Source organism: Lysinibacillus sp. FSL M8-0337, assembly GCF_038593855.1.
Taxonomy (GTDB): domain Bacteria; phylum Bacillota; class Bacilli; order Bacillales_A; family Planococcaceae; genus Lysinibacillus; species Lysinibacillus sphaericus_D.
In genome coordinates, this window is the sequence record NZ_CP151996.1 from 1,326,439 (window position 1) to 1,441,781 (window position 115,343).

Here is a 115,343-nt window from a genome sequence, read left to right on the forward strand (position 1 = left end):
ATAGACTCTATCAAAAAATACTGATAGATGACCCTAGCTTTAAACAACCGAACATGAATACCTGGGCTGATAGTATTCGCTTAATGATGGAACAGGATGCTAGAACAGTTGAACAAATTGAATACCTTATCGACTGGTCACAAGATAATTCATTTTGGAAATCAAATATTCTCTCAACCAAAAAGTTACGTGAGAAAGCAACAACGCTTATACGCCAAATAAAGGCTGATAAGGCTAAAGAAGTGAAAGCCAAGCAATCAGTACCTAACTATCGTCAAAATCGTAAAGAACTTGTGCCTGAATGGTTTGAAAAACGCAATGAGGATAATAGTGAAAGCCAATCTACTGATCAAACAATTGACTTTGAAGCAGAGCGCCAAAAGGTATTAGAAATGCTAGGAAAGGGGTCTAACGATGCGAAATGAATTAGTTTTTATTCTTCACTTGACTGGATATTCAGAACAATATCTTGAAAAATTGTCTGACGAAGAACTGAATCATATGTACGATGCTCAAATGGACAAAGGCATGAATGAAAGAGTGGTGTAGTCAATGACCAATCATTTCTATGGAGGCAAAGTTGTTTAAGTCGTTACGCAACATGATTTGCAAAAGAAAGTTGCAGATAGCGAAAAACGTGACTGGCGGAAAGTAGGAAAATTCACACGGCATCACTACAGTGGTCATTGATGCTGTGTGATGGAGAGAAAATCGAAGGAGGGGTATTAGTGAATGCAGATATTCAGTTTTTGAAGGACTTACAAACTCAAATGAAATGGGAAGATGAACATGATTATGACAGCCAAGCATCACCCCGATTCTGGGTGCTAATGGATTATCGAGAAGTACCAGCAAATGAAGATTATGACGATGGCTTCGATTCATATTTCCATAACGATGGTGAGCATACAGAATTTCGTAATTTTGATGAGTTGAAAGACTTTATCGAAGAATATTACGAGGATGAAGTAGATGATTATCTGCAGTCATTGCTTAATGATGAATCAAAGCATTTTGATACTTTATGGGCTCATATTGAGAACCACCTGAATGATTGCGGTTTCTTCAGTAAAGTTTTCTGCAAGCGAGAAGAATTCATTGTCCAGGACACTATGTTTCTTACGAAAGAAGAAGCCAAACGTCATCTTGAATTAAATCATTACCACTATACGAAAGAAGCTCACACATACGCTATGACAGCTTGGCGAGCACCGAAAGTAGCACGATTACTCAATATTCTGATGTCGTTCAATTGGGATTCGGTGCAAGTGAAGGAGGGTGAGTCAGTTGGGTGATATTCAAGGATGTGTATCAGTTGAAGTAAAAACTATTAAAAGTTTAATGGTTAAATTAGAGCCAAAATATACAAACGGCCATGATTTTTGTGAATTGATAGTAGATGAATCAAGAAATGGATTTACAGCTCGTTTGTGTAATGAAACGTATTCATTCAGTTGGGGTGCACCAGGTAATGATTTTATTCAGTTCTTAATTGATACATTTAGCAAACATAACGATTATTTATTTGGAAAGCTAGAGGATTTCTCCAAACGTGATTTTGTGGATACCGAGAAAACAGCAAAAGCGATGAAGGTCATGGCATTACAAGCTCGTCGGTATAACCAAATCGACGAAGAGCAAGCACGTGAAATTTGGGAAGAAATTGAATATTTCAGAGGAAATGATGATATTACACAAAACCATCTCTATAGCGAATGGTCACATTTGTTTGAGTGTGCAATTAAAGAAGATATTTTCTCAAATGAACCTCGGTTGGAAGAGTTTATTTCATATAACGAGGATTGGCGCTGTAGGGTGTTTTGTGAAAAAGTGGCTCCTATTCTAGCAGAAGTATTGAAGGTTGAGTATGGAAGGGGGGAAAGCAAATGAGCAAAAGAATTGAACTATTAAAGCAACAAAAAACTTTACACAATCAGTACTGTGTTACTTGTCCAAATCGTAATGATCGTAATGCGAAAAGCTGTAAAAAATGCTACATCTTCTTGCAGTTTAACGAAATAGGTAAAAGTCTATTAAACCTAAATAAGCGTCAAAATGTACAAGCGCCTTGTAAAAAAAATAAGAATGATATTTTAAAAGAATCTATGACAACACACGGCATGGTTTTAACAATAGATCGGTATTTAGATTTACAAGAAATGGGCTTAAAAAATTATCAAATAGCAGAATATTACGACATCACGATACAGGAACTCAATGAATGGAAGGTAGGGCAGGGGCTAACTGGAAAACGAGGACCAGAATCTAAAAAGGATTTAGCATGCAGCAGTTAAGTATCTTTGATTACCCTGTTAAACCAAAACATCATTTTCAAATTCATGACAGAGTGAAGCTTTTGCTAGTAGACGAATCAATTCATTGGGAAATCCATAATTATCGAAAATATTATTTTGGTCATCTGATTGGAAAAATAGGGACGGTGTTAGAGATAAAGAAAAATAGTGTAGTGGTTCAATTTTTAGAGGAAATTATTTTATGTGATGAATGTGAGTTAGTGTGGATAGTGTAGAGCTACGGGTGCAACCATAGCTCTACAATTAAGCCTCTCGCTTAATAGAACTAAAGTAATTATAGCAGGGAGGCATACACATGGGCAACATGAAGCAGTTAGAGGATTTAGGGGACGGCGTGTATATCGTACAACATGGGACAGTTGTAGAGGTGCTAGAGCCAAAGGAGTACGGACAAGATTCAATTCAGTGGCAACATGGCAAAGTATTTGAGGTAAGTGAGAGTAAGCGTAGACGCGTTGGAAATATAAAACGATAGAAAGATATAGCACAGGAAAGGATGAGAAATTGATGGATTCTAGAGAGCCTTTAAGTTATCTAAAGGATTTATTGGATGATATAACTCATGCAGTTGGACGTGAAGATGAACAAACAGCAGTACACAATCACTCTGACATTATCAATTTAAAAAATGTGATTGATAAATACAAAGCGTTAGAAATAGAAGTAGAACATTTACGAACGATTGCTATGTGTTGCGAATGTAACGAATAAAGGTGTAAGTGAGGAAACATAGAGGTGGTGTCAATTCATGTGTGAAAAAGTTTGTTGGACTTGCGGCTATTTTGCTTTTGGTTGCTTTGTAACAGGTGAATACAACAATACAGTTAAGATTTTCAATGAATATTTAAGTGATATGGAAGTGTTAGGATATACAAATTCTTATCAAGTATCTAATGCTATGGATAGAGGTATTCCACAAACAAGAGAACGGGTATTTTGTATAAGCATATTAGGGAATAACGTTTTCGATTTTAGCAAAGTTAAAAAGAGACCATTGAGACCTATGAGTGACTTTAAGCAGCCTGACGATGAAATTGAGAACATTGAAAAGTATGTTGTTAATATTCCATCGATGTTAAGTAGATTAGAAGATTTAGCTACTCCAGAGAAATTGAGCGTAACAAATCAAAATTTCGTTATATAAAAACAATCACTGATGTTTGTAACACTATTACGGAACGTCCAGATCGTTGCCCTAGTGCTGGTGTATTTAAGATGGCTGATGGTCGTTATAGATATCCAACAGAACGAGAGTGGTGGAGATTAATGGGATTCGATGATACTGATTTCGACTTGATGCTTAAAGAGTTTCCGCAAAAAGATAAATGTCGTAGCGCTACGCTATATGCATTGGCTGGTAACAGCATTGTTGTACAAGAGTTAGAGGCGATATTTGAGGTCATTATTAATGAGTATTACGGAACAAATCTAATAGCAGATGCAACAGGGCAGTTACAGATGATTTGCTAATTACATTAGATAAATATTGTTCAGTAACAATTTATCTCTAAATTCGCCATATTTCCTTTATGTGCTAAAAAATATATTTATTCTTTTATATCTACTGTATAGTAGAAAAGTATGTATCTGTTGGAGATACATAGAAAGAAAGGCGTAATATTACATAAAGGAGGGCATTTAATCTTGAAAAAAATTATTAACATTTGCATCATTCTGTTATTACTTGGTTTACCGTGGGGAAATATCCCTGCCGATGCAAATGGAACAAACGAAAGCGATTTTGTTGTGACACCTATTGGTACGGGTGTCATGATAACTGGCTATATAGGAAAAGAGAAGGATTTGGTCATCCCCGAAACACTTAATGGTCTACTAGTTACGGCAATAGGTTTTGAAGCATTTTCTAATAAACAACTAACAAGTGTGACGATTCCAAGTAGTGTAATGAGTATACGAGAATCTGCATTTCGGGAAAATCAGCTAACAAATGTGACGATTCCAAGTGGTGTCACGAGTATAGGGAAATCTGCATTTCTGGAAAATCAGCTAACAAGTGTGACGATTCCAAGTAGTGTCGCGAGTATAGGGAGTCATGCATTTTATCGAAATCAGCTAACAAGTGTGACGATTCCAAGTAGTGTCACGAGTATAGAGCGACATGCATTTTCTCATAATCAGCTAACAAGTGTGACGATTCCAAGTAGTGTCACGAGTATAGATGATTTTGCATTTTATACTAATCAGCTAACAAGTGTGACGATCCCAAATAGTGTCACGAGTATAGGGCATTCTGCATTTGGTACTAATGATCTAACAAGTGTGACGATTCCGAGTAGTGTCACAAGCATGGAGGCTTTTGCATTTCATTATAATCAGCTAAACCAGGTAGAATTTGAAGGACAAACAAAGGTAAATTCGCTTTCATTTGCTAATCAAGTCAGGAATGGTAAGGGTCATTTGGGATGGTATGAAGATTCATTATATAGCATCTCTTGGACAGGAAATGTGCTAGGACCAATGATCATTTATGCGAAATGGGAAGCAGTACAGTATGAACTCACGTTTGATACCAATGGAGGGAGTATAGTCCCATCACAGATGGTTGACGAGGACGCAAAGGCGACACCTCCCTCTGCCCCAACAAAAACAGGTTATACATTCGGAGGTTGGTATAAAGAGGCTACCCTAACGAATCAGTGGGACTTTACCACAGATGTAGTGACGAAGGATACGACATTGTATGCGAAGTGGAACGTGGCGCAAGTGGTGCAAAATGAACTGGCGTTTAACACGGATGGAGGGACTGCTGTCCCATCACAACGTATTGTTCACAATACAAAAGGGATTGAACCGCCTGCCCCAACAAAAACAGGTTATACATTCGGAGGTTGGTATAAAGAGGCTACCCTAACGAATCAGTGGGACTTTACCACAGATGTAGTGACGAAGGATACGACATTGTATGCGAAGTGGAACGTGGCGCAAGTGGTGCAAAATGAACTGGCGTTTAACACGGATGGAGGGACTGCTGTCCCATCACAACGTATTGTTCACAATACAAAAGGGATTGAACCGCCTGCCCCAACAAAAACAGGTTATACATTCGGAGGTTGGTATAAAGAGGCTACCCTAACGAATCAGTGGGACTTTACCACAGATGTAGTGACGAAGGATACGACATTGTACGCGAAGTGGAACGTGGCGCAAGTGGTGCAAAATGAACTGGCGTTTAACACGGATGGAGGGACTGCTGTCCCATCACAACTTATTGTTCACAATACAAAAGGGATTGAACCGCCTGCCCCAACAAAAGCAGGTTATACATTCGGAGGCTGGTATAAAGAGGCTACCCTAACAAATCAGTGGGATTTTGCTAAAGAGGTAATAATGGGACATACAACGCTATATGCGAAATGGGTAAAAAATAGTTCCTCTGAAAATAATGGAGGAAGCTATGTACCAACGTCACCATCAAATTTAAATGTGTTTTTTGAAACCAATGATGGGGACAGTTTAGATAGTCTGTCTGTAGCGTATGACAAAAAGATAACAGAGTTACCTATTCCTACAAAGAAAGGTTTTACATTTGGCGGTTGGTATAAAGAGGCTGCTTTGATTAATCAGTGGGATTTGACAACGGATAGTGTGACAAAAAATACGAAATTGTATGCGAAATGGATTGCAAACAAAACCCCAGAATGGAAACCAGATCCAGCACCAGAAGAACCGAAACCAGAACGACCAATGGTGACCTTTAATGATATTTCTGATCATTGGGCAAAAGAAATGATAGAGGAAGTAGCTGGTCGAGGAATTATTAAAGGATATCCAGATGGTTCATTTCGCCCGAATGAATTCATCCAACGCCAGCATGTGGCGCTGTTATTCCATCGTGCTTTTGAGTTCAAACCAAAACGAAAGGTCACTACTTTTTCAGATGTAGGACCAAATCATCCATACTATGAAGCCGTTATGTCATTACAACAAGCAGGAATTATTGATGGTTCAGATGGGAAATTCCATCCAACTGCTCTACTAACTCGTGCACAGATGGCAAAAATTGTGGTGCTTACCCTTGAGATAGAACCAGGCGGAATGAGTACATTCCAAGATGTGTCTACCACACATTGGAGTTATGCTTATATCGCTGCATTAGCAGAACGTGAGATTGTGCTTGGTGATAACGGCAAATTTAAGCCGGATCAACCCGTGACACGAGCACAATTTGTCGCAATAATGTACAGAGCATTGAATCTGAAATAGAACAACTTTAGCATAACGAAGAAAATAAAAAACTCATATTTTGATTAATCTTATATCAAAATATGAGTTTTCCTTTATTTAATTAATGAACAATATGAAGAAATTAACTTGCTTAAAAGAACGTTTGTTCTTATAATTAGGATAAACTAAGGTTCTTTTAGGAGGGCTAATATTGAGAGAATTACTTGATGAAATTGATAAATTTATACGGTTTATTGCATATGATAAGGATGCTTACTTCGATGGAGAATTGATTACTGATGAATTAAGAGAATATCTAGTCGAGACATTTGAAATGACTAAAAAAAGCTTGTATTTAATATTGCACAAAAAACGTTACGAAACAAAGAAATATTGCATCAATCAAAATGATATGTTTTATAAAATTAATCAAATTCTATACTATTTAGATACTTATAATAATCTTTATTTAGATGAAGATTACTTGAATGATAAAGCCCGTAAAAGTTTGAAAAGTAATTTAGAAAAAATATTACAAGCTGTAAAAGTTGATAAAACTTTAACCATAGATAGAGGTATTTTAGCAACAATACAATAAAGGCCTTTACGGAAAATACCGGAGGCACTAACAGACAGGTAATAACCTGTTTTGTTGGTGCCTCTTTTTATTTTGATTAAGGGGTGTGGGAAATGAGAACGTTACAAACAGAGTTAACGCAAAAGGGGTTAAGTAAAGAAGAAAATAAGCAAACGTCAAAGAGACGTCAGCCTAAAACGCAAATGAGCCAAAGAGAAGTTGAAGAGTTAATGGGTATTAGACGCAACACCTATAAACGTGTAAAAGGTTCATTTAGACAGAAAGGATGATAGCTGGTGAATTTTGTTCAACCTATCCGCAATCCAGAATATATCCGCGCAATTAAGAAGTATTTATTTGATTGGAATTATCGTAATTACATGTTGTTTGTTCTTGGCATTAACAGTGGACTTCGTATATCAGATATTCTGCAACTTAAAGTATCTGACACTAAGCGTGATTATTTCAATGTAATAGAGAAGAAAACTAAAAAAGCTAGACGTATTGAAATGACACCGCAATTAAAACGTGAGTTAAGGCAATATGTAGAAGGAAAAGAAGAATATGAATATTTGTTCAAAAGTCGTGAAGGGGTTAACAAATCCATTAGTCGAAGCTCTGCTTACAAGATATTAAATAAGGCAGCGTTGGCAGTTGGACTTGAAGAGAATATTGGTACACATACATTACGTAAAACGTTTGGATACCATTTTTATAAACAGACAAAGGACGTAGCTTTATTACAAGAAATATTGAATCATTCATCACCAAAAATAACATTACGTTATATCGGTATTAATCAAGATCAAATGGATAAAGCAATGAAGGACTTTAGAATATAACTTTTGTATTCAGTTCTCTTTAAAAAGATAGTGGTGAACTGATTTTAAGGATAAGGCGCAAAGCATTGTAAATACTGGACTAAATATAAATTGTTGAGTTCAACAGAATACACATTGAAGTGAACTGAGAGGAGCAAAAAGAGATATGGAAATCATGAAAAATTATGCGGATTTATTACGCATCATAGATATAGTAAAAGCTGAGATTGAAATGTTAGAAGTGGATAAAGAATATTGGTTGGGGAAGAATGAACAACTACCATTTGCATCAATTGGGGCAGATAAATTTGGCCTTGATGTTGCATCTCAAAGAACAGATCGTTTGAATGGTCGTATTGCATCATTAGAAACTAAATTGGAGCATTATCAAGCCATTGAAAAAGAGATTCGTGAAAATGTTGAGAAGCTAGAGGGCTTAGAATATAAAATAGCTAAACTACGTTTTATTGATGGCATGACCTATCAAGAAATTGCTGATGAGCTTGGATATACACATGACCACATTCGACGGGTTGCGAGTAAAAGTAAAAAGAAAGAAGTAGTATTAAATTATTAAAGATATTTTTTCAACAGTTTTGATTAGCTTGTGTCAACAATGCCATATAGTGCATTTATAAGGTTAGAGTGTAATTAAACTTCTATAATAAAAAACTCTTCATCTGTACTTATATAAACAGATGGAGAGTTTTCTCTTCATACAAAAAGAAAAGGTGAATACACTATGGGTTATTAATCTTTTAACCAAAGGGGAATTATACCTGTATAACTTTCATTACCTGCTACATCAATTAAGCTAATTTGTGCTGAACAACCCGAATTAAGTTGAGATTTAAGTTCAAGATATTGCTCTTGATTTGCAATATGAAAGCCAAAATTAACTCTTATTGCATCGTTTTGAGAAATCTTTATAAAGTTATTACTACGGATATCTTGCCATTCTTTTGTGGTTCCAGGAATATAATAAGAATTAAGTTTGTGCTTGGCAATTTCTATATCCCCAGAAAATAATCTAATACTACCTCCAATAACTAGATTTATTCTTGAACCTGTATTTAGAACATTTATTAAACAGCTCCAAGAAAAATTGCCTCTTGAGATTAAAGGATTTATGATAAGTTGGCTATCACCATTAAATGGTTCAATTCGGTAAGGGGGAATTACAATCCTTTCACGTTCAGTATACATTAAATCAAGATCATATTTATCTGCTGCTTGTGTTCTAGTACCTTTCCTCATAGGAATGAACATTTCTCTATTTTTATATAATCGAAGCATGTGAGGCTTGTTATAGGTACGGGGAATATGAACAACAATTATATTTTTATAATTCACCTGAATTTCAATAAATTCAACCGTAAAAGGTTCAAGTACCTTACGGCTAATTATATTAGCTAAAGATGCAGCATCTAATGGCAGTGTAGTATGGTGCAAATCACCAGTCTTACCGTCAATACCTACTATAATGTTCCCAACATCATATTGTGAATTTGCCATAACAGTTAAGTCTTTTGCGAATTCATTTCTACCCTCGTCATTTGACAAATCCCAGAATTCGCGTTTTAACTCTATTACTGGGTTCTCGTATTGAGCACCGGATTTAATTTGTTCACTAATATTTTTGATTTTCCTAGCATTAATACCTCTTTCGGAATCAAACAAATTTCAACACCTCTTTAAATATTTACTAATAATTATACCACTTTAGAAATATATAATTTACAAAAAAATACTTGGGTATTGAAAAACACATCCAATAATTTCTAAAGAGATAAACTTGAAAAGCCACAAACAAGCCACATTATTCATTGACAGGGTGATATATATTCATAGATGAAGCAAAAGGCAATTACAACTGAATAAAGCGAATGCGAGCCTTCACTTGAGCGGAGTGAGGGCTTTTTATGATTCCTAGCAATTAGCACAATGAGGTGATGCCATTGAAAGTAAGAAAAATAAATCCAAAACAACAGGAATTTGCTGATTATTTTATTGAACTTGGTAACGCAGAAGAAGCTGCATTACGTGCTGGTTACAGTAAAACGTATGCCAGAGGTCAATCTTATAAATTGTTGGCAAATGTCGGCATAAAAACATATATAGAAAATCGCATGGAAGAATTAAAATCAGAACGTGTTGCTGATCAACAAGAAATACTCGAATCGCTTACTAAAGTTCTTCGTGGTGAAGAAAAGGGTGTAGCACTTGTTGGTGTCGGTATGGGTGAACAAGAAGTACTGGATATTAAACCAACACTAGCCGAAAAAATTAAAGCTGCTGAACTACTAGGGAGACGCTACGGTATGTGGACAGATAAGGTGAAGCATGAAGGTGCTGTACCAATTGTGATTGAGGATGATGTGAGTGAGTAAGGTAAAACGTGTTTCTATTCAAAAGACAATTGGTAAGGGCTATGCAGATTACTGGAACTTTAAAGGTCGTTACCGAGTTTGCAAAGGGTCGCGTGCTTCTAAAAAGTCCAAAACAACTGCTATCTACTACATTTCACAAATAATGAAGCATCCTGCAGCTAATCTCCTTGTTATTCGTAAAACATATCGTACATTAAAAGATTCGTGCTTTGCTGAATTACAGTGGGCAATTACGCAATTAGGTGTTGAACTGTATTGGCAAGTGAAAGAATCACCTTTAGAGCTAACATATATGCCTACTGGACAGAAGATTTATTTCCGTGGTCTTGATGATCCATTGAAAGTAACATCTATAACTGTTAAAACAGGTGTCTTATGCTGGATGTGGGTAGAGGAAGCATACGAATTACTAAATGAAGATGATTTTAATATGTTGGATGAATCAATTCGTGGTTCAGCACCAGGCACCCTATTTAAACAAATTACATTAACGCTCAATCCATGGAATGAACGCCATTGGATAAAGAAGCGTTTTTTTGATGCCGAAAATGATGATGATATTTTAGCGAAGTCTACAAATTACTTATGTAACGAGTTCTTAGATGAAGCAGATAGGAGAGTGTTTGAACGAATGAAACGTGATAATCCGCGTCGTTATCAAGTAGCAGGTTTAGGCAACTGGGGTATTGTTGACGGCCTTGTGTTTGAGAATTGGGAAGAGCGCTCCTTTGATAAGGATAAGATTATTAAGGAACGTCCAAGAATTAAAGCAATGTTTGGTCTAGACTTTGGTTACACCAATGACCCTACTGCTTTCTTTGCTGGTTTAGTAGATGAAGGAGCTAAAGAGATTTATGTCTTTGATGAAATATATCAGACAGGTATGAGTAACAGCATGATTTTTGATGAAGTAAAGCGCAAAGGCTACATTAAGGAACGAATACGTGCAGATAGTGCGGAGCCTAAGTCTATTGACGATTTGTACAACTTAGGAATGTATAACATTAAAAAGGCACGTAAAGGCCCTGATAGCATAAATAACGGTATTCAAACGATTCAAGACTACAAGCTTATCATTCATCCATCCTGTGTTAATTTCTTAACTGAAATCACTAATTACACATGGAATCAAGACAAGTTTGGCAAGAAGCTCAATAAGCCAGTAGATGATTTTAACCACTTAATGGATGCAATGCGTTATGCCTTAGAAGATTTAAAAGGCGATTTATTTAGCTTTGAATAGGATGTGAGTAGATGTTTGAATTTCTAGGGGAAGTAACGGAGCGTATGCGGTTTAAGAAGATAATTGAGGCTGGTGCTAAGACAGCTATATCAAATAAAAAGGTGCTAGAGAAGGAAATAAAGAAATGGCTTGAATCACCACCTCGTAAAATGATGCTGTTAGGGGAATCTTATTATATTGGTGAACATGAGATATTGAAGCGTAAGCGTGAAGTTATCGGAGTGGATGGACAACTAATGGAGGTTGAAAATCTACCGAATAATAGGATTGTCGATAATCAATATGCAAAGCTTGTAGATCAAAAGGTAAATTACTTGTTAGCAAAGCCTTTAACGTTTGAAACAAAGGATAAGAACTACTTAGAGCAACTACAATTGATATTTAATGCGAAGTTCCATAGAACCTTTCGTAATTTAGGAGAGGATTCTTTAAATGGAGGCATAGCGTGGTTGTACGTTTATTACGATGAACAAGGTAATTTGGCGTTTAAGCGTTTCCCACCTTATGAAATACTACCATTTTGGAAGGATGCAGATCATACGGAGTTAGAATTTGCTATTCGCTTTTATCCTGTTTCGGCATATGAAGGTGATAAGGAAGTCATTATCCATAAAGTTGAGAAATACACAACAGATGGCATTGAGCATTACGTTTGGCTTAATAATAGCCTAATACCTGATGTTGAACAGGAGAAAACCACGTATATAAGTACAACTGATGAAACTGGAAAATCATTAGGTTTCAATTGGGAACGCATTCCTTTAATAGCGTTTAAGTACAACAATAAGGAACTACCACTTATTAAACGTGTGAAATCACTACAAGATGGCATTAATATTATGCTTTCGGACTTTGAAAACAACATGCAGGAAGATGCTCATAATACACTTCTTGTATTAGAAAATTATGATGGGCAAAATTTAGGTGAATTCAGACGTAATCTAGCTCAATTTGGCGCAGTAAAGGTTCGTAGTGATGAAGGTTCCAGAGGGGACGTACGAACACTAACTATTACAGTGAACGCTGACAACTATAAATCCATTTTATCTTTATTTAAAAAGGCAATGATTGAAAATGGTCGTGGATATGATGCCAAGGACGAGCGAATGAGTAATAACCCAAATCAGATGAATATTCAAAGCATGTACAGCGATATTGATTTAGATGCAAATGGTACTGAAACAGAGTATCAAGCAAGCTTTGAGGATTTACTTTGGTTTGTGAATGTTCATCTAGCTAATAACCAAAAAGGTGACTTTGAAGGGGAGCCAGTCAACGTTATTTTTAATAAAGACATATTAATTAATGAAAGTGAATCCATAAAGAATGCTGTTGATTCTATGCCAATCTTATCGATGGAAAGTATCATTGCACAACACCCTTGGACAAAGAACGCGCAACTCGAATTAGATCGTAAAGAAAAAGAACGCCAAAGGGAACAGCAGGAATATGATGATTACCGAAATAACTTTCCGAACAAATTAGTAGGTGGTAATACAAATGGCCAAGAGTAGAACCTATTGGCAGAAACGCTTTGAGATGCTAGCAAATGCGGAAATGAGTAAGGGTGAGACTTATTACAAAGATTTAGAGCAAATATACCGTGACACGCTAAAGGCAATTGAAAAGGACATTACCTATTGGTATTTACGCTTTGCAGATAATAATGAGATTACCTTTGCGGAAGCCAAGAAGTGGATTAAAGGCGCTGATTTAGAAGAGTTCAAGTGGGATGTTCATGAGTACATTCGACGTGGTGAGGAATACGGCATTAATGCAGCATGGGCAAAAGAGCTTGAGAATGCATCTGCACGTGTTCATATTTCAAGGTTAGAATCTATTAAGTTACAAACACAACAGCACGTAGAAGCACTGTATGGAACACAAATTGAAGGTGTTGAACGTCTTGCAAAGGAAGTATACCAGTCAGCGTATTACCACACAGCTTATGAAGTACAGGCTGGTTATGGAGTCGGTTATAGTTTACATTCTATTGACGCAAATCAATTAAAGATGATGGTTTCTAAGCCGTGGACTACAGATGGAGCAACCTTTAGTACACGTATATGGCGGGCTAAGGATGAGTTAGTTAGTGTGCTGCATAGAGAACTAACACAAGCTACAATACGTGGTGAGTCACTAAATAATGTTATAACAAAAATAGCCAAACAGTTTGATGTTTGTACGAATAAGGCAGGTCGTCTTGTAATGACGGAATCTGCTTTTTTTGCGTCTGCTGGTCAACAACAGGCTTATAAAGATTTAGATGTAGAGCGCTATGAAATAGTATCTGCATTAGACAATCGTACAAGTGCTATATGTAGAGAACTAGACGGGAAAGTACTACCGATGAGTGATTATGCACCAGGTATTACAGCACCACCATTTCATGCTTGGTGTCGAACAGTTACCGTACCTTATTTTGATGACAACTATGGTGAACGTGCTGCAAGTAAAGGGAATAGTAGTGATCCAGATGATGTGTATTACATTCCTTCAAATATGACTTATAACGAGTGGTTCCGTTTATACGGTGTTAAGCAAACGTGAATTTAGAAGATAGAAAGGGAGGGATAAGATATGAAGTATCGTAAAAAGCCTGTGATTGTTGAAGCTATTCAGTGGAAAGGTGACAATTGGAACGAAATTGATGAATGGGGATGTGCTTGTGCACAAACTCAAGATGATGAAATTTGGATACCTACATCGGAAGGTATTATTAAAGCAAGCGTGGGAGACTACGTCATAAAAGGTGTACAAGGTGAATTTTATTCATGTAAACAAAGTGTTTTCGTTGCGAACTACGAAGAAGCTGACAAGCCAAGTCTATTAGTAAAAATGGAACCATCAGAGATAGATGAAGTTATTGAAAAGATTTCAAGAAAACTTGAAGAGACATTAAAAGAAGTCACTCAATGAGTGGCTTTTTATTTTTTGAAAAAAGAAATGATAGTAACTACTACCGTCTTTTTCGAGCTTGTAGACGTAAAAGAACAAGTTTCTTAACCTATCGTGCCGTTGCACGTAAAACACGAATTAGGAGGCTATAACAATGACAAAAGAACAACTGATGGCTTTAGGATTAAGTGAGGAACAAGCGACAAAGATTATCGACGGTTTTGGCACAATGATTCCTAAAAGTCGTTTTGATGAGGTTAACGATGCTAAAAAGCAACTTGAAAAGGACGTAGCAGATCGTGATGAACAACTTGAAGGATTAAAGAAGTCAGCTAGTGCAACTGATGACCTTAAAGCCCAAATTGAAAAACTACAAGGTGAAAATACAACTGCTAAGGAGCATTATGAGGCAGAAGTGAAACAATTAAAGTTAGATGGGGCTGTAGAACGTGCATTGCTTGGTGCTAAGGCCAAAAATATTAAAGCCGTTAAAGCATTATTAAATTTAGAGGATGCGGAGTTAGATGGTGATGATGTTAAGGGGCTAACTGATCAGATTAAAGCATTACAAGAAGGAGAGGATTCGAAATTCCTTTTCGAAAGCACTATAGAAACAAATAGACAGCAACAATGGAGAGGCTTTAAGCCAGCCGAAAAAGGTGAAATGGGAGGGAATGAAACTGCACCAACTTCATTATCGGATGCAGTGCAATCTCACTTCTCTAAAAACTAATAAATAAAAAAAGGTGGTTTTTTAAATGGCAGTAACATTAGCACAAGCTAAATTAAACGTACAAGATGATTTACAGGTAGGTGTTATTGATGAATTCGCAAAATCAAATTTCCTGTTCAATGCTCTTACATTCGATGATGTTGTTTCTCCTACTGGTGGCGGTGCAACACTCACATATGGTTATACACGATTGAAAACACAACCAACGGCTGCGTTCCGTGCAGTAAACAGTGAGTACACTTCAAGTGAAGTAGAGAAAGAGCGTATTACCACAGATTTAGCTGTATTCGGTGGTGCTTTCAAAATTGACCGTATTATCGCTAATATGGGTGGCATTGTGGATGAAGTGACGTTACAAATGCAACAAAAGATTAAAGCAGCATCCGCACTATTTAATGACACTGTTATCAAGGGTGATACAGGTGTTGAAGCAAATGGTTTCGATGGATTAGAAAAAGCATTGACGGGCTCATCCACTGAATATGAACCTTCTGCAATTATTGACCTATCAACTTCTGATTTAGTGACGACGAACTATGCGAAATTCTTAGATGAGCTGGATGAGTTCTTAATGGGCTTAGATGGTAAGCCTAATTTCATTGGTGGTAATTTAAAACTGATTGCTAAGATTCGTGCAGCGGCTCGACGTGCTGGGATGTATCAAATGTCTCAAAATGAATTTGGACAAAATGTAGAGACTTATAACGGCATTCCATTAGTGGACTTCGGTGCAAAGCCAGGCTCCAATCAGAGTGTTGTAGATATTGAGGTAGATGGTACAACATCGTTATATGTAGCTCGTTTAGGATTAGATGGTTTCCATGCTATCTCAATGGCAGGACAATCACCAGTCAATACATGGCTCCCAGACTATAAAACTGCAGGTGCAGTGAAAACAGGTGAAGTAGAAATGGTTGCAGGTGTGGCTTTAAAGGCTACAAAAGCAGCAGGTGTAATGCGAAAAATTAAAGTGCAATAAGAGGAGGGGTTTCATGGCAAAGGTTTACGCTCCAAACAAAGCGTACAACGGTATTACTGCAACTGTGCGTTGGGAGATAACGCTTGAGAAAGAGGTGGAATACTGATGGCCGAACCATTTAATTTAGATACGACCTTTGAAGAACTGATGGCTCGAAAACTAGCAGGCATCGATGATTCTCTTGATAAGCGTGAAGTCACGTCGTTAGTGTATAACGCAACCGCAGCTAATAGTGTTGAAACCGTTCAAATGCTATTCACTTTGAAGAATTTTATCGACATGGTATTTGCTGATACTTCACCGCGTGAGTATTTAATTCGACGTGCTGCAGAACGTGGTTTAAAGCCTCTTGAAGCTACTTATGCAAAACGAAAAGGTGTATTTAATATCGACGTTCCAATCGGTAGTCGTTTTAGTTTGGACGATTTGAATTATGAAGTTATTGAACGGATTACACAGGGGCAATTCATATTGAGATGTGAAACTGCTGGTAATGTCGGTAATTTGTTTTCAGGTCAACTTATACCGATTAACTATATTAACAATTTAGAAACGGCTATATTAACCGATGTTTTGATACCTGGAGACGATGAAGAAGAAACAGAAGCATTTCGTACGCGCTATTTCAATAGCTTTGAATCCACCGCATTTGGAGGCAATCGAGCTGACTATAAAGAAAAGGTAGGTCAATTACCTGGTGTTGGTGGTGTACGTGTTTATCGTGCATGGAATGGTGGAGGGACAGTTAAGTTAGTCATTATTAACTCTCAATACGAAAAACCAACACAAACACTAATTGATGAAGTACAAAAGGCTGTTGACCCTTTGGAAAATCAGGGTGAGGGCGTAGGGACGGCTCCGATAGATCACATAGTAACCGTGTTTGGCGTAAGCGAAACGCTCATTCATATTACACTGAATATCACGTATCAAGCAGGTTGGACTTGGACAGATATTGAGAGTCAAGTACAGAAGGTGATTGATGATTATTTCAAAGAGTTAGCAGAAGAATGGGCCAAGGCAAACAGTTATGAAGAAGATAACGCTGGTGTAGTAGTTCGTGTCTCGCAAATTGAATACCGATTGCTAGGTGTAACAGGTGTGCTTGATATTGCAAATACGCAATTAAATGGCAGTCAATCCAATATCGCACTAGATGTTGAGTCTATTCCGAAACGAGGTGTTGTAAGTGGTTAGAGAGGTAGACATCATCAGCTATTTACCGTCTGTTCTACATGAAACTAAAGAAATCGTTGCCATGGCAAATGCTGAAAAGCCTGTATTAGAAGCGTTATGGCAAGAAATCGAAAACACATTAAACAATCAATTTGTCGTAACAGCAGATGAGAAGGGTGCTAGTCGATATGAGAAAATGCTTAAACTAAGCGTTCCTGCAACTGATTCCATCGAGACACGTCGATTCCGTATTTTAGCTCGTTATCAAGAGCAAGCACCTTACACAAATCGGGTATTGAAACAATTGCTTGATAGCCTATTAGGCGAGGGAAAATATGAATTGAAACTGGATGTAGCAGCTAAGACGCTAAGTGTAAAAATCGAATTGACAGTGAAAGGCATGTTTGATGCAGTGGTCATCATGCTAGAACGTATTACACCTCAAAACATGATTTTATCCGTCGAATTACGATACAACCAACATTCCTTACTAAAAAAATACACTCATGCTCAATTAAAAGCATTTACACATAAACAAATCAGAGAGGAAGTGATGCAATAATGTCAACAAACACACCTAATTACAACTTAGAAAAACCGAATGAAGAGGAATTTTATGACGTTAATGTACAGAATGGCAACATGGATAAAATCGATAGCGCATTAAAGACACTGGCTGTAGAAGTTGCAAGTGGTGTGTCACAAGAAGATTTAACTGCAATTGATACTAAACTTGATGGCATTAATCAAGGTGTTGATGAAATTAACGGCAAGTCAGACCAAATCAAACAAGGCGTAGACAACATAAGTGCACAAATTGCAAACGCAAATACAAAACTAGACAAATTAGGTAATACAGTTGGGACTGCAATTTTCGATACTAATGGAAGCTACAGTTGGACGTGCCCAGATGGTGTCAGAAAAGTGTGGTTAACCATTTTCGGTGGCGGAGGCGGAGGCGGGGGTGGAGGTGCAAATACCGCGTCCGTTGGCGGAGGTGGAGGTGCTTATATTTATCGCTTGGCAACAAACGTAGTGCCTGGTAACGGATATCCTATAGTAGTAGGTAATGGCGGAAGTGGCGCGCCATCTATGGGTGCTTCTCAGTCAGTAAATGCTGGCGCAGGCGGCACGTCATCTGCAATGGGATTTAGTTGTTTAGGAGGTTGGGGGGCGCAATATATAGCTGGATCACAAAACCATCTTCCTGGTAGAGGTGGTGCATCTACTAGTTGGTATTCTGTAAGGGGCGCGGACGGCGGAGGTGGTATCGCGAACCAATCTGGCGGAAATGGCGGCAAAGGATTAGTAATCATTGAATGGTAGGAGGCAAACAAATGCAACGTTATGCACAATTTGTAGACAATAAAGCTTATTGGATTTTTGAAGAAGTGGAAATACCACCTTATCCTGATGATTTACTCTTTATTGATATTACGGATCAACATGAAGTACAAGAAGGTTGGGATTACAATCGAGAAACAGGTGAGTTTACGGCTCCTGTCATTCCAGAGCCAACACCAATCGAACCACAGCCAACAGTTGAAGAAATGCAGGCTCAAACATTATTAAACACGGAATACCTGGTATCACGTAGTGAGCTAGGATTGGGAGGAAACTAAAATGACAGTATTTGAAATATGTATGTTTTTAATTGAGCGTAAACGTTATGAGCAGGCTGCTATGCAGAATAAAGTGAATGTTTTTTATGCTAATAACCAATTGAAAGATGATGAATACACACAGCTATTAACAGAAATTGACTCACAGCAAACGCAAACATAGGCTTAGCAAAATTATTATTGTCAAAATTAGAAGGAAATACTTTCCTTTTGTCGAATTGAAGTAGTTAAAGGAGAGGGATTTATATGGATTATTTATTAACGACATTGCGACACTTAAAAATAGTAAATTACAAAGAGAATATACAATTTCCGTCTGAAACTGATAAAGGTTTCATTACGATATTAAATAATAGTGATGAAGATTTAGAGGAAATAGTAAATAGCTTTGGTTATAGAGAGAATTTTGGTTTTATGCACTTAATGCAGGTTAAAGAAAATTTCGGATGTGTAGTAAAGTATATGGATTGTCCTTCTGACTCAACAATAAGAACTCAAGAAATGCATTATCATCATTTGAAAAGTAAATATTTCACAAAATCTCTTTGGTTCATTAAAGATAACTCAGTAATGCCGTATTTTACAACATTATCTAGCGATGCGGGGATTCCTCCTCAAATTCTTAGAACAGGTGATTATTACAGTTGTTCTGATGGAGAAATTAAAGATGTTTCCTTTACTTATAATGAAATCAAAGAGGCTGAATATTGGGCTCAAGTACTTGTAACTCACGCTATTAAGCTAAGTGGAAAGAGAGAAATAAAAGCAGATAAGATTGAAAATATTAGTTTATTTCCTTACAGCGAAACTACTAGTATAAGTAGAGCGTTTTTATATTTAGATATTGCTAGAAGAGAATCGTTTTTACCTGCGAAAATTGCCAGCTATATTACGATATTAGAAATATTATGTGCTGTGAATGGTGAAAACACTTATAAAGTTTCTGAAAGAGTAGCTGCTCTATTAGGTGGAAATTCTGAGGAGAAAATGAACCTCTTTGGTAGTGTAAAAAAGGCATATGATTTTAGATCAAAGTTTGTTCATGGATCACATATCAATTATAACGACATTTCAAAGGTAAGTGAGATAAGTACTGGTTTGGATGAAATAGTAAGAAAAGTTTTAAAAAAAATAATAAACGATTATTTAAATCTAAATTATTCGAATAAAAGGAAAGAAGGTTTTTCAAGTTTCGAAGAAGTTGATAAAGAATTTGTGAAAATGATATTGTCCAATTAAATCAAATAATTAAGCACTCTCAGATTGAGGGTGCTTTTATTATGCGCTATGAGAGCAATCGAGACGGGCAACAGTACACGTTACAGAATCTCGATGCTTCTCATAGCTTTTATATTAACTGAATAGGGCAAAGGATTGGTGATGGAATGGATGTAGCTGCAGTAAATGAAATTGCTACAAGCCAAGCAGTATGGGCGATAGCTTGTTTAATTATTGCGTTTGGAGCATTTCGCTATTTAATGAGCAAAAATGATAATCTAATGAACCGAGCAGAAGAACGCGAAAATAAATTAATGGAACACTTAGAACGGTCAAATGAATCACAAGAAAGGACAGCAATCGCACTCGAAGGAATGAACCGATCGCTGAATGTGCTGGAAGGTCGTGTGGATCGTATTGAAAAACACTCTCTTAAAAATAAAGATATTGAAAAGGGTGATGAATGATGGATTTAACAAACATTTTTATGATTGCAATGGTGATGATGGTTATCGTTTTAGCGGTATCTGAAGTACTGAAAAAGACATTTAAAATTAATACACAATACATGCCAATCACATCGATAGTGATTGGTATTTTTGTTGGCTTAGTTTGTTGGCCGTTATCAGAGTATCCAGCGTATATGATGTTGATGGCAGGATTTATTGCAGGGCTTACAGCTTCTGGTACGTTTGATTTATTAAAGGCAGCTAAAAAAGAGGGTGAGCAATAATGGTAACTATTCGTAAAAAGCTAGTAACTGATGCACAGGCAGCTAAAGTCACAAACGGTAAAGGCAATGTGAAAAGATATATTGTAATTCATGAGACGGACAATACACGTTCAGGAGCAGACGCTGATGCTCACGCTCGCTTACAAGCAAACGGAAATAGTCGAGCAGCAAGCTGGCATTGGTCAATAGATGATAAAGAAGCTGTGCAATCATTTGAACATACTTGGAAATGTTGGGCTGCAGGGACTGCAACAGGGAATAATCAAGGGATACATTTTGAAATTTGCGTCAATAGTGACGGGGACTACACAAAAGCCATCCGAAATGCGGCTGAACTTGTTGCAAAAATTATGAAAGATGAAGGTATCCCTATAACAAATGTGGTTCAGCACAATTATTTTAGCGGTAAAAATTGTCCTAGAAATGTACGTGAAGGAAGAATTAGTTGGAGTCAGTTTCTTGAAATGGTCACTTCGTGCGGAGTAGGGACACAACAATCAAAACTTGTTACAGACACTAATAAATACCGTGTTATGACAGGCACATATAGTACTTTACAGGCTGCTGAAAATGTATTAGATGTGTTAAAACATCGATTCGGTTGGGTTGCTTATATTGAACAAGATGGTAAGATATGGCGTGTAAAAACAGGAACATTTACAGGTGCTGTAGCTGCTCAAGATGGGACGAATAAAATAAAGACAGCTAAGCTTGCTAAAGTTGTGAACGTTGTGGTTGCATAATAGCAAAGCCCAGACTCAATTATTTTGGACCTGGGCATTTTTATTTTTCTCTATCTCTAATTGAATGGTACTACAGCAATAAACTCGTCAACATTCATACACATAAAGGATATCCATGATTGTCGGGCTGCACTTTTAATTAACTTTCTAACTAAAAACACATTTTAATTTCAGCTTAAATTTCCTTTGAAATAGTATATACTTGTATACAAATAAACTAAAAAATATTTAAGGTTCAGGAGGAACTACATTGAAAGGTAAATTTCAAGGCTTAACTCCATACAATGAGAATGATCTATCATGTATTTGGAAAGAGGCAATTTTTATAGTAGATACCAATGTACTGTTAAATTTTTATCGTTATTCTACTAAACGTAGTTATTCAACAATATATGATATATTAAAAAGTTTTAATGAACAAAACCGATTGTATGTTCCATACCAAGTTGCATTAGAATACTTTTTCAATTGTGATAATGTAATTGATTTACAAAAACAAGGTATTCATAATTTTTCATCGCAAATTAAAGAAAAAATAAATAACTTAACTTCAGAAATACAAGATATTTCAGATACATTTAAAAAAACCCATCCATATCTAATACTTAATAATTTTAATCCTATAATGGATGACATAGTTTCTATTCAAAATAAACTTGAGGAAATTAAAAATTACGAACTTAGGTCATTAAAGTCTACAGACGAAATTCAATTAAATTTATTAAATTTATTGAAAGAATCTACTGGCGAACCATATCCGAAGGAAAAGTTAGAAGAAATTGAAAAAACAGCAGAAGAAAGATATAAGAAAAAAATACCGCCAGGCTGGGAAGATGCACAGGGCAGTACTAAAAAAGAGAGTATTCGTACATTCGGAGAATACCAGTATAATCAGAAATATGGAGACTATATATTATGGTGTCATATTATTGACAGAGTAAGAAACTCAACGGAAAAAAAACCAATAATATTTATTACTGAAGATAGCAAATCAGACTGGTGGGTAAAAAAGAGAGATAAGATTATACGTCCTCAACCTCATCTGCTAAAAGAATTCTACGATCTTACAAATGAAGAAATACTAATTTATAGGATTGATACATTCATTCAAGATGCTATCATCTATAATAGAGTAAAGGTAGATCAAGAAACTTTTGAAGAGTTATCGAAAGAATTGAATAACATCCGTAAAGAAGCTATATTAAATGTTTTAAATGATAAACCAGCAGATTCTGGTTCTATATTTGAATATGAAAATTGGGACTTTATAAAAGAATCAACTCAATATTTAAACCCTGAACAAATAGAAGAATTAGAAAAAGTGAAGGCTAAAAACAAAATAATTAAAGATGGTAAAATTTTGAATACCATGGAGTATATATCCCCTGTTGTTCTTATTTCAGAAATGGCTCAAGGTAATGTGAAAAAAACAATTATGGATAACATTGATACTATATACTCATTTGATGTGAATTTAGCTAATAAGTTTACACAAAACCTTTTATTAATCCCTAATAAGGCAGGGTCTGGGCTATCAGATTACTTAAAACTTTTAAAAGAAACTGAAGGATACATAGAGTTAATTAAAAGTTCAATGAACGATGTTTGAGGTATTCCGGAAGTAGCAAAACAAATTGTAATAAAAGTAGATCGTGACATGAAATGGCTTGAATAAAGATTACGTTGAAATATTCAATATTTAGAATGAGCAGAGTCAGGTAATTAAAAATTTTATCGTATAAAGGATTAATTTTGGTCAGATACCTATTTTATAATACATCCTGTTGTTAAGTGAGAGATGGTTAATGAGATTTTTAGTGATGTAACCATAACTATAGCTAGGGAAGATGAAGTATTGACATACTCACAACAGGCATTAAAATCGCAAGTAGAAAAATTAATTTAAAATCATCAAAATAAATATCCAGGAACTCATTTAATCGGTGAGTATCTGTTTATTTATTCATTTATACTTCAATCGTTCTATTAGAACCTAATTAAATACTTCCCTCTTTCAGAATTTAAGTGAAAATATTTATTCAATTATTATGCATAGTACTAATAAAAAATTTGCCCACAAAGGGCTTTTATTTTTGCCCACAAAATGTCCACAAGAACTAATAAAACTATCTGTTATTAAGCGGTATAAAGTTGAAGAAATGCTGTTAAATCAATGTTTGTGGTGTGTAGAAATTCTTCAAATTTAATAGGGACAGAAACCGCACACGCGTCCACGACTGGGAACGCGATGAATATTTGACGATGTACTAACAAAGAAGTGTTGGGGCTGTAAGGCTCCGACACTTATTTGTTTTTTTCATAAATGCGTACATAATAAAAAAATTTTTACTGGCAATGCTGAAATCATATTATGATATTAGCAGTTGCATTGTACTAGTAAAATAAGGGAATATAGGAGGGATAAAAATTGAAGATTAAAAGAATGGATCATATAGGGATAATTGTCAATGACCTCTCTGCTGCTAAATCGTTTTTTCTCGATTTTGGACTTGAGGTGAAAGGGGAATGGGAAATGGCAGGGGAGTTGATGGGATATGCAGCTGGGCTTTCTGACGCAAAAGTAGCGTGTGTGGGATTGGGCATGCCGGACGGTCAGACTTGGATAGAACTAATAAAATTTTATTCGCCGTTAGCTGAAGGGGATTTTCAGCAACCCTGTGCTAATACTCTGGGAATCCGACATATCGCATTTGCTGTTGAAAATATTGAAGCGATTGTTGCCAAACTAAAAAAGAACGGTAAGGAAATCTTTAGTGAGATACAGCAATACGAAGAACGCTATAAGCTTTGCTACGTGCGAGGTCCAGAGGGCATTATTTTGGAGTTAGCTGAAGAAATCAAAAAGTAATGGTGGCTATATGACGCTACACGAAAGGAGGAATACTTGATGACGAATGCTGTAGTTACTAAAGCTAAGTGTATTTTAGAAGGAATTGAGGTAGATTTGGATATAACTAAAAATTGGAGCAATGATCATTTTGATAATTATTACCTGTATTTTTCGCATCCAGATATTGAAGTACAAAAGTATTCACTGTTAGTTTTTGCTGCAGGACTAGGCAATTGGTATTTAGGTTCTGCCCATATCTTTAGACCAATAAAAGAACTAAAAAAAGATCCAGACTTCAATAAAGATAAGGTGTATCATTTTGAGAAATACATTAAATCGTTTCTTGACAATAGAGTAGCTATTAAACGAGAGTTCCCACTTTTATACAATTGTTTGGTATGGTATTTACTTAGGTTAGATAATGAAAAGCGTTTTGAATATATTTTTAGAACAGTTGATAAGCAATTATTTATAACACTTAGAGAAGTGTTATTAGAATCAGGTGTTAATCCAAATGAGTTTCGAAATAACTATAATGACGTTTTAAGAGAAGTAGGAATAACACCCTTTTTTAGATGAAGTATAATGCTTAGATTAAGAGATACAGTAAAATAGAAATTTGAAAAAATTTTTTTAGATAAGCTTCGAAAAATTCAAAGGTACGAACAGACAGGGTCATAACCTGCTTTGTGCGTGTCTTTTTTTAATTCTACTGATAGGTTGGGTCATTACTGTAAAGAATAGCCACGGGAATTTTTTTGGAAAAAGTTGCACAAATTTAAATTTTGTATATAATGTGTATATAGTATATATACATTATGATGAATTTGGAATGCTAAGTGAATTATAGAGAGGAGATTAGATGATAGGAACTGATAAAGTATATAACAATCAACTTGGAAAACGATGGGTGCTTACCATTGGTGTATTTTTGATTGTTCAATTGATTTTTATCGCTATTGATGGCACTTTACTGGAGCCAAAAATCAACGATAGTGGCAACTTATTTGCCAGAATTGCAAGATGGATACTCGATTTGACGCTCTTTACTAAATGGATTGCTCCTTATTCTTTTCCATTTTTTAATTTGGTCACAACAGTTCATGTAATTGCCATTCTCATTCAAGCAGTACATGACATTATACAAAGAGGTTTTCAACATAGGAAGAAGAGGGATTAGCATGCAAATAATTATTTCCAATAGTTCAAAGGAGCCGATTTATGAACAAATTACAAATCAAATGAAATCGTCTATTTTAGCTGGGGAGCTACAGGAGGGTGCAGCCATACCTTCGATGCGCAAACTCGCACAGGATTTACAAATTAGTGTGATCACGACTAAACGTGCTTATGAGGAATTAGAGAAAGCAGGCTTTATCTATTCTATTGTTGGAAAGGGTTCTTTTGTCGCAGAGCAAAATCTTGAAGTAATTAGAGAGAAAAAACAGAAAGTCATTGAGGAGCAGTTGAGTGCCGTTATAACGAATAGTAAGGAAATTGGCCTGTCACTCGATGAATTGCATCAATTATTGGATATTTTATCTGAGGAGTGAGATGAGTGGAAAATGTAATTGAGTTAAAAAACGTAACTAAGCATTTTAAAGGTTTTTCAGTGAAAAATATTGATTTACAAGTAAAGCAAGGGTTTGTAACAGGATTTATAGGGGCAAATGGGGCTGGGAAATCGACAACGATAAAGATGATGATGAATTTATTAAAGGCAGATGCAGGGGAAGTGAAGGTTTTTGGGTTAGACTACAAGACCCATGAGAAGGCAATCAAGGAACGCATTGGGTTTGTATATGATGGCAATATATTTTTTGAAGGGCTCAACTTAAAAGATATCAAGCGTATTGTTGCACCGGCTTATAAAAATTGGGATGATACATTATTTTATCACTATGTGGAACAATTCGAACTACCGATGAATAAAGCAGTGAAAACTTTCTCAAAAGGAATGCAAATGAAGGCTTCGTTGGCGATAGCCTTATCACATCATGCCGAGCTAATACTCATGGATGAGCCAACAGCAGGTTTAGATCCAATTTTTAGACGGGAACTGTTGAATCTCTTACAAGAGTTAATGATTGATGGGAATCGTACTATTTTCTTTTCCACGCATATTACCACAGACTTAAATCGAATTGCAGATTATATAGCTTTTATACAAAAAGGACAATTAGTGTTTAATAAGTCCATTCATGATGTTACAGAAAACTATGCTATTGTAAAAGGAAGAGTGGATCTGCTGGATCGAGATACAGAACAAGCCTTTGTACACATTCATCGTGCAACTACAGGTTTTGAAGCATTAACGGATAATATTAGCGCAGTGAAAAATATTTTCGGGGAGTCCGTTATCATTGACCCAGCATCATTGGAAGATATTATGTATTACATGAAAGGGAGAGAAAGCTATGTTTAATTTAATCTGGCGCGATGTAATCATGCAAAAAAAGCTACTCTTAACGTTTATTCCTTTTATAGCATTCTTTATTTTTATGGATTCGCATCCTGCTCTTATCTTTTTAGTAGCTAGTATTTTTATTCCTTTTAATGCTTATGCTTACGATGAAAAAGCAGAAACAAATATACTATTAAATTCTTTACCATACACACGTAAAGAAATTATTGCTTCACGCTATCTTGGAGCACTAGTTTATATGATTTTATCCATTGCCGTGACAAGCTTAGCATTAATGGTCTTTAATAAAACGTTTTCACTAACGGATATCGCAATTTCTGTAGGGTTATTTATATTATTTGTTTCCCTTACTTTGCCAATGTTTTATATATTTAAACCAGGTTATATCACAATGGTTATTATGATTAGTTTCATCCTTTTAGCAGGTATAGGACCGTCTATTGTTATCTTTTTAGCTGAACATTTAACAGCCATAACGGATTTTATTATCCACTTATCCATTACAACAATTTATATAGCTGCAACAGTGGTGATTTTGCTAGTATTTTTACTTTCGTGGGGTATTACTACAGCAATTTACCAACGAAAAGCATTTTAATCGATGTCCTGCTTCGTTCACCGATTTCAGCACGGCAAATTATACAACATAAAGGGGAATTAGCTTTGTACTATTATGTAATTGATGCTTTTACAGAGATAAAGTTTGGCGGAAATCCGGCAGGCGTAGTGATTTATGAACATTTAAACGAAGAATTTATGCAAAAGTTTGCTGCGGAGGTTCGCTTTTCAGAAACAGCCTTTATTAAAAAAATAGACAATAATCATTTTGATATAAAATTTTTCACACCAACTTCCCAAGTAGCACTGTGTGGCCATGCTACAATAGCCTCCTTTAAAGCGCTATTGGACTGTCAAGCGATTGAAGATAACCATACTTACTATATGAAAACACTGGCGGGCACACTGGCTGTTGAAGTGAATCAATCATTTTTTATGATGGAGCAAGCTGAACCAAGACTCGGAAAAATCTTTGATGATTATGATAAGCTGTCTACTCTTTTTAATATGGATAAAGAGCAAATTGGCGATAACCATTTTAAACTAGTGCCTCAAGCTGTAAGCACTGGGCTTTGGGATATTATGCTTCCAATCAAAACAAAAGATGCATTATACGCGTTAAACCCTGATTTTAATGCCCTTACGCAATATGCCAAACGCCATAACATAGGAGGCGTTCATGCATTTACACTGGACACAGATAGTGGAATAGCAGAGAGTAGAAACTTTTGCCCGCTCTATGGGATTGATGAAGAAGCAGCAACAGGGACTTCCAATGGTGCATTAACGTATTATCTTCTTCATAATCGCGTGCTAACGAAATTTAATGAAGAATTCACGTTTTTGCAAGGCTATAGCATGGGCAGACCTTCTACCATTATCACTAAATTAATACATAATAATGATCCAAGAGTGATGGTGGGAGGAAATGCCATAATCTTGACAAAAGGCGAATTATACTAGACAACACTACTAAAAAACTCCTTGGGCAGGACAAATTCTTCACTTTATTAAAAGGGGAAATCTCGGTAGAAGTTTGCAAATTAGCATGGATTTTCAATAAGTCCCTGTCGTAGCAAAAAAGTGTTAGAATTGCCGGCAGTTATCCTAACACTTTTTCATCATTTTTAAATTGCGTTACATTTGTGGGGCATCCATACCAAAGTTTGCCCATTCCTCTTTTGAAGGGCCATAAATGCCTGGAACGTTTAAACCAGCCTGTCGCATAAGAACGCTCATTTGCCCGCGATGGTGACTTTGATGTTGCATTAAAAACAATAATAGTGATCCATTCGGTATTTCTTGGCCTAGAAATTGTATATATTCCGTCATTGTCTTGTCTTTCCATTGCGTTGTTAATGCATGGATAAATGCACTACTAGCTTGGTGATAACAGTCTGCTATATAATGAGCCGAGGTAGGGACGGGATAATCGACTGTTGGAGCTTCAAACGTTAAGTTTGTATTGGATGTAATAATATGAATAGCAGTTACAGTATGCCAAGCAATGCGTCCTAAAGTCCAATTATCTGATGTGATGGTTTGTGTAAGGGATTGGTCCGTCAGCGTGTTGAGGTATTTTTGTGTGGCACTCGCTTCAAATGCCCAAGATTGTATAAAATGGTCTACAGTTTGGAACATTAAAACCCTCCTAAAATATAGTTTTATTTCTATACATATCAATTTTATCCTCGATTGCATGAAATAACATTATGTTTTTATAAATAATTAAAAACCAGCTCGATTGATGATTTGAGCTGGTTTTTTGGTTACTGTTCTTGCATTATAGGAGAAGTTATTCTTTTGATGTGTCTTCTGTTTTATTGTGATCTTGCATATGTTCTTTGTGTGTAGATGGTGCTTCCGTATCATTGGGCTCTGTTTTATCTTTTGATGTACCACATCCAAATAATAGTCCTGTTGCTAGAATTGCTGTAAATGTACCGATAAATAATTTTTTCATTCATTCACCTCATAATGTTTATACTTTTATTCTTGCCCTATTTTTTTACTTCATACATCGTTGCTTTGCAAAAAGATTACCGAGATTCTATTGTGTATATTGATGGTTTGTCAGGAGAAATATTATTCAAAGTTTTAGAAACAGAAAATGGCTAAAAAAGCTATATTTTAAAGTGCGTTTTACAAAAAGAGGCATTTGACAACTAACAGTTTATAGCTATTTGAAATCCTTCTATGCTAAGAACATGACAAGCAAACTGTTAGAGCTAGTAATAATGTGAGAGATTAATTGATAATGAATATCCATAATTGTATAATTTAACGAAAATAAGAGGAGAAGTCGTTATTACTATACTGGGGGAATCAATATGCCTTGTAAAAGCTGCTTAGTTTTAGAGTTACAGTTTGACATACAGTTAAAGGGACAACAAAATCTATCACTGATGGAAAAGGTAGTCAATTATTTTAAAAGAAGAGGCTTGTTGATTTCGGTAAAGGATGATTTTTTTATTATTCAAGAGTCAGGCGTCAGGGAGTTGCTTGATTTTTGCCATGATTATATGGATTTAGCGCAAGTTTATTTTCGTTTTGACAATAGAACGTGGCAACCTATTACAGAAATCGAGCCGATTTTAGAGATGAAGTGGATTGATGAAGTAATCAGGAAGAAATCTGTTATTAGCTTCTCTCAACCGATTATCGATGCAAATGAAGAAATTTATGCTTATGAAATATTATCTAGGTTTCCAAGAGAGGATGGTTCTCTAATCTATCCTAATGAAATTTTTACTGCTGCGAGAAGTCGTGGACGGTTATATGCTCTAGATCGCATATGTAGAATGGCGGCAGTGCGCTATTCAGCAGTATTAAAGAAAAAGACATTTATAAACTTTATTCCCACGTCTATTTATTCCCCAGAGTTTTGTTTACAAACAACAGTACAATTAGCAAATCAATTAGGCATTGATCCGAATCAGTTTGTTTTTGAAGTAGTCGAATCAGACAAAGTCGATGACATTGAGCATTTAAAATCAATTCTCAATTACTATAAACAAAAGGGCTTTCAATATGCCTTGGATGATGTTGGGGAAGGGTACAACACGCTGGAAATGCTTGCAGACTTAAAGCCTCAATATATGAAATTGGACATCAAATATGTTCAAGGTGTTAGCGGAAATAGTGAAAAGCAAGCAGTAGCCAAGCAGTTTTTAGCGAAGGCCTTTGAAGTGAATGCGATTCCGTTAGCAGAAGGTATTGAGAGCAGAGCGGATTTTGAATGGTTAAAGGAAAATGGCTATCAGCTTTTTCAAGGTTACCTCTTTGGAAAACCGAGCATACATCCTCAACGGAAACTGTAAAAACATAAACAACAATATCTTGAATGAAGCTTATCTTGTACAAGCTTTTGTTCAAGGTATTTTTTTTGCATTTTTTAGCTTCTTTATTATTTGCAAATTTTTGTACAGCAGTTGTATACTTGTTGTAGAATTCTTGTATAATATAAAACTGGATTACTTATACAAGAACGTGACCATTTAAAACAACTTTGCAAATACTAGCTAACTTAAGGATATAGGGAGGTTTTATGATGAAAAAGAACAAAGAAATCATTATTGTCGGAGCTGGCCCGGGTGGGTTAGCATCAGCGATGTTGCTAACTGCAAAGGGTTTCAATGTAAAAGTATTTGAGAAAAAGAATTATATTGGTGGGAGAACGAGCGAAATACAGCTAGGCGAATACAAGTTTGATATGGGCCCTACATTTTTAAATATGCTATATATTGTAGAAGAGATTTTTGAACTTACTGGAAGAAATATTCATGATTACATAGAGCTAATTGACTTGAATCCTATGTATGAGCTGATTTTTAGTGATAAAAAAATTAAAATGACACGTGACAGAAACGAAATGATTCGCCAAATAAATGAGCTTTTCCCGGGAAATGAAGGAAGCTATGAGCGATATATGAAGGAAACAAATCGCAAATTAGAAAAATTAGCCCCTGTTTTACAAACGAGTATGAATCGCTTTACAGATTTACTTCAACCAAAGGTTTTAAAAGCATTAGGAGAGCTAGAAGTCGGTAAATCTTTAATTGATACATTATCGCGCTATTATAAACAAGAAGAATTACAGCTTGCGTTTACTTTCCAAGCGAAGTATCTTGGTATGTCTCCTTGGGAAAGTCCAGGTGCCTTTTCGATCCTCTCTTATATTGAGCATGCCTATGGCGTGTATCATGTTAAAGGTGGCTTGAACAAGTTAACACAAGCGATGGCTAAAGTTGTACGTGAAAATAATGGAGAAATTTTTACAGGCATTGGTGTATCAAAATTATGGTTAGAAGGACGTAAAGTAAGAGGTGTTATTTTAGAAAATGGTGAAAAAGTTGCGGCTGATGATGTCATTATTAACGGAGACTTTGCTCATGCCATGACGAATCTAGTAGAACCAGGTGTACTAAAAAAATATTCGAAGGAAAAGTTAGACAAGAAAAAATACTCTTGTTCAACATTTATGTTATATCTAGGTGTCAATAAAACATTTGATTTGCCACACCATACAATTTGGTTTGCTGAGGACTATCGTCAAAATGTGGAAGATATTACAAATGCCAAAATATTATCAGACGACCCTTCCATTTATATCCAAAATGCTGTGGTGACTGATCCAACAGTTGCACCACAAGGGAAATCAACGCTATATATTCTTGCACCTGTACCGAATAACTTTAGTAATATCGAATGGGAGAAATGTGAAAAAGACTATCGTGATATGTTAATAGGAATGCTTGAACAGAAACTTGGGATTGATAATCTTGCACAATATATTGAAGAAGAAAAAATGATTTCGCCAAGAGGTTGGGAAGAGGAAATTGATGTATATAAAGGGGCGACCTTTAATCTAGGACATCAGTTAACACAAATGCTAACATTCCGTCCTCATAATAAATTTGAAGAGTTGGATCATTGCTGGCTAGTAGGAGGAGGTACGCATCCAGGAAGTGGATTACCTATTATTTTAGAGTCGGCACGTATTACGGCAAATGGTATTTTAAGAAAAGAGAAGATGACGGAATTCGCTATAAAGCCATTACCAAAAGTAGAACTCTTTGACCCTAAAATGCCAAAAGGACATGGTAACGGAATCGATGCGGTACAAATTTAATGATAAATCTAGTAATCTAGCGTTTTCCTTTCATCGCACCGGAGTAATGTCTAAGGATTAAGTTCATAAGGTTAGTATGAATCTTTTTAAAAATACAAAAAGGTGGGGTAGCACAACTTTATGAGATGGCAACATCATATTTTTTATTTTTTTCTTATTTGGTATAGCTTCGGTGTGATTTTAGTAGGGTTTAATCTATTGCCAACATGGCTTGAATGGGCAAACAGTGTCTTTATTATCACAGCGGGTGTGCTTGGGGTTATTTATTTTTTTAGGGGATTTGGCGCAATTTATGGTGTGAGTATTAGTACACTCATTTTTATCACAACGTTTATTGTCGAATATTTAGGATCTACCCATTCCATTCTTTTTGGCTCTTATCATTATACGCAATATTTCGAACCTAATCTTTTTGGCGTGCCTATTGCAATCGGTTTCGCTTGGATTATGGTGATTGCCACTTCCCATGCGATAGTGCATATTGTTCGTCTACCAAATAGGTGGATTCGCTCTATTATTGCGAGTCTATTAGCGGTGGTGTTTGATTTAGTACTTGATCCTGTTTCCTTTAAAGTCAAAGAATATTGGGTATGGGAACAGGGCGGGTATTATTATGACATTCCATTTACCAATTTTCTTGGCTGGTTTTTAACTGCTTTGGTTTTACATATCGTCATAGGGCTCTTTGGCAACTTGCTAAACGTAGATAAGCAGTGGCAACAACGAATGGTCCTTTTATATAGCTTAATGATTTGTATGTTTGCATTTATCGCCCTGTTAAACAAACTCTATTTAGCAGCAATCATTCCAGTAATCGTTTTAGCTATCCTACTTGTAACTATGAAGCGAGATGAACATTATGTTTGAAGCAAAAAAAAGTAAAGTGGCTGCTTGGATGTTTCACCTCGTGCAACAAAGGTTATTAACTCGCTATTTTCATAAAATTTGGCTTGCTATAGAGGAGCCCTTGCCAAAAAATGCCCTTTTTATTGCGAATCATAGTAGCTGGTGGGATGGACTTATATTTTTTCAACTGGAAAAGCGACAGAAAGTACCGCCAATTTATATGATGACGCATGAAGATGGCATAAAACAAGTACCGATTTTTAAATGGATCGGTGCTTTTTCTGTCAATCCACATAGTGCAAAACATGTGATGCAATCGCTCCGTTATGCACAAATGTTATTAAATGAAGAAAAAAGTGTTGCCTTGTTTCCACAAGGGGCAGAGGTTCATTTAGAAGCACGCCCATTACAATTTCAAAAAGGGGCCGCTTTTTTAGCGGGAAAATCTCCTCGAATACCTGTTATTCCAGTCACGATATACTATACTTTTCGCCATATGATGAAGGGGGAAGTATGGATTTCTATCGGAGGTCCCATCGAGATAGAAGGAAAAAACAATGAAAATCTTACACAGCATTTTGAGGAAATCATGACAGCCCAATTGAATTCGTTGAAGCAAGATGTAGTTACAAATCACTACGAAAAATATATCAATATATTATGAGGTGTGAATTTGATTATTTTAATGAGCATCTTACTAGGTTTTTGCATATGGACGATTATAAATCTTACTTTCTTACCTAACTTAAAAAGTGACTTCACCTTGCATGAATATCCCTTGATTTCAGTCTTAGTGCCGATGAGAAATGAAGCAAGAAATGTGCAAAAATGTATTGCCATGCTGAAAAATATTCGCTATGAAAATATAGAAATAATAATTTATGAAGATCAATCGACTGATAGCACATATTCATTATTACTTCAAGAAATTGGGGATGATACTAGATTTCAAGTTATTCGTGGCGAACCATTAAAGGAAGGCTGGATTGGAAAAGTACACGCCTGTTATCAGCTCCGTCAACATGCACATGGTCGTTTCTTAGCTTTTATCGATGCAGATGTGACACTTCATCAACATACGCTTACTTATGCAATAGCAAGAGCTAAACAATACAATGCGTCACTAGTTACAGGGTTTCCAAAATTCTATTATACAAATTGGCTTGATAAAATGCTTATTCCAATGATGCATTTTATTGTCTATTTCCATTTACCAATTGCTCTTGCAAACTATACCAAAATTCAGGCTACCACAGCTGCAAATGGAGCATTTATGTTTTTTGAAACGGCAAGTTATGACCATGTAGGCGGACATGCGGCAGTAAAAAGCTCTTTAGTAGAAGATATACATATTGCACAAAGGCTGAAACGGCATGGCTATCGTGTATTACTGACCAATGTTACGGATTGTGTGCATTGTCATATGTATGAAACGAGTAAAGAGACGTGGGAAGGTTTTTCTAAAAATATTTTTGTAGGAATTGGTCGATCGATCCCAATGGCAATGGGCTTAACATTATTTTATTCGCTATTGTATATCGTGCCATTGATCTTTGGTGTGTATGGTGTGACGACATGGCAACCACTTTTCATACTTCCTTTTATTATCACAGTTATACACAAAATGATTTGTGATATAGCAAGTAAAACACCAATCGTTTATAGTTTGGGTATTTCGGGGTCTGTTGTGGCGTTGTTATGTATTTTATGGCGTTCAGTTGTGTTATCGAAAACAGGGGGAGCTTATACTTGGAAAGGCAGGTCTTATAAATGAAGGTTAGTATTATTGGTGGTGGGTTAGGCGGGCTTGCCTGTGCCATTTCACTTGCACATAAAGGATATGATGTGCATTTATTTGAGAAAAATAGTACGTTGGGCGGTAAAATGCGACCAATTACGTTAGGTGACTACTATTTTGATTTTGGACCGAATACGATAACGATGCCCTATGTCTTTAATCAAGTAATTGAACAAACAGGTGTTGATGCAGCCCCTTATTTTCGCTTTGTGGAGGTACAACCACATATGAAAAATGTAGGAGTAAATGGCGAAACATTTTATTTGTCAAATAATCGAGCGTTTATGATTCGTCAGTTACAGCATTTAGATCCACATGGGGCAAAAAATTATCCAGCCTTTATTACAGAAATATCTCGACTATACTTTTTAGCAAGACAGCATTTTTTAAATAAAGCTTTTCTATCAAAAAAGGATTTTATATCTCCGAAACTAGCCAACGCGCTTATAGCAGTTCGACCCTTTGAAACATTGGAAAAGTTTTTGCAACGTTATTTTACGAATCCTTTTGTTTTGCAATGTTTTATGCGCTATGCAACGTATATTGGGTCGTCTCCGTATAAGACACCTGCCACATTTGCGATGATTGCTTATTTAGAACTTGTGGAAGGCGTTTATTATGTACCGGGTGGGACAGCTTCAATTGCCAAAGGTTTTGAAAGGCGTGCACGCGAGCTTGGGGTGAAAATTTATACGAACAGTGAAGTAACAAATATTGATATAGACAATGGTGTAGCAAAAAGTATTGAACTCAAACAGGGTGAGAAAATTTTTAGTGACTTATTGGTAGTCAATGCAGATATTTTACAGGCAATGCCAACGTTAATGGACAGTAGCTTACACGCAAAGAAGAAGCAGATTACTCCATCGTCCTCGGTTTTCGTTATTCTAGCAGGCTTAAATAAAAAGATAGCATCTTTGAAACATCATAATGTCTTTTTCTCACCAAACTATTTTAACGAGTTTGAGCAACTATTTGAGCAAAAGGTTTATGTAGACGAGCCGACAATTTACATTTGCAATTCATCTAAAACAGATGTGACTCGTTCTCCTAAAGGCGATAATTTGCTTATTTTAGTGAATGCACCCGCTGGGCAAACACCACCTGACCAATATGATGAAAAAATAATGAAACAACTTGAGCGATATAGCATTTATATAAAAGACGCCATTGTACAAAAGCAAATTATTACGCCACAAACGATTGCACAAGATTTCAATAGCTATCAAGGTGCTTTATATGGGTATGCATCCAATAGTTTTCGCAGTGCTTTTTTTCGTCATCCCAATAAGAGTTCGATTGCATCAAACTTATACTTTGTAGGTGGCAGTACGCATCCAGGAGGGGGATCACCTCTTGTGACATTAGGTGGTATGCATGTAGCCGATGCAATTGTCAATCAACATTAGCGACAGTGATTGAAAGGACATTCGCAGTTTTTATAGAATTGTTATAAGTGGGGTAGTAGAGAAGGGAGAGATCATATGGGGCAAGTTAAAATATATGGTATGAAAGATAGCTTAAATCCTATTAAGGCAACATTATCGACGATTATTCATGCATGTATGATGGAGGCACTTGCATTGCCTTCAGATAAGAAATTTCATCGTATTTTTCCGATGGATAAAGAAGATTTTTTCTTTCCAAGTGATAGAAGTGATGCCTATACCATTATTGAAATAAGCATGTTTGAAGGTCGAACAGTGGAAACGAAAAAGCAATTATTTACATTGCTATTTGACAAGATTCATAGTGAACTGCGTATAGCGCCTCAAGATATCGAAATTACGATTTTTGAAACGCCAAAGCATAATTGGGGAATAAGGGGACTGCCTGGAGATGAGTTAACATTAACTTATAACGTAAATATATGAGTTTTTGTATAGGTAGATTGAAATGACAGACCCTTGTAACAAACGGTTATCGAAATTTACTTAGGCAAGTACTAAACAAAAAGGGTTGAACAACGTGATAAGAAAAGGCTACTTCATAGACAAAGAAAACAATCAGATGTTTCACGATGAAGTATGCGTATCAAGTGAAATTTACGCTAATAATGTTACGTTACGGGAACTTGAACAAATGATTTTTAGTGGCGAATTAGAAGAAATTTTTATCTGTCACTATCAAACGGAACGAATAAGTAAGTTAGAGCGTTTAGTAATGCATGATGTTAAGTCTGAATGGCGTACAAAGTATAAAAATAATATTAGCCTAGATGATGAAGCTTGCTTAAATGATTTTCCTAATGCTATTGCTTTTTTGTAGAGCTTTGGAAAAGCGCTAAAGGTACTACTATTTTAGTGTTATTTCAATGTCATTAAAAATCAACCATTAGTAAAAATATTTTAGTAGCGGAGGAGAAAAGCTTCTTCCTAAGTGGATAACAGCAAAAAAAGTGTTAGATTGATTGTGGTCAATCTAACACTTTTGCATTTTCTAGCTATTTTTTATTTGTTTATTTCTATAATTTAATTGTCCAACCGAATGAATCTTCAAGCGTGCCATTTTGGATGCCTGTTAATGTATCGTAAAGCATTTGTGAAATTTCACCAATTTCACCGTTGTTAATTAGAATTTTTTCGTCGCGCCATTTCAACTCTCCGACAGGTGAAATAACCGCTGCCGTGCCCGTACCAAATGCTTCTTCCAAAGTGCCGTTATGATAGGCTTCAACCACTTCATCAATTGAAATACGACGTTCTTCGACTGGGATGTTTTTTGCTTTTAATACGTGCAGCATCGAGTCACGCGTAATACCTGGTAAGATGCTTCCGTTTAATGCTGGCGTAATTACAGTACCATTTATTTTGAAGAAAATATTCATGCTTCCTACTTCTTCAATGTAACGGTGTTCCTTGCCGTCAAGCCATAATGTTTGAGAGTAGCCTTCCTTATGCGCAATTTCTTGTCCTTTCAGGGCACTTGCATAGTTACCAGCGGTTTTTGCTTCGCCAGTTCCCCCCACGACAGCCCGTACAAAGTGCTGTTCCACCATGATTTTGACTGGATTAATGCCTTCTTTGTAGTAAGAACCCGATGGCGACATAATGATAATAAATTGATAACTATTCGAAGGGTGTACGCCCAAGTGAGGCTCAGTTGCAATAATAAATGGACGGATATAAAGAGATGTTCCTGGTGCAGTTGGAACCCATTCGCGATCCAATGTTACTAATTGCTTTAACGCCTCTAATGCAAGTTCTTCATCAATTGCTGGAATGACGATACGCTCATTTGAATGATTTAAGCGGTTGAAATTACGGTCTGGGCGGAATAATAGAACTCCGTTATCTACTGTTGCATAAGCTTTTAAGCCTTCAAATACAGCTTGTCCATAATGGAAGACCATTGCTGATGGATCGATAGAAAGCGGCTGATACGGGATAATGCGTGGATCATGCCATCCCATTCCTTCTGTATAATCGACTATAAACATGTGATCTGTAAAAAATTGTCCGAACCCTAATTGGTCTACTGCAGGTTTTTCTTTTGGGTTTGTTGTTAATTCTTTTTTAATTTCTAACATCGTCATATCCTCCGCGTCTTATGTCATTAGGTGATTTATCTATAATACTTAATAATACTGTTTATTTTAAATTAATGAAATACTAAGAATCTACTAATAATTAATAAAATTGCTGAAATATTTATTTAATTCAACAAATTCCAACATTACATAGATAAAGAAATGTTTTTTCAGGTGAGCAACACGTACTTTAGTTGTGACGTCCGATAGGCATGATTAGAATCTTCAGCTTTCACATGCTAACTATGTATGTAATTAGCACGTCGAAACGATTATGATTGAAGTAAAGGTTTGGAAATTAAAGTGGGGGGTACCTGTCCAAAGATAGCATAAAAAGACAGGATGATATTAATTGAATACGATAATCTTGAAGTAAGGAGTGAGGGCATTTGAGTTGGATTGAGTCGATTCAAAAGGCAATAAATTATATAGAAGAGCATTTACATGAAAGCATTACGATGGAACAAATAGCACAAGAAGTAAATGCCTCTGTTTTTCATTTTCAACGGACATTTTCTATTTTAACAGATATGTCTATCGCAGATTATATTAGACGAAGAAGATTAACGTTGGCTGCCCAAGAGTTAATCAATACGGATAGTAAAGTAATCGACATCGCCTACAAATATGGCTACGACTCTCCTGAAGCATTTACCAAAGCGTTTCGTAAGCAGCATAATGTAACGCCAAGTGAAGTACGTAAACAGCAAGGACCATTACAATCATACAATCGCCTGATTATCCAGGTGACTTTGAAGGGAGCAGAACCAATGAAATATAACATTGTAGAGAAAGAAAAGTTTCAAGTTGTGGGTGTCAAAAGAACGTATAATTGCCAAACAGGTGAGAATTTACAAGGCATACCTCAATTTTGGAATGAACTAAATGGGCAAGGTATGGACGAGCAATTATTTACTTTAAACAACGGGCAAATCAAAGGGGTACTGGGTGTGTGTGTACCAGATGAAAACTATAAGGATAATCATTTAATAGACTATTGGATTGCAACGGATCACGTAGGGGAAGTACCTGAAAATATGTTAGCAATGGAAGTACCAGCATCGAAATGGGTTGTCTTTGAAGTGCGAGGCCCGATGCCAGATGCAATGCAAAATGCTTGGAAGAAAATTTTCTCGGAATGGTTCCCATCCAATCCATATGAACCTGCTGGAACAGCTGAATTAGAGGTTTATACGGATGAAGACCCTACAAGTGAAAATTTATATTCGGAAATTTGGATACCGATTAAGTAGTAAAGCGGTGTCAGGCACGCAAACAATTCTCAAACAATTTGTATTTTAATACTAATGTTAATGGTGAAGTTAAAAACGGTACTATATCGAAACGACCTTCGAGTCTATTCAAGATTTTCGTTACTTGTTGAACAGTGAGCGGGTCAAAGATATACGAGCTTTTTAAACATTCCACTGGACAAGCTTAAGCAATTGGAGCCTGCACGTAAGGCACCAATACAAAGCCGTGAATACTTCGCCTTAAGTGATGAGGAGAAAGTTAGACCTCAAAGGCTTCGCTTCCGCTTTAGTGCAAAATATGAAGCTCACAGAAGCTCATACACGTCATACTGCGAAGTTTGCTCTCGTTACACCCTCGGTTACTCGAAAGACTACGCTACGGAGCTTGTATTACGTATTTTGGATAATACCGAGGATCACAATATTGCATTGAATTGGAGCAAATGGAAGGAAGAAACGGAGCGAGTTATTGGCATTACCCAAGTGAGTTCATAAACATGATGTAACGATTCTACTCGCTCCAGGAGATACGAAAGCAAGTGAGTAAGCATGAATATTACAGCTATTGGAGAGTAGGCTAAAGCTCTCCTTTGGCTCGTTTTCCGCTTAACTTATAACCACTTAATAATCAGTTATATCAGTACAGATAAACAGAAAAAATATAAAGTATGATGTAAAGGCTCTATCAGTTATAGCAAATAATTATGATATTAAGTACTCAATCAAAATATTCTAACAATAGTAGTACAATCCAAGGCCATGGTTTGTGCTACTATTTTTTTATAGTAGAAGTGAAGGAAAGCCGACCAGCCTCTGGGATCATTCAAGAATCCCCATTATAAACCGGCTAACTTCACATCCTTATTAGAAGCAGTTTAGTATGTTGGGTCTAAGAGATCGTGTATAAGAAAATGGAGTCGATAAGGTCAGGTGGAGACTTCTATGATTGGCTTTGAAGGAGAAAATTTGTATGAAACATGTCATCGCACTTGGTATTAGTAGGTAGTAAAGGGAAAAGTACAATTGCCATTTATGCCGACTATAAACATTGTGAATTTAAGGTGAGTTATATCATACGCTTGTTGATTTTGAGAAGCTACACAAACGCATCGAAGAGATAACTATACTTGACGGACAAACGCTAGAAATTGTGTTTGAAGCCACAGGTGTTTATTCAAAATGTGTAGATAAATTTCTACGCGATTACAATCATACATACTGCCGTTTGAATCCGCTTGAACCGCACTTACAAATGGCTTCAATGCGTAGAAACAAAACCGATGTGTGTGATGCTCATGAATCAGCGAAAACACATTTTAAAATGAATCCTAGAACGACATATGTACAAGAATTATGAACAAATGCGTGCGATTACACGCTATTACGATGAAATTTGATTCACTGATTTATGTAATCATACGCGAAAAGAGGCCTCTGATTGGGTTTCATCCGACACGAGGAAATCACAATCAACCTTGAAACGTAAGTCTGTACGAAGGCGTGTTATCAAATCTTTGATAAATGGAATATGTTCAGTGATCCGAATGATTAATGAATAAATCATTGCTGGATAATTAAGCCTTTGTGGAGCACCTAAATGGAATTTTTTCATGACAACATTAAGAATTGTATGTTGTTATTGTTTTCAGAAGAAGAAAAAATGTCATTAGATGTTGATCAAAATCTTATTTTTTCGATTTGTGAAATATATTAGATGGTTAGAATTTATTATCAAGTTGCTACGGATATATTAAAAAAAGATTTAGAATGGCGTGATGTGATTGATATTGAAAAGATTAAGAGATCGTTATGGATAATTTAGTATTTTATATGTTTAAATAAACATCGTTTATTAGAGTTATAAATATAGAATTATTGATATTTTTTTAGTTGAAAATGTCTAAAAACTCGTCTAAAATAAGAGTTATAAAAAACGTATTGGTTTAGACTTATAGGTGGTGTATGTTTTTAGATGAGTAGAGTTATTGGTTATGGTCGTGTAAGTACTCATGAGCAAAATTTGGATATGCAATATCAGGCTATTGAGCAGTATGCTCTAGAAAAAGGTATGTCTTTAGTTTTTTTTTCTGAGAAGATTTCATCTAGAAAAGATAAACGTATCGAACTTCAAAATGCATTAAAGGCTGCAGTTGAAGATGATATTTTTGTAGTTTATAAATTGTATCGTTTAGCAAGATCCACTAAAGAATTATATGAGTTAACTGAATTGTTTCAGAAAAAAGGTATTCATTTTGTAAGTTTAAGTGATTCTTTTGATACAACAACTCCTACAGGAAAGGCTATGTTTGGTATGCTGGCTGTTTTTGCTGAATTTGAACGTGATATTATACAACAACGTACTAAGGCAGGTTTAGAAGCAGCTAGAAAGCGTGGCCGAATTGGTGGTAGACCTAAGATAGAGGAAGTTACGAAAAGAAGAGTTGTTGCATTATTTGAATCTGGTGAAAGTGCAATAGATATTGCAAAAGCATATGGTATTAGTCGAGCTACAGTTTATAATATAATAAATGATGAAAATAGAGCATAAGTTCTTATTCAGGTATAATAAAAGCACAGAACATATTTTGTTCTGTGCCGATTTTTATTCATTCCAAAATGTAGCTGGTAAAGGAATTTGAAGTTTTTTGTTTATTTTTTTTCCACCAAATTGAGTGAAATAGGTAAAGAAATCTTGGCCATTAACTAAATAAAAGTGTTTTATGATAATTTGATTATTTATTACATCGCCAAAGAATATAGCATATCGTACATCACACATATGAATCGGTTGATGATTTAGTTGTGGAATGTCTAAAGGTTCTTCATCACTAGGCAGGAATAAACCTAAATCAATAGTTTGAGAAGTTTGTAATTTTACTTCAAGTAATTGGTGTTTCACATCAGGGAAATCGCCATTATCTTTAAAGTAGCTATAACCTAAAGCTTCACAAATTAATTTATGAAGATGTCCTCCTCGATTGCGTTCTTGTGTTGCACCGATGTAAGGAATAGTTTTACCAACGATATTTTTTAATTTATCGAATATTAATTCGATTGGCATTAGTTCGTCTTCTTTAGGGTCAGACGTTGGTGATGTGAATTTATCAAAGATATTGTATTCTTGAGTAATATTATTGATGAATTCAGTGTCATTTGATAGAAGTACAGCTGGCTCTTTATGAGCATGCGAATAACGTGCTTGATATTTTTGAGTGAGTTTACCAGTTGTATCTAATTTAGCTAAAACGTCTCCAGTAACGACTTTAATTTTAGTAATTATGTCATCTTCTGAAATACGGATTAAAACGTAGCGTCGAGATGGAGAAATTTCTTCATTCCATATCTGTAAGTTGTTTGATTTTTGGGTATATACGTCAAATTTTTGACATAAAAATCGTGGTTGTGTTTTTTTAAAGGATTTAGGAACAGGATAACCTAAAGCCTCACAAACTTGAGATTTCACAATTTTAGAACGTGTGCGTAGTGCAAACCCATCTAGATTGTAGCCAGCTAATTGGTCTGTTAAAAGATATTCCATTTCATTAGCTGGGTACCAGAAATCTGGGTCACCTACTTCACTTTCGTGATAAATTGTTAATTCATGATTCATGATGTTTTCCTTAATCTGTTGTGCTAGTTGTTTCGGGTTCATAATGTTTTGCCTCCTCAAATTTAAATAGTTTAATTACAGGTATTCCTAATGCATCGGCGATTCTTTTTATATTACTTAGCGTAATATTTCTTTCACCTCTTTCTAATCCGCCGATATAAGTGCGATCTACGTTTGCTAAAAAGCCTAAACGTTCTTGTGTGATGTTTTTCTTGTTTCGTAAGAATTTAATTCTTTTCCCAAAAGCTTTTCGGAATTCAAGGTCATTTTCTTCATCTGTTAAGTGGTTATTGCTGTTTTTCATATACTTATTATCTAATTTTTTCATAAAACAATCGACCTATTATAAGTAGCATTTCCATGTTTATAAGTAGCAATTTCATTTTTGCAAGTATTATTAATAAAAAGGTGGTTTTTTTATGGTTAGTTTGTCAGAAGCAAAAGAAACGGGTTCACATTATACCTCAAATGATTTGTCGCACTTTATGGCTGACAGATTGAAACAAGCATTTTTAAAATATAATTTTAATGAAATAGAAAATTTAACGTTAATTGATCCATCTTGTGGTGATGGAGAATTATTAAAAGCAGCAGCTACGTTATTTGAAGATAATAGCGTTAAATTACTTGGAGTCGATACAGATGCTAATGCTATTCAAAGTGCTAGCAATTATTTTGGTGAAGATTCAAGTGTTTCAGTATTTCAAAGTGATTATTTAGAGCTTTTTGACAATTATAAAACAGATTTATTCAGCTTGAACGGAGATAAATCTAACGATTTAATTAGCGAAGGTACATTAAATTTAGTAGATTTGATATTAGCCAATCCGCCCTATGTACGTACCCAAGTAATGGGAGCTGATAGAGCTCAAAAATTAGGAGAAATGTTTGGACTTAAAGGTCGAGTAGATTTATATCAAGCTTTTTTAGTTGCAATGACACAACATTTAAAAGCGAATGGTTTAATTTGTGTTATTACTTCTAATCGGTATTTAACTACGGCTGGAGGCAAAGATATTCGGGCTTATTTAGATAAAAATTATGAAATTTTAGAAGTTATTGATTTAGGCGATACTAAATTATTTAATGCAGCCGTTTTACCAGCAATTTTTATCGGTCGTAAGAAAGCTGAAAATGAAAATATAAAAAATGAAAACGTTAAATGCTATAGAATTTATGAAGATACTTCAGATGGAGAAGTAGATGAAGTATGCACTTCGATATATGAAATTTTATATAAAAATGAATCAGGAATTTATGCAGTTGGTAATAAAAAATATTCAGTGATGTCTGGATATTTAAAGGTTCCTGAGGATTCTAAAGAATTATGGGTTATGGCTTCAAAAGAGGATAAAGAGTGGGTTAATCAGATTAAAAATAATAGTTTTTGTAAGTTTTCGGATATGTTTAAAGTCCGTGTAGGTATTAAAACAACAGCTGATAATGTTTTTATTCATAATAATAATGAATGGGAAGCTCTAGCTGAAAATATAAAGCCAGAAGCAGAATTATTAAATCCATTGATTTCATCTGATAATATTCAAAAGTGGAAATCTGATGGTCAATTAGTAGAACAGAAAAAAATCTTATATACACATCAATTTGTTGAAGGTAAAAGAAAGGCTATTGATTTAGATGATTATGTAAATGCTAAAGCGTATTTATTACATCATCATGAGCAATTAGCTGGTAGAACATATTTAGCTAAATCAAAAACTAGACATTGGTATGAAATTTGGGTTCCTCAAGAACCAATGGCTTTTAAAGATTTAAAAATTGTTTTTCCTGATATAAGTCTTGAACCGAAATTTTCTATTGATACTAACGAATATTTAGTTGATGGAAATTGTTATTGGATTACATTGAAGGAACAAGATGCAGATAGAGATTTATTATATTTAGCAGCAGCTATAGCAAATTCACAGTTAATGAATCGCTTCCATGGGATTGAATTTCAAAATGTACTTTATTCAGGACGTAAGAGATATTTGACTCAATATGTAGATAATTATGTTTTACCAGACCCTAGTTCTATTTATTCTAGAAAGATTGTAGAAGTAACAAAAAATATTGTTACTCAGAATTTAGAAATAGAAGAAATAAAACAGTTAGAGTTAGAAATAGAGGAACAAGTAAGATTAGCATTCAGTGTTTAGGAATAATATGTAGAAGGTGGGACATAACTAGCTTCTATTAGTGAGAAATCCGAATTTGAATTCATTCAAATTCGGATTTCTCTGTTTTTTATGTTGTCTCCCTATAGTTTTTTGCTAATGGCTGTGAATTCAAGAGAATTCACAGCCATTAATGCGAGACCCATCTCGTTAGCAACCTTCGATTTTCCTCGTACAGAAAATCGAGTGAAACGCAAACTAGCCTTCAAGAATTCAAAAACGGGTTCCACGTTAATTTTGCGTTGACGATAAATGGTTCTTGTTTTTTCTTCTGAAAGCTTTGCTCTCACATAGTTTTTTGTTGTTCCCGCTTCTCATTCACTATTAACTTACGATTCGTTCCTTCTTTTGCTTTTGTACAGAATGAACGGAGGTGGCAACAGGAACAGTCTTGACAAACGCACGCGTGTACTCATACTTATCCGTTTTTGTGGTACGATATTTAAATTCAAGCTGTTGTTGGTTTGGGTAAGTGTAACGATAATTTTCTTCATCAGAAGCACAGTTCGATGTATTGAATTCGTTTTGCTTATACGGTTTCCTATGTTCTTTTACATACATGTTGTATGTGATTAAGGCTTCTCGCTTACGGTTCACAAGGATATTATCATAATTTTGTTCACTTCCATATCCAGCATCTGCTACGATATGTTTTGGTAACTTCAAATAATGTTGTTCGATTTCATCCTAAAAAAGGGATTAATTATATCAGTTGGATTCGAAAAAATGCTGTAGGCAAGGGTATACTGACCTTCTGTTTCCACTTGTATGTTATAACCTGCCTTCAACTGACTATTTTTCATATAGTCATCTTTAATACACATAAATGTCGTATCTGGTTCTGTTTTTGAGTAACTTTTTCGTCCGTCCAAGAGTTCGAAATCCCTTTGATATTTTAGTTTACGTTCCAAATAGTCGATCAATTAGTATGCGTTTTTCGTTGATAAATAAAATCGACGTTGCGTGTCGAATATGTTGGAGGCGAATGGTCATATGAACTCCTTCAAGTGATTTATATTTTTACATACTCTATCATATTATGAAGTTTGTTTACTAATTATGTAGAAGGTGGAGAACAGTTAAGGTTTTTGTAAGCTAATTAAAAAACTGCTGTAAGGTTGCGTAGTTATACTTGCGAAGGAGCAAAAAATACAGTATTGATGAAAGGAGTTATGGAGAATGAATCCAACCGTTACACAAAAGGAAAGGATTGTTTCCTTAGATATTATTCGTGGTTTAGCGTTATTTGGCATATTGTTTATAAATGTGGGGGCTTATCAGTTGGTAGTTGAAGGACAACCATTGCCTGTTTATAGCAAATTCAATAGCATGCTAGATACGGTAATTGATATATTTATCGAGAAGAAATTTTATTCGATTTTTTCTTTACTCTTCGGTATAGGTTATTATATTTTTACATCACGTGCTGAAGCTCGGGGGGATAAGCCGAGATGGCGCTTTGCAAGAAGATTACTAGCATTATTTCTTATAGGGATTGTCCATTTAATTTTTTTCTGGGGCTCCATCTTATCTGCTTATGCAATAATTGGTCTTTTTTTGTTGCCATTTTATCATGCAAAAGTTTCTACAATTAGCAAATGGCTATTTAGCTTGATTGCGGTTTATATTGTGAGCATATTAGGCCAAATGTTTATGCCAAATATAAGTATTTTATCAACAGTTTTTGATTTATTAGGCAATGATATGATGACGATTTTTATTATGTTTTTAACTGGTTTTCTCGTTGCAAAAGCTAATTGGATAGGCAACGTAAGACAACATACTAAGCAAATTCAATGGGTGATTTATGTAACATGTCCATTGTTTGTAGGCTTATCTAGTTGGATTGGGTTTGCCTCTCAAAATCAAGATGGTCATCTTCAGTTACTACTTGGCTTAGGTGTAATCCCGACGACCTATTTTTATGTTGCTTGCTTATTGCTTATTTTAGAACATGAGCCAATTGTAAAAATATTAAAGCCTATTGGGCGTGTCGGACAAATGGCTTTTACAAACTACTTAGTGCAGAGCTTTATAGGGCTAGCTATTATAAAGTTAATGGGATTTGAAGTCATGTCGACTTCCCGTATAGTCATAATTGCCATTATGATTTTTGTTATTCAAATCATCTTTAGCGTTTTATGGTTTAAATTCTTTAAAATGGGTCCGTTAGAAAAAGTGTGGAGATGGATGACTTATGGAAGAAAAGTATCGGTAAAATCATAAATAGCGAAAAATTAACGTCAGGGCATTATTGCACTGGCGTTTTTTGAAATAACAATCATATACTGTTACTATTGAAAGTATAAATTTGTAAAATCAATGAAACTAAATGACAAGTCATCCGTAAAAAAGATATCAAGAATAAGGGGAGTATAAATATGGCGAAACAATTAAAAAAATATATGGCAGTGACTACAGCATCGTTTATGGTGATGCAACTAGCAGCATGCGGTAATGCTGAAACGGAGGTAGTGAAGGAGTCTGACCCCGTTAATACGACGGATACGGTTGAAAATAATTCCCAAACGACGAACGAAGATGAATTACTCGATGTACATAACAGTGAAATGGCGGATGCTTGTGATGAGTGGCAAGAAAGTGATGATGGTTCATATGAATGTTTAGATGAAAATTCTCCGTATTACGCACAGCATTTCTTTAATGGGTTAATGTATGCTACTGCGGGTGCAATGATTGGCAGTGCCATTTACAAAAGTCGCAATTTAAAAAATGGCACGGAGCGTGACAATCACAGTGGCGGCGCGGCAGGATCGACAACTACGAATAAGTCGAATGCTACAAACTCGAAAAATGGCATCACAACGGGAGGTTCCTCTTCGACGTCATCTGGCACCTCAACAAGTGGTTCAAGCTCAAATGTAAATAGTTCTACATCAAATAATACGAATTCGAATGCTTCAACATCTAGTGGTTCAAATACAAATTCGACTAACACGAATTCTTATTCGAGCGGTCAGCGTTCATATTCCAATGGTTCTAGTTCCTCTTCAAGTGGTAGTTCGTATAATAGCTCTTCATCAAACGCTGGGAAATCAGGTTTCGGCTCTGGAGGGGCTTCTAGAGGAGGCTCGTCATCGTCCTAACCGACTGGAAAAGGAGGACGCACGATGGAACACGCTACATATAGTAAGCAACGGCTAAAATTCTATTCGCAATTTCCTAATTTCTTTTTTGATTTTGAAGATCTTGAATATGCTTTGTACGATGTGATGGAACTGCAAAAAGAGAAGATAGACGAGATTTATTACGCCACGAAGATGCTTTGGCAAATCTTTTTAAAAGTTGGAAAACAATTTAAGCATTTAACAGATGAACAGCTTTTTGCCCTTGGCATTCGGTCGGAAATGATGCCTTATATCGAATTGGATTATTTACAGCAACAGTCTATCCTTGCTCGTTTTGATTTTATTTGTACGGAGGAAGGCGATATAAAATGTCTAGAACTGAATGGAGAAACCCCATTTCTTGTCCAAGAAACGTTTGAAATGAATGAACAGCTCTGCCAGCATTTCCAACTAGAAAATCCCAATGATGTATCAGCATTACAAAAAACGCTTTCTGGTGCACTTTTTGCCGCAATGCATTATTTACATGATGTTAAAAAACCTAAAATAGTTATAACAGGAAAAACGGCAGAGGACGATTTTGAGGAGTATTGCCAGGTGAATTTTTTAAAAACTTGTATCCCATTTGATGTTGAATATGTACCTATCCAAAAGCTAATTATTTTTGCTAAAGATACGCCTAGCGTAATGAGAGGGCTTTATACACCTTCGATGGAAAAAATCGATATTTTATATCGCCCCGCACATCCAGTGGAGTTTTTAATTGACGATATAGCATCTGATGGTGAAAGAATCGGTCTGCAATTATTAGAACTTGTAAAAGATCGTAAGCTTGCCATTATTAATGCGCCAGCGGCCTATGTTCTTCAGTCCAAAATTTTATTATGGCTGATTTGGGAACGAAAAAATGATCCGCTATTATTTAATGCGGAGGAGCGGTCTGCAATTAATAAGTACATGTTACCAACCTATTTGTCCGCAGAGCCCTTTGTAGCAGAAGGAATGCCCTTTGTGAAAAAACCTGTCTATTCTCGTGAAGGCAATACAGTCGAAATTTATGCAGGAGACGGCTCGAAAACAAATGCATCTGCCTATACACATTATGATGATAATTTGTTTATTTACCAGCAGTACGTTGAAATGCCTTCCATCAATATTCAACAGACGGATGGCTTCCGTTCTAAGAAATGGCTCATCGGCTCTTTTATCGCGGATAATCGCGCATGTGGTTTGTCTTGTCGCGTGGGCAATCAAATTACCGAATGGGATTCCCACTGGTTAGCTATAGGCTATAGATAAAGTAAAATCCACTTTGCTTTCCGTAAATGTAGGAGGCTAAGTGGATTTTTACCTTACATGTTAGTTTATTAATCGTTCCAGCCTTTACAGACATCAATCCATTGTTGATAAGGTGTATACGCTTCTAGCTCTTGAATGCTAAGTTCAATAGCAGAATTGCTACTACCACAGGCAGGAAATACTGTTGCGAAGCGTTTAAGTGATTCATCTAAGTAAACGGCAACCCCATCATTTATACCGAATGGGCAAACCCCACCAATATCATGTCCAATACGCTCATTTACTTCTTCCTTGGCAAGCATTTTAGCTTTCGTGCCAAAAATCGCTTTATATTTAGCATTGTCAATTTTGGCATCACCCGCTGCTACAATTAAAATCGCCCCATCATTTACAAGAAATGATAGTGTTTTAGCGATACGCTCTGGTTCACAGCCAAGTGCTTTTGCAGCCATTTCAACGGTTGCTGAACTTTCACTTAGTTCCTGTATTTTATGTTGTAAATGCCACTGTGCGAAATGCTCGCGTACTTTTTCAATTGCCATTTAAAACCCTCCTTGCTGTGTTCTTTATCTATCTTAACATAATTTTCAGAATTTAAAGTTAAAGCGTTGGGTGTACAAGAAGGTTTTGTTGTGGAATATTTTGTAACTTTCTTCATGTTGGCAACGTCCAATTAAGCAAACGTTTGAGTGAGGAAGTGGAGTACTTGAGTTATAGAAGAATTATTTCTTTTGTGGTTATTGTAAGTATGCTAGTTATAGCCATTTTTCCATGCAAAGCAAACGCAACAAGTTGGGCATATCCTTTCGTTGTTTGGGACAATTATATTTATGTGATAAGCGATGAAAATGTAAAAAATATTGATAAAGAAATTGGAGAAGTCACGAAGTATTCCGATATGGAACAATATGAAGGGAACTTTTCAAATGTATATCCAATAGGGACGAAATATTATTCAATTGTTGGTATTAATACGGATGATACAATTGCCGTCCAAGTTGGAGACAATCAGTATATCAAAGCCTTCCGAGAAGGACCCTATACTTACAAAAAAAGCTATATACACTATATCTTTAAAGGTTTAGGGATACTAGCGTTTTTATTTGTCGTATTCTTTATCTTTTCTCAAACTCGCAAGAAACTTTAGCAATCCATGTGTTGGATAAGGAGGAATACCTAATGAAGTATATTAAAGGCTTATATGGAGCACTTGTACTAATGATGGTCGTTATGTTAATAAGCACAACTATATTGCAAGATCAATATTCGGGGATAGCTATGTTCATTTGTCTAGGATTATTTTTAATTGGCACAGCCTTTTTTATAAATGCCAAACATTTAAAGAATGAAGATTTATGAAAGATTACAATTATACAGATTTGCTGCATGATCTAACGATGGGTAGAGAAATTCATTTCATTTATAAAAAAGAAAATTACTATATAGGTCGTGGATCTGGTCAGTTTATGTTTTGGAAATTCTATGATTCAACAAGTGAAATAATTGGCGAAGACGCTGGAGATTTACTTCGAAAGATTAAACTGGATGGTCAATTAATCAAGGAAGTGTGGGATTCCATTGAAATTGATGTTTACTAATGTTCGAGCTGACTAGGAATGAAAATTTGATATAAAAGGTTTTTAGTGAAAAAAAGGTATAATTAAAAAGTGTGAAGAACAGCAATTGTTAAAGGGGGCGTTCAGTATGGAAAATACGAGATTGAATGTGAATGGTTACAAGGGGATAACGCCTTACTAACAAAGTTATTTAGCGTTTCCCCGAAAAACGAAAGGGGAAAATTAAGATGGAACAAAATGTCCAAATTGTCGAATTAAATGCAGAAAACTGGTATGACTGTTGTGAACTAGAAGTATCACCAGAGCAAAAAAAATTCATGGAATCCAATGCGATCTCAATCGCCCAATCAAAGTTTGAGCCTACTTTAAAGCCATACGCTATTTATTATAATGAAAAAGTGGTTGGCTTTTTAATGTACAATTCGGTTCAAGAAGAACTTGATGGTTATTGGATATATCGAATAATGATCGATAAGACCTTCCAAGGCAAGGGTATTGGAAAAGCTGCAACTACGTTAATGCTGTCAGAGATGGCTAAATTACCGAATGCAAAGAAAATAATTGTAGGTTATCATCCAGAAAATTTAGAAGCCCATCATTTGTATACAAGTTTAGGATTTATGGATGAAGGGGATAGATTTGGTAAGGAAATGGCAGTAATAAAAATAGTAGAATGACGGGTTTGATAGAGTAGTTGAATAAGGAATAGGGCCATTCTTTGGTCCTTTTCTTTTATGGAGGTAGGATTTATGGACGGTGATTATAAAGGTTGTATCGATATTCGACTGAGCGGTGGAGATATACAATTCGACGTTTCCGATGATACGCAGCTATTTCGTTTTCAATCAGGTATAGGTTTTGTAGCAATTCCGCATTTTTTCATAACGCTATCGGCACTTTATAAAGGTGAAATCAGCGAGGCACAGCTAGATTGTCACGGGAATGCTGATTACTATTTATTTTCAAGTGATGGTCAAAACCTTTTTATTGAACATGTAGGCCATTATCCACAACGTATAGATACATATCAATTTAAGCTAAAGGCTTATATGGAAGCTATTTCTTGCGCATTTGTAAGCTATCTACAGCAACTTGAAAAGGAAGGGATATTACCTTTAAAAGAACAAGAATTTGGTCATCCATTAGGTGATGATGTATTACAAGCTTTTGATAGTTTTTCTGCAATTTTAAGTAGCTGAGTTCGTGATAATTTGCGACTATTTATTGGATGGTATACTTTATGTGAAAGAACGTCAAAGTATATTTTAGCGAGGGATTCAATTATTATGATGAAAATTGTACCACCTAAGCCTTTTTTCTATAAAGGTGGAGAGCAAGCGGTTTTATTATTACATTCTTATACAAGCAATACGATTGATATGAAAAAATTAGGAAAGTATTTGCAACAACACAATTATACTTGTTATGCACCTTTGTACAAAGGACATGGTTTACCAGCAGAAGAATTGCTGACATTTGGACCGACTGATTGGTGGGAGGATGTACGACAAGCTTACCAGTTGTTGAAGAATGAAGGGTATGAAAAAATAGCGGTAATCGGCCTTTCTCTTGGTGGAGTGTTTGCCTTAAAAGTTGCTCAAGAATTAGAGGTAAATGGTGTTGTGACAATGTCCGTACCAAGACATAGGGAAGCTTTATTTCTTCAAAAGCGCGCCTTTTATTATGCAAAGGAATACAAACGACTCGAAGGAAAAAACGAGGACCAAATAAATATGGAAATGGCCCTTCTACAAAATTTGCCTAACCATGCATTGGTGGAATTCCAACAGTTAATTGATGTAACAATGGATAAATTGGCATTTATTACAACACCTATTCAAATAATGTATGGTGTATTGGATGATCCATTGTATAAAGAAAGTGCCGAAGTTATTTTTCACAACGTTGTGTCGCAACATAAAATAATAAAAGGGTATCCAAACTCTAAACATTTGATGACATTGGGATTAGATAGGCATAACATAAACCAGGATATACTTACTTTTTTACATGATTTAACGTGGTAGTTTCCATCAAGTTATTTCCATCAAAACAGTGGGAAATCAATACTTCCCACTGTGTCTTCCTTCATTTAGTGTTTTATAAATTTCAGTGATTTCGTTTTTATTTCACTAACAAAAGTTGAGGCTAATAGTAACATACCCCCAAGTATTTGAAGCATTGTCATGTGCTCTTGTAGAATAAAAGCAGAAATCAAGATGGCTACAAAAGGATCAACATAGCTGAGCATGGCAATACTTTGCCCCTTTAATTTTTCCATACCCGAGAAGAATAGCCAAAATCCAATACCTGTATTAAAAATCCCTAACATTAAAATAAAAGGAATGGATGAACCAGATACTTTTACGATATCAAAACCGGACGTTAACAAAACGTAAGGTAAGAGAAGTACAGCGGTAGTTCCAAGCTGAATAATCGTCAGTTCCAGTTTTTCTATATCTTGAATGAATTTATTTAATAACAATAATATAGCGTAAAAAGCGGCGGCAATTAATCCATAAAAAAGTCCAAGAAGATCATCAGTTTTTGATGCACTTAGACCTTCACCGACAATACACACTAAACCGGTAATCGCAACCAGAACGCAAACAATTTTTTTACAAGACAATGGTTCTTTCAGTACGTATGGAGAAAGAAGCATGACAAACACGGGTGCAAAATAATAGCCAAGAGTTGCATTGGCGATTGTCGTATAGTCGTAGGATTGGTAAAGGAAAATCCAATTTCCCCCCAGGGCAATACTAGAAAATATTAAAATGACAGCATTCGCTTTTACCAACTGCCATGCTATTTTTTTCTTCATAATTAATAAGACGATTGTTAAAAACAAGCATCCAATAAAACTGCTTAGTAAAGCTCTTTCGCTCGAAGATAGGTCAATATTTCGAACCACTAAACCGATTGTAGCGAAAATGACCATGGATAAAATAAACTGAATGTTTGATTTCATTGTATACTCCTTCGAATCTGCGAAACAGCTTATATCTCGCAGATTCTTAATCTGTTTTGTATATAAGCTTATTCGGAGTATACGGTGGTGGCGGTGATGTTGAAAGTGGCTTCCAAAGGCAAATATTTAGAGCGGCTAATGACATAAAAGTTCCTCCCGTTTCATAAAAAATATATTTTACTTATTATACCATTAGGAATCTTCGAAAAGTGAAGTGGATTTTTAGTACAAGTAACAAAGTTGAGAAAATACGATACTTTTGAAGCGCTGTATAATGATATTCCTTACTAAGGTGTGTGTGGTTAATGATGGATAAATTTTGAAATTTGTTATATGTAGAAACGTATTGATGTTAAATACAAAAGTTAATGGGAGGTGGATAAAATGAAACTGCGAATCGCCACTAAGTCACAAGAAATCGCCACAAAAACCGTGAGAATCGCCATTTCATACTACACTAAAAAAGATGTGTACTGTAATGACTTCAGTACACATCTTATACCATTAGACTGTAAACTTTTTGGTGATGTTGTTTAATTGTTCTGATTGGTCAGCTAGCATTTGAGCGCTTGCTAATATTTGTTCCATAAGAGTGGCTATTTCTTCAGTCGAAGCAGTTGTTTCTTCTACACCCGCAGCAGATTCTTCTGACACACTTGCGATAGAAGCAACGGACATGTTTAGTATTTGCCCTTTAGCTACAAAACTTTCAAGTTCATTCGAAATAAATCCAACTTTTGTTGACATGTTTTCAATCAGCTCCGCAATTAAATTAAACGTTTTTGCGGTTTCTTTTATTTGGGATGTTCCGTTTTGGATCGTTTTATAGCCGAATGCTAATGATGATGCAACTTCGGCAGATTCTAGCTGCACATCGTTAACAATACTTGTAATGTCATTAACACTAAATTTTACTTCTTCAGCAAGCTTTCTTACTTCGTCTGCAACTACAGCAAAGCCTTTTCCATGTTCACCTGCTCTTGCAGCTTCGATTGCGGCATTTAGCGCTAATAAATTGGTTTGTTCTGAAATACTCGTAATAACAGAGATGATGTCATTAATTTTGGCCGTTTTTTGATCTAATGCTTTCACCTTAGTAACGGAATCTTCCACTAAATCTTCTATATTATGCATATTACTCTCGGATATTGACATCAGTTTATTGCCACTCATCGTAGCTGTTTTAACTTTTTCAGTAAGGGTTCTTACTTGTATCCCTTCTTCATTTGATAATTTAATTTTTTCTATAAAGTCGGAAAGTGTTTCACCGAGATTGGCACAATTTTGCGCTTGTTCTTGAGAACCTGAAGCTAATGCCTCCATGGTGATTGCAATTTGTAAGCTACCTTCTTTCACTTCATTTGCAGAAGCGGAAAGACCTTTACTTTGCTCTTTTACATTGTCACTTGCGTTAATAATATTCGTAACAACATTTTTCAAATTGGTATTCATTGTATTTGTAGCTTGAATTAATTGGGCTGTTTCATCTTTCGCCTTCGTGACCAAATTGGTAGTTTGTAAGTTTCCGTCCGCAATTTGCAACATACGGTCAACAACCTTTTTAATTGGCGTTGAAATAATTCTCGCAGTTACTATTGCTAAAATAATGGCAACCATAATGATAATAATAGACATCATTAAACTGGCATTTTTAATGCTTGTTCCTGTATCCATTACATCATTTCCTTCTTTAAGAATGATGTTTTCTCTTTTATCAGCGATCTCTTTAAAACCAGACATCAAGTCTCTGCCTAGGGGCTGCACTTTATTGGCCAAAATAGCAAGTGCTTGTTCCTTATTACCATTATCAAACTCAACAAACACTTCTTCTGTAATTGTTTTACGCCATTCTATACTTTTATCAATAAGTTGCTTTGCTTCTTCGGAATTTGTTTCTTGAAGGACTTGATCTTGTAATTCCTTACTTTCCTCCGTATATTCAAGAAATGCTTCTTTATAGGAAGGGTCATTATACAATATGTATCCACGTGCTAACGCAATTCGTTCGGCAATATTAAAGGCTAATTCTTCGTCAGCAAGTAACAATGGTAAATCTTCTTTTATTATAGCTTCAGTATCGTGATTGAACTTCACGACGGACTTAAAGTTATATATGCATAAAGCTGTAATTAATAGGACGATAATTAAAAATACGCCTAATAATTTATGTTTAATGCTTTTCACTAAGGTTTCCTCTTTTCTAGGTAAAAAAATGAATGTAATATGAATGGCGCAATTATGTATTTTATTAGGTAATTTTTGCCACGAAATTAATTTTATAGAATAGTTATTAATTCGTCAATAAGATGATTAAGAAAACAATAACTACCTAAATAAATTTTTTTATTATAACAATAGATATAACGTTAGGCTCTTTGTACTGTAGGAGCATACAATTGTTTGTTTACGTACGTTAAAAATAATCAAGACATTTTTAGTTGAAATGCAATATGGAAATAAAGAAATTCCTTTAACTTAAAACTATTCTACGCAATGTTTTTTGTGTAGGAATATTGCAGTTTATGTTCTCATCTTTAAGGAATTTGCATAATCATCAAATATTCTGGATAATATAAAATGGTAAAAAGTTTCCATCGGTGCAAGTGGTGAACGATTCAACAATGAAATTCACAGAACGGAGGTTCGTATGGATGGTAGATCGTGTTCTTAAACATTTTGGATTGGATGCTGTATCCGTAAGTGAGGTGGAAGATTCCAATAGTTCAATAGTTGTTAAATGTGCATTAGGTAATGGGGAAAATGTTTTTGTGAAGATACCTTTTTCAAAATTAAAATATCAGCGAGAGTTAGAAGCCTATGAACTATTAAATGGAAGGGTAGCTATACCAGACATGCTGGGTTGTTGGGCTGGTGATGAATCCTGCACAGGAGCATTTTTATTATCCGAATTAAAAGGTAAACCGTTAACATCGGAAGCTTCACCAACAGTAGCTTATCAAGTAGGAGTCTTGCATGCATCCATACATTCTGTTCAACCATCTGTTTTGTACAAATTAATCGGCATTGATAATGAGTTTCCTTGTTGGTCTAATTTTGTGGAACGACAGTTTTATAGTTTTGCAGAAGATGTTAAAGATGTGGTAGATGTTTGTTTATACAATCAAGCCATGACTCATTTTGAAAAAATGAAACAACAGCTCCCATCGCCTGATGGACCAAGTTTGATACATATGGATTTTCGTCCAGCGAATATTATTGTGGATGCCAATAAAGTATTAGGCACAATTGATTTTGAATCCGTACGATTTGGTTCCACCGAAACAGATTTTACGAAGTTATATCGAGATTTTTTAAGCCTTGATACTGCTGTCTATCAAGCCTACCAAGAAGGATATAATAGTATTAGACCATTAATCGACTTAGACGTGGTATTGCCTTTTTATCGATTTACAGATGCTTTCAATAGTATCGGATGGTGTAAACGCCGTGGACTTGAGAAAAATGCTGTGTTTTTGGAACGAAATTTAGTTATTTTGGAAAAATTGCTAAAATAATGGGTAGTCACGTAAAATAACGGAACAAATATGTCTTATTTACTTTAGGACTCGAAAAGAAGATAAAATAAAGAGGTATAGCCATATGATTATAGTATCAAAAGACCATTATCAGTTGATAAAAACGAAACTTAATGAAGCACCTACGTTTGTATTTAGCATATTGGATTCTATGATTAAAGGATCAGTTTATGCAGATACTGTTGATTACAGAACATTGCTTATCGCAACGGATTCAGGATTATATTATGTTGCCGGTCAGGTATCAGATGAACGATTCCTTCAGTACATTGTAAAAATTTTTAATGCATCTGTAGATCAAGGAAAACGATTTACATTATTTTCACCTAGTGCAGCGTGGGATTGTGCCATTGAAAAATATTTGAAGCAGCAGGTAGGGAAAATCCAGCGTTATGCTTTTTCATTTGATGTCCAGACGTATAAAAAAAGAACAAGCAGTGATAAAAGTGAATATGACGTAGCTAAAATTGGGCAGGTGGAGATTCAACATTGTTTGGAGTTTGACAGCAACTATTACGATACATATTGGGATTCAACGAATAATTTTATCCAAAATGGAATAGGGTTTTGTGTCAAGGATAATGTGCAAGTTATTAGCGAAAGTGTATCAATTTTTAAATCTGCAAAATTTGCTGAAATAGATATTGTGACAGATTCCAATTATAGAGGAAAAGGATTAGCAAGTATTGTGGCAGAACAATTTATTGATTATTGTCTAGCCGCTCATATTCAACCTCGTTGGGACTGTGATGTTGATAATCGAGCTTCAATTAATTTAGGGACTAAATTGGGCTTTATAAATCCGCAACCATATAGCGTTTACTTTAAAATTAGACAGAATGCTAACGGTCAGTCTTAAAAGTATTTTTCTTCGTCTACATCTGACACATTTATCGTTTTGTAGTCATACACTAACTTTGGGGTGAATGAATTGCCAAGAGTAAAATACCGTGATGCAGACATTGACTTAATGGCGAGGATGATGAGAGCAGAAGCTGAAGGTGAAGGTAAACAAGGGATGTTGTATGTTGGCAATGTAATTGTCAATCGGTTAGTGTCCAATTGTTTAGACTTTAAAGATTTAAGATCAATTGAAGATGTTATTTACCAAGTCCAAGGCGGAAATTATTCATTTGAAGCAGTTCAAAAAGGAAATATGTTCTATCAAAGAGCAAGAGAAACGGAGAAAAGATTAGCTAAACAAAATTTAGATTATTGGCGAGAGCACCCAGGAAAATATGCACTCTGGTACTTTAATCCATACGCGCCGTGCCCACCAACATGGTACGGTCAACCATTTGCTGGACAATTTAAAAATCATTGTTTTTATGAACCAGCACCTGACACATGTGATGGGGTTTATATTGGATAGGCAGTGCAGTTGCTATAATAACGATTAGAGGCTGGGACAAAAGAGAAGAAGTGTTAGATTGATGGCAGTCAATCTAACACTTTTTTGCTACGCCGTTATTGTCCGCTTCGTCGGTGCTTTCCGCTCAGCACAGTAAGCCGCAACCCTCGCTAATACGCAGAATGCCCGCGTCTTACGCTGTGTGCGTCTTACGCTGTGTGCGTTTTGAGCAGGAGTCACCGCCTCCGCTACTAACAACTAGTAAACCCTTCTAATTTTTTAGCTAGTTCTCCATATAGCAAAAATTTATGAACACCTTTCCTCTGTTCTTTAAATTTTTTTAGTTATGTCCCAACCTTTTTTATATGCTTCAATTTTTTATGGTCTATGTTAATGTTGTATTTACCAATATTTTCATAATTAATAGTTGCGTTTTAAAAGGAAATCTTATAAGGTAAATAGTAGTGGTGTAAATTTACACTTTTAAGAATAAGGAGGTAATGACAATGAGGGTTATACAATCGATACTAGTGTTTATAGTTTTGTTATTTTTTACAGGAATAATTGCTTTGACTTTAGTACTAAATGGGGATATCCATTATTTAAATCTCCTCTTTGTGTTATCAATTAGCCTCTTTTTATTTATTACGTGTATGATTTTTGACTGGTTTACGACAAGAAAGCGCAAAACATTGTTCGCGACTATTATTGGAGGGGCTCTACTTATTGCTTCTGTAGCACCGATTCAGTACCATTATAAAATGAGTATGGCTACTGTTGATGCTGAAATCGATGTGTCTGCCTATGAACCTTTTGCAGCGCACAATAAGGTTGTGAAGAATAGTCAGGACGCTTCCTTACACTTGGAAGAGCCACTTCCTCGTATAGATGGAGCAACGGCGATGTATCCATTATATGCGGCCTTTGTAGAGGCGACCTATCCGAACAAAAGCTATCCGTACTATGATAGCGAGGTGAAAGTAAGTCGAACGCCCGAGGCTTATCAAAATTTAATTGCTGGTGATGTAGATGTGATTTTTGCCGCAGCGCCATCAGATTCACAACTAAAAGTCGCGGAAATAAATGGGCTGACATTTGATATGACCCCAATTGGGCGTGAGGCTTTTGTTTTTTTTGTGCATCATAAAAATCGCGTTAAAAATCTTTCGCTTGAACAGCTGAAGCAAATTTATGCTGGTCAAATTACAAATTGGCACGAAGTTGGTGGCGATAATGACTCCATTCGTGCATTCCAACGACCAGCTGATAGTGGAAGTCAGACGACGTTAGAAAAAATTATGGGCGATACACCTATAATGGAAGCACCTGCAGAAAATATAGCAACTGGCATGGGTGGCATAATCCATGAAGTTTCTCAATATCGCAATTATAAAAATGCAATTGGTTATACGTTTAGATATTACTCGACAGAAATGGTTGGGAATAATGAAATACAATTACTATCCATTGATGGTGTTGAGCCGACAAAGGAAAATATTCGCAATGGTACATATCCACTAATATCCGAATTTTATGCAGTAACTGCTGGGACGGATAATCCAAATGTTAAACAGTTTATTGATTGGATTGTGTCGCCTGAAGGACAGGCATTAGTTGAAAAGGTTGGTTATGTGCCAGTTGAAAATGATTAGCTTATTGGCTATAATAATGGTAACAATTCGATATGATAGTTTTCTAGGGTTCCGTAGCGCTAGCTAGTCTGGTCCGAGAGAAAACCACAAAATGTATTTTGTGACACGGAAGGATAAAAGCCTGGGAGATACTGTTGAAAAACAGTGTTTCTGTAGGCTTTTTTTATTTGTCAAAAACGGAGGGATTTAAAATGAACAAACAATGGATTAGTGTCTTTGTAGCGGCTTTTTTTGAAGTTGGCTGGGTTATTGGCTTAAAGCATGCGAATAGTACACTAGAATGGCTAGGAACAGCAATTGCTATTTTTATTAGTTTCTATTTATTAATTAAGGCTGGAGAGCGTTTACCTGTTGGCACGGTTTATGCAGTGTTTGTAGGTTTGGGGACGGCAGGTACGGTATGTGCGGATAGTCTGCTGTTTGGAGAGCCGTGGAAACTAGCAAAAATTTTGTGTATTGTCGTTTTACTCGCAGGTGTTGTAGGCTTGAAGCTTGTGACGGATGAGCCAAAAGAGAAAGAGGTGAAGGGATAATGGCGTGGGTCGCATTAGTCATCGCTGGACTTTGTGAAATGATGGGTGTTTTTATGATTAGTAAGTACAATGAAGTGAAAAGTATAAAAAATCTAGTCTTATTAATTGCCGTATTTACTGTTAGTTTTTTAGGGCTTGCCTATGCCATGGAAACCTTGCCGATGGGAACAGCCTATGCCATTTGGACGGGAATTGGGGCAGCAGGGGGAGCGCTATTAGGCATGTTGTTTTTTAATGAATCGAAAGATTGGCGAAGGATTGTCTGTATTGTGCTCGTTTTAGGCGCTGCGATTTGTTTAAAATTGTTATCTTAAGTAGTAGTGCCAGTCACCCAAACAATTTTCAAACAATTTCATTGTAAAGTAAAAATCCACCTAGACCCCTGCAGGAATATGTCAGCAGAGAGTAAGGTGGGTTTTTTAGCCCTTAAAGGACTATATGCAGCGTTCTTTTTCGTTATTTTTTTATATCTTTCGTCCATTCAGCAACTTTATCTGGGTTATCTTTAATCCATTGTTTTGCTGCATCTTTGGGGTCATCACCATTTAAAATATTTAGCATAACAGACTCTAAATCTTCTGATGTCCAGTGGAAGTTATCTAATACAGTATAAACATCGGGCTGGTCTTCTTTTAAACCTTTGCGAACAAATGTATTAATCGTTTCTTCTCCACCATAAACACCTTTTGGATCTTCTAAATACTTCAGATCATATTTGGCAAATTTCCAGTGAGGTGACCAACCTGTAACGATAATTTCTTCCTTATTTTTAATTGCTTTTGATAGTGCCGTTGTCATCGCACCTGAAGATGAAGTTAAGAAGTTCCAATCAGAAAGATTATCATATTCTTCTAACGCTTTTTCAGTTGCTGCCGTAATTCCAGCACCTGGCTCGATACCTGTAATCGTATGGTCTGCTTCATTTGTTAAATCTTCAATAGAATTAGCATCCATGTAACTTGGTACGACTAAACCAATTTTCGCACCTGCTAAGTTTTCGCCAAGTTCATCTAAGTCACTTTTATATTTTTCATATTGTGATCCATGTGTATGTGGTAACCATGCAGCGACCATGCCATCTGCTTCCCCTTTAGAAACAGCTTCCCACATAATAGCGTTATCAAGTGGGGTTAAAGTAACATCATACCCTAAATCTTCTAAAACTTGACCGACAACGTTTGTCGAAGCGATTTCAGTATCCCATTCTACGTAGGCTAAATTAACATCTTTTGCATCTTCTTTTTTAGTCGAATCACCCTCGTTACAAGCGGCTAGTAAAAAGCTTAGCCCTAAAGCCATCCCTAATTTTGATAATGTTTTGAGTTTCATTCAAATCTTCCTTTCTACTCTACGTTTTTAGCATTTTAGTTGCATAATGCGATTGTAACTTGCTAATAAATGCCTAAATGCTCTATTACAGTTCTTTTTTTCGATTAAAGCTTTGAGTTAAGCGATCGATAATAATCGCGAAAATCACGAGCCCTAAACCAGCAACAAATCCATTACCGACTTGTGTACGTTGCAATGCTGTTAATACTTCACGACCAAGTCCTGGTGCCCCAATCATCGACGCGATAACAACCATTGATAGAGATAACATAACCGTTTGGTTAATACCGGCCATAATGGTTGATTTGGCAAGTGGAATTTCTACTTTAAATAATTTTTGTGCTGCGGTACTGCCGTATGAATCAGCGGCTTCTACTAATTCTTTTGGTACTTGTCTAATTCCTAAATTCGTCATACGTACAGTAGGGGGCAATGCAAAAATAACGGATGCAAATACACCAGGTACAATGCCAATGCCGAAAAAGGCAACTGCGGGGATTAAATATACGAAGCCAGGCATCGTTTGCATAAAGTCAAGAATTGGTTTAATAATATTTTCAGCAACGCTTGACTTGGACATTAAAATACCAAGAGGGATACCGAAGATGATAGAAATGATACTAGAGAATAATACGAGTGTTGTCGTTTCCATCAAGTGATCCCATAAACCTTGATTGTAAATAAATAACAGACCTATTAGTGTAAAGCTTGCAAGCCCCAATTTTTTGCCTACAGCGAAAAATGCTAAAATCACGACAAGTAAAATAAGAATAATAGCGGGAATGCTAATTAATAAATCCGTGACCTGGTTCATGAGTAGTTTTCCGTATTTTTGTATCACATCGAAGAATGCTGAAAAATTACTCGTCAACCAGTCCATGGCTGATTCTACCCATGGGGCAAGTGGTAAGGTTGGAATATTATCTAAAAAATTATTCATGTGTTACGTCCTCCTCAGTGCATGTTGAAAGTGCTTCGATAACCACGCCACGGATAAGCACACCGAGTAAACGTTCGTCTTTCACAACTGCAATAGGAGTAGGGGAGTTATGAATCATGCCTAAAATATCCTGTAAAAGCATATCTGGAGGAACGGTTAACATTTCGGATTGAACAATCGAATGTACTGTTTGTTCCTGTTTTTTAGCGGCCGCTAGTGCATCATCAGCAGTTATAAATCCTTTCAAATGTCTGTTTTTGTCAACAGCAATTAGTAAACTAACAGCTTCTTGACGCATTCTTTTCAGTGCAACTGTAGGTCCATCAAGGTCAACGTTGACATATACTGGTCGAACCATTACGTTTTCAGCTGTTAATACTTTAGAGCGATCAACATCTTCAACAAATGTTTTTACATATTCATTTGCTGGATTCGTTAAAATTTCTTCACCAGTCCCAATTTGAATAATCGAACCGTCCTTCATTATGGCTATACGGTCACCAATGCGTAGTGCCTCATTTAAATCATGAGTAATAAATAAAATTGTTTTTTTCAACGTACGCTGTAAATCTAGTAATTCATCTTGCATTTCTTTCCGAATTAAAGGATCGAGCGCGGAAAATGCTTCATCCATCAATAAAATTTCTGGATCGTTTGCGAGTGCTCGTGCTAAACCAACACGTTGTTGCATCCCGCCTGATAATTGGTTTGGATACTGGTCTTTATAGGCAAGTAAGCCTGCGTTTGCTAAAGCCTGTTCTGCTTTAGCTTTGCGCTCTTCTTTAGAGATACCTCGTATTTCAAGACCATACTCGGTATTTTGTAGAAGTGTACGGTGAGGGAATAAACCGAAGTTTTGAAAAACCATACTCATTTTGCTTCTTCTAGCGGTTCGTAAGCTTTCTTTTCCCATTTTAGAAATATTTTCGCCATCAATATAAATATTGCCACTCGTTGGTTCGATAAGACGATTCAACAGTCGAATAAGCGTTGATTTCCCGCTACCAGACAAACCCATAATAACGAAAATTTCTCCTTCATTGACGGTAAAGCTAGCATCATAAACACCAACCGTTGCACCTGTTTCTTTTAAAATATCTGTCTTGCTTTTTTGTTGTTTGACGAGTTCCAAAGCTTGAGGAATATGCTTACCAAAAACTTTAGAAACATGTTCTACTTTTATTTTTTCCATAGAACCGCTCCTTTCAAAAACTAATCCCACTTACAAATATACAGTGAGATACAACCTCAATTAGTAGAGTGAGAATGTAGTTACTTTAAAAACAAATCCGTGGGCGAATTGTTTTATTTTAAACTATTTGAGGATAATGAAAACCAAAAATGAACAAGTAACAACTTAACATTAACAAAGAGTTGTTACTTTTGTCAAATTGATAAATGAGAAAAAATCCGCATAAACGCTGTTATATCAGCGCTTATGCGGATTTTAATTTGGATATAAAAAGCTCTGCACGCGGCCTAAGCTTTCATCATTACCGATAAAGTAAATAATATCTCCTTCTTCAATTGAAGCGTAAGGTCCCGGTGAAAGTAATAATTCATTGCCACGACGGATACCAACAATCGTGCTAGATGTATTTTGCCAAAAATTTAATTCTTGCAATGTATGATGGATACACGGACTATCAGCAGTCATTTCAATTTGATATGGAATAAAAGGATTAACGGAACGGAAATGTTCAGTGCGACTAATTAGTTGTTTTGTTTTTTCCTGTAAATGCAACAATTCCTGCTGTTGTTTTTGAATACTGATCAACAGCTCATTTTGTAATTCATGAACAGATTGAACATCTTGGAACTGTCGGACAAAGCGCGCTGCCATTTCATACGATTTAATGATGACACCGCTACCTTTGGAAGCTTCGACAATTTCTAAATCTTGCAAAACGGCTATCGCTCTTCTTGCCGTTTCAGCCGATACATTGTATTGGCTAGCCAACGAAGATCTTGCATAAATTTTATCGCCAATTTGATATTTTTTTTCTACAATTTTTGAAGCAAGGTCTACCGCTATTTGCTGGTATTTTGGTTGCTTTACTTGAACATTTTTTTCTAAGTTCATGCTTAAACTTCCTTTCGTCATAACAAACCTACCTTCGCTTATTATAGACTAGCCTGCACAGAAAAAATAGCACCTCCATAAGCTATTAGTATAGGTTCTAAGCATCATTTAACAGCTTTCTATTCAAATATGATATTTTAGTAGAAAAGAGCTGTTGTTTGACAGTTTTAAGTTATTATTATAAACTAAGTTACGTTAAGTAAGTTAAATGAAATGAAGTGTTTAGTTAGTAAATATAACCTAAATGTTTAGCATAGAAAGTTGGCGATAAATATGACAATTACTACTAAAGTAGTGGATATAGTGAAGGACAAAATGACAATTGTAAAGCATTCAGAAACTGAAAATATTTGTCTTGTAGGTCCCGTGAAATTACCTGTTAAGCAAGGTGAATTTTCAGCGACATTCCAATGGTATAACTGGGTAAAAGTTGATAGCAATCTATCAAAAGAAGAAATAATTGACGGGCTAGCAACAGCAAATTTAGCATTTTCTCAGCAATCGTCCGTACTTGTTTATGGGGATTTTACAAATGAGGAAGATGTTTTAATTCGTATGCATAGCATCTGTCATACAGGCGATATCTTTGGAAGTCAACGCTGTGACTGTGGCTACCAATTACATGAATCTATGAAAATGATTGCAGAGCATGGTTGCGGTGCGATTTTCTATTTAGCAGACCATGAAGGGCGTGGCATCGGTTTATTTTCTAAATCGCTTGCTTATTTACTACAAGAAGAAGGTTTAGATACAGTAGAAGCGAATCATGCACTGGGCTTCCAAGATGATACGCGCTCTTATGAAGAGGCGATTACGGTTTTAACGGCTCTTCGTTCAAAGCCTGTAACACTAATTACGAACAATCCGAAAAAGCTAGCTGCTTTACAGATGCACGGTCTAACAGCAGATGGACATATCCCGTTATGGGGTGGGGTAACAGAGACAAACCGCTTTTATTTAGATACAAAAGTTGAAAAATCTGGTCATATCCGTGACATGAAGTAAGTGGAGGGTGTAAAGATGACGACAGATGAAAAATATATGCAATTGGCATTAGATTTGGCGGCGAGTGCAAGAGGGAATACGAACCCAAATCCTCTTGTAGGTGCTGTTATTGTAAAAGATGGTGTTATTGTAGGCACTGGTTTGCATCGTAAAGCAGGGGAGCCTCATGCGGAAGTGCATGCCTTTCGTATGGCGGGAGAGCACGCTAAAGGTGCTACTCTTTATGTTACGCTTGAGCCATGCTCGCATTTTGGTAAAACGCCACCTTGTGCTAATTTAGTCAAAGAATCAGAAGTGAGTCGAGTTGTAGTAGCGATGCAGGACCCGAATCCAGCTGTAGCAGGCAAAGGTATACAATTGCTACGTGATGCAGGCATTGAGGTAGAGGTAGGTGTACTAGAAGAACAATCTCGCCGTTTAAACGAACGTTTTATACACAATATGCTTACTAAACGTCCATTTGTTATTTCAAAATATGCTATGACGTTGGATGGCAAAATTGCAGCGCATACAGGGCATTCCAAATGGGTAACGGGTGCAGAAGCTCGGGAAGATGTGCACCATATTCGTCATGAAGTAGATGCAATATTAGTCGGCGTTGGAACAGTGATTGCAGATAATCCATCTTTAACGACGAGATTAAACAATCGACAGGGTAAGAATCCTATACGAATAATCATGGATAGCTATCTTCGTACACCAGCACATGCAAATGTATTAAATGTAGAAGAAGCGCAAACGATTATTGTCTGCAGTGAGGAAGTCAAACAAGAGCAAATTAGCATTTTTGAGGCAAAAGGTGTTACGGTCCTTCCTGTCCGAAGAGATAGTGAGGGTTTGCATATTAATGATATGTTAGAAAAACTTTATGCACTTGGTATTACAGATATTTTAGTGGAAGGTGGTAGCGCAATTAATGCCTCATTTTTACAAAGTGCTGCCATTGATAAATACGTCATCTATGTAGCACCTAAAGTTTTAGGTGGTCGTCTATCATTAACACCAATCGCTGGTTACAATGCAGCAACGATGGATGAAGCATGGGATGTTGAATTTGATTCATTTAAAAAGTTAGGGCAAGATTTACGCATTATTGCTTATCCGAAAAAAGGTGAAGGAAAGTGAATTATCATGCGGATGTTTGTATTGTCGGAGCTGGACCAGCTGGTGCACTTCTTGCGCATTTGCTAGTTAAAAAGGGTCTATCCGTCATACTATTGGAACAAAACGCAACACTCGGGCAGGCATTTCGTGGTGAGCATTTAAACGAAGAGGGTGAGGCGGTTCTCAAAAAGCATTTTCTTTTTGAAGCGGTTGAAGCACTTGGTTTATTACGAATGGAAAAATTAGAATATTATGCGAAGGGCGAAGTCATTAAAACGATTGTTCCAGATCCAATTATAGGGCATTTAGGTATTCACGTGCCTCAAGCTCATTTGCTTAAGGGAATACTTCAACAAACAGTTCACTTTCAAAACTTTAAGTGTTTCTTGCATACTAAAGTGACAACACTTTTGACGGATACTTCAGGGCGATATATCGGTGTTGTGGCAACAAAGAACGATGAAACAATTGAAATCAAGAGTCAGCTTATTATAGGAGCGGATGGTCGATACTCGACTATTCGAAAACGAGCGCATATTGCTAGCCAAAAACAGAAACATGGTTTTGATTTACTGTGGGCGAAAATTCCAGCACCTCAAGATTGGGAGCCAGCTATTAAAATGGCATTAATTGATGAAAAACAATTGTCGCTATTCTCCCAGACTGGAGGCTTTATTCAAATTGGTTGGAATATTGAACAAGGAAATTTTGCGCAACTTAGAAAGCAGCCATTTACACCGTTTATTCACAAGCTGATTGAGGCCTTTCCACAGCTAGATGATATTGTTACACGCCGTATTCAATCATGGCAGGACTTTGTGTTACTCGATGTATTTAGTAGTCATTGCGACTGTTGGGGTACAGCAGGACTTGTGCTGTTAGGTGATGCTGTTCATACCATGACACCTACTGGCGCATTCGGCTTAAATAGCGCGCTAAAAGATGCAGATTGTCTCGCATCCTTACTAAACAAAGAAGCAATTAGACAATTTAATGTGCGAGATTTTCAACAAATGCGAGCACAGGCTATTGAAGAAGTATTAGCGCAGCAAATTGAAAAAGAACAGACTTTTGCCTTTCACTTCATCGATAGGGCATCTTGAGGGGAAGAAAACATAGATGAAATTCGGTTTTGATATAGATGACACATTGATCAATTTACGGGCACATGCCTTTTCACTTTATAATAAAAAACTAGGTAAAGATATCACACTGGAAGCCTTTCATGCTTTAGAAAGAGTAGAGATTCATGAGCCCTTTGGCTTAACAGATGCAGAAGGCGCCGCAATGTGGAATAGTTCTTTAGAGGAAATATACTTTACGGATTGTCCAATTTTTGACAAGGCTCTTGAAACGCTACAAACATTACATGAACAGGGGCATGAAATTTATTATATTACGTCACGTCCGAAGCAATATTGTCAACAAACGCAACAATGGATGAAGGCTCAAGGTTTTCCTGTGGAACAGGGGCGTTTCTATTGTGGTATGCAAGACGTGGAGAAAGTAAATATTATTAAAAAACTTGCATTAGATGTTTATGTAGATGATAAACCAGCCGTATTAGAAACGCTACAAGACATTCACACAAAAGTGATATTAAAAAACCAATCATACAACCAGTATGTGAATTTACCTCGAATGCATCATTGGCATGAGTTTTTAAGCAAAATTAATGATTAAAAGGATTGGTATAACGGGTTTCGTTGTACCATTCCTTTTTGTTTTAAAACAGTTGTTTTTCAATATTTGCAGCGACATTTAGAATCGTTGCAATTAAATGATTTTCATCGTAATCATTGTAACGGACTTCCGGTATAACGAGTGTGACGGAAGCGATAATTTGATGCGAAGCATTTAATATTGGGGCTGATACAGAACAGGCGCCGCGCACCCGCTCGCTATTACTTATGGCAAAACGTTGCGCGCGAATTTGTTGTAATTCGTTTAATAGCTGTTCTTTGGAACAAATCGTCTTATCTGTAATCGGTTCAAGTGTGATATGTTCTACATAATCTTCAACATTTGGCATAAATGCGAGTAATGTTTTAGAAGATGCACCTGCATAAAGAGGGGAGGTGTCACCTACATACATTTTCGTTGATAGAGGGTAGGTAGAATCATAATTTACTATACAGCGCCTTTCTAAGCCGTCGATAATATTCATCGAGACACTTTCACCCATTTCTTCATTGAGCTTTTTTAAAATAGGCTCTGCCACAATAATTAGACTGGACTCTTGTTTAACTAGGTTCCCTAAATAGAGCAGTGAATGACCTAATTGGTAGCGTTTTGTTCCCTCATCTTTATGAAGAAATCCTTCATACACAAAGGTAGAAACAAAACGTTGTAAACTGGAGATGCTAAAACCTGTTTTTTTACTCAACTCTGTTAAAGAGAGATTAGGTTCTTCTTTTGTAAATGCTTTTAATACTTTAATCGCTTTGTGCAACGATGACATTGTATAGTTTTTTTCGAAAGTTTCTTGATTCATCTTGTCACCACCTACTTACATAAATTTACTTTCGCTTATCGGCTATAACCTTTATCTTCATTAGGGTTGTATGATGATAAAATTATTACTATTATAGCGTAAATTTATTTCGGTAGAGACGATTTTTGGAATTCATTTGTATGTTCTCCAAGTATAGGTGGAGCTAATTTATATTGAATATTTAAATTTGAAAACTGCAACGGGTTTTTGACGAATTTTATTTTGCCATATTTTTTGTGTTCGATTTCTCCAATCATGTCACGTGCCATAACTTGTGGTTGTTCAAGTGCTTCCGCAATGGAATTCACACGACCTCCGGGTATTTTATATTGTTGTAATAACGCAATCCATTCATCACGCGTTTTAGTTATTGTAATGTCCGAAATGAGTTGTACCAGTTCTGCTTCATGTTGCTTTCGCATCGTGTTTGTTATAAAACGTGCGTCGGTTGCCCACTCTTGACGTTCAAGCATTGTGCAAAATTTTTGAAACTGCCCATCAGTACCAACACATATCATTAAAGGACCGTCTGCGCAGTTAAATACTTGATAGGGCGCTACGTTATTATGCCGATTGCCTAAACGTTCAGAAGCAAATCCTGTATTTAAATAGGCACTCGCCACATTTGCTAAGCTACTCATTTGAACATCCAATAATGCTAAATCAATAAACTGCCCGTTATTCGTTACATCTCGCATTCGCAACGCAGATAAAATACTGATGACGACATAATGGGAAGTTAAAATATCTGCAATTGGGACACCGACTCTTGTCGCCTCACCATCCGTTGCACCTGTTACATGCATTAATCCACTCATCGCCTGTATGACCGGATCAAACCCTGGTTCGTAGGCGAGGGGACCTGTTTGACCGAAGCCGGTCACCGCGCAATAAATGAGTTGTGGATTTATTTTTTTCAATTCCTCATAGCTTAGCCCCATCCGCTCCATATCACCAGTTTTAAAGTTTTCTAGAATAATATCTGCATCTTTTACTAGCTCTTTAAATTTTTCTTTGTCCTCAACTGTTTTTAAATCTAATGTTATTGATTTTTTATTGCGATTGGCACATAAATAATAGGTACTTTGCTCATTTAAAAATGGACCCCAGTCACGCATACTATCAGAGCCATCGGGATGCTCTACACGTATGACTTCAGCACCTAAATCAGCTAGCAACATGGAGCCGGCAGGAGCGGCATAGACACGTGATAAATCTAACACCCGAATATTATTAAGAGGTTGCATATGGTTTCCTCCCACAAATGTTATTTGTATACTGGTTTACGTTTTTCTACGACGGCTGTTACACCTTCTTTAAAATCTTCTAGTTCTGTTACAATCGCCATTTGAGAAGAAATGTAATCGAGTGCTGTGCGTAAATCCATTCGTTGGCTTTGATAGACCGCACGTTTAATGAATTGTACGGTTGTTGTTGGGCGACTTGCTAGTTCTTGTGCATACTGTAATGTATATTCTTCGAGTGCCTCATCTTCTACAACAAAGGTAACGATGCCTTTCGCTTTCGCTTCTTCAGCTGTTAAAACACGCGCAGTCCAAAACATGTCCAGAGCCTGATCGATGCCGATAAGCTTTGGTAAATAGTAGGCGCCACCATCACCAGGAACGATTGCTACGTTTATGTAGCTCTCTGAGATTTTTGTTGATTTTGCCGTTATCCGAATATCACACATTAAAGCCATATCAAGACCGGCACCCATTGCAAAACCGTGCACTTGTGCAATCACTGGCTTATCAATTTCTTCAAGCAACAATGGAATACGTTGAATTTTTTTCCATAGCGAATTTTTTCGTGCTAAGCCAGTCGAAGAGATATCATCCTCACTTTTGAAAAAGCCTTCTCCAGCTTGCATCGCTTTAATATCGCCACCTGCGCAGAATGATTTGCCATTCCCTTTCACGATAACAACACGAATATCATCTGAATCGCGTACAGTTTCAAGCGCTGTAATCCATTCTGCAATCATTTCCTCGCTAAACGCATTGTACGCCTCCGGTCGATTTAACGTAATTGTGGCAATATGGTCTTTTACATCAAATAATAAATCTGCCATGTTCATCTCTCCCTTTACAAAATTGGTATTTTGTCTGACTTGTGCTGAAGAATGGCACTGCTTACTTCAGCTAACAAAGTATAGTTTTTAGCTCTGAGCTTTGAGCAGTAGTGAATTGTTAGTGCATGACGTCATATAAGCCCATAAGCTGTCACCGCTATTTTCTAGTAATTGAGTTGCCACCAAATCAGTCCAATAAAAAGAGCTTGCTCCTTCATCACGCCATGACCAAAGCCTACGTGTATACTGTTGTAAGCTATGTTCGTGTGTCGTACCAATTGCAGCATGCACTTGGTGGGAAATGGTCGCTACCGTTTGAATCATTTCTTCAAAACGAATCCGTGCATAGGCAACTTCACTCAGAGGGCTTTGTGCAACGAGGGCAACGGTCACATTATTAAATGCTGCTAAAGCTAACGCTGTTTCACCTGCTAAGTTCACAATATGTTGCTGAACAAGCTGGAAGCGATGTAGGGGACGACCAAATTGCTCACGCTCTTTTGTATATTGCACGGTTAAGTCATTTATTTTTTCAATAGCGCCCGTCATCATTGCTAGTTGAAAGGCTGTTGCAATGGCTGTCAAAGTCTGAATTTGTTCTGAAGTTAAGACAGTAGATTGTTGGCAAACATTGGCGTTTTGGAATGTTACCGTATCACGTGGCTCACCAGCTAAGTTTTTATCCGGTGAAATATCTGCTTGGCTTAAGTCAATTGCTACTAAATGGATACCCTTTGTGCTGTGTGCAAGTGTTACTAATTGCTTTGTATGGCGCGCCCAAGGAATATGTTGTGCTGAGCCCGTTAGTTTGCCGTTTTCAAGTGTAAAGCTCGGCGTTTCAGCTAGCGCATAGGTTGCCAAATCATCCATTACTTGTAGGTTAGTATATGCTAATAAGTAGTTTGCTAATGTTGTTTCTGTAAATGGGATCGGAGCCGCATACTTTCCTGTTAAACGAACAATATTTAATAAATCTTCTAAATCGCCACCCGCACCGCCATTTTCTTCACAAATGGCGACAGCCGTCATCCCGTTTTCCACGAACAAATTCCATATATCGGATGCCCACTTACCTTGCTCGACAATATCAACTAAATCTTTACTAACATTTTCTTTTAGCATTCGTTCTACTACTTCAAGTATCATTTCTTTCATTTCACTCATTGTGCAACAACTCCTTTCGCTACTATGCCATAAAGAACTTCTGAAGTGCCTCCTCGAATTGTAAAACCTGGTGCATGTAAAATAGACTCTGCCATTAAACGGTCGATTTTACGTTGCGCGTCAAGTGTAGGGTAGGTTTGCACTAATAAACGAGTAATTTCTGGTATGCTTTGTTCAAATTTGGTGCCAAGAGCCTTTACAAGAGCAGCTGGAATAGAGACTTCATCGCCGTTTCCAGTTGCTAAAAGCTGGGCTACACCAATTGATAAATTGCGTAAGCTCCAGAGGCGTGCGACAACTTTAGATGCTTGTTTTAACCCTTCAATGTTATTTTGTCGTTTTAATTCTTGAATGAGTTCATCGATTAAAGGGAACGTGCTTAAAATACGCTCTGGGCCGCTGCGTTCAAATGCTAGCTCTGCTAAACCTTGAATCCAACCATTGCCAATTTCACCGACAACCATATTGTCAGGAACAAAGACATTATCAAAGAATACTTCATTGTAATGATGTTCACCTGTTAAAAATTTGATTGGGACTACTGTAATTCCATCCGCTTGTAAATCGACGATTAGTTGGCTTAATCCCGCATGTTTATGTTTGCCATCATATGGGCTCGTTCGAACTAAAGTCACCATGTAGTGACAAAGATGGGCATTACTCGTCCATATTTTTTGACCGTTTACGATCCAGCCGCCTTCTACTTTTTCAGCACGTGTACTGACAGAAGCCAAATCTGAACCACTATTTGGTTCACTTAACCCAATGCCGAAGTAGCATTCACCTTTCACAATTTGCGGTAGGAAAAAAGCACGCTGTTGTTCTGTGCCATAACGCAAAAGTAGTGGTCCTGTTTGTCGATCAGCAAACCAATGTGCTGCAACCGGTGCACCTATAGCTAAAAATTCTTCGGTTAAAATATAACGATCAATAGTACTGCGCTCTTGACCGCCATATTTTTTGGGCCAAGTGATGCCAATCCAGCCTTTTTGCCCTATCAATTTAGAAAATTCAGGGTTATCTCCACTTAACCAAGAATCACATTTCGGCACGAAGGTTCCTTTTGCTAGTTCTTCGTGTAGAAATGCTCGAACTTCTAAACGGAATTGTTCTTGCGCTTCTGTAAATTGCACTGTTGGTAATTGAAACATAAAATAACTCCTCCTTTTTACCGCATTGTGATAACAATTACATTATATGTGTATTTTATGATTCGTTATGTAAATAAGTCAAATGTTTTTTAGAATAATTAGAAAATTCCGTAAGTGAAAACTGGTTACAGCATATATAAATTGGTAGAGAGCTTTTAGCGATATGCCTTACAAATAGTAAAAAGTATTTAATTTACGAAAAAGTGTAAAAAAACAGAAAAAACATGTTACTATGTAGAAAAATTACGTTTTGGGGGTGTGAGAAGATGCAAATGACGATTAAAACTTCTCAAAAGGTCACACAAATATTATCTGCACAGTTAGTCCAGCATTTAGAAATATTGCAATATTCGGCGACTGAGCTAGAGCAATACATTTATGAAAGAGCAACAGAAAATCCACTATTAGTGGTCAACGACGCAAAAGTAAAAACGCAATATGAGGAGATTATGCAATTAGCAAATTGTTCTGTTCATCATTTTTCATCATCCTATGATAGGTCTAGCAGTAACCAATTTAATATGATTGAGATGAAGCTTGCTGAAAAAGAAAATTATGAACAATTCCTTTTAGAGCAAGTGCCGATGCACCAAAATTTATCTTCTATTGATTTACGAATTTTAAAATTTTTAATCCAATCGTTGGATGATCGCTTATTTTTGGATGTAGAGTTAGAGATTGTAGCAGACAAGTTTCAAACTAGTTATTCGCATGTAGAAGCAATATTAGATTTATTACAAACTTTTGAGCCGATTGGCGTAGGCGCACGAAGTTACCAAGAATTTTTACTTATCCAATTGGATAATGATCAGTTTGCGCCGAAAATGGCTTCGACCTTTATTCGTTCAGATTTAGAGTTAGTTGCAACGCAGGCGATTAAACAGTTGAGTAAAAAATATAAGATGCCTTTACAAGATGTCATCGAAACGGTTCACTATATAAAAAAATTGAAACCGATTATGATGGGGGATAAATTAGAATCGATTCCCTATGTAACGCCAGATATCGAAGTGAAAGTAATTGCTGGGGAATGGGTGATTCAGTTAACTCGTCACCACTTACCTATCGTATCGATTGATGAAAGTTATGTTGCGCTGTTAAAAAATGATCCGAATTATCAAACGTACTACCGAGATTCAATGAAAGATGCATTAGCTCTATTGCAAGGAATTGAACAGCGAGATAAGACGCTTTATGAGTTAACTAGATTATTATTGCAACAGCAGGAAAATTTCTTTACGAAGGGGTTAGAAGCGATAAAACCTATGCGTTTAAAAGATCTTGCTGACTTGTTAGCTGTACATGAATCGACCATTAGTCGTGCTATTCGAGGGAAGTATATTCAAACGCCAAAAGGCATTTATGCATTACAATCTTTGTTTACAAAGGGCTTGCTGAATTCTTCTGGAAAAATGGATTCAATTATGTATATTAAAAAGCGCTTACAAAAGTTGATTGAAACCGAGGATAAACGAAATCCTTTAGCAGACCAGCAATTGACAAATATTTTATGTGAAGAAGGAATTCAAATTTCAAGAAGAACTGTTGCAAAGTATCGAGAGGAATTAAATATTTTAAGTTCATATAATCGAGCGTATGGGTAATGTGATGTAAAAAATAAACCGATGATGCAAATGTGCATCAAAATTTTAATTGTGCATTGTGCAAAAGCGATTCGTTACTCGTCATCCTTGATAAGCTGTGCCCACCATAAAAGGATGAAGCGAGATAAGAAGCTAGTAAACTATAACTTAATTTAACAGAATTTTATAAATTTTAAGTTTTTTGTAGTGTTTGGCATAGAACTTGCTCATTAAACAGAAGACATGCATTAGAGAAAGGGGCTAGTAAATGTCTATATCAAAACACTAAGGGGTGGTTTAATGGGAGCTTTGCAAAAATCACTGAAAACACGACATATTACAATGATTTCCATTGGTGGGGTAATTGGAACGGGGCTTTTTGTCGGAACTGGAAAAAACATTTTAAGTACCGGTCCAGCAGCAGTCATATCCTATGCAATTGCGTGTTTGCTCATTGTCTTAATTATGCAAATGGTTGGTGAAATGGCGGCTGGGGAAATCGCATTAGGAGAGAAGTCTGGTCAATCGGGGGAGTTAGGCTCATTTGCATCGTATGCAGGAAAGTATATTGGGCCATGGGCAGGTTTTACAGTTGGCTGGCTGTATTGGGCTAGCTGGGTATTCATTGTTGGACTAGAAGCTGCATTAATCGGGGGTATGCTGCATAACTGGTTTCCATTTATACCGATTTGGGTTGGAAGTGTAGGCATTACATTGTTAATGACCATTATTAATATTTATTCGGTGAAATCATTCGGTGAATTTGAATATTGGCTATCATTTATTAAAGTTACGGCAATCATTATCTTTTTAGTAGTGGGAACAGCAATGATTTTCGGTATATGGCCTAATTATGAGCCTAAAGGATTGGGGATTTTAACAGCATTTGGTGGCTTTGCACCAAATGGGGTTGTTCCAATATTTACGGCAATTGTGTTTGTTATATTTTCTATTTGCGGTGCTGAAGTTGCAGCGATTGCTGCGGCAGAGTCTGAAAATCCAGCAAAAAATATTGTTCGTGCTATTCGCAATGTCGTATTCCGTCTCGGATTATTTTTTGTCGGTTCAGTAGCTATTATGGTAATGATTATCCCGTGGAATGATTCAACGTTTTTAGCAGCACCCTATGCCAATATTTTAACGATGGCTGGACTTCCAATTGCAGCTCAAATTATTCAAATCGTTATATTTATCTCATTAATTTCGGTGCTCAATTCAGCACTTTATACAAGTTCACGCATGTTACTTGAAATGTCACGTCAAGGAGATGCGCCAAAAATCTTCTCACAAATACGAAATCGTCGCGGTGCACCAGTACCAGCTATTATTGGAAGTACCTTAGTTGCGTATATTTGTGCCATGCTCTATTTTATTTCCCCAGAAGTCATTTTTTATTTTTTAGGTAACTGTGTTGGAGGATTAATGATTGCTGTTTATATTTTTATTGCGATTTCGCAAATACGATTTCGACGGTATTATGATCAAGTTTCGGGTGAGCTATTAGCGATTAAAATGTGGTTATTTCCCTACTTATCGTATGTTACAATTGGTGTTTTAACAATTGTCTATTTATGCCAAGTGTTAATTGAATCGTTGCGTACGCAGTTTTACTTAAGTACATTAGTATTGATTGTGTCAATTGTATTATTTGTCATCATGCGAAAACTTTCAACGAAACCAGCAGAGCAATTAGAGGATAAATTAGCTTCAGAGTAGAATATTACTACGAGGCTATGATGAGTGTGAGGGAACTATACGATGAGATTAAATTCGCGACACGCTTACGGGAATGCAAGCCTGGCAAACAAATACGCAAGTAGTTGTTTGCCAGAGACCCCGTGGATAGGGAGCGAATTTTTTTGCATTACTTCTTGCAATAATAAAACGGTTTGGAAAGGAAGCGGTTCAGATGTCAGTAACAGAACTTCATAAGGAAGAGCATTTTTTTATTGTGAAAAATGGTGAAGTGATTGTCAAAAGTGATATCCAACAAGAGCTTCTTGAACAAATAAGTGAGAAATACTGTAAAGGACAAGAAACATTTGAGGTGCAAGAATATTTCGTCCATGTAGTAGAAACATCACAAGGTACGCTGTTTACAGCTAGATCATTGAAGCAGTTTAACGATATCGATTTTATGAACCCCCTGTCACATAAGTTGCTGAACTCAATTTCTGATGGTGTGACGATTTGTGATCGCCACGGCAAGATTTTATTTCAAAATGACATTGATATTGAAATTGTTGGTTTCGATTTACGGGGGAGATATGCAAAAGATGTCATTGCGGAAGGATTAATGAGTGATTCCATTTCGATGAAAGTAATTGAATCGCAAGAAAAGGTAACAATATTGCAAACCTTCATTAACGGCAGATGTTTTTTAGTCACAGGTCAGCCGATTTTTGATGAAGATGGAAAATTGCAATATGTTGTTGCCATCACACGGGATATGACACAACTCAAATTGCTTGAACAAGAAGTACAAAAATTAGAAGATCAAAATGAAAATTTTAAATGCAAACTACAAGCCTTACATAATCAAGAATCGAGAAAAAGTAGTTTAATTGCCGTATCTTCTGCCATGATGCAAGTAGTCAAAAGGGTGATGCGTGTTGCTGAAGTAGATTCTACCGTGCTAATTGGTGGTGAATCGGGAGTCGGTAAAGAGGAGATTACAAAACTTATTCATGCCTATAGCAGACGAAGTCATAAGCAAATCTTAACAATCAATTGTAGTGCAATTCCAGAGACATTACTTGAATCTGAACTTTTTGGCTATGAATCAGGGGCATTTACGGGAGCTAGTAAAGGTGGAAAAGCTGGACTCTTTGAAATTGCATCAGGAGGCACGGTGTTTTTAGATGAAATTGGAGAAATGCCTTTGCAACTCCAAGCTAAATTATTGCGGGTACTACAAGAATCGGAGGTACAGCGTATAGGAAGCGGCAGACCGATTGCAATTGATGTACGAATTATCGCAGCAACCAACCGAAACTTAGCGGATATGGTTAGGCAAGGTAGCTTTCGAGAGGATTTATATTATCGCTTAAACATTATCCCTATTGAAATTCCACCATTAAGACAGCGTCGGCAAGATATTATCCCATTAGTTAATCATTTTTTAGCGTTGATAGGTGATAAATATGGAATTCATCGAACAATAGAGTCATCTGCTATGAAAGTGTTAGAAGCGTATACATGGCCGGGAAATGTCAGGCAATTGAAAAATATGGTGGAACGCCTTTGCTTATTGGCTACCCAACCTGAAATCACAGTAAGTACAGTTCAACAAGAGCTTGATAGCAACCCACTAGTTATTCGAGAAGTCGACAATACAGTACAACAGCCGAATGTACAACAACAGCCTGCAGTTCCACTTTTAGAAGGTACATTAAAAGAGCAAGTGGCAATGTTTGAAAAGCAATTGATTAAGCAAGCATTGTCCGAACATCCGAGTATAAGACAAGCAGCCAAAGCGCTCGGCTGCGATCAATCTACGTTAGTAAGGAAAATACAAAAATTCCAATTGACACGGCATATCTCATATCAAGAATAATGATGCGGTTATGCATCACTACTTGCATATTTGCATAAATAGTGCAAAAAAGCGTGAAGTGCTTGTGATGTTGAGAAAGGGCGTATGTATTTCTAGTAAGATATTTGTTGAACCGAAAAAAATGTCGACAATCTGAAAACAATAAAGTTGTTCGAGGTGGTCAACAGTGAATAATGATAACGAATTCAATAGATTAGAGAGGCATTTTTTAAATAATGTCTCTTTTTTTATGGAGTTGGCATGAAAATTGCTTGTAATAAAGTGTATAAAACTTTTAATGAAAAGAGGCTGGTATTGATGACAATTCAACTAAAAGAAGAGTTGAAAACTTTAGATCAAAAGCATTTTCTACATCCAACGACGTCGATTGAGCAACAGCAAACACAAGGGCCTGCTGCTATTTTTACAGAGGGAAAAGGCATCTATTTAAAAGATTTAGAGGGGAAAAGTTATATTGATGGCATGTCTTCTTTATGGAACGTAAACGTTGGACATGGTCGTGAGGAAATTGCAGAAGTTGCAAAAGAACAAATGGCTACATTAGCATTCAGCTCTTGTTTTGCTTCATTTAGTAACGAACCAGCTATTCGTTTAGCAACAAAAATAGCCTCTTTAACACCGGGAGATTTAAATACAGTATTTTTTACTTCCGGAGGATCAGAATCAAATGATACGGCGATTAAACTAGCTCGCCATTACTGGTTATTAAAGGGTCAGCCAGAGCGTCAAAAAATTATTTCACGTACACAATCCTATCATGGGGTGGCGATGGGTGCGACAAATGCAACGGGTATACAGGCATTTCGTAACTTTACCAACTCTCCTGCACCTGATTTCCATTATGTTTACAATCAATCTGTTCGCGATCTTCGAGAAATGATTGAAGCACTAGGTCCAGAAACAGTAGCAGCGTTTATTTCCGAGCCGATTCAAGGAGCGGGAGGAGTCAATATTCCACCAGAAGATTATTTTAAAGAAGTACGCAATCTTTGCGATGAGTACGGCATTTTATTTATAGCGGATGAAGTAATTACCGGTTTCGGACGTACGGGTAAATGGTTTGGTATGGAGCATTACGGCGTTGTACCAGATATGATGTCATTTGCTAAAGGGGTATCGAGTGGCTACGCACAGCTTGGAGGTGTGGTAATTTCCGAAAAAATTCATGAAACATATTGCCAGCTTTCCAAAGGGACTTTAATGCACGGTTATACGTATAGCGGTCATGCATTGGCTTGCCAAGTAGGCTTAAAAAACATTGACATTCTAGAGCGAGAACTATTAATAGAAAACGCAGCATCTATGGGAGAAGCGATGTTGGCAGGTTTTAAAGCGCTTCAAGAAAAATATAGCTTTATCGGCAGTGTTCGAACAATTGGTTTGCTAGGTGCTATTGAGCTAGTTAAAAATCGTGAAACTGGGGAGCTTTTCGAGACTGCCATTAGCCCGATATTTGTTCAGGAAACAATGAAACGAGGCTTAATTTTACGAACAGTCACGTATGAGCAAGATACAGTTGTTTTTGCACCACCACTTATTTTATCGAAAGCAGAATTAAATGAAATGTTACGTATTCTAGACGAGACTTTTGAATTTGTGCGTAAAACGATTATTGCAAAAGAATAATATGTCTGGTGTTGATGTGAGCTAATAATAAATCAGTTACTTAATCAAGGAGGGGTTTTATGACAACTATCATTAGGGAAATTCGAGAGCAATTTAATCCTGCAAAACCATCGCAATGTATTGGTCAAGTAGAGCTTTTGACAGTGGATGAGACAAAGGAAGTCGTTACAGCGGCAAATGAAGCATTTGAAGATTGGAAAAATACATCGTCAGTAGTGCGTGGGGAACTATTGCGTGTCACTGCAGACTTGCTCGAACAAAATATTGATAAAGTAGCTGAAACAGCTTCCAACGAAATGGGTAAAACCAAAAATGAAATGATTGGGGAGGTGAAACGTGGCGCTTCTATTTTGCGCTATTTTGCACAAGAAGGAATGCGGGCGACAGGTGAAGTATTGCCGTCTGCCAGTGAAGGCAAAATGTTGTACACCATGCGTGTCCCTCTTGGTGTAGTTGCAGCTATTACACCATGGAATTTCCCAGTAGCTATTCCTTTGTGGAAAATTGCGCCCGCATTAGTATACGGCAATACGGTTGTTTGGAAACCTTCTATTGAAAGCGCTTTAACGGGGAAACTTATCGGCGAGCTCTTTGAACAAGCAGGTATACCAAAGAATGTGTTAAACGTCGTACAAGGACGCGGTTCGAAAGTTGGGCAAGTTTTGCTTGAAGCACCAGAAGTGAAAGCAATAACATTTACCGGTTCAAATGGTGTTGGGCAAAGTATTTTAGATAGTGCAGGATCAACTAAGAAAAAAATTCAGCTTGAACTAGGCGGAAAAAACGCTGCCATTATATTAGCTGATGCGGACATTCATCTCGCTGCAAAGTTAACAATGGAAGGAGCAATGAAGCAAACCGGACAACGTTGTACAGCAACTAGTCGAGTTTATATTGAGGAAGCAGTTTATGATGAGGTGTTAGCATGTTTAATTGAACAAGTGAGGGAAATCAAAGTCGGCACGTCAATGGGGCCGGTTTCCTCTAAAGGTCAATATGAGAGTATTTTAGCTGCCATTGAAAAAGCAAAATTAGAAGGTGCCAAACTTGTCTATGGTGGTGGACCGACGCAAGGTAAATCAGAAGGTTATTATATTGACCCGACGATTTTTACAAATGTAACACATGCTATGGGCATTGCGCGTGATGAAATTTTTGGACCAGTTTTAGCTGTGATTAAGGTAAAGGATTACGAAGAAGCAATTCGATTATCCAACGACTCTGAATTTGGATTAAGTGCTTCTATTTATACGAACAACATTCAAAAAGCTTTTGATTTTATTCAGCGTAGTGAAGTAGGGCTTGTTCAAGTGAACGACGAGACAGGTGGTGCTGAACCACAAGCGCCATTTGGCGGCATGAAAAATTCAAGTACTGGCGCACGTGAACAAGGTCAAGCAGCAAAAGAATTTTTTACAACATTTAAAACGGTGACAATTCGCACACAGGGAGTGTAATGGGCTTTAATGCCCATTACATATGGGAGACCGTTTTTTCTTATAGATTAGTAGATTGTTATGCATATTTTCACACTATTAAACGAAAGAAGGTATCTCTATGGCACAAACTCGCTTAGCAATAGATGTTGGTGGAACGTTTACAGATGTGTTTGTTTTTAATGAAGATACAGGAGAAATATTTGTCACAAAAACCTCATCCACACCATCAAACCCTGAACAGGGAATTTTAAATGGCGTTGAGAAGGCAGAGTTGAAAGGACAGGATATTAAAATTTTTTCTCATGGCACGACGGTTGGCACGAATGCATTAATTGAGCGAAAGCTACCGAAAACCGCTCTAATTACGACAAAAGGATTTCGCGATGTAACAGAAATACGTCGCGGCACAAAGGAGGATATTTGGGATACGTACAAAGATACGGCAAAGCCCTATATTCAACGCCGCGATCGTTTTGAAGTCAACGAGCGAATAGATTATGAAGGAACAGTATTGCAAGCTATCGATGAGGAAGAAATTCGGGTACTAGCAAAGAAATTGAAACGTCGCGGGACAGAATCCATTGCTATATGTTTTATCAATTCTTATGTGAATGGAGAAAACGAAGCAAAAGTGAAAAAGATTTTACTTGAGGAACTGCCAGATGTTTATATATGTACTTCAAGTGAAGTACTACCTGAAATATTCGAGCATGAGCGGATGAGTACAACGATTATTAATGCCGTTCTAGGACCAATCATGAGCAATTATATTAGTAAATTAAGCAATGAAATGCAAAAAAGAGGCTATGAGGAGGAAATTTTAGTTTTACATTCTGGCGGAGGTGTCATGACTTCTAGTACAGTGCCTCGCTATGCCGCTAGATTAGCGAGTTCAGGAATTGCTGCTGGAGCCATTGCTAGCAAACATATAGCAAAGTTATGTGGTTTTGAAAATGCGATAGGTTTGGATATGGGAGGAACGAGTACAGATATTTCACTGATGTACAAAGGACAAATTCGAATTACAAAGGATTGGTCTATTGAATATGGTTATCCAATAGGGTTTCCAAGTATTGAAATATTAACGATAGGTGCTGGTGGTGGTAGTTTAGCTTGGCAAGATGAAGGAGGATCATTACGAAATGGTCCGCAAAGTGCTGGTGCTATACCAGGTCCAGCCTGCTATGGTCATGGTGGTACAGAGCCAACAAACTCAGACGCTAATGTCGTTTTAGGACGTCTTGGTGTGACATTGTTAGATGGTATGATGCAATTAGATAAAGGCAAGGCACAGCAGGCTGTCAAAAAAATTGCGCAAGCTTTCAATCAGACAATTGAAGAAGCAGCGAGTGCCATTATTGAAGTTGCCAATGCCAATATGAGTGATGCCGTTCGTTTAATTTCTGTACGTCGGGGCTATGATCCACGTGATTTTGCCCTTGTAGCCTTTGGTGGTGCAGGACCACTTCATGCCGCACATTTAGCAAAAGATTTAAATATCCCGAAAGTCATTATCCCTACGCATCCGGGCGTAGCAGCAGCAATGGGGTGCTTACTTGTAGATGTACGCCACGATATTTCAAAAACGTTTGTAAAAAAAGCAAATGAAGTATCAGTCGAAGAGCTCGATATTCAATATCAAGCACTACGGAAAGAGGCGAAAGCACTATTAGAAGAAGAAGGGATTTCTGAAGAAACATCGACTTTGATGAATTATATGGATCTTCGCTATAAGGGACAATGGCGCTCCTTAGCGGTTGTGGTACCAGATTACGTCACTTCCTTGGAGGAAGTATTAGCAGCATTCCACCAAGAACATGAGCGAGAATTTGCATTTTCAGATAAGGACCAGATTGTTGAGATTTACGGTTTACGTGTGACTGCAATAGGTACAGTGCCAAAACCTAATTTCCCACAATTTGCACCAACTGGCTCCTTACAAGATGCTTATAAAGAGACACGACCTGTTTATTTTGATGGGGCATATGTTGAAACAAACGTTTATTATCGCGATAAAATTCCAGTGTATGCACAATTACAAGGTCCTGCAATTGTGGATCAATTAGATACGACAACGGTCATTCCACCAGGATTTACGGCTGAAGTAGATGCTTATAAAAATATCATTATTACCGTGAACTAATACATGATAAGGGGGAAGTAATCTATGAGTACAACAGGATTGTTCCTAAATAATCAAATTAAAAATCTAGATCCAGTAACATTTGAAGTGTTGAAAAATGGCTTTGTAAATTTAGTCGATCAAATGGCTGAACAAATGCTGCGTACTTGTTATTCTTTTGTTATTTATAATCGGGATTTTAGTTGTGCATTATGTGACGCACAAGGAAACACGGTTATGCAGGGAACACAAGATATTTCGGTACATGTCGGTACTTTACATCTAACAGCAAAAGCGGTTTTAGAGGATTTTGCAAATGACATTCACCCTGGTGACGTATTTTTAGTAAACGATCCATATCGGGGGGGCACGCATTTTAGCGATGTTCGGGTTATACTACCTGTTTTCCATGACGATAAGCTGATTGCCTTGATGCAAACAAACGGTCATTGGGCAGATGTAGGTGGTTCTAATCCAGGTTCTTTTGATATTACAGCAAAGGAACATTATGGAGAAGGATTACGAATACCCCCTGTACGCATTTATAGTAAAGGTCAGTATTTAGCAGATGTTGTGAATATTATCGTGATGAATATGCGTATTCCAGAGGAACGAATTGGCGATTTACGTTCACAAGTAGAAGCGGCTAAAGTTGGCGAAAAACAATTGAATGAGATGATTAACAAATATGGTATCGATACGGTTTTGCTAGCATTTGAAGAGGTACAAAATTATGTAGAACGTTTAACGAGTGCAAAGATTAAAGCCTTACCGAAAGGACAATGGGAAACAGTCGATTACATTGATATGGACCCAGAGCTAGGGGATGGCTTAATACCAGTGCATGTGAAAATGACAATTCGTGAAGATGAAATTTTCTATGATTTAAGTGGGTCACACCCTGCTATAAGTTGCTTTTTAAATGCTGGATTCGGTTCTGCACTTTCTGGTATTTATGCAGGAACTAAAACATTCTTTCCGGAAATTCCGTTAAATTCAGGGTTCTATCGAGTTGTCAAAATACATTTGCCCGAAAATACTGTTGTCAATGCTCCGAGTCCTATTGCGGTATCTGGCTATTGCTCAGGTTCTTTTGAAAAGATAATGAATGCATGTTTTGAGTTATGGTCGAACATTATGCCTGAACGTGCAATTGCTTGTTCATTTAACCTAGAGTATTTGTTAATTGGTGGCTACGATCAACGACAAAATAATAATGGGTATTTTATGTGGTATGACTGGATGGCAGGAGGACATGGTGGGCGTGTGGATCGTGATGGCGCAAATACGACATCACCTGTATTTGGGGTCGGTTTAAGTGTCCAACCGTGTGAAGGGCAAGAACGTTTGTCTCCTGTACTAACAACAAAACATGAGATTATTACAGATTCAGCAGGTCCGGGGAAATATCGCGGCGGCTGTGGTGTTGAAAAAGGTGGGCTATTAACGGATATAAACAATACAGTGATGTCGTACTGTTGTGACCGTTCTCGTTCCATTACGTGGGGCATTATGGGAGGCTTACCGTCCATTGCACAAGGGGCTATTTTAAATCCAAATCAAGCTGGTGAGGAATTTTTGGGTACCATTTTTTCTAATGTCGCATTGAAAAAAGGAGACTCCTTTACACGTCCATCTGCTGGCGGGGGAGGATTAGGTGATCCTCTGAAGCGGGATGTCAACGCAGTGTTAGAGGATGTAATTGATGAATATGTCTCGCTTGAACGTGCGAAACTTGATTATGGTGTTGTTATTCGTGAAATTGATCGCGATATTGACGCATTTGAAATTGATATGGCAGCTACTGTGAAAGAGCGAGCGTATATTCGAAAAAATCGTCAACAATGGCTTGAAACAGACCCCTATGAAGTGGAGCGTCTGTACAATACAGGTGAAATTAATCAAATGGACGTTGTACGTCGCTATGGCGTTATTATGGATTACAAAACAAATCAAATATTACCAATTTCCACGAAACAATATCGTACGTCCATGAAAAAACGTTCGTTAGCCTATTGGATGTAATGTTATACAACAATAAAGCAACCAAGAGAACGAAATATTTCTCTTGGTTGTTGTGATTTAGGCAAAGCGATTAAGCTGAAAAAGTGATAAATCTTGCTTGCTTGTACCATTTAAAATAAGTTCTGTTAATACTTCGCCAACTGAGCTACTAAATTTGAAGCCATGACCAGAAAATCCTGCAGCAATGACAATATTGCGATGATTAGGTAAAAAATCAATGATAAAGTGTTCATCAGGTGTCACAGAATATTTACATGTTTTGCCGAATGCAAGTGCACCATGCTGTGGCATGAAGCGATTGATAAAATGTTGTAAATCAGCAGCATCCTGATTATCGAATGGACGCATTGGCTCATTAGGGTCAATCGGTTCACCACCATCATGGCGACCTAGTTTCAAGCCTGCCCCATGAATGCTGGGAAAACCGTAATAGGCACAATCATCAAATTCGAAACAGTAGGCGGGGAACGTAGTGTCACGATAAAGCTGTTCGTCTGCTTCAAACCAAGCAAATGTTTTGCGTGTGGGTGTAATAGGTAATGAAAGATTCATGGTTTGGAGCAATTCCGATGCCCAAGCACCTGCTGTTACAATGAGTTTTTTTGCCTCATAAAAACCACTATCTGTATGTATCTGTACAATGTCTTCGGTCTTAATAGCGTGGACCTTTTCATTTGTATGTAAAAGGGCACCTTGTGCTAATGCTAACTTTTTATAGGCAGCGATACAAGCTTCTACATGCAATACACCAGCAGTTGGTTCATAGCACACTACTAAATCCTCAGGCAATGCTAATCCAGGCCATTTTTCCATCGCTTCGGCGGCTGTATACTGTTCTAAAGGTAAATCGTATAGCTTCGCGCTTCTTCTAACATTTTGAAGAAAGGTATGATCTGATTGACCAACATTCATCACACCTGTTTGTAAAAATAAAGATTCACTTGTTTCCGCTTCAAGCTCTTTCCAAAGTTGTCCTGCGCGTAGTACGAAAGGGACATAACTAGCTCCTTCACCGTAAGCAAAGCGAATAATTCTTGTTTCGCCATGGTGGCTGCCCTCTTCATGTGGTGGATCAAAAGCATCGAGCATAAGGACGTTTTTTCCTGCCTTCGCTAAATAATAACCAGCCGCCATTCCCATTGAACCAGCGCCCACAATAATGACATCATAAATCATAATCATCCCTACTTTCTTTCTCTAGTATAGCAAAATAAAATGAGAATTTTGCAACAACTTATATAGGGATTATAGGAAAACACGAAAAGGCTGGGCCATTACTAAAAAGAAGGGGGGGTAAAGGGACAACTCTTGCTTAGATCGAATAAACGCATGATGCAATGAGCAAAAAAGTGTTAGATTGATGGCAGTCAATCTAACACTTTCTCTAACCTGTTAGCCAACAGATTATTACTTATTTAAATAAAACGAGCAATGTCTTTTAATGGTAAACGCGATGAACCATAAGCAGGTGCTGCTGCTTTCCCGATAGCAATAAGAACAACAGGGAAAATATGTTCCGGTAAGTCAAAACGCTGAGCAAATTTCTCTTTATCAAATCCGCCCATTGTCACCGTATCATACCCTTTTTCTTTCGCAATCAGCATCAGTTGCATGGAAATAAGACCTGCATCAAATGTAGCAATATTTTTTCTGACTTCAAGTGGTGCAGCTGGGTAAGTACGTAGAGTATTCGTAATCATTAAATCCTTCTGTGCTTCACCCATATGCCCTTCTGCGACATTTTGCGTGTAAATTTGTTCAACTTGCTTATACATTTCGGCATTGCCTAACACTGCAATAATGGCAGAAGATGTTTCAACTTGTTCTTGGTTATTGGCAATAGCACGTAGTTCTGTTTTTACAGCTTCGTCTTGAATGACTAGGAATCTCCATGGTTGCAAGTTACTAGATGACGGAGCGCTAGTGGCTTCTTGAATAATTGCTTCAAGCTCTACTTGTGGAATTTTAAAAGCGGGATCATAGACGCGAACGGATTTACGCTCTTCCATAATTGTATATAGATTGGATTGTGTTTTAGTTGTCGACATAATGTCCTCCTTAAAACTTACTAATGGTAAGTTGATGATAAGAATCTTACCATTAGTAAGTTTATTCGTCAAATAAAAAATATTTTGTGTGCTACAATAGAATAAGGAATTACAGACAGGAGGTTATGAGATGACACAATCAAACTGTTCACATATATGTAGTAGCTATCATCAGGCAATAGAGTTTATAGGGAAACGTTGGATGGGAATGATTATTTATACTTTGTTGCTTGGTCCAAAAAGGTATCATGAAATTCATGCCACAATACCCGGCATTTCTGATCGTTTACTAACAGAACGCTTAAATGAGCTTGTGAATGCAGGACTAATTGAAAAAAAATACATTGATTCATCGATAAAAAAGGTAGAATATGCATTAACGCCAAATGGCTTAGCATTTCAGGAAGTCATAGCGTCTATTCAAAAATGGATTGATTTATGTGAATTTGAGAAAATGACAAAAGAGACAACATAAAAAGCCAAAATACCTCAAGTGCTTGAGGTGTTAAGGCTTTTTTATTTGTAACTATTTGTAATGACTTTTGTTGTTTTGCCAATATCTTTATCTTTCCTATAAAGTTTGTACTTTTTTGCCTTTATATTATAGATTTACTTAAGACAAAAAGACTGTAGATAAACTCCCTTTGAGTGTATCTACAGTCTCCAAACCTTACCTATTTAACATTTGGTAATACTTTATTTAACATAATGGCAACGAGCGCAGCTGTTGCTATTGGAGAGCCGAATAAATATTGAACCGTTGTAGGTAAAGCATATAAAAAATCTTTTGGTAATAGTGTTAACGCTAATGTTAAAATAACTGGAACAGCGATGACGTACATTTCTTTTTCGCCAATATGTTCATTTTTCATTACTTGCAACCCGCTAATGGCGATAATGCCACAGACGATGACAAAAACGCCACCGATCACTGCTGAAGGAATGGCAGAGATTAAGGCAGCCAATTTACCGGAAAACCCGAACAAAATAAACCAAAAACCTGCAACGATAAAGATACGACGGCTTGCAATACCTGTGATGGAAATAACCCCTGCATTTGTTGAATAGCCAGTTACCGGTGTAGAACCTAGTAATGAGGCGATGAAACAGCCAATACCCTCACCAATTACCCCACGATTAATTTGTCTATCTGTCAATGGTTTATCAATTACATTACTTACAGCAAACCATGTACCCGTCGTTTCAGCCATTAAGACAATATAGATAATCACCATTGTTAAAATAGCTGAAAAGTTAAATGTAAAGCCGTAATCTACAAAAGGCAATTGCGGTAAGCTAAACCAATTTGCTTTTCCAACAGCCGATAAATCTAAAATACCCATAATATTTGCAGCGACACAACCAATAAGCAACGCGATAATAACGGAGGCAATACGAAATACTCGACCTTTTTGACGGAATACAGAGCCTAGCATTACGCAGACAATTAATACGGTAGCTGAAATCAGCGCCAAGTATATGTTTTGGCTAATCGTAGCACCAGCGCCTTCAAAAATATTACTACTTAAACCAACGGGCATAAGCGATAAGCCAACGACGAAAATAATTGTACCGCCTACAATTGGGGGAATAAATGTTTTAACAATTTTGTTGAAAATACCTGTATAGCCTAAAATGATGACAAAAATGGCCCCGATTAGGCTTGCACCCAGTACAGCGCTCCAACCAAGTTCGCCACTGCCACTTGCGGCATAGATACCAACTATCGCTCCTAATGGTACATACGAGGGTCCTTGTGCGATTGGAAGCTTCATGCAGAAATGGCTTTGGACAATCGTCGCAATCCCTGCTGCGATAAACGTTGATTGTATTAAAGCGCTTGCTTGTCCTGATTGCATGCCTATTAACATTGCAATTAGGAAAGGAACTACATAGACGTCCATGGCCATTACATGCTGTAAACCTAGAAGAGCGGATTGACCGAATGGTACTTTGTCATCGGGTAAAACGGTTAAATGTGCGGTATTACTGTTTGCTAAATTGTTTTTTTGCGTTTCCACTTAGATGCCCACCTCAAAATGTTAAGTTTATAAATAAAACGACTTAGTGACCTTCACCTGTTGCTACAGAGAAGGGGAGACCACTGTTCGCGTTAGATTATTGTGTTCGTTCGTGCACTTTAATGCCTTGCACCCATACTTCTCGAATATTTTCAGGACGTACAAGATACATGATTTTTTGGAAGATATCGATCAGTTCTTCTTTGTTATCAAAGATTGGTAGTTTAGCAGATGCTACTTTTGTATCGATTACTTGAACATCCCACGTATAGTTTTCTTGTAAGCGACCAATTGGAAGACTTAAACTTTCACCACCGCCAGCTGTTGCTAAATAGAATGCTTCGTTGATAGTAATGCGCGAATTTGGCACGCCACGTTTGTCTGCAGGAAGTGCTGTATTCACACCATCTTCCAACATTCTAGATGACATTACCGCCTGTCTTGCATTATCAAAAAGACTAGGTGAGAAGCCACCTGAAATGTCTGAGCCTAAACCAATATCTACACCTTTTGCATGGAAGCGGGCAATGGGAATAACGCTGTTAGCAAAATAAGCATTTGAAATTGGACAATGGCCGATAGCAGTACCAGTTTCAGCAAATAGTGTGGCATCTTCATCGTTTAAGAAATTACAATGTGCCATAACAGACTTATCACCTAATAGACCAAAATCATGTAAAGCGTAGGCATCATTTTTGTTGAAGCGGTCTTGCACGTAACTATGCTCCCAGTCACTTTCACTACAATGAGATTGAATATGTGTATCATACTTAGCTGCCAATTCACCTAAACCTTTTAAAGCACTATCTGTACAACTTGGAATAAAGCGAGGTGTTACAACAGGATATACGCCTTGCTTGGTAGATTTCGCTAATTCTTTAACAGCTAAAATAAACTCTTCTGTATCCGCTAATGCTGTTGCCGTATTTGCATCTCGATAAAATGCAGGGTTTTGTTCAGGGTCATCCATGACAACTTTCCCAACAAGACCACGTTGTCCTTTTGTAGCACAGATTTCAGCTAATAATAGACTTGCTTCCTTATGAACTGTTGCAAAGTACAACGATGTTGTTGTGCCATTGGCAAGAAGGGTACTTACTAAATCTTCATAGACCTCTTTCGCAAATGCTAAGTCCGAGAACTTCGATTCGATAGGGAAGGTATAGGTGTTGAGCCAGTCATATAGGGGGATATCTAGAGCAGTACCGGCTTGAGCCCATTGTGGTGCATGGACATGCAAATCGACAAAGCCAGGGAAGAAATACTGGCCATCAGTTAATTGGTAGAAATTTCCTTTCCCTTTATATGTTTGTAGTACTGTTTGATAGTCAGGATGTTCTGGCGCAATCGTTTTTTCGATTATTCCGTCTGCGTTAATACAAAACAGGTAGTCTTGTAAAATTTGTACTTCTTTGGAAGACTTACTTGAAAAAGCAGTTCCTTTGAAAATTTGCGTATATTTAAACACAGTTTACACCTCAATGTTCGTATTTTGTTATCAGCAGGGAATATTATAGGATAAAAAAACTGTGAAGTCTACGAAAAAACGAATAAATTGCATTGTGTGATATAAGGGTAGTAAATAGAGTTTTACAGCAATTTAATGACATGGGAATATATAGTTTTAGGAATAAAAAATCAAAATAGGGGTTGGCAACTTAAAAATTTTTAAATAAAATATAATTGAGAATTACTATCAATTAAAAATCTATCACAAAAAGGGAGGTGGCAGTTGGTTTATTTGAATTCAGCAAGGTATAAAAATGGTGATTAGATTATTCTAACTTTCACTGCTAGAATCACTATACTTACTAAACAGAGAAAGGAGCATACTATGAAAAAAATAAGTAGTGTATTCATTTTATTTGTAGTAGTTATAGGATTAGTAATCCCTAATTTTGCTTTGGCAGCAAGCGAGAATGGACAAGATAATCCATTTGAAGCGCCAGAAAAATATGTTTCCTATCTGAAGTCATTTGGTGATACGTATGATGAATTCATTCAGCAATATAGTGAATTATCGAAAGAAAAGCAGGAAGTAATTTTAGATGTTCTACAAAATGGTGGTGATTTTGACGTAGAACTTATTGAAAGCAGTATGCAAAGCAATGAAAAACATAGATATACTAGAGCAACCGTACAAACTAGACCTGTATCATTTGATGCAGATTTTAGATTATTCGGGATAACTTTTGTGAAAATTAGATTAGAAGGTAGATTTGAATATAGTAATCAAAGAGTAACCTCTGTACAGTATAAAAATGCTTACATTGTTCAGAATTTTGTTCCTTTAAGTGGTTTTGAAAGAACTTCGTTAGATGCGTATGTTAGTGATGGTAAATTTTATGCGAGTGCTGCATTTACAGCTTTTGTAGGTGCAAAAATAGGAGATAATGTTATTGGGGTGCGTCCAAGAACTTTTAACATTCAATTAAATTCTGACTATAGAGGGAATGTGAATGGATATGCTTGGTAGGAAAGTAAGCATAATTATGGGAGTATGTTTGGTTGTTTTTTTGATCATTTTATTCATTATTATTAGTTTAAAAGCTAAATAAAATAATCACGACTCAAGTGTAAATGCTTGAGTCTTTTTTGTGTGAAATGCAATCAGTGTTATTGTAGTTTGTGAAATTATTATTTTGAATATTGGTAAAATTTATAAATTTAATTGCTTTATTAATGAGCATTCAGTATCCTTTTATTAACAAAGGGGGAGAGGATGCGATGAATCGTCAACACATTGGTATTTTATTTGGGGGAGTACTATTACTAGTTGTAGCGATGGGGATTAGCCGTTTTGCATTTACGCCAATTTTGCCGTTTATGCGGGAAGATGTTGGCTTTTCATTTGAGGTTGCAGGCTTTTTAGCATCTAGTAATTATATTGGTTATTTTATTGGGGCATTATGGGCGGGATTTATTTACCGACAGCGGAAACATGTTTTACTGTTGAGTGTAGTATTAAATGTCATTTCTGTTGTGCTTATGGGGCTAATTGAGCTTTATAGTGTTTGGCTTGTTCTGCGATTAATTGCAGGGATTACAGGGGGACTTATCTTTGTTTTAACTTCTAGTATCATTATGGATTATTTAGCCAAACAAACGCTCACAAAGTGGTCAGGCTATTTATTTAGTGGTATAGGGCTTGGTATTGCCATTTCAGGTTTATTCGTACCTTTTATTGAAGCACGTTTTGCTTGGCAAGGTACTTGGATTGGCTTAGGTATTTTATCTGCACTATTTTTAGTGATTACGTTTCTATTATGGAGAAATTTACAAGTTCATGATAGCGTGAAAGTAACGAAAACGGCAGATGCAAAAATGTCGCGCGGTTTTATGCCTTGGCTAATTGCGGCATACGGGTTTGAGGGGCTTGGTTATATTATAACAGGCACATTTTTAGTGGATATTATTCACAACATTCCATCGCTCCAAGCATATTCTTCTTATAGTTGGGTCATTGTTGGTGTAGCGGCTATTCCATCTGCTCCAGTTTGGACAGTGCTATTAGAGAAGTTTTCTGCAATAAAAATTTTATTTGTGGCTTACATACTACAAGTGCTAGGGATTTTGTTGCCGGTATTTTCACAAACAGTATGGAGTGTGCTATTGTCTTCATTTTTATTTGGTTTAACATTCGTCGGTATTGTTACGTTAACAACCGCCTATGCTAGACAGCTATTTCCAACACAGAGCGGTCCAGTTGTGTCATTGTTGACAACGTTCTATGCATTTGGACAAATCATCGGACCAATTATAGCTGGACAACTTGTTGTCATTTTTAGTAGCTACAAGGCAGCACTCATTTTTGCAGGCAGCATTGTATTGCTAGGACTGATTGTGATGTTATGCGGTAAATGGATTGTGTTAAAACAACAAGAGAAGATAGCCAATTTAAACATGCAATCCAACCATTAGTTAAGGGTGCCTGACACCCGAAATATTCTGAATTGTTTGAGTGCCTGGTACCTGTCACTTTGAATATTCAGAATCGTTCAAGTGTCAGGCACCTTTTTCGTTTTTTTCTAAATCAAAAAAATGTTATAATTGTGGTAAATCAATTGGAGTGATGCGCATGAGTGTAAAGACTTTTCGTAAAATCCCACTTGAAAAATTTATAGATTTAAAAGTAGATTATGCTTTTAAACAATTATTTGGTACGGATAAGAATAAGGCTATTACTATAGTATTTCTGAATGCTTTATTAAATCGTACAGGGAGAAACGCTATTAAAGAAGTTACTTTTATAAGTCAAGAATTTGGTAGTGAACATGTAGATGATAAGCAATCTCGCTTGGATATTTTAGTGAAAACACAAGATGATTTATTTATTAATGTTGAAATTCAATTAACCAATCAATACGATATGATGAAACGAACACTGTACTATTGGTCAAGAATTTATACTTCGCAACTTCGTAAAGGGATGGGGTATCATAAATTACGACCGACAATTACTATAAATATTTGTAATTTTACGTTATTTGAACACACAAAAAATTATCATTCTATTTTTCAACTTTATGATAATCAAGATAATTTGAAAATGGATGATGTACTTGAAATACATTTTATCGATATTAATCGATTTATACAGCAATGGTATGCAAAACAATTGGATTCTTTTAAAAATGTCCTGGATAGATGGTTAATGCTACTGGGAATGGTTGATGGACGTAAAGCGAAAGTCTATGAAGAAATTTATTTAGAATTGGAGGAGCTTGCGATGAAGGATGAGGAGTTATTCAATGCTATGAATGTTTGGCAAGATTTAAGTCAATCCCCTGAAGATTATTATGCATATCAATCTCGTTTGAAATATATCCTTGATGAGGCGGCGAAGCTAGAAGATACAAAATATATAGCTGAGCAAGAAGGGCTATTGAAAGGAATAGAACAAGGAATAGAACAAGGAATAGAGCAGGGGATAGCACAGGGAATAGAACAAGGTATAGAACAAGGCATTAAACACGGAGAAAAAAAGGTGCAGAAGGACATTGCGTTAAAGTTATTGAAGAGAGAAACCAATATTGAAACAATCGCAGAACTAACAGAGCTAACAATTTCTGAAATTAACCAGTTAAAAGAATTACTTGATTAAATCTTTAGGTGCCGGGCACTCGAAATTTTCACAATTGTATGGGTGCCAGGCACTTCTTACATTTTCCTTTTTCGATTCAACATAAAAAAGTATAACCATATTACCAGTATGCTATAAATAAAAATCCAAATAAATTGCCAATAAAAAACGGCTGGTATTACGTTGATGCTATCATCTGAACTCATCATTTCTAAAGAAAGATGTACAGGGGGTAAGAGCCATATAAGACCCTTTACTAGTAAAATAACGCTTTTTAACGAGGCAATAGCTAAAGAAATAATTAAGATACTAAGTACACCCCACCAAGAATTTTGTCTATTTTTGACTAGTTCCCTTGTGAAAATGGCAGAGAGTGCAATAGCTAGCATAGAAAGACTAAAATGAGCTAGGAAGCCCAATATGATATGCGATAAACTTGGTCTTTCACCAAATGCACCAATTGTTATAGGGTACAACACTGACACACAGCTTAGACAAAAGCCAATTACGATACAAATCAAATAAAGCGTAACAAAATACACATTTTGCCCTTTAGCATGTAGTATAGTAATGACTTTTTGTCCTTCGTCCTCCGCATGAAATATTGTTACTGTAAACCATCCCATAAGTAAAAAGAGAAGAGTCGAAGTAAATGAGTAACTGTCCAATATTGGATTTGGTACAAATGCATAATTGACTACCGTACATAAGATGAAAATGAAAAAAGGCGGAAGGTATTTGTAAGTCCTTATATAATTACTGAATTGATAGTGTAATAAACTCATCATGTATTTAATAAACCTCCTAGAAATGGGTATAAAATTGTTCTTTCTTTGAATTTAGAGGCATGAGCTGTTTAATGGAAGCTTCGTGTTGAAGTAAAGTCAAAAGGGCTTTGTCCGTATCCTTGCTTTTTACAGTTATTGTAAGCTCTTGATTGCCATTATTTAATGTGCGCATTTGTTTGATTTGGATAAAGGAAAGTATTGAATCAAGTGATTTGTGGCTGGGAAACTCAAACACTATTTGATTGTTTTGGTTAGAAGCTTCTGAAAATGATTCCAGTTGTTTCACTTGGCTGCCTTCAATTAATAAAATCCGATCCACCAGGTTTTCCAATAATTTGGTTTCGTGACAGGTTAATATAATACTATATCCTTTCTCTTTTAAAGACAAAAGGATTTTTTCTAATTCATTTTGGGCACGAGAATCAAGTCCAGATAGAGGTTCATCCAAAATTAGAAGATGTGTTTCTTCAAGCATTGCCTGCATAATCATAATCTTTTGCTTCATTCCTTTTGAGAAATGAGTCATTCGTGTCGAACGAGCCTCCTGCATATTGAATATCTCAAGCAATTGATCTATTTTTTGCTGTAAAGGCTTCCGAGGTATACCACTTATTTTACCCATATGAAAAAGATACTCTTCAGGCGTAAAGAGTACATGTTGAGGAGTAATTTCGGGGACGTACCCAATTTTTAAAGATTGTACATGTTTGGTAACTGCGCCACTATCTGAATCGACGATACCGCCAATAATTTTTAGTAGCGTACTTTTACCAGAACCATTCTTCCCTACAAGTGCTAAAATCTCCTCTCCATAGATGGAAAATGAAATGTTATCTAAAATTTTCTTTGTTTTATATTGTTTAGAAATCTTTTGTACTTCCATTAATGTATTCATTCGTACACACCTTTTTTATTAGTGATTTGTGCCAGTCACCCTAAATTTTCAGAATTGTTTGAGTGACAGGCACGTAAAAGAATCAGGTACTGTAATATTTATTTAGTGCTGTTTCCAAGCGTTCTTCTAAATGTTGTGAAATATAGCCAACAACAAACTGCTCTTTTTCCATTTCAATTTGCGAGGATTTAAAAATTTTGGCGAAAAACCCTGATTTATTTTCCAAAGAGTATTGCTGTAGTGCCTCTGTGCGTAGAGTTGAAACGATTTCGTTTTCAATATGACGCTCACGGATTTTTTTGACGATATCTTTGACACTACCTTCTTGTAACTCCACCATTTGCTTTTGAAGATTCTCATTTAAATGCTTCAATTCGGCTGTTTCATTTTGAATTTCCTCTATTTGGCGGCTTGATTCGGAAGAGAGCTCTTGTAGATTTTGCGCTAAAAAATCTTGATTAATGGTAATGTGCAATGTCCCTTGTTTTTCATCTGGTTCCATATGAAATAAACCAGTTTGTATCATTTGCTGAAGGACACTACCTAATACATCGACTTTATGGGCTAAATTATCCGTAAAATCAAGAGTAGTGGCAGTAATTTGATGTTTAATCTGCTGATGACTGTCATCAATACCTAGCAGTAGTTTTAGACCTTTAACACGGTATTCGTCCTTCAAAAGTAGAATCATGCGAAGTCGTAAAATAGCAGGGAGGTCTAAGCGAATATTAGTAGTTTGATGATTAGAGGCGCTATCAAAAATATACTGATCAAAAGGTTTGATATAATAACGCAGCATAGCATCTGTTATTTCAAACCAACCTGCAACTTCTGAAATGCTATAATATTCTTTTTCATGGATATGTGTTAAATAGGCATCACCATAAAGTGTTTCTACTAATGGTGTATGTTGTAGTACGACAAACAATGGATCATGTTGCACAATTCCGAGTACCAACTCTTTTGCATTACTTATTTCTAGCATTGCTTCTACACCTCACTTTATTTTTCTTGAACTAAACTCTCTACTAGGTTTCTATTCTTTTAAGTGCAAATGTATGCCTATTTAAAGTAGGATTATTTGATGTTTTAAGGCTTTCTAGCGAGATAGTAGTTTGTTAAATGGAGAAGTGAGAAAACCTCTTACATTAATGGCGTGCTTCCCAAATCAAGAATGGTGGTAAACCGAGGTTTTAACTAAGCACGAATGCTAGGGCGAATATAGAAGAGTCAATTGCAGTCAGCTATAAAGAAATCTTGTTAATTAAAAACAAATAGCTCTTTACTGGTTACAAGGCCTTTTTCAAAATGGATATTTCAAAAAAGTTGACCTTTTCTTTAATGACCATGAGCTTACAAAATTCACTTTGAAACCTATGTTTATTGAATGCAGTACAAATATGCCTACTTTAATAACAGTGGGTGGATAGAAATCAGATGATTGCTTATTAGCTGTTCAGTGAGCATTTCTTGCATTTCAGTAAATATTATGGTGTCCTTTATTAGAATTTGCATCTCAGTATACTTATACTGACATTGAAATTCTCGAATATACTGCGTTATAATCGGCAAATTATCGTTATTTTTGATTTCTACTTCCACAAAAAAAGGCAAAGTTAATTGAGGTGGTGAAAAACAACCGCGGCGAATCCAAATAGCTTCATTTACATAATAACGAATTGGCAATTGGCGATCACTTGCTATAAATAAGTCCATTAAGTTCTCCTTCAAAATGTCTAAGAATTATAATAATTATAGCTTTTTTAGTTGAAATTGTCTTGAAAGAGCCTTTAGATCAAGCATCGAGTGTGCCAAATGCTAGTCTTTTTTGTAGTGGCATCAAGGGTCTGACCAATTCCACGGAAAACAACAAAAAAGTAAGCAAATGATGCACTTGCTTACTTTTTTGATTAGTGAATATCACGTTTTTTGAAATTGCCACCGCGCACTTCTGAAACATCAGAAATGACGACAAACGCACTGCTATCAATATCTTTAATAATGGATACCAATTTATTTTCTTCCATACGGTTAATGACACAGTTTAATATTTCAGTTGGTTCGTTTGAAAATCCGCCGCGCCCTTGTGTATAAGTAACACCACGTCCTAAACGAGCTTGAATGGCGTCCCCAATTTCCTCAGATTTTGCACTGACAACACGGACGTCTTTGGATTTTTCTAAACCAACTTGAATAATATCAATCACGTTTTTCGCAATATAGTACGTTAAAGCGGAATATAAAGCACTCTCTAATCCGAAAATAAAGCTTGCCCCTAAGAAAATAAAGGCATTAATAAATAATATAATATCTCCGACTGAAAACGGTATTTTACGTGATAGTAGCACGGCTAATACTTCAGAGCCATCTAAAGCACCACCATTACGTAAAACAATTCCTATCCCAATTCCAAGTAACATACCACCAGATAAAACGATTAATAAAGGATCATTTGGTCCTAAAATGGTTTTAACATCATGTAAAAGTACTGTGGAAATCGATAACGCAGCAATCCCAGCACAACTCATTAATGCAAATGTTTTTCCTACTTGTTTGTAGCCGATGTAGATAAACGGAATATTTAATACAAAGAGTAGCACGCCTAATGGAACTTCAAATAAATGGGCACCCATAATACTAAGACCTGTAACGCCACCATCAATTACATTGTTTGGTATTAATACAGCTTCAAGTCCGTATGCAGCGATAATCGCCCCTATAATAATCATGATAAATTTTCGTATATTTTCAAGTGACTTGCTTTTTTTCATAAATCTTCTCCATTTCCTTACAAATTAAATCCTGTTTTGTTACTTACGATTTTGGAATAATATTTACTGCGATTGTTTTTGTTTCCGTTGCATTGCTGGAATCGGACATATTATAGTATTTCGTTAATAAGTCGTTCAAATCATTTTGAAAGTGGTTAAACTGTTCTTTCGTTAAGGATAAGTCAAGTAATGAAAAAGTTGCAGAATCTACGATATGTTCATCTTCTTCACATAAGTTTAAATAATTTTGATACTGGGACAGTAGAGCTAATTGATAGTATGAAATATAGTTGAGTTTTTGCTTTTTCGTGAGTATTGACCAATCCTCCTTACTTATTTTTGCAGCATCTTCATTTAATGCATAAAATTTTTCCGTTACAGAACGTACTTTTCGCTCCTTCACAATTTTAATTATGCTTTCATCCACTAATATTTGAATGTGGCGATATAAGGTAGCTTGCGGTACATCTTTAATAACAGAAATCATCTCTAACGTACTTAAGCCTTCGTCTGTATTATGCATTAGCGCTTGTAAAATTTTCATTCTCACAGGATGCATTAAAACCTCTGCTTTATTACGCATCAACGAGCCTCCTAATTGAAGAAAAAATGATATGTAGACAAGAAAAAACAAATGTTATCAATTTGAGAACATTATCAAAAAATATATTATATTTTTACCCAAATGTACAGTAAAATGCTACCGGAATTTTTAAATCATTATGTATGCTATGGTACATGTCACTCATATTTGATATAACACACTTGCATAAAAAATTAATGCAAAATAGGAGACGCGACAAATCAGAACTCCTTCAATTCAATCAAGGGTATACTATTTCTTTGACAATTATAAAGGAAGTTAAGCTATCGAAATCTTTTTAACTTAGTGGTGTAGTGCTACTAGAACTTTTGTATACTTTTTCCGTCTAATATTAAAATTAACATATTTGAGGAGGGGAGGAGGGATAATAGTTGGTTAGTACGTCTGTATTAAAAAAATTGGTTGTGCCAATGGTGTATGTAGCCGAATGGATTTTGTTCTTTTATGTTTTTCTCTGCATTGGTGCTTTCAATCTGGTGAATTTCACAAATGTTATTGCTGTAGATATGGCTTGGGAGGAACCCACTAACTTAACAGCGTCCTTCGTAAACTCATTGTTGCGAGTGTTGGGTATAGGCTTGATTTGTTTCTTATACATCAAGTTTTTAGCAGGCAATAGAGCTTATAAACGCTTCAAAGAAGTGGTGTGGGGCGTTTTATTCGCTATAAATACAGTAAGTTGTGTGATTTGTGGGAGCATCGTTTATGGATTTAATTTCATTCATGCTGATGGAATGTTACTGTTAATAACTGCTTTTGTTAGTGCACTTTTAACAATTCAAATTATAATGAAACAGGATTTTGAAGTGAGATAAAAAATTTTATTTTAGGTTGGTCATAACAACACTAATCGTTTACAAACTAATGAGCATATGGATACTCACACCATGTATTAGAGTACCATTTAAAGATCAAAGTAGATTCTTATCTAGTGGGAATTTTGCTCATAGTTAGCATCGAATAATACATTGGTAAACTTTTATTATATAAAAATAGTAATAATAACCATAAAAGTATATAGTAATAAAAGATATTGAATTATAGTTAATTTTGAAGTATCTAATTTAATAAACTTTTTTTGATAATTTATGAAACATTTTCTGTAGAAAAAGCGTATAAATATTAGTAACAACAATCTGTTAAATTAAGGAGAAATAAAGTATGAAAAAACCATTTAAAAAAACTTGGATGATTGCTTCAGCATTTACACTAGGGATGGCTGTCCTGACACCACTTCAAGCGGGAGCTACAACATTAGAAACAAAGGATAGTAATATTAATGTTCAAATAGAACAAAAAATATCTGGAACTATTAAAGAAGTCTTCGGTGATGGCATGAACTTGAAAGGAATAGATGGTAAAAATTACTTTATTAGTTTTAGTAAATTTTCTAATGAACAAATTGAAAAAATGAACTTAGTAGTAGGACAAGAAATTTCTATAGAAGGTAAAGTAGTAGATGATTATTCAGACTTTTATACATTTGAAGTGTATAAAAAAGACCTTCCTAAAGAGGTAACTAAGGAAGATTTAGGGAAATTAGAAAAGTTATTTAACGAAATAAAGAAGTTAGAAAAAGAAGCGTCAGATGATGTTGATAAAGAAGTAACCGAAGAAGAGCTTGAAAAGAAATATGAAGAAATCGAAAAAGTTTATGAGGAAATGTATAAAATTACAAAACCTTATATATTAGCTAATTGGCAGCCAGAGACTTTTGAACAATATTTAGAAGGCTTTGGGTTTAGTGAGGGAAATATAGCTATTAAAGACAATGATAAAAAACAGCTTCAAGCGATTTATGAAGAGTGGGTAAAGCTTGAAAAAAGTGGTGATGAAGAAAAAGCTAATGTAAAATATGAAGAGTTGTATACAATCCTTCAACCATATCTTGATGAATTATACCCACCACAAACGTTTGAAGAATACATGGAAGGAATGGAATTAGACATTCCTGCTGAAACGATGGCGAAGTTAAAAATGTTATATGAAGATGCTCAAAAAGCTGAAAATGATGAGAATATGGAGTTGTCTGAAACGGTATGGAATCAATTCCATGATCTTCTTAGTCAATTCATCGAGCCGTTAACATTTGAAGAATACATGTCTGATTATGACTTCGAAGTTAGTAAAGAAGATAAAGAGCAATTAAAAAAGCTGTATGAAGAAGCCTTGAAACTTGATAATGAAAAGGCTGACGAAAAATGGGAAGCGTTTTACAACATTCTAGAACCTTATTTTGCTTTAAATAAAGAAATTCTATTCTTCGCTTCTAAACTAACAATAAACAATCAAGATTATCTTCCACAATCAGAATAATCGTAACCATAAAAAATAATTCAGCCATCTGCTAGTAATCGACAATCGATAATAGCAGATGGCCTTTAAATTTTCTATAAGATTTATAGTAAAAACATTGCCACAATGGTCGTTACAATAAGACCGATCGCTACAGGCAATAAATTGCGCCTTGCAAGCTCAAATGGACTTACATTGCAAATCGCAGCTGCTGGAATGAGCGCCCATGGAATAAGTGTACCGCCACCAATAAAAGACATATTATTTAGCTGTAACAATGGTTATTTCTCTAGCTTGTTTACTGCTCCTATAATCATCCTTTGTATCAACGACTATTTGTTCGAAGATGGTGGTCATTAATTGTTTGCGTTCGGTATCATCGGCATTGATCCATAGGGTATCAATATTGCGAATAATCGCCCGGATTTCCTCATGATGGCGATCGTCCAGCAGCTGTATCTTTTTTAAACTTGCTTGAATTTCTTTTTCTTTGTTACGCAATTTTTCGCTGTCTCGAATTAACTCATCAATACCAATAATATCATGTTCAAACATCGTTTTTTTCTTGTGTAAAAGCTTTTGCACAACAGCTAATTCCTGTTGTAATGCAGTCAATTGTGCCGCTGGAAAGGTAGCATCCCCCTCATTACTTGTAAAATGGCCACCGACCAAGTCATCCCATTGTGCAAAAATTGCTTGCACTAAATTACTTTCTAAAATCATATGACTAGTACAAGCTTTACCAGCTTTCTTACCAGAACATCGATATGTTTTTTTCTTGCCCGCTTTATGACCAGCCATCGAATGCCCACAGCGTGCACATTTTAAAAGTGAAGAAAAATAGTAATTACTCGTTTCACGCTTGCCACCTAATGTTCTACGCTTATCTAACAAATCTTGAAGTGCCCAAAATTCATCGCGATCAATAATACGCTTATGATTACCTTCAAATAACACCCGTTCACGAGGTGGTTTTTTTATATCTTTCGGATTTAAGCTAAACATTAAATAACCTGCGTATGTTGGATTATTGGCAATATCTCGCACACTATCGACATGCCATTGCCCGCCCTTTCGAGTAGGGACGCCTTTACTCGTTAATTGCTTGGCAATCGTGTAAAATCCCAATGTTTTTGCTAATGTAAATATATTCCTAACAATTTGTGCCTCATCTTCATCCATTATTAATGCACCATTTTCTACTTGATAGCCATAGGGAGGGGTGCCACCTTTCCAGTAGCCCAACTTCACTTTCTTTTCCATGCCTAAACGCACCCGTTCAGCGGTATTTTCCCGCTCCCATTGCGCAATCGCCGCTACCAACGTAATAAACAAGCGTCCCATCGCATTAGTCGTGTCGTACACTTCCGTAGCCGATTTAAATTTACATTCATATTGGTCCAATTCAGCCAAAATCGTATGTAAATCAGGCACAGAGCGAGTTAGACGATCCAACTTATAGACAAGTAAAACATCAATGCCCCCTTGTTGAATGCGCTGTAACATTGCTTGAAAATGGGGGCGATTTAAATCTTTAGCAGAATAGCCATCATCGACGTAAGGCGCCTCAACAATTTCCCAACCTTGTGACACACAATAAGCCTCTAACTTTTCAATTTGTGCAGCAATCGAAAACCCATGCTTCGCCTGTTCGTCGGTGCTAACGCGAACGTAGATAACGCATTTCATCGCTATGTCACTCCTACACTTAGCGTTACTATTTCTAAGAACGAATAACTACACAGATACTAAAATGCCTGTAACGAAAGAGCATTTATATAACATAATTTATTACGAGCATCCTTTGTTTAAGACTATACTTTATCTGTTAATGTCACAAATATTCTGAAACGATGTGGGACAATAAGTACCATGATACAGAAACAAGAATGGTTTATCTTAATGGAAGGTTGTCATAATGAAAGTGGGATTTGAGTCAATGTACATAACAGAAGACTGATTGAAGGTTTAAATTAATTAGTTTCTCCAGATATTTTCGAATGTTTGTGCTTCGAGTTGAAGTGCTTGAAGGATTTTAAGGTTTGCTTGCGTTGCTACATGTAATTTAGCTGTTTTCACGTTTAACACAGCAAATACAATGTTTGGTGGATAAGGGTCTTTCGATTGTGCTTCTAACATTAACGTTAGGATTGGTTGAATGTTGCGTTCAGTAATTTTTTCCGTATTCCCTTTAAAAAATAATTTGATTAAGTGGGGTACGCCGTCAATCACTAAACCGAGTTCGGGAGATGAACGGACTACTAAGCCATTAGTTGATGTCCACATGGATTTAGGTGGATCAAACCATTCAATTTTCTTGTTCCGTGTAAATTTTTTAAATGCCTTTATTGCTTCAGTATAGGAATTGATTTTGCGTTCATGGACTTCAGTTAGTAATGAATCTAATTGATTGAGAGATTGATTTTGCTCATAGCACAATTTTATACGTTCTCGTAACTGCTTCCAATGATCTTTTACTGGATGATACTCTCCTTGATTTTTAATGTCATTAATTTTGTTGATCTTTGCCAGCATGGTCTGCCTAACGGTGAAATCGATAAACTGTGTTAAACCAACAGACATTTGCTCTTTTTCTGTTGTTTTAATTTTCAGTCACCTTCCTTTCTACAATCATTTTAACAGAAAGGTTAATGAAGGGGGATATTATTTTAGATTTAGTAAGTGTTCAAACATCATATATTTGTTTTAAAGCAAGTGACAAGCCCATTCGACATATTCTGATAAAAAGGAGTGTGTGGAATGACGGCAGTCAAAATGACAGAAGAAAAGGTACGAAAATTATTGCCGATTATTGAAAGTATTTTGTCACGGGAATACGGAAGAAAGGTAACACTAAAGGATTTAACAGTGGGGGGTATTACAGTTTATAAAAATGATTGCGCGAAATAGAGTAGTCACAAGATTTATGGGATAAGCTAATACCAACTTCGACACGATTTGATTGCCACTTCCCACTCGCTGTAAAAAGGGTTTAAGTTATGAAAGAACGTTTCTTGCCTTTTAGAGGAGTGAAAGGCAATCGGAAATTATGCTAAATATATGTCTTCTTGCTACAATTATTTAAATTATTCTTATCTAAAAAGCACCACTTTTGTTATATTTTTGACATCATCCATTTCTATTGATAAAATATTACGATATTAGTAGATAAAGTAAGTATTATAAAACAGAGTAGGAGGAGCATAATGAAAAAATTATTTATTGTGTTATTAGCAGCGGTGGTATTTGCGATTGTGAATCCAACAAAATCAGAGGCTATTAGGTATGATGGCGCAGAAGTATATAAAGATCAAACGGGGAAAATGACGTTTACCAAAGACATTAAGATTTATAAGAAAAATGAAGACGGTACATTTGATTCGTTAGTGGTGAAACGCAATAATTATTTTAGAACGTATGAAATTGAAAAATATGATGGTAAAACCTTTTATCAAATGGGGCCATATCGAGTACAAGCAACTAATCTAGTAGTTTTTAGAGAAATACCGATGAAAATTCGTGCATCTTTCTATCCAAATGTAACGTATATTAATATTAATCGTAACAGTGGCCAGTATGGGAAACTCTTTACGGAATGGCGTGATACTTCCATCACGGATATGAATGGTGATCAATTGTTGAGATATTGCAGGGACACTGTAAATGGGTTAAAGTGCGAAGAGCATTATCCAGGTTCAGATATGAAGGTAGCTGATACAATATTTAAAAAACCGGTGTCCGTTATGAAGTAACAGAAGACTCCGAAGCGAAAACCTATCCACTAATAGGCTCGAAAACAGAAAAAATGATGCCAAAAGGAAGCATGGTTTATTCAGTAAGTGATTCCATTAATGCTTACCTATGTGTAAAAGAAGACTTGGAAGCAAAAGATGAACAATGTACGTGGCTTCCTATTGGAATTTTAAAACCGATTTATTAACGTGCTGACATAGTGAGAAAATGCATATTTGTATCGTTTTAAAGCCCAGGTACTCGATTGTTGAGCCTGGGCTTTATTGTTAGCTTATTCTTTTTTTTTCGTTTTAATTTGATAAGTAATACCAAACACTATGTTAAAAATTAAACAAAAATTTAACGGATTTAATAAAGCCCAAAGTAAACTTGATTCTAATGCTAAAAGCAATAAAATCCACAAAATCAAGCAGACATAATAGGCCAATATCATGGGCAAACAAAAAACTTTATCTAAATCCAGCATACAATTTCCTCCTATATACTAATCAAAACAAGAGGACGCTGCACCTGACATTGCTCCGCCTGCTGCACCTATAATAGCTCCTCCAGCAGCACCTACCGCATTTCCGATAACAGGAAGAACGGATCCGACACCAGCTCCTACCCCTAAGCCACTTAATGCACCAAGATAATACCCGCCAAGAACACCTAGTGTACATTTCCATTTAGAACGAGCTAATCTAGTTGTATGAACCGGTTGTTCATCGTTATGTAATTCTATAATCAGTCCATTAGCAACTGATTTATAAATTAAATGCACCTCATTACCATGACTATCTATCGCTTGAGTTGGCAGTATTTCTGTATAATCACCTTTTGTAACAATTATATTTCCAACTTCATCATTTTCAATTTTTGCGTCTTCATTTAACAAATCTAAACGCATGGTACTTTCATTTAAAATGGTAATGGCAAAATCGCTATTCTGTTCAGCTGCAGAAACAGTGGATGCAGGTAAGCCAATATTTGCCGTGAAAAAGAATAAGAGAACCAAACAAGTCAGCATAAAAAATAATTTCCTCATTTGTATAACGCCTCCTCCAATATTCTGATTATTCTTATATTTTAAATAAAAAACATAAAACTGAAAATATAATACACAAAATTGTAACAAAAAAATTTGTTTGGATTTCAATGAGAAAACTTTAATCGCGATACATATTTTTAAATAGCATGATACAGATTGTTTAAATAATAAAAGGGTATTGTTCATTAAATTGTGTAATTAATATAAACACAAAAATATTTGAACTATGCAAAGCGATTAATGAACATGGTGTTGCGTTTCTGCTCGTCCTTCAAAATCCAAAAAAAATGAGCATAATCGTAGCAATAATAAGCGCTACATATAGTGAAATGGCGATGAACATAAATAAATTATCGCTGCATAAAATTTTAGTTATACGTAAACAATACGTATAAATTCATTGACTCCTTTCTTTTTAATACGTATAATACACGTATAGCGGAAAGGGGTTAAAAAATGAAAAAGAGAGAGTTAGAGAAACGCTTCTCGGCTAAAGGGTGGGAATTTTTGACCCATGGTGGTAAACATGATATATGGGTGTCACCAACAGGCAAGAAAGAACAAATCCCTAGACATAGAGAAGTTGATGAAGGTTTAGCAAAAGGGCTCATTAGAAAGCACAACCTGTAAAAGGGTTGGCTTTCAAGCCCAATAAAAATAGAAACGAAAGAAGGTAGAAAATGAAAAATGTTGTAGTTTATCCTGTGGTTATTTCACCCCTATCAGCAGACGGTTTTCACTTAGTGACAATTCCTGATATTGACGGGATTACCCAAGGGGAAACTATTGCTGAAGCTATTGAGTATGCAAGGGATTATATAGGTAATGCTATAGCTTTTGCTGATGAACCAATAAATAAACCGAATACGGTTTCTTTTACACCAAAAGAAAATGATATTGTAACACTTGTAGATGTTGATATAGAGGCACATAAGAAAGCTTTAGATTTAACGCCAGTTAAAAAAACGTTAACTATTCCTAGCTATTTAAATGATTTAGGTATGAAACAAGGTATAAACTTTTCCCAAACTTTAACGGATGCTTTAAAAGACAAATTACTATAATAAATATATAAATTAGCATAATAAATTTACGAATAATTTAACTCTCTCTTTTTATTTTCGGCTTGATCATTTCAAGCCGTTTTTTTATTTTTTTCGAATTCTTTTCGTTTTGCTTTAAATTGATACCTTGTATTAGAAGTCCCTTTTTTATATGTCTTCCATTGGTGACAGTGTACCGCCACCAACCCAAATGCCCGTGATTTGTCCGAGTGCGGTTAGGGTTGCTGTACCTCCTCCAATCGCATTGCCGAATAAGCTACCTATTGAACCAGCTAGCGAAATGCCAGAGAATCCAGAGCCGTCTAAACCTGTAATGGCACCTACGACTGCAAGGGTCACGACCGCAATTTCTTTCGTTAATGGTACAACTGCGGCTAAGCCGACACCAAGATCATTGACAATGCCATGAGAAGCGGAAGGGAGGTAGTCACCAATAATTTGGGTAAATCCGGAGTCACCAAGATAGAAGAAAGCTGCAATGGGGATAACGGGTCCAAATACTTTAAATCCAAATTGGAATCCTTGAATTAAATAATTTGTTGATTTCTCAAATCCTTGTTTTTTATGTGCAACAAGACAGAGCACTAACAATATAAAGACAGCCGTTCCACCAATTAGAGCAGTAGCGTCACCGCCTTGCAGTTTTAATACTGACATGGCAATAACATCGAGCAAAAAGGTAAATGGAATAAGTATCGCAAAAAATCGTTTTTGTCCGCGGGTAAGCAAATGTTCATCTTTCAGCTGTTCTATAACATCATTCGATTCAGATGAAGTTGTTAACTGAAGAGTGCCTCGCTTCATATCACGTTTTAATAAGATAAAAGCAGCTATCGTCGTCACAAGGCCCATCGTCATAACAAGCGGAATACTGGCTGAAACGACATCCCCTACTGGAATACCCGCAGCATCTGCAGTCAACTTTGGAGCGCCTTGAATCACAATATCACTAGAAAACGTTTCTTTCTAAGCTTTATAAGTAAGGGGCTTTGTCACTTAGAACATTAATACAAACATCTAGTCTACAATCAACGTCAACTATTAATACATATTAAAAAATTTCATATAAAATTATAACTTTTCTGTAATAAAGCGTATGTGTTCAACTTAGGTTTAAAGAAAGCTATCCTTCTTTAGTAGTAAAAAGATAAGGGGGCACTAAAATACCAAACTTTTATTATATATACAAATTATGTATAATTTGGTATTATAATAGTAATTATAAAAGGTATCATGCCAATTTTGGATAAATATAAATTACATATGGTACTAGTATTTCGTGATAACGGAAGGGTAGGTGATCCAATAATTGTAGGATACTTTTATGAAGTATTATAGCGCATATTTGATTTTGTACTTGGAGTAAAAATTATATCAGAAAGAAGGAATATCAATGAAAATGAGACGCTCTTTAATCTCTTGCCTAACTGTTACCATGCTGTTTAGCGTTGGTTCAGTATCATATGCTTCAAACGATGCTCTATTATCTAATGCAGAAGGAAGCGAGCATGCAAGCAAAGAAGTTACTCTTTCGAACGACACTGACCAAACTTTAGAAAATGGGCTAAATGGTATAGATAGTACTGGTATTGATTTAAGTAATGTTGTTGATAGCACTTTTCAAGAGAAAGATGTAATGGCATTAGACAACGAATTATCAATAGAAGCAACTAATGTTGCTCCTGTTACAAAATCAACAATGAGTCGCCATGCAGCTCCAAATGATTATGTTCTGTCAAAGTCTTTTTTAGAAAACATTAACGCTGTTAAGGGTATAACTACTTTCAGTGGTGGAAACGAGATTAAAAACAACGATACTACAGGCACGAGTCGTGCTGTTGGCAACAATTCTCCTGATAAAGCTATATTCTTAGATGAAACATACTATGACCAACCTTTGAACGACAACATTATCGGGGACGGAGTACCAAATTGGTATTATGTTTATGCACCAACTACTTCTAAGATTAACTTTTACTTATCACAGGCTACAAACCAAGATTCTGATGTATATGTTTATAGTCTAAATCAATCTACAGGTGTACTTTCTTTGGTAGATTATTCGATAAATGATGGGCAATTGTCCGAATCAATCGGTTATATGGCGGAAGCAGGTTATTATTTCTTCCGTATAGAGCCAAATGGCACAACGAATAGTAATAATTATACTTTTTTAACAAATGTGAATAATACTTATGACCAGTATGAGAAAAACGACAGCCCAAATGACAACTTATCACTTTTCACTGGTAAAATGGATGTTAATGCAAATATTGACTTTATGTTTGACTCTGATTGGTACTTATTTAAGCCATCAAGCGCAGGCAAACATTATGTTAGTTTAAATAATGTACCGTCCGACGCTCAATATGCTTTTTACATTTATAACGAAAATTTGGGTAGTATGGGTAGTTTTTTAAGTAGCGGTAACGAATCTAGATGGTTAGAATTAGAATCGAATAAGAGTTACTACATAAGAGTAGAATCCTATGATGGTAAATATACTCCGCAATCACCATACAATGTTACTGTAGTAAAAGCACCTCCCACACCTCCGTCTATTACAGCAGGCACCTATGATGTTTATGTAAACGGACAAGCAATCAATCTTAGTTGGGAATATCAATATGCTTCAAAGCCTTATAACGGATATTACTCAAGAAATGAAAGTACTATGTTAAACAGAAACGGTACTTCAACAATTGGTAATGTATACAAAGGCACATTTAGAGGTTTCAACAAAACCATTCAAAATGCTCTGTTAATAGAAGCGAATTACGTTGGGTTTTACGATTACATGTATAGATTTGGCAATACTACTGCTCCATCAGGCGAGCCTACCAGAAATCAGTGGCATTATTCGGATGGGGTGTATGCCAATATCGGCACTTTTATCTACAATATCGATACGGGTAAAATTGAAGATAATCTAGGTAGTTACCCGTATTCATATCGTGGGGAAGATTGGAACTTCAAAGCAACTGAACAAATAAAAAGTCGTTAAGCTTCTATTTATGACGAATCGTACTTATTAATAGAGGTATGCAACAGCATGTTTTTTTAGTCTTTAGCATTTATTAAAATCCCACATCATTTAAGAAGCTGTAATCTTAATTGGTTTGGGATTTTTAAATTTATATATAAATTCTAATATTTTGAGGAAGCGAGGTTTGATTTTACATATAATAGTGCGTTTCGATTTGTTTTACAAACAGTATCGCCGATTTTGGTAATAGGACAAAGTTTAGATACATAAAATTCATTGTATGAAATTTGATATCTAAAAATTTGGATTTTATTTATCTCTTTTGTATTTAAAAGGAGTGATGAAAATGAAAAACAACAAAGAAACAAGAGTTCCTAAAATAACTATCAATAAATCAAAGAAGCCAAATTATAAAGCAGTAGCACAAGCATTAATTAAATATGCATCAAAAAAATAAGACACGATCTCTTAAAGGGAGGTGTCTTTTTCTATTATTTCAATTGAAAATTTATCATCAGTATTGATTAAAACAACTTTTTCAAAGAGTAGTCTAAATAGTCTGTTTTGTTCTTCCGTTTCAATATTTTCTACTGTTTGTAAAAAATCTAAAGCTTTTTTCTTTAAATCAACACTACTTTTCTCACTCACTGTTTTTAGTTTTTTATTACTATCTACAAGTAAACTTTTTAATTCCTGCAATTCATTTTCTAATTGTGGCATTATATTCACATATTTAGTTTCCTTTAGTATACCTTTAATCAAATACATATCAGTATTTTTGATTTCTTCTTCTTTTTCTTTTATCTTCTTATTAAATAGTTTTATTTCTTGCAAAATAGAAAGCTTTGTATCATTTCTATTATCTATTGAGGTATTTAAAAGTTCTTCTCCAATAATCTCTTTATAATTATTAATTGCTTTATAGAAATGGGGTAATAAAAAATTTAAACTCACAGATTTATGAGGACATTTATACTCAAAGTTCTCTCCATATGAATTTTTACAATTACTAATTTGATAAGATATGACACCTTCTTTATTTACATATGATTTATGGATTGGTAAACGATGGCCACAAATACCACAATACATTAACCTGTCTAAAGGTGTATTTATTTTAGTGTAACGTATGCCTTGTGTATTTCTTGAACGAGAAGCTATTTTCTTTTTAATTTTTTGATATTCTTCTATAGTCATCAAAGGTTCGTGTGTATCACGTATAATAACGTCTTCACCAAACATTTTACTATTATAATGTGATTCTCCTAAATATACTTTATTATCAAAGAGTCGAGTAATTGTAGTAGCAGCTTTGAATTTTTTTCCTTGCTTTGTAGTATATCCTCTTAAATTTAATTCGATTATCACTTCTTTAATTGTATAACCCTCAATAATCTTTTCGACAATCAATCTAAACGCTTTACTTTCAATGGGGTGTGGTATTAAATTATTTCTTTCTTTTATATAACCAAATGGAATCTTATTTACATATGAGCCATTTTTAGCTGTTTGAAGTTTCGTTTGATTCATACGGTGGGCATAGTTATGTAATTCGTGTTCGTTAACTGCACCACGCACAATATTAGCCAAGAATTGAGTTCTATCATTAGGGTTTATAATGCCTTCTCTATCAGAAAAAATCACTATGTCAGTGCCTTTTAAGTCCTCATATACATTTGTCTGTTCATATACAGTTCTATATAGTCGAGATTCTTCTAAAACCACAATCGTATCGTGTACGCCTTGTAAGCAAGCATTTAACATTTTTCTATATTCTATACGGTCTAGTTTAGTCGATTTAGCAACGAAATCATTATAAATTACATAATCATCAATTTTGTTATTTTTACAAAATTCTAATAATCGTTGCATATTTGATTCTAAAGTCTCTTCTTCAGTTTTCCCTTTTTTCTTTTTAGACTTTCTTAAATACAAGGCTTTAGGCTTATTAGATTGAAGTATGTCACATTTTTCAACTGGTCTATACACAAATAAACCTCCCGTTATTCTATAATATGGCGTTATTATTCGAATTTAACCATTTAGAATAATGTGCTTTTTCACTAGATAAAGCAATTCCGTGACCAAATAAGTTCATTGCCATGGCAACGCCCAACGCTGGTAAACCCGCTCGAATGGCTACAGGTAGTAGCACTGCTCCTAATAATGCTACAGCAGGAGAGGGCCAGAAAAACCAAGAAATAATCATCATTAATATACCAATCGTCCAATAGGCGAGTGTCGGTGTTTTAATAATTTTTGTAAATGGTGCAACCATGACCTCATTAATACCAGAAGTTATTAACACACGACTCATCGCAACAATAATGGAGATAATCAAAATGGTCGATAACAGCTCTGTAATCGCATAAATAAAGCTGTTAAAAACCCCGCTAATAGACGAAGTGAGATCACCTGTAGCGACAATCGCAAGTAGGAAAATGCCAAGAATACAAATGAGGGTAGTATCCCGACGTTTCACCATAAAGCCAAT

121 protein-coding genes, 4 pseudogenes and 1 riboswitch (2 of these 126 only partly in view) are annotated in these 115,343 nt (G+C 36.1%); of the genes and pseudogenes, 87 read left to right on the top strand and 38 right to left on the bottom strand.

All coding sequences use genetic code 11. From position 1 onward, the window contains the following. The 15 genes from MKY08_RS06025 to MKY08_RS06095 form a co-directional block, all read left to right on the top strand. On the top strand, positions 1–425 hold the final stretch of the coding sequence (locus MKY08_RS06025) for a hypothetical protein (protein WP_069511179.1). Its footprint begins 544 nt before the window's first position; 425 of the gene's 969 nt are visible here — the last part of the coding sequence; its start codon lies beyond the left edge, outside the window; it ends in the stop codon at positions 423–425. Next, the gene (locus MKY08_RS06030) at positions 415–549 is read left to right on the top strand and encodes a hypothetical protein (protein WP_256093156.1); all 135 of its coding nucleotides are present in this window, start codon (positions 415–417) and stop codon (positions 547–549) included. The genes MKY08_RS06025 and MKY08_RS06030 overlap by 11 nt, the downstream gene beginning before the upstream one ends. Positions 550–689: 140 nt before the next feature. Then, entirely contained in the window at positions 690–1,295 is a 606-nt protein-coding gene (locus MKY08_RS06035) for a hypothetical protein (protein ID WP_069511180.1), read from the top strand. Next, a complete protein-coding gene (locus MKY08_RS06040) occupies positions 1,288–1,890 on the top strand; it encodes a hypothetical protein (RefSeq protein WP_069511182.1) in 603 nt (200 codons plus the stop codon). Before MKY08_RS06035 ends, MKY08_RS06040 begins: the two co-directional genes overlap by 8 nt. After that, positions 1,887–2,294, top strand: coding sequence for a hypothetical protein (locus MKY08_RS06045; RefSeq protein ID WP_069511184.1), 408 nt, complete (start codon positions 1,887–1,889; stop codon positions 2,292–2,294). The genes MKY08_RS06040 and MKY08_RS06045 overlap by 4 nt, the downstream gene beginning before the upstream one ends. Continuing rightward, positions 2,282–2,530: a hypothetical protein gene (locus tag MKY08_RS06050; RefSeq protein ID WP_069511186.1), complete on the top strand. Its 249-nt coding sequence runs from the start codon at positions 2,282–2,284 to the stop codon at positions 2,528–2,530. The genes MKY08_RS06045 and MKY08_RS06050 overlap by 13 nt, the downstream gene beginning before the upstream one ends. Before the next feature lie 80 nt (positions 2,531–2,610). Continuing rightward, positions 2,611–2,790, top strand: a complete 180-nt coding sequence (locus tag MKY08_RS06055; protein WP_069511187.1) for a hypothetical protein — start codon at positions 2,611–2,613, stop codon at positions 2,788–2,790. A 32-nt stretch (positions 2,791–2,822) separates the two neighbouring features. After that, positions 2,823–3,026, top strand: a complete 204-nt coding sequence (locus tag MKY08_RS06060; RefSeq protein ID WP_069511189.1) for a hypothetical protein — start codon at positions 2,823–2,825, stop codon at positions 3,024–3,026. 37 nt (positions 3,027–3,063) lie between these two features. Further along, complete coding sequence (locus tag MKY08_RS06065) at positions 3,064–3,459, top strand: DNA cytosine methyltransferase (RefSeq protein ID WP_069511190.1); 396 nt, start codon at positions 3,064–3,066, stop codon at positions 3,457–3,459. Positions 3,460–3,485: 26 nt separating this feature from the next. Further along, the gene (locus MKY08_RS06070; protein ID WP_342534989.1) at positions 3,486–3,785 is read left to right on the top strand and encodes a DNA cytosine methyltransferase; all 300 of its coding nucleotides are present in this window, start codon (positions 3,486–3,488) and stop codon (positions 3,783–3,785) included. A 174-nt stretch (positions 3,786–3,959) separates the two neighbouring features. After that, on the top strand, positions 3,960–6,539 hold the full coding sequence (locus tag MKY08_RS06075) for an InlB B-repeat-containing protein (RefSeq protein ID WP_342534822.1): 2,580 nt from the start codon (positions 3,960–3,962) through the stop codon (positions 6,537–6,539). 172 nt (positions 6,540–6,711) lie between these two features. After that, entirely contained in the window at positions 6,712–7,098 is a 387-nt protein-coding gene (locus MKY08_RS06080) for a hypothetical protein (RefSeq protein ID WP_069511197.1), read from the top strand. A 92-nt stretch (positions 7,099–7,190) separates the two neighbouring features. After that, positions 7,191–7,367 (top strand): hypothetical protein, encoded by a 177-nt coding sequence (locus MKY08_RS06085; RefSeq protein ID WP_176723175.1) that lies wholly within the window; start codon positions 7,191–7,193, stop codon positions 7,365–7,367. A gap of 6 nt (positions 7,368–7,373) precedes the next feature. Beyond that, on the top strand, positions 7,374–7,919 hold the full coding sequence (locus tag MKY08_RS06090) for a site-specific integrase (RefSeq protein WP_069511199.1): 546 nt from the start codon (positions 7,374–7,376) through the stop codon (positions 7,917–7,919). A gap of 145 nt (positions 7,920–8,064) precedes the next feature. Beyond that, positions 8,065–8,475 (top strand): sigma factor-like helix-turn-helix DNA-binding protein, encoded by a 411-nt coding sequence (locus MKY08_RS06095; protein ID WP_069511201.1) that lies wholly within the window; start codon positions 8,065–8,067, stop codon positions 8,473–8,475. A 173-nt stretch (positions 8,476–8,648) separates the two neighbouring features. Here MKY08_RS06095 and MKY08_RS06100 read toward each other — a convergent pair whose 3' ends face one another. Further along, complete coding sequence (locus tag MKY08_RS06100) at positions 8,649–9,578, bottom strand: ATP-binding protein (RefSeq protein ID WP_069511203.1); 930 nt, start codon at positions 9,576–9,578, stop codon at positions 8,649–8,651. 278 nt (positions 9,579–9,856) lie between these two features. On the opposite strand from MKY08_RS06100, the gene MKY08_RS06105 reads away from it, so the two are divergent. From MKY08_RS06105 to MKY08_RS06220, 24 genes are all read left to right on the top strand, one after another. Then, positions 9,857–10,288, top strand: coding sequence for a terminase small subunit (locus MKY08_RS06105; protein WP_256093157.1), 432 nt, complete (start codon positions 9,857–9,859; stop codon positions 10,286–10,288). Then, the gene (locus MKY08_RS06110) at positions 10,281–11,531 is read left to right on the top strand and encodes a PBSX family phage terminase large subunit (protein ID WP_069511207.1); all 1,251 of its coding nucleotides are present in this window, start codon (positions 10,281–10,283) and stop codon (positions 11,529–11,531) included. The genes MKY08_RS06105 and MKY08_RS06110 overlap by 8 nt, the downstream gene beginning before the upstream one ends. Positions 11,532–11,542: 11 nt before the next feature. Further along, the gene (locus MKY08_RS06115; RefSeq protein WP_218107213.1) at positions 11,543–13,045 is read left to right on the top strand and encodes a phage portal protein; all 1,503 of its coding nucleotides are present in this window, start codon (positions 11,543–11,545) and stop codon (positions 13,043–13,045) included. After that, complete coding sequence (locus MKY08_RS06120) at positions 13,032–14,081, top strand: minor capsid protein (RefSeq protein WP_176723176.1); 1,050 nt, start codon at positions 13,032–13,034, stop codon at positions 14,079–14,081. Before MKY08_RS06115 ends, MKY08_RS06120 begins: the two co-directional genes overlap by 14 nt. Positions 14,082–14,111: 30 nt before the next feature. Further along, positions 14,112–14,450, top strand: coding sequence for a hypothetical protein (locus MKY08_RS06125; RefSeq protein WP_069511209.1), 339 nt, complete (start codon positions 14,112–14,114; stop codon positions 14,448–14,450). A gap of 133 nt (positions 14,451–14,583) precedes the next feature. Next, positions 14,584–15,162 (top strand): phage scaffolding protein, encoded by a 579-nt coding sequence (locus MKY08_RS06130; RefSeq protein WP_069511211.1) that lies wholly within the window; start codon positions 14,584–14,586, stop codon positions 15,160–15,162. Positions 15,163–15,187: 25 nt separating this feature from the next. Continuing rightward, the gene (locus MKY08_RS06135) at positions 15,188–16,141 is read left to right on the top strand and encodes a major capsid protein (protein ID WP_069511213.1); all 954 of its coding nucleotides are present in this window, start codon (positions 15,188–15,190) and stop codon (positions 16,139–16,141) included. 105 nt (positions 16,142–16,246) lie between these two features. Continuing rightward, positions 16,247–17,338 (top strand): baseplate J/gp47 family protein, encoded by a 1,092-nt coding sequence (locus tag MKY08_RS06140; protein ID WP_069511215.1) that lies wholly within the window; start codon positions 16,247–16,249, stop codon positions 17,336–17,338. Further along, a complete protein-coding gene (locus MKY08_RS06145; RefSeq protein ID WP_069511217.1) occupies positions 17,331–17,879 on the top strand; it encodes a putative phage tail protein in 549 nt (182 codons plus the stop codon). Before MKY08_RS06140 ends, MKY08_RS06145 begins: the two co-directional genes overlap by 8 nt. Continuing rightward, positions 17,879–18,643: a glycine-rich domain-containing protein gene (locus MKY08_RS06150; RefSeq protein ID WP_342534823.1), complete on the top strand. Its 765-nt coding sequence runs from the start codon at positions 17,879–17,881 to the stop codon at positions 18,641–18,643. Before MKY08_RS06145 ends, MKY08_RS06150 begins: the two co-directional genes overlap by 1 nt. Before the next feature lie 11 nt (positions 18,644–18,654). Further along, complete coding sequence (locus tag MKY08_RS06155; protein WP_069512111.1) at positions 18,655–18,939, top strand: hypothetical protein; 285 nt, start codon at positions 18,655–18,657, stop codon at positions 18,937–18,939. Between the two features lies 1 nt (position 18,940). Next, positions 18,941–19,102, top strand: coding sequence for a hypothetical protein (locus tag MKY08_RS06160; RefSeq protein WP_176723183.1), 162 nt, complete (start codon positions 18,941–18,943; stop codon positions 19,100–19,102). Positions 19,103–19,185: 83 nt separating this feature from the next. Continuing rightward, complete coding sequence (locus MKY08_RS06165) at positions 19,186–20,178, top strand: HEPN domain-containing protein (RefSeq protein ID WP_069512110.1); 993 nt, start codon at positions 19,186–19,188, stop codon at positions 20,176–20,178. A 146-nt stretch (positions 20,179–20,324) separates the two neighbouring features. Further along, positions 20,325–20,624 (top strand): hypothetical protein, encoded by a 300-nt coding sequence (locus tag MKY08_RS06170; RefSeq protein ID WP_069512108.1) that lies wholly within the window; start codon positions 20,325–20,327, stop codon positions 20,622–20,624. Beyond that, positions 20,624–20,890 (top strand): holin, encoded by a 267-nt coding sequence (locus tag MKY08_RS06175; RefSeq protein ID WP_069512106.1) that lies wholly within the window; start codon positions 20,624–20,626, stop codon positions 20,888–20,890. The genes MKY08_RS06170 and MKY08_RS06175 overlap by 1 nt, the downstream gene beginning before the upstream one ends. Beyond that, positions 20,890–21,633 (top strand): N-acetylmuramoyl-L-alanine amidase, encoded by a 744-nt coding sequence (locus MKY08_RS06180; protein ID WP_069512104.1) that lies wholly within the window; start codon positions 20,890–20,892, stop codon positions 21,631–21,633. Before MKY08_RS06175 ends, MKY08_RS06180 begins: the two co-directional genes overlap by 1 nt. Positions 21,634–21,883: 250 nt before the next feature. Further along, positions 21,884–23,242 carry a PIN-like domain-containing protein gene (locus MKY08_RS06185; protein ID WP_069512102.1) on the top strand — a complete coding sequence of 453 codons (1,359 nt, stop codon included), beginning with the start codon at positions 21,884–21,886 and terminating at the stop codon, positions 23,240–23,242. 819 nt (positions 23,243–24,061) lie between these two features. Beyond that, positions 24,062–24,502 (top strand): VOC family protein, encoded by a 441-nt coding sequence (locus MKY08_RS06190; protein WP_069512100.1) that lies wholly within the window; start codon positions 24,062–24,064, stop codon positions 24,500–24,502. A 39-nt stretch (positions 24,503–24,541) separates the two neighbouring features. Beyond that, a complete protein-coding gene (locus MKY08_RS06195; RefSeq protein WP_069512098.1) occupies positions 24,542–25,063 on the top strand; it encodes a hypothetical protein in 522 nt (173 codons plus the stop codon). A 283-nt stretch (positions 25,064–25,346) separates the two neighbouring features. After that, the gene (locus MKY08_RS06200; RefSeq protein WP_069512096.1) at positions 25,347–25,664 is read left to right on the top strand and encodes a YfzA family protein; all 318 of its coding nucleotides are present in this window, start codon (positions 25,347–25,349) and stop codon (positions 25,662–25,664) included. A gap of 1 nt (position 25,665) precedes the next feature. Then, positions 25,666–26,037: a GntR family transcriptional regulator gene (locus tag MKY08_RS06205; RefSeq protein WP_024361465.1), complete on the top strand. Its 372-nt coding sequence runs from the start codon at positions 25,666–25,668 to the stop codon at positions 26,035–26,037. 5 nt (positions 26,038–26,042) lie between these two features. Continuing rightward, positions 26,043–26,909 carry an ABC transporter ATP-binding protein gene (locus MKY08_RS06210; protein ID WP_069512094.1) on the top strand — a complete coding sequence of 289 codons (867 nt, stop codon included), beginning with the start codon at positions 26,043–26,045 and terminating at the stop codon, positions 26,907–26,909. Continuing rightward, positions 26,902–27,507: an ABC-2 transporter permease gene (locus tag MKY08_RS06215; protein WP_025218928.1), complete on the top strand. Its 606-nt coding sequence runs from the start codon at positions 26,902–26,904 to the stop codon at positions 27,505–27,507. The genes MKY08_RS06210 and MKY08_RS06215 overlap by 8 nt, the downstream gene beginning before the upstream one ends. A 65-nt stretch (positions 27,508–27,572) precedes the next feature. Next, positions 27,573–28,430 carry a PhzF family phenazine biosynthesis protein gene (locus tag MKY08_RS06220; RefSeq protein WP_069512092.1) on the top strand — a complete coding sequence of 286 codons (858 nt, stop codon included), beginning with the start codon at positions 27,573–27,575 and terminating at the stop codon, positions 28,428–28,430. A 174-nt stretch (positions 28,431–28,604) separates the two neighbouring features. Here MKY08_RS06220 and MKY08_RS06225 read toward each other — a convergent pair whose 3' ends face one another. Together MKY08_RS06225 and MKY08_RS06230 are read right to left on the bottom strand one after the other, a co-directional pair. Continuing rightward, positions 28,605–29,108, bottom strand: a complete 504-nt coding sequence (locus MKY08_RS06225) for a DinB family protein (RefSeq protein WP_069512089.1) — start codon at positions 29,106–29,108, stop codon at positions 28,605–28,607. A gap of 154 nt (positions 29,109–29,262) precedes the next feature. Next, the gene (locus MKY08_RS06230) at positions 29,263–29,430 is read right to left on the bottom strand and encodes a hypothetical protein (protein ID WP_176723190.1); all 168 of its coding nucleotides are present in this window, start codon (positions 29,428–29,430) and stop codon (positions 29,263–29,265) included. 367 nt (positions 29,431–29,797) lie between these two features. Here MKY08_RS06230 and MKY08_RS06235 point away from each other — a divergent pair, with 367 nt between their 5' ends. The 8 genes from MKY08_RS06235 (at position 29,798) to MKY08_RS06270 (ending at position 37,510) form a co-directional block, all read left to right on the top strand. After that, positions 29,798–30,787, top strand: a complete 990-nt coding sequence (locus MKY08_RS06235) for an EAL domain-containing protein (protein ID WP_069512087.1) — start codon at positions 29,798–29,800, stop codon at positions 30,785–30,787. Between the two features lie 230 nt (positions 30,788–31,017). Next, a complete protein-coding gene (crtI, locus tag MKY08_RS06240; protein ID WP_069512084.1) occupies positions 31,018–32,598 on the top strand; it encodes a phytoene desaturase family protein in 1,581 nt (526 codons plus the stop codon). A 120-nt stretch (positions 32,599–32,718) separates the two neighbouring features. Then, positions 32,719–33,465, top strand: coding sequence for a carotenoid biosynthesis protein (locus MKY08_RS06245; RefSeq protein WP_069512081.1), 747 nt, complete (start codon positions 32,719–32,721; stop codon positions 33,463–33,465). Further along, positions 33,458–34,108, top strand: a complete 651-nt coding sequence (locus MKY08_RS06250; protein WP_069512154.1) for a lysophospholipid acyltransferase family protein — start codon at positions 33,458–33,460, stop codon at positions 34,106–34,108. Before MKY08_RS06245 ends, MKY08_RS06250 begins: the two co-directional genes overlap by 8 nt. A 21-nt stretch (positions 34,109–34,129) precedes the next feature. Continuing rightward, positions 34,130–35,218, top strand: coding sequence for a glycosyltransferase (locus MKY08_RS06255; protein ID WP_081327958.1), 1,089 nt, complete (start codon positions 34,130–34,132; stop codon positions 35,216–35,218). After that, entirely contained in the window at positions 35,215–36,651 is a 1,437-nt protein-coding gene (gene crtI, locus MKY08_RS06260; protein WP_069512076.1) for a phytoene desaturase family protein, read from the top strand. Before MKY08_RS06255 ends, crtI (MKY08_RS06260) begins: the two co-directional genes overlap by 4 nt. Before the next feature lie 75 nt (positions 36,652–36,726). Then, positions 36,727–37,116: a tautomerase family protein gene (locus tag MKY08_RS06265; RefSeq protein WP_069512074.1), complete on the top strand. Its 390-nt coding sequence runs from the start codon at positions 36,727–36,729 to the stop codon at positions 37,114–37,116. Between the two features lie 136 nt (positions 37,117–37,252). Continuing rightward, positions 37,253–37,510, top strand: coding sequence for a hypothetical protein (locus MKY08_RS06270; RefSeq protein WP_342534824.1), 258 nt, complete (start codon positions 37,253–37,255; stop codon positions 37,508–37,510). Positions 37,511–37,706: 196 nt separating this feature from the next. Here the strand turns inward: MKY08_RS06270 and MKY08_RS06275 are convergent, their stop codons facing one another. Further along, entirely contained in the window at positions 37,707–38,777 is a 1,071-nt protein-coding gene (locus MKY08_RS06275) for a branched-chain amino acid aminotransferase (RefSeq protein ID WP_069512073.1), read from the bottom strand. 383 nt (positions 38,778–39,160) lie between these two features. On the opposite strand from MKY08_RS06275, the gene MKY08_RS06280 reads away from it, so the two are divergent. Continuing rightward, positions 39,161–40,024 (top strand): AraC family transcriptional regulator, encoded by an 864-nt coding sequence (locus tag MKY08_RS06280; protein WP_069512070.1) that lies wholly within the window; start codon positions 39,161–39,163, stop codon positions 40,022–40,024. A 1,409-nt stretch (positions 40,025–41,433) separates the two neighbouring features. On the opposite strand, the pseudogene MKY08_RS06285 reads toward MKY08_RS06280, so the two are convergent. Beyond that, positions 41,434–41,651 (bottom strand): annotated as a pseudogene (locus MKY08_RS06285) (IS5/IS1182 family transposase); the annotation flags it as partial. A 345-nt stretch (positions 41,652–41,996) separates the two neighbouring features. Between MKY08_RS06285 and MKY08_RS06290 the strand changes: the two are divergent. Further along, positions 41,997–42,572 (top strand): recombinase family protein, encoded by a 576-nt coding sequence (locus tag MKY08_RS06290; RefSeq protein ID WP_069512065.1) that lies wholly within the window; start codon positions 41,997–41,999, stop codon positions 42,570–42,572. Between the two features lie 54 nt (positions 42,573–42,626). On the opposite strand, the gene MKY08_RS06295 is transcribed toward MKY08_RS06290, so the two are convergent. Together MKY08_RS06295 and MKY08_RS06300 are read right to left on the bottom strand one after the other, a co-directional pair. After that, a complete protein-coding gene (locus tag MKY08_RS06295) occupies positions 42,627–43,676 on the bottom strand; it encodes a restriction endonuclease (protein ID WP_141705584.1) in 1,050 nt (349 codons plus the stop codon). Continuing rightward, positions 43,645–43,962 carry a helix-turn-helix transcriptional regulator gene (locus MKY08_RS06300; RefSeq protein ID WP_256093172.1) on the bottom strand — a complete coding sequence of 106 codons (318 nt, stop codon included), beginning with the start codon at positions 43,960–43,962 and terminating at the stop codon, positions 43,645–43,647. The genes MKY08_RS06295 and MKY08_RS06300 overlap by 32 nt, the downstream gene beginning before the upstream one ends. A 91-nt stretch (positions 43,963–44,053) precedes the next feature. On the opposite strand from MKY08_RS06300, the gene MKY08_RS06305 reads away from it, so the two are divergent. Beyond that, positions 44,054–45,790 carry an N-6 DNA methylase gene (locus tag MKY08_RS06305; RefSeq protein ID WP_069512061.1) on the top strand — a complete coding sequence of 579 codons (1,737 nt, stop codon included), beginning with the start codon at positions 44,054–44,056 and terminating at the stop codon, positions 45,788–45,790. A 101-nt stretch (positions 45,791–45,891) separates the two neighbouring features. Here MKY08_RS06305 and MKY08_RS06310 read toward each other — a convergent pair. Then, positions 45,892–46,725 (bottom strand): annotated as a pseudogene (locus tag MKY08_RS06310) (transposase); the annotation flags it as partial. A gap of 262 nt (positions 46,726–46,987) precedes the next feature. On the opposite strand from MKY08_RS06310, the gene MKY08_RS06315 reads away from it, so the two are divergent. The 3 genes from MKY08_RS06315 to MKY08_RS06325 all read left to right on the top strand — a co-directional run bounded on the left by MKY08_RS06315 (position 46,988) and on the right by MKY08_RS06325 (position 50,196). Further along, complete coding sequence (locus MKY08_RS06315) at positions 46,988–48,034, top strand: DUF418 domain-containing protein (RefSeq protein ID WP_069512055.1); 1,047 nt, start codon at positions 46,988–46,990, stop codon at positions 48,032–48,034. Positions 48,035–48,189: 155 nt separating this feature from the next. Then, the gene (locus MKY08_RS06320; protein WP_069512053.1) at positions 48,190–48,915 is read left to right on the top strand and encodes a hypothetical protein; all 726 of its coding nucleotides are present in this window, start codon (positions 48,190–48,192) and stop codon (positions 48,913–48,915) included. 24 nt (positions 48,916–48,939) lie between these two features. After that, the gene (locus MKY08_RS06325; protein ID WP_069512051.1) at positions 48,940–50,196 is read left to right on the top strand and encodes a glutathionylspermidine synthase family protein; all 1,257 of its coding nucleotides are present in this window, start codon (positions 48,940–48,942) and stop codon (positions 50,194–50,196) included. Positions 50,197–50,264: 68 nt separating this feature from the next. Here the strand turns inward: MKY08_RS06325 and MKY08_RS06330 are convergent, their stop codons facing one another. Further along, positions 50,265–50,738, bottom strand: a complete 474-nt coding sequence (locus MKY08_RS06330; protein WP_069512049.1) for a YbaK/EbsC family protein — start codon at positions 50,736–50,738, stop codon at positions 50,265–50,267. A gap of 164 nt (positions 50,739–50,902) precedes the next feature. Here MKY08_RS06330 and MKY08_RS06335 point away from each other — a divergent pair, with 164 nt between their 5' ends. The 6 genes from MKY08_RS06335 (at position 50,903) to MKY08_RS06360 (ending at position 53,800) form a co-directional block, all read left to right on the top strand. After that, complete coding sequence (locus tag MKY08_RS06335; protein WP_069512047.1) at positions 50,903–51,343, top strand: hypothetical protein; 441 nt, start codon at positions 50,903–50,905, stop codon at positions 51,341–51,343. A gap of 32 nt (positions 51,344–51,375) precedes the next feature. Then, positions 51,376–51,555: a hypothetical protein gene (locus MKY08_RS06340; protein ID WP_024361441.1), complete on the top strand. Its 180-nt coding sequence runs from the start codon at positions 51,376–51,378 to the stop codon at positions 51,553–51,555. A 38-nt stretch (positions 51,556–51,593) separates the two neighbouring features. Next, positions 51,594–51,794, top strand: coding sequence for a hypothetical protein (locus MKY08_RS06345; RefSeq protein ID WP_141705583.1), 201 nt, complete (start codon positions 51,594–51,596; stop codon positions 51,792–51,794). A gap of 206 nt (positions 51,795–52,000) precedes the next feature. Then, entirely contained in the window at positions 52,001–52,450 is a 450-nt protein-coding gene (locus MKY08_RS06350) for a GNAT family N-acetyltransferase (protein WP_069512043.1), read from the top strand. Between the two features lie 72 nt (positions 52,451–52,522). Next, complete coding sequence (locus MKY08_RS06355; RefSeq protein WP_069512042.1) at positions 52,523–52,972, top strand: hypothetical protein; 450 nt, start codon at positions 52,523–52,525, stop codon at positions 52,970–52,972. Between the two features lie 87 nt (positions 52,973–53,059). Then, positions 53,060–53,800, top strand: coding sequence for an alpha/beta fold hydrolase (locus tag MKY08_RS06360; protein WP_256093171.1), 741 nt, complete (start codon positions 53,060–53,062; stop codon positions 53,798–53,800). A 65-nt stretch (positions 53,801–53,865) separates the two neighbouring features. On the opposite strand, the gene MKY08_RS06365 is transcribed toward MKY08_RS06360, so the two are convergent. Beyond that, positions 53,866–54,744: a DMT family transporter gene (locus tag MKY08_RS06365; RefSeq protein ID WP_069512040.1), complete on the bottom strand. Its 879-nt coding sequence runs from the start codon at positions 54,742–54,744 to the stop codon at positions 53,866–53,868. A 504-nt stretch (positions 54,745–55,248) separates the two neighbouring features. Next, positions 55,249–56,928, bottom strand: a complete 1,680-nt coding sequence (locus MKY08_RS06370) for a methyl-accepting chemotaxis protein (protein ID WP_069512039.1) — start codon at positions 56,926–56,928, stop codon at positions 55,249–55,251. Between the two features lie 467 nt (positions 56,929–57,395). On the opposite strand from MKY08_RS06370, the gene MKY08_RS06375 reads away from it, so the two are divergent. From MKY08_RS06375 to MKY08_RS06400, 6 genes are all read left to right on the top strand, one after another. After that, a complete protein-coding gene (locus tag MKY08_RS06375; RefSeq protein ID WP_069512038.1) occupies positions 57,396–58,259 on the top strand; it encodes an aminoglycoside phosphotransferase family protein in 864 nt (287 codons plus the stop codon). Positions 58,260–58,344: 85 nt separating this feature from the next. Then, entirely contained in the window at positions 58,345–59,139 is a 795-nt protein-coding gene (locus tag MKY08_RS06380) for a GNAT family N-acetyltransferase (RefSeq protein WP_069512037.1), read from the top strand. A 72-nt stretch (positions 59,140–59,211) separates the two neighbouring features. Further along, complete coding sequence (locus tag MKY08_RS06385) at positions 59,212–59,652, top strand: cell wall hydrolase (RefSeq protein WP_069512035.1); 441 nt, start codon at positions 59,212–59,214, stop codon at positions 59,650–59,652. 479 nt (positions 59,653–60,131) lie between these two features. Beyond that, the gene (locus MKY08_RS06390; protein WP_069512034.1) at positions 60,132–61,283 is read left to right on the top strand and encodes a substrate-binding domain-containing protein; all 1,152 of its coding nucleotides are present in this window, start codon (positions 60,132–60,134) and stop codon (positions 61,281–61,283) included. A gap of 32 nt (positions 61,284–61,315) precedes the next feature. Further along, positions 61,316–61,413, top strand: a riboswitch (guanidine-I (ykkC/yxkD leader). 61 nt (positions 61,414–61,474) lie between these two features. Then, on the top strand, positions 61,475–61,816 hold the full coding sequence (locus MKY08_RS06395) for a multidrug efflux SMR transporter (protein ID WP_069512032.1): 342 nt from the start codon (positions 61,475–61,477) through the stop codon (positions 61,814–61,816). Further along, complete coding sequence (locus MKY08_RS06400) at positions 61,816–62,130, top strand: multidrug efflux SMR transporter (RefSeq protein ID WP_069512031.1); 315 nt, start codon at positions 61,816–61,818, stop codon at positions 62,128–62,130. The genes MKY08_RS06395 and MKY08_RS06400 overlap by 1 nt, the downstream gene beginning before the upstream one ends. 142 nt (positions 62,131–62,272) lie before the next feature. Here MKY08_RS06400 and MKY08_RS06405 read toward each other — a convergent pair whose 3' ends face one another. From MKY08_RS06405 to MKY08_RS06420, 4 genes are all read right to left on the bottom strand, one after another. Then, entirely contained in the window at positions 62,273–63,145 is an 873-nt protein-coding gene (locus tag MKY08_RS06405) for a glycine betaine ABC transporter substrate-binding protein (RefSeq protein ID WP_069512029.1), read from the bottom strand. A gap of 85 nt (positions 63,146–63,230) precedes the next feature. Further along, entirely contained in the window at positions 63,231–64,085 is an 855-nt protein-coding gene (locus MKY08_RS06410) for a proline/glycine betaine ABC transporter permease (protein ID WP_069512028.1), read from the bottom strand. Continuing rightward, positions 64,078–65,277: a glycine betaine/L-proline ABC transporter ATP-binding protein gene (locus tag MKY08_RS06415; RefSeq protein WP_024361425.1), complete on the bottom strand. Its 1,200-nt coding sequence runs from the start codon at positions 65,275–65,277 to the stop codon at positions 64,078–64,080. Before MKY08_RS06415 ends, MKY08_RS06410 begins: the two co-directional genes overlap by 8 nt. A gap of 255 nt (positions 65,278–65,532) precedes the next feature. Further along, entirely contained in the window at positions 65,533–66,168 is a 636-nt protein-coding gene (locus MKY08_RS06420; RefSeq protein ID WP_069512026.1) for a TrkA C-terminal domain-containing protein, read from the bottom strand. Between the two features lie 273 nt (positions 66,169–66,441). Between MKY08_RS06420 and MKY08_RS06425 the strand changes: the two genes are divergently transcribed. From MKY08_RS06425 to MKY08_RS06440, 4 genes are read left to right on the top strand one after another with little or no spacing between them, the layout of a single operon-like run. Next, positions 66,442–67,173: a GTP cyclohydrolase II gene (locus MKY08_RS06425; RefSeq protein ID WP_069512025.1), complete on the top strand. Its 732-nt coding sequence runs from the start codon at positions 66,442–66,444 to the stop codon at positions 67,171–67,173. 15 nt (positions 67,174–67,188) lie between these two features. Continuing rightward, a complete protein-coding gene (ribD, locus tag MKY08_RS06430) occupies positions 67,189–68,298 on the top strand; it encodes a bifunctional diaminohydroxyphosphoribosylaminopyrimidine deaminase/5-amino-6-(5-phosphoribosylamino)uracil reductase RibD (protein WP_069512023.1) in 1,110 nt (369 codons plus the stop codon). Beyond that, positions 68,295–69,380 carry an FAD-dependent monooxygenase gene (locus MKY08_RS06435; RefSeq protein ID WP_069512021.1) on the top strand — a complete coding sequence of 362 codons (1,086 nt, stop codon included), beginning with the start codon at positions 68,295–68,297 and terminating at the stop codon, positions 69,378–69,380. Before ribD ends, MKY08_RS06435 begins: the two co-directional genes overlap by 4 nt. A 16-nt stretch (positions 69,381–69,396) precedes the next feature. Beyond that, complete coding sequence (locus MKY08_RS06440) at positions 69,397–69,960, top strand: hypothetical protein (RefSeq protein WP_069512019.1); 564 nt, start codon at positions 69,397–69,399, stop codon at positions 69,958–69,960. Positions 69,961–70,003: 43 nt separating this feature from the next. Here MKY08_RS06440 and MKY08_RS06445 read toward each other — a convergent pair whose 3' ends face one another. From MKY08_RS06445 to MKY08_RS06465, 5 genes are all read right to left on the bottom strand, one after another. Beyond that, entirely contained in the window at positions 70,004–70,771 is a 768-nt protein-coding gene (locus tag MKY08_RS06445) for an IclR family transcriptional regulator (RefSeq protein WP_069512016.1), read from the bottom strand. A gap of 104 nt (positions 70,772–70,875) precedes the next feature. Then, positions 70,876–72,018: a CoA transferase gene (locus MKY08_RS06450; RefSeq protein ID WP_069512014.1), complete on the bottom strand. Its 1,143-nt coding sequence runs from the start codon at positions 72,016–72,018 to the stop codon at positions 70,876–70,878. Positions 72,019–72,038: 20 nt separating this feature from the next. Then, positions 72,039–72,845, bottom strand: a complete 807-nt coding sequence (locus tag MKY08_RS06455; RefSeq protein ID WP_069512012.1) for an enoyl-CoA hydratase/isomerase family protein — start codon at positions 72,843–72,845, stop codon at positions 72,039–72,041. A gap of 87 nt (positions 72,846–72,932) precedes the next feature. Next, on the bottom strand, positions 72,933–74,009 hold the full coding sequence (locus MKY08_RS06460) for an acyl-CoA dehydrogenase family protein (RefSeq protein WP_069512010.1): 1,077 nt from the start codon (positions 74,007–74,009) through the stop codon (positions 72,933–72,935). After that, positions 74,006–75,160: an acyl-CoA dehydrogenase family protein gene (locus MKY08_RS06465; protein ID WP_069512008.1), complete on the bottom strand. Its 1,155-nt coding sequence runs from the start codon at positions 75,158–75,160 to the stop codon at positions 74,006–74,008. The genes MKY08_RS06460 and MKY08_RS06465 overlap by 4 nt, the downstream gene beginning before the upstream one ends. A 266-nt stretch (positions 75,161–75,426) precedes the next feature. Between MKY08_RS06465 and rpoN the strand changes: the two genes are divergently transcribed. From rpoN to MKY08_RS06500, 7 genes are all read left to right on the top strand, one after another. After that, positions 75,427–76,764, top strand: coding sequence for an RNA polymerase factor sigma-54 (gene rpoN, locus MKY08_RS06470; protein WP_069512006.1), 1,338 nt, complete (start codon positions 75,427–75,429; stop codon positions 76,762–76,764). A gap of 279 nt (positions 76,765–77,043) precedes the next feature. Continuing rightward, positions 77,044–78,459: an amino acid permease gene (locus MKY08_RS06475; RefSeq protein WP_069512004.1), complete on the top strand. Its 1,416-nt coding sequence runs from the start codon at positions 77,044–77,046 to the stop codon at positions 78,457–78,459. 193 nt (positions 78,460–78,652) lie between these two features. Continuing rightward, positions 78,653–80,299 (top strand): sigma 54-interacting transcriptional regulator, encoded by a 1,647-nt coding sequence (locus tag MKY08_RS06480; protein WP_069512003.1) that lies wholly within the window; start codon positions 78,653–78,655, stop codon positions 80,297–80,299. Positions 80,300–80,596: 297 nt separating this feature from the next. Beyond that, positions 80,597–81,925: an aspartate aminotransferase family protein gene (locus tag MKY08_RS06485; RefSeq protein ID WP_069512001.1), complete on the top strand. Its 1,329-nt coding sequence runs from the start codon at positions 80,597–80,599 to the stop codon at positions 81,923–81,925. 59 nt (positions 81,926–81,984) lie between these two features. Then, positions 81,985–83,382 carry an aldehyde dehydrogenase family protein gene (locus MKY08_RS06490; RefSeq protein WP_069511999.1) on the top strand — a complete coding sequence of 466 codons (1,398 nt, stop codon included), beginning with the start codon at positions 81,985–81,987 and terminating at the stop codon, positions 83,380–83,382. Between the two features lie 100 nt (positions 83,383–83,482). Next, entirely contained in the window at positions 83,483–85,507 is a 2,025-nt protein-coding gene (locus tag MKY08_RS06495; RefSeq protein WP_069511997.1) for a hydantoinase/oxoprolinase family protein, read from the top strand. Positions 85,508–85,531: 24 nt separating this feature from the next. Beyond that, complete coding sequence (locus tag MKY08_RS06500) at positions 85,532–87,511, top strand: hydantoinase B/oxoprolinase family protein (protein ID WP_069511995.1); 1,980 nt, start codon at positions 85,532–85,534, stop codon at positions 87,509–87,511. A 57-nt stretch (positions 87,512–87,568) separates the two neighbouring features. Here the strand turns inward: MKY08_RS06500 and solA are convergent, their stop codons facing one another. Both solA and MKY08_RS06510 read right to left on the bottom strand, forming a co-directional pair. After that, complete coding sequence (solA, locus tag MKY08_RS06505; protein ID WP_069511993.1) at positions 87,569–88,687, bottom strand: N-methyl-L-tryptophan oxidase; 1,119 nt, start codon at positions 88,685–88,687, stop codon at positions 87,569–87,571. Positions 88,688–88,926: 239 nt separating this feature from the next. Continuing rightward, on the bottom strand, positions 88,927–89,559 hold the full coding sequence (locus tag MKY08_RS06510) for a nitroreductase family protein (protein WP_069511991.1): 633 nt from the start codon (positions 89,557–89,559) through the stop codon (positions 88,927–88,929). Positions 89,560–89,689: 130 nt separating this feature from the next. On the opposite strand from MKY08_RS06510, the gene MKY08_RS06515 reads away from it, so the two are divergent. Next, on the top strand, positions 89,690–90,034 hold the full coding sequence (locus tag MKY08_RS06515; RefSeq protein WP_069511989.1) for a helix-turn-helix domain-containing protein: 345 nt from the start codon (positions 89,690–89,692) through the stop codon (positions 90,032–90,034). 199 nt (positions 90,035–90,233) lie between these two features. On the opposite strand, the gene MKY08_RS06520 is transcribed toward MKY08_RS06515, so the two are convergent. Then, positions 90,234–91,580 carry a solute carrier family 23 protein gene (locus tag MKY08_RS06520; protein WP_069511986.1) on the bottom strand — a complete coding sequence of 449 codons (1,347 nt, stop codon included), beginning with the start codon at positions 91,578–91,580 and terminating at the stop codon, positions 90,234–90,236. A 97-nt stretch (positions 91,581–91,677) separates the two neighbouring features. Beyond that, a complete protein-coding gene (guaD, locus tag MKY08_RS06525) occupies positions 91,678–93,048 on the bottom strand; it encodes a guanine deaminase (RefSeq protein ID WP_069511985.1) in 1,371 nt (456 codons plus the stop codon). Between the two features lie 366 nt (positions 93,049–93,414). On the opposite strand from guaD, the gene MKY08_RS06530 reads away from it, so the two are divergent. The 3 genes from MKY08_RS06530 (at position 93,415) to MKY08_RS06540 (ending at position 96,684) form a co-directional block, all read left to right on the top strand. Beyond that, entirely contained in the window at positions 93,415–94,056 is a 642-nt protein-coding gene (locus MKY08_RS06530; RefSeq protein WP_069511983.1) for a hypothetical protein, read from the top strand. A 251-nt stretch (positions 94,057–94,307) separates the two neighbouring features. Continuing rightward, positions 94,308–95,501: a YbfB/YjiJ family MFS transporter gene (locus MKY08_RS06535; RefSeq protein WP_069511981.1), complete on the top strand. Its 1,194-nt coding sequence runs from the start codon at positions 94,308–94,310 to the stop codon at positions 95,499–95,501. Positions 95,502–95,658: 157 nt separating this feature from the next. After that, positions 95,659–96,684, top strand: a complete 1,026-nt coding sequence (locus MKY08_RS06540) for an Rpn family recombination-promoting nuclease/putative transposase (RefSeq protein WP_069511979.1) — start codon at positions 95,659–95,661, stop codon at positions 96,682–96,684. A 56-nt stretch (positions 96,685–96,740) separates the two neighbouring features. Here the strand turns inward: MKY08_RS06540 and MKY08_RS06545 are convergent, their stop codons facing one another. The 6 genes from MKY08_RS06545 to MKY08_RS06570 all read right to left on the bottom strand — a co-directional run bounded on the left by MKY08_RS06545 (position 96,741) and on the right by MKY08_RS06570 (position 101,700). Then, on the bottom strand, positions 96,741–97,451 hold the full coding sequence (locus tag MKY08_RS06545) for an ABC transporter permease (RefSeq protein WP_069511977.1): 711 nt from the start codon (positions 97,449–97,451) through the stop codon (positions 96,741–96,743). 16 nt (positions 97,452–97,467) lie between these two features. Beyond that, complete coding sequence (locus tag MKY08_RS06550; RefSeq protein WP_069511976.1) at positions 97,468–98,346, bottom strand: ABC transporter ATP-binding protein; 879 nt, start codon at positions 98,344–98,346, stop codon at positions 97,468–97,470. Between the two features lie 82 nt (positions 98,347–98,428). Then, positions 98,429–99,331: a hypothetical protein gene (locus tag MKY08_RS06555; protein WP_069511974.1), complete on the bottom strand. Its 903-nt coding sequence runs from the start codon at positions 99,329–99,331 to the stop codon at positions 98,429–98,431. Between the two features lie 419 nt (positions 99,332–99,750). Next, positions 99,751–100,062 carry a hypothetical protein gene (locus tag MKY08_RS06560; protein ID WP_069511972.1) on the bottom strand — a complete coding sequence of 104 codons (312 nt, stop codon included), beginning with the start codon at positions 100,060–100,062 and terminating at the stop codon, positions 99,751–99,753. A gap of 194 nt (positions 100,063–100,256) precedes the next feature. Then, complete coding sequence (locus tag MKY08_RS06565) at positions 100,257–101,117, bottom strand: YitT family protein (protein ID WP_069511970.1); 861 nt, start codon at positions 101,115–101,117, stop codon at positions 100,257–100,259. Positions 101,118–101,160: 43 nt separating this feature from the next. Further along, entirely contained in the window at positions 101,161–101,700 is a 540-nt protein-coding gene (locus MKY08_RS06570) for a helix-turn-helix domain-containing protein (protein ID WP_069511968.1), read from the bottom strand. 392 nt (positions 101,701–102,092) lie between these two features. Between MKY08_RS06570 and MKY08_RS06575 the strand changes: the two genes are divergently transcribed. Then, positions 102,093–102,536, top strand: coding sequence for a hypothetical protein (locus MKY08_RS06575; RefSeq protein ID WP_081327947.1), 444 nt, complete (start codon positions 102,093–102,095; stop codon positions 102,534–102,536). 346 nt (positions 102,537–102,882) lie between these two features. Beyond that, complete coding sequence (locus MKY08_RS06580; protein WP_069511966.1) at positions 102,883–104,037, top strand: hypothetical protein; 1,155 nt, start codon at positions 102,883–102,885, stop codon at positions 104,035–104,037. Between the two features lie 83 nt (positions 104,038–104,120). Here the strand turns inward: MKY08_RS06580 and MKY08_RS06585 are convergent, their stop codons facing one another. From MKY08_RS06585 to MKY08_RS06595, 3 genes are all read right to left on the bottom strand, one after another. After that, on the bottom strand, positions 104,121–104,294 hold the full coding sequence (locus MKY08_RS06585) for a hypothetical protein (RefSeq protein WP_158497867.1): 174 nt from the start codon (positions 104,292–104,294) through the stop codon (positions 104,121–104,123). Next, positions 104,278–105,705: a recombinase family protein gene (locus MKY08_RS06590; RefSeq protein ID WP_069511964.1), complete on the bottom strand. Its 1,428-nt coding sequence runs from the start codon at positions 105,703–105,705 to the stop codon at positions 104,278–104,280. Before MKY08_RS06590 ends, MKY08_RS06585 begins: the two co-directional genes overlap by 17 nt. A gap of 288 nt (positions 105,706–105,993) precedes the next feature. Next, positions 105,994–106,599, bottom strand: coding sequence for a hypothetical protein (locus MKY08_RS06595; RefSeq protein WP_069511962.1), 606 nt, complete (start codon positions 106,597–106,599; stop codon positions 105,994–105,996). A 177-nt stretch (positions 106,600–106,776) separates the two neighbouring features. On the opposite strand from MKY08_RS06595, the gene MKY08_RS06600 reads away from it, so the two are divergent. Then, positions 106,777–106,926: a hypothetical protein gene (locus tag MKY08_RS06600; protein ID WP_167397292.1), complete on the top strand. Its 150-nt coding sequence runs from the start codon at positions 106,777–106,779 to the stop codon at positions 106,924–106,926. Positions 106,927–107,222: 296 nt separating this feature from the next. Next, positions 107,223–107,768 (top strand): hypothetical protein, encoded by a 546-nt coding sequence (locus MKY08_RS06605; protein ID WP_069511959.1) that lies wholly within the window; start codon positions 107,223–107,225, stop codon positions 107,766–107,768. 272 nt (positions 107,769–108,040) lie between these two features. Here the strand turns inward: MKY08_RS06605 and MKY08_RS06610 are convergent, their stop codons facing one another. Both MKY08_RS06610 and MKY08_RS06615 read right to left on the bottom strand, forming a co-directional pair. Beyond that, on the bottom strand, positions 108,041–108,235 hold the full coding sequence (locus MKY08_RS06610; RefSeq protein WP_069511957.1) for a hypothetical protein: 195 nt from the start codon (positions 108,233–108,235) through the stop codon (positions 108,041–108,043). An 18-nt stretch (positions 108,236–108,253) separates the two neighbouring features. After that, the gene (locus MKY08_RS06615) at positions 108,254–108,796 is read right to left on the bottom strand and encodes a hypothetical protein (RefSeq protein WP_069511955.1); all 543 of its coding nucleotides are present in this window, start codon (positions 108,794–108,796) and stop codon (positions 108,254–108,256) included. A 459-nt stretch (positions 108,797–109,255) separates the two neighbouring features. Here MKY08_RS06615 and MKY08_RS06620 point away from each other — a divergent pair, with 459 nt between their 5' ends. Beyond that, positions 109,256–109,429, top strand: a complete 174-nt coding sequence (locus MKY08_RS06620) for a type II toxin-antitoxin system HicA family toxin (protein ID WP_141705581.1) — start codon at positions 109,256–109,258, stop codon at positions 109,427–109,429. A gap of 50 nt (positions 109,430–109,479) precedes the next feature. Beyond that, positions 109,480–109,863, top strand: coding sequence for a type II toxin-antitoxin system HicB family antitoxin (locus MKY08_RS06625; protein WP_069511954.1), 384 nt, complete (start codon positions 109,480–109,482; stop codon positions 109,861–109,863). A 147-nt stretch (positions 109,864–110,010) separates the two neighbouring features. On the opposite strand, the pseudogene MKY08_RS06630 reads toward MKY08_RS06625, so the two are convergent. After that, positions 110,011–110,817: pseudogene (locus MKY08_RS06630) on the bottom strand (hypothetical protein); the annotation flags it as partial. A 439-nt stretch (positions 110,818–111,256) separates the two neighbouring features. Here MKY08_RS06630 and MKY08_RS06635 point away from each other — a divergent pair. Further along, a complete protein-coding gene (locus tag MKY08_RS06635) occupies positions 111,257–112,867 on the top strand; it encodes a hypothetical protein (RefSeq protein ID WP_069511953.1) in 1,611 nt (536 codons plus the stop codon). Positions 112,868–113,317: 450 nt separating this feature from the next. Here MKY08_RS06635 and MKY08_RS06640 read toward each other — a convergent pair whose 3' ends face one another. Together MKY08_RS06640 and MKY08_RS06645 are read right to left on the bottom strand one after the other, a co-directional pair. Beyond that, a complete protein-coding gene (locus MKY08_RS06640; protein ID WP_069511952.1) occupies positions 113,318–114,838 on the bottom strand; it encodes a recombinase family protein in 1,521 nt (506 codons plus the stop codon). A 76-nt stretch (positions 114,839–114,914) separates the two neighbouring features. Continuing rightward, positions 114,915–115,343: pseudogene (locus tag MKY08_RS06645) on the bottom strand (hypothetical protein) (its annotated part continues 57 nt past the right edge of the window); the annotation flags it as partial.

Excerpts from the sequence above, each read along its gene's own strand:
- MKY08_RS06215 (WP_025218928.1), top strand. The coding sequence starts at position 26,902 with ATGTTTAATTTAATCTGGCGCGATGTAATCATGCAAAAAAAGCTACTC.
- MKY08_RS06420 (WP_069512026.1), bottom strand. The coding sequence starts at position 66,168 with ATGAACTTAGAAAAAAATGTTCAAGTAAAGCAACCAAAATACCAGCAA.
- MKY08_RS06225 (WP_069512089.1), bottom strand. The coding sequence starts at position 29,108 with ATGTTCCAAACTGTAGACCATTTTATACAATCTTGGGCATTTGAAGCG.
- MKY08_RS06445 (WP_069512016.1), bottom strand. The coding sequence starts at position 70,771 with ATGAATCAAGAAACTTTCGAAAAAAACTATACAATGTCATCGTTGCAC.
- MKY08_RS06235 (WP_069512087.1), top strand. The coding sequence starts at position 29,798 with ATGCCTTGTAAAAGCTGCTTAGTTTTAGAGTTACAGTTTGACATACAG.
- MKY08_RS06305 (WP_069512061.1), top strand. The coding sequence starts at position 44,054 with ATGGTTAGTTTGTCAGAAGCAAAAGAAACGGGTTCACATTATACCTCA.
- MKY08_RS06330 (WP_069512049.1), bottom strand. The coding sequence starts at position 50,738 with ATGGCAATTGAAAAAGTACGCGAGCATTTCGCACAGTGGCATTTACAA.
- rpoN (WP_069512006.1), top strand. The coding sequence starts at position 75,427 with ATGCAAATGACGATTAAAACTTCTCAAAAGGTCACACAAATATTATCT.
- MKY08_RS06135 (WP_069511213.1), top strand. The coding sequence starts at position 15,188 with ATGGCAGTAACATTAGCACAAGCTAAATTAAACGTACAAGATGATTTA.
- MKY08_RS06300 (WP_256093172.1), bottom strand. The coding sequence starts at position 43,962 with ATGAAAAAATTAGATAATAAGTATATGAAAAACAGCAATAACCACTTA.
- MKY08_RS06395 (WP_069512032.1), top strand. The coding sequence starts at position 61,475 with ATGAACAAACAATGGATTAGTGTCTTTGTAGCGGCTTTTTTTGAAGTT.
- MKY08_RS06115 (WP_218107213.1), top strand. The coding sequence starts at position 11,543 with ATGTTTGAATTTCTAGGGGAAGTAACGGAGCGTATGCGGTTTAAGAAG.
- MKY08_RS06625 (WP_069511954.1), top strand. The coding sequence starts at position 109,480 with ATGAAAAATGTTGTAGTTTATCCTGTGGTTATTTCACCCCTATCAGCA.
- MKY08_RS06295 (WP_141705584.1), bottom strand. The coding sequence starts at position 43,676 with ATGAACCCGAAACAACTAGCACAACAGATTAAGGAAAACATCATGAAT.
- MKY08_RS06085 (WP_176723175.1), top strand. The coding sequence starts at position 7,191 with ATGAGAACGTTACAAACAGAGTTAACGCAAAAGGGGTTAAGTAAAGAA.
- MKY08_RS06095 (WP_069511201.1), top strand. The coding sequence starts at position 8,065 with ATGGAAATCATGAAAAATTATGCGGATTTATTACGCATCATAGATATA.
- MKY08_RS06500 (WP_069511995.1), top strand. The coding sequence starts at position 85,532 with ATGAGTACAACAGGATTGTTCCTAAATAATCAAATTAAAAATCTAGAT.
- MKY08_RS06545 (WP_069511977.1), bottom strand. The coding sequence starts at position 97,451 with ATGATGAGTTTATTACACTATCAATTCAGTAATTATATAAGGACTTAC.
- MKY08_RS06350 (WP_069512043.1), top strand. The coding sequence starts at position 52,001 with ATGGAACAAAATGTCCAAATTGTCGAATTAAATGCAGAAAACTGGTAT.
- MKY08_RS06315 (WP_069512055.1), top strand. The coding sequence starts at position 46,988 with ATGAATCCAACCGTTACACAAAAGGAAAGGATTGTTTCCTTAGATATT.
- MKY08_RS06475 (WP_069512004.1), top strand. The coding sequence starts at position 77,044 with ATGGGAGCTTTGCAAAAATCACTGAAAACACGACATATTACAATGATT.
- MKY08_RS06490 (WP_069511999.1), top strand. The coding sequence starts at position 81,985 with ATGACAACTATCATTAGGGAAATTCGAGAGCAATTTAATCCTGCAAAA.
- MKY08_RS06270 (WP_342534824.1), top strand. The coding sequence starts at position 37,253 with ATGTTTCACGATGAAGTATGCGTATCAAGTGAAATTTACGCTAATAAT.
- ribD (WP_069512023.1), top strand. The coding sequence starts at position 67,189 with ATGACGACAGATGAAAAATATATGCAATTGGCATTAGATTTGGCGGCG.
- MKY08_RS06045 (WP_069511184.1), top strand. The coding sequence starts at position 1,887 with ATGAGCAAAAGAATTGAACTATTAAAGCAACAAAAAACTTTACACAAT.
- MKY08_RS06635 (WP_069511953.1), top strand. The coding sequence starts at position 111,257 with ATGAAAATGAGACGCTCTTTAATCTCTTGCCTAACTGTTACCATGCTG.
- MKY08_RS06555 (WP_069511974.1), bottom strand. The coding sequence starts at position 99,331 with ATGCTAGAAATAAGTAATGCAAAAGAGTTGGTACTCGGAATTGTGCAA.
- MKY08_RS06345 (WP_141705583.1), top strand. The coding sequence starts at position 51,594 with ATGGGTAGAGAAATTCATTTCATTTATAAAAAAGAAAATTACTATATA.
- MKY08_RS06065 (WP_069511190.1), top strand. The coding sequence starts at position 3,064 with ATGTGTGAAAAAGTTTGTTGGACTTGCGGCTATTTTGCTTTTGGTTGC.
- MKY08_RS06590 (WP_069511964.1), bottom strand. The coding sequence starts at position 105,705 with ATGAAATGCGTTATCTACGTTCGCGTTAGCACCGACGAACAGGCGAAG.
- MKY08_RS06530 (WP_069511983.1), top strand. The coding sequence starts at position 93,415 with ATGAAAAAAATAAGTAGTGTATTCATTTTATTTGTAGTAGTTATAGGA.
- MKY08_RS06450 (WP_069512014.1), bottom strand. The coding sequence starts at position 72,018 with ATGCAACCTCTTAATAATATTCGGGTGTTAGATTTATCACGTGTCTAT.
- MKY08_RS06060 (WP_069511189.1), top strand. The coding sequence starts at position 2,823 with ATGGATTCTAGAGAGCCTTTAAGTTATCTAAAGGATTTATTGGATGAT.
- MKY08_RS06550 (WP_069511976.1), bottom strand. The coding sequence starts at position 98,346 with ATGAATACATTAATGGAAGTACAAAAGATTTCTAAACAATATAAAACA.
- MKY08_RS06405 (WP_069512029.1), bottom strand. The coding sequence starts at position 63,145 with ATGAAACTCAAAACATTATCAAAATTAGGGATGGCTTTAGGGCTAAGC.
- MKY08_RS06035 (WP_069511180.1), top strand. The coding sequence starts at position 690 with ATGCTGTGTGATGGAGAGAAAATCGAAGGAGGGGTATTAGTGAATGCA.
- MKY08_RS06440 (WP_069512019.1), top strand. The coding sequence starts at position 69,397 with ATGAAATTCGGTTTTGATATAGATGACACATTGATCAATTTACGGGCA.
- MKY08_RS06125 (WP_069511209.1), top strand. The coding sequence starts at position 14,112 with ATGAAGTATCGTAAAAAGCCTGTGATTGTTGAAGCTATTCAGTGGAAA.
- MKY08_RS06515 (WP_069511989.1), top strand. The coding sequence starts at position 89,690 with ATGACACAATCAAACTGTTCACATATATGTAGTAGCTATCATCAGGCA.
- MKY08_RS06160 (WP_176723183.1), top strand. The coding sequence starts at position 18,941 with ATGACAGTATTTGAAATATGTATGTTTTTAATTGAGCGTAAACGTTAT.
- MKY08_RS06175 (WP_069512106.1), top strand. The coding sequence starts at position 20,624 with ATGGATTTAACAAACATTTTTATGATTGCAATGGTGATGATGGTTATC.
- MKY08_RS06580 (WP_069511966.1), top strand. The coding sequence starts at position 102,883 with ATGAAAAAACCATTTAAAAAAACTTGGATGATTGCTTCAGCATTTACA.
- MKY08_RS06255 (WP_081327958.1), top strand. The coding sequence starts at position 34,130 with ATGAGCATCTTACTAGGTTTTTGCATATGGACGATTATAAATCTTACT.
- solA (WP_069511993.1), bottom strand. The coding sequence starts at position 88,687 with ATGATTTATGATGTCATTATTGTGGGCGCTGGTTCAATGGGAATGGCG.
- MKY08_RS06615 (WP_069511955.1), bottom strand. The coding sequence starts at position 108,796 with ATGAGGAAATTATTTTTTATGCTGACTTGTTTGGTTCTCTTATTCTTT.
- MKY08_RS06230 (WP_176723190.1), bottom strand. The coding sequence starts at position 29,430 with ATGAAAAAATTATTTATCGGTACATTTACAGCAATTCTAGCAACAGGA.
- MKY08_RS06265 (WP_069512074.1), top strand. The coding sequence starts at position 36,727 with ATGGGGCAAGTTAAAATATATGGTATGAAAGATAGCTTAAATCCTATT.
- MKY08_RS06510 (WP_069511991.1), bottom strand. The coding sequence starts at position 89,559 with ATGTCGACAACTAAAACACAATCCAATCTATATACAATTATGGAAGAG.
- MKY08_RS06410 (WP_069512028.1), bottom strand. The coding sequence starts at position 64,085 with ATGAATAATTTTTTAGATAATATTCCAACCTTACCACTTGCCCCATGG.
- MKY08_RS06605 (WP_069511959.1), top strand. The coding sequence starts at position 107,223 with ATGAAAAAATTATTTATTGTGTTATTAGCAGCGGTGGTATTTGCGATT.
- MKY08_RS06565 (WP_069511970.1), bottom strand. The coding sequence starts at position 101,117 with ATGAAAAAAAGCAAGTCACTTGAAAATATACGAAAATTTATCATGATT.
- MKY08_RS06365 (WP_069512040.1), bottom strand. The coding sequence starts at position 54,744 with ATGAAATCAAACATTCAGTTTATTTTATCCATGGTCATTTTCGCTACA.
- MKY08_RS06460 (WP_069512010.1), bottom strand. The coding sequence starts at position 74,009 with ATGAGTGAAATGAAAGAAATGATACTTGAAGTAGTAGAACGAATGCTA.
- MKY08_RS06355 (WP_069512042.1), top strand. The coding sequence starts at position 52,523 with ATGGACGGTGATTATAAAGGTTGTATCGATATTCGACTGAGCGGTGGA.
- MKY08_RS06620 (WP_141705581.1), top strand. The coding sequence starts at position 109,256 with ATGAAAAAGAGAGAGTTAGAGAAACGCTTCTCGGCTAAAGGGTGGGAA.
- MKY08_RS06375 (WP_069512038.1), top strand. The coding sequence starts at position 57,396 with ATGGTAGATCGTGTTCTTAAACATTTTGGATTGGATGCTGTATCCGTA.
- MKY08_RS06155 (WP_069512111.1), top strand. The coding sequence starts at position 18,655 with ATGCAACGTTATGCACAATTTGTAGACAATAAAGCTTATTGGATTTTT.
- MKY08_RS06205 (WP_024361465.1), top strand. The coding sequence starts at position 25,666 with ATGCAAATAATTATTTCCAATAGTTCAAAGGAGCCGATTTATGAACAA.
- MKY08_RS06425 (WP_069512025.1), top strand. The coding sequence starts at position 66,442 with ATGACAATTACTACTAAAGTAGTGGATATAGTGAAGGACAAAATGACA.
- crtI (WP_069512084.1), top strand. The coding sequence starts at position 31,018 with ATGAAAAAGAACAAAGAAATCATTATTGTCGGAGCTGGCCCGGGTGGG.
- MKY08_RS06560 (WP_069511972.1), bottom strand. The coding sequence starts at position 100,062 with ATGGACTTATTTATAGCAAGTGATCGCCAATTGCCAATTCGTTATTAT.
- MKY08_RS06275 (WP_069512073.1), bottom strand. The coding sequence starts at position 38,777 with ATGACGATGTTAGAAATTAAAAAAGAATTAACAACAAACCCAAAAGAA.
- MKY08_RS06130 (WP_069511211.1), top strand. The coding sequence starts at position 14,584 with ATGACAAAAGAACAACTGATGGCTTTAGGATTAAGTGAGGAACAAGCG.
- MKY08_RS06360 (WP_256093171.1), top strand. The coding sequence starts at position 53,060 with ATGATGAAAATTGTACCACCTAAGCCTTTTTTCTATAAAGGTGGAGAG.
- MKY08_RS06415 (WP_024361425.1), bottom strand. The coding sequence starts at position 65,277 with ATGGAAAAAATAAAAGTAGAACATGTTTCTAAAGTTTTTGGTAAGCAT.
- MKY08_RS06140 (WP_069511215.1), top strand. The coding sequence starts at position 16,247 with ATGGCCGAACCATTTAATTTAGATACGACCTTTGAAGAACTGATGGCT.
- crtI (WP_069512076.1), top strand. The coding sequence starts at position 35,215 with ATGAAGGTTAGTATTATTGGTGGTGGGTTAGGCGGGCTTGCCTGTGCC.
- MKY08_RS06480 (WP_069512003.1), top strand. The coding sequence starts at position 78,653 with ATGTCAGTAACAGAACTTCATAAGGAAGAGCATTTTTTTATTGTGAAA.
- MKY08_RS06595 (WP_069511962.1), bottom strand. The coding sequence starts at position 106,599 with ATGTCTGTTGGTTTAACACAGTTTATCGATTTCACCGTTAGGCAGACC.
- MKY08_RS06495 (WP_069511997.1), top strand. The coding sequence starts at position 83,483 with ATGGCACAAACTCGCTTAGCAATAGATGTTGGTGGAACGTTTACAGAT.
- MKY08_RS06055 (WP_069511187.1), top strand. The coding sequence starts at position 2,611 with ATGGGCAACATGAAGCAGTTAGAGGATTTAGGGGACGGCGTGTATATC.
- MKY08_RS06390 (WP_069512034.1), top strand. The coding sequence starts at position 60,132 with ATGACAATGAGGGTTATACAATCGATACTAGTGTTTATAGTTTTGTTA.
- MKY08_RS06455 (WP_069512012.1), bottom strand. The coding sequence starts at position 72,845 with ATGGCAGATTTATTATTTGATGTAAAAGACCATATTGCCACAATTACG.
- MKY08_RS06325 (WP_069512051.1), top strand. The coding sequence starts at position 48,940 with ATGGAACACGCTACATATAGTAAGCAACGGCTAAAATTCTATTCGCAA.
- MKY08_RS06540 (WP_069511979.1), top strand. The coding sequence starts at position 95,659 with ATGAGTGTAAAGACTTTTCGTAAAATCCCACTTGAAAAATTTATAGAT.
- MKY08_RS06340 (WP_024361441.1), top strand. The coding sequence starts at position 51,376 with ATGAAGTATATTAAAGGCTTATATGGAGCACTTGTACTAATGATGGTC.
- MKY08_RS06170 (WP_069512108.1), top strand. The coding sequence starts at position 20,325 with ATGGATGTAGCTGCAGTAAATGAAATTGCTACAAGCCAAGCAGTATGG.
- MKY08_RS06195 (WP_069512098.1), top strand. The coding sequence starts at position 24,542 with ATGACGAATGCTGTAGTTACTAAAGCTAAGTGTATTTTAGAAGGAATT.
- MKY08_RS06180 (WP_069512104.1), top strand. The coding sequence starts at position 20,890 with ATGGTAACTATTCGTAAAAAGCTAGTAACTGATGCACAGGCAGCTAAA.
- MKY08_RS06250 (WP_069512154.1), top strand. The coding sequence starts at position 33,458 with ATGTTTGAAGCAAAAAAAAGTAAAGTGGCTGCTTGGATGTTTCACCTC.
- MKY08_RS06465 (WP_069512008.1), bottom strand. The coding sequence starts at position 75,160 with ATGTTTCAATTACCAACAGTGCAATTTACAGAAGCGCAAGAACAATTC.
- MKY08_RS06380 (WP_069512037.1), top strand. The coding sequence starts at position 58,345 with ATGATTATAGTATCAAAAGACCATTATCAGTTGATAAAAACGAAACTT.
- MKY08_RS06485 (WP_069512001.1), top strand. The coding sequence starts at position 80,597 with ATGACAATTCAACTAAAAGAAGAGTTGAAAACTTTAGATCAAAAGCAT.
- MKY08_RS06150 (WP_342534823.1), top strand. The coding sequence starts at position 17,879 with ATGTCAACAAACACACCTAATTACAACTTAGAAAAACCGAATGAAGAG.
- MKY08_RS06030 (WP_256093156.1), top strand. The coding sequence starts at position 415 with ATGCGAAATGAATTAGTTTTTATTCTTCACTTGACTGGATATTCAGAA.
- MKY08_RS06535 (WP_069511981.1), top strand. The coding sequence starts at position 94,308 with ATGAATCGTCAACACATTGGTATTTTATTTGGGGGAGTACTATTACTA.
- MKY08_RS06610 (WP_069511957.1), bottom strand. The coding sequence starts at position 108,235 with ATGCTGGATTTAGATAAAGTTTTTTGTTTGCCCATGATATTGGCCTAT.
- MKY08_RS06290 (WP_069512065.1), top strand. The coding sequence starts at position 41,997 with ATGAGTAGAGTTATTGGTTATGGTCGTGTAAGTACTCATGAGCAAAAT.
- MKY08_RS06320 (WP_069512053.1), top strand. The coding sequence starts at position 48,190 with ATGGCGAAACAATTAAAAAAATATATGGCAGTGACTACAGCATCGTTT.
- MKY08_RS06600 (WP_167397292.1), top strand. The coding sequence starts at position 106,777 with ATGACGGCAGTCAAAATGACAGAAGAAAAGGTACGAAAATTATTGCCG.
- MKY08_RS06245 (WP_069512081.1), top strand. The coding sequence starts at position 32,719 with ATGAGATGGCAACATCATATTTTTTATTTTTTTCTTATTTGGTATAGC.
- MKY08_RS06400 (WP_069512031.1), top strand. The coding sequence starts at position 61,816 with ATGGCGTGGGTCGCATTAGTCATCGCTGGACTTTGTGAAATGATGGGT.
- MKY08_RS06050 (WP_069511186.1), top strand. The coding sequence starts at position 2,282 with ATGCAGCAGTTAAGTATCTTTGATTACCCTGTTAAACCAAAACATCAT.
- MKY08_RS06200 (WP_069512096.1), top strand. The coding sequence starts at position 25,347 with ATGATAGGAACTGATAAAGTATATAACAATCAACTTGGAAAACGATGG.
- MKY08_RS06120 (WP_176723176.1), top strand. The coding sequence starts at position 13,032 with ATGGCCAAGAGTAGAACCTATTGGCAGAAACGCTTTGAGATGCTAGCA.
- MKY08_RS06570 (WP_069511968.1), bottom strand. The coding sequence starts at position 101,700 with ATGCGTAATAAAGCAGAGGTTTTAATGCATCCTGTGAGAATGAAAATT.
- MKY08_RS06165 (WP_069512110.1), top strand. The coding sequence starts at position 19,186 with ATGGATTATTTATTAACGACATTGCGACACTTAAAAATAGTAAATTAC.